This is a genomic window from Aquimarina callyspongiae (assembly GCF_034322225.1).
Lineage (GTDB): Bacteria > Bacteroidota > Bacteroidia > Flavobacteriales > Flavobacteriaceae > Aquimarina.
Genome location: NZ_JAXLPA010000003.1, coordinates 346,028 through 461,370, shown reverse-complemented (window position 1 = coordinate 461,370; position 115,343 = coordinate 346,028). Strand labels below are relative to the sequence as shown.

General features: G+C 33.2%; 93 protein-coding genes, 2 tRNA genes and 1 pseudogene (2 of these 96 running past the window's edge). 52 read left to right on the top strand and 44 right to left on the bottom strand.

Features of this window, described 5'->3' with window-relative positions:
* The 7 genes from U0D62_RS14350 to U0D62_RS14320 form a co-directional block, all read right to left on the bottom strand.
* Positions 1 to 642, bottom strand: partial view of a methionyl-tRNA formyltransferase gene (locus tag U0D62_RS14350; RefSeq protein ID WP_322287995.1) — the 5' portion only. 324 nt of this gene lie to the left of the window's left edge; the window shows 642 of its 966 coding nt (coding positions 1-642); its start codon is at positions 640 to 642; the stop codon falls past the left edge of the window.
* Positions 643 to 770: 128 nt separating this feature from the next.
* Positions 771 to 1,355 carry a hypothetical protein gene (locus U0D62_RS14345; RefSeq protein WP_322287994.1) on the bottom strand — a complete coding sequence of 195 codons (585 nt, stop codon included), beginning with the start codon at positions 1,353 to 1,355 and terminating at the stop codon, positions 771 to 773.
* 217 nt (positions 1,356 to 1,572) lie between these two features.
* A complete protein-coding gene (locus U0D62_RS14340; protein WP_322287993.1) occupies positions 1,573 to 2,010 on the bottom strand; it encodes a retropepsin-like aspartic protease family protein in 438 nt (145 codons plus the stop codon).
* The gene (locus tag U0D62_RS14335; protein ID WP_322287992.1) at positions 2,007 to 4,616 is read right to left on the bottom strand and encodes a CHAT domain-containing protein; all 2,610 of its coding nucleotides are present in this window, start codon (positions 4,614 to 4,616) and stop codon (positions 2,007 to 2,009) included. The genes U0D62_RS14340 and U0D62_RS14335 overlap by 4 nt, the downstream gene beginning before the upstream one ends.
* Positions 4,597 to 6,579: a PKD domain-containing protein gene (locus U0D62_RS14330; protein ID WP_322287991.1), complete on the bottom strand. Its 1,983-nt coding sequence runs from the start codon at positions 6,577 to 6,579 to the stop codon at positions 4,597 to 4,599. The genes U0D62_RS14335 and U0D62_RS14330 overlap by 20 nt, the downstream gene beginning before the upstream one ends.
* 139 nt (positions 6,580 to 6,718) lie before the next feature.
* Positions 6,719 to 7,942, bottom strand: a complete 1,224-nt coding sequence (locus tag U0D62_RS14325) for a serine hydrolase domain-containing protein (protein WP_322287990.1) — start codon at positions 7,940 to 7,942, stop codon at positions 6,719 to 6,721.
* A 198-nt stretch (positions 7,943 to 8,140) separates the two neighbouring features.
* Entirely contained in the window at positions 8,141 to 9,178 is a 1,038-nt protein-coding gene (locus U0D62_RS14320) for a hypothetical protein (protein ID WP_322287989.1), read from the bottom strand.
* 105 nt (positions 9,179 to 9,283) lie between these two features.
* Between U0D62_RS14320 and U0D62_RS14315 the strand changes: the two genes are divergently transcribed.
* From U0D62_RS14315 to U0D62_RS14255, 13 genes are all read left to right on the top strand, one after another.
* Positions 9,284 to 9,871: an RNA polymerase sigma factor gene (locus U0D62_RS14315; RefSeq protein ID WP_322287988.1), complete on the top strand. Its 588-nt coding sequence runs from the start codon at positions 9,284 to 9,286 to the stop codon at positions 9,869 to 9,871.
* A complete protein-coding gene (locus tag U0D62_RS14310) occupies positions 9,868 to 10,608 on the top strand; it encodes a tetratricopeptide repeat protein (protein WP_322287987.1) in 741 nt (246 codons plus the stop codon). Before U0D62_RS14315 ends, U0D62_RS14310 begins: the two co-directional genes overlap by 4 nt.
* 124 nt (positions 10,609 to 10,732) lie before the next feature.
* Complete coding sequence (locus tag U0D62_RS14305) at positions 10,733 to 11,020, top strand: hypothetical protein (RefSeq protein ID WP_322287986.1); 288 nt, start codon at positions 10,733 to 10,735, stop codon at positions 11,018 to 11,020.
* Positions 11,021 to 11,091: 71 nt separating this feature from the next.
* Positions 11,092 to 11,880 carry a TatD family hydrolase gene (locus U0D62_RS14300; protein WP_322287985.1) on the top strand — a complete coding sequence of 263 codons (789 nt, stop codon included), beginning with the start codon at positions 11,092 to 11,094 and terminating at the stop codon, positions 11,878 to 11,880.
* Between the two features lie 63 nt (positions 11,881 to 11,943).
* Complete coding sequence (locus U0D62_RS14295) at positions 11,944 to 12,978, top strand: asparaginase (RefSeq protein ID WP_322287984.1); 1,035 nt, start codon at positions 11,944 to 11,946, stop codon at positions 12,976 to 12,978.
* 69 nt (positions 12,979 to 13,047) lie between these two features.
* A tRNA-Ser gene (locus U0D62_RS14290) sits at positions 13,048 to 13,135 on the top strand.
* Between the two features lie 82 nt (positions 13,136 to 13,217).
* On the top strand, positions 13,218 to 14,021 hold the full coding sequence (locus tag U0D62_RS14285; RefSeq protein ID WP_322287983.1) for a MotA/TolQ/ExbB proton channel family protein: 804 nt from the start codon (positions 13,218 to 13,220) through the stop codon (positions 14,019 to 14,021).
* Positions 14,022 to 14,135: 114 nt separating this feature from the next.
* Positions 14,136 to 14,609, top strand: coding sequence for a hypothetical protein (locus tag U0D62_RS14280; RefSeq protein WP_322287982.1), 474 nt, complete (start codon positions 14,136 to 14,138; stop codon positions 14,607 to 14,609).
* A 2-nt stretch (positions 14,610 to 14,611) separates the two neighbouring features.
* Entirely contained in the window at positions 14,612 to 15,220 is a 609-nt protein-coding gene (locus U0D62_RS14275) for an ExbD/TolR family protein (protein ID WP_322287981.1), read from the top strand.
* A gap of 23 nt (positions 15,221 to 15,243) precedes the next feature.
* Positions 15,244 to 15,729 (top strand): ExbD/TolR family protein, encoded by a 486-nt coding sequence (locus U0D62_RS14270; RefSeq protein WP_322287980.1) that lies wholly within the window; start codon positions 15,244 to 15,246, stop codon positions 15,727 to 15,729.
* A 500-nt stretch (positions 15,730 to 16,229) separates the two neighbouring features.
* Complete coding sequence (locus U0D62_RS14265) at positions 16,230 to 16,859, top strand: ExbD/TolR family protein (protein ID WP_322287979.1); 630 nt, start codon at positions 16,230 to 16,232, stop codon at positions 16,857 to 16,859.
* A gap of 3 nt (positions 16,860 to 16,862) precedes the next feature.
* The gene (locus U0D62_RS14260) at positions 16,863 to 17,342 is read left to right on the top strand and encodes an ExbD/TolR family protein (protein WP_322287978.1); all 480 of its coding nucleotides are present in this window, start codon (positions 16,863 to 16,865) and stop codon (positions 17,340 to 17,342) included.
* A gap of 94 nt (positions 17,343 to 17,436) precedes the next feature.
* Entirely contained in the window at positions 17,437 to 18,144 is a 708-nt protein-coding gene (locus U0D62_RS14255; protein WP_322287977.1) for a porin family protein, read from the top strand.
* Here the strand turns inward: U0D62_RS14255 and U0D62_RS14250 are convergent.
* From U0D62_RS14250 to U0D62_RS14150, 21 genes and pseudogenes are all read right to left on the bottom strand, one after another.
* The gene (locus U0D62_RS14250; protein ID WP_322287976.1) at positions 18,139 to 18,744 is read right to left on the bottom strand and encodes a hypothetical protein; all 606 of its coding nucleotides are present in this window, start codon (positions 18,742 to 18,744) and stop codon (positions 18,139 to 18,141) included. The genes U0D62_RS14255 and U0D62_RS14250 overlap by 6 nt on opposite strands.
* On the bottom strand, positions 18,744 to 20,204 hold the full coding sequence (gene rpoN / locus U0D62_RS14245; RefSeq protein ID WP_322287975.1) for an RNA polymerase factor sigma-54: 1,461 nt from the start codon (positions 20,202 to 20,204) through the stop codon (positions 18,744 to 18,746). Before rpoN ends, U0D62_RS14250 begins: the two co-directional genes overlap by 1 nt.
* A gap of 290 nt (positions 20,205 to 20,494) precedes the next feature.
* Positions 20,495 to 21,133, bottom strand: a complete 639-nt coding sequence (locus tag U0D62_RS14240; protein ID WP_322287974.1) for a response regulator transcription factor — start codon at positions 21,131 to 21,133, stop codon at positions 20,495 to 20,497.
* Between the two features lie 478 nt (positions 21,134 to 21,611).
* Complete coding sequence (locus U0D62_RS14235; RefSeq protein WP_322287973.1) at positions 21,612 to 22,406, bottom strand: sensor histidine kinase; 795 nt, start codon at positions 22,404 to 22,406, stop codon at positions 21,612 to 21,614.
* A complete protein-coding gene (locus U0D62_RS14230; protein WP_322287972.1) occupies positions 22,379 to 23,041 on the bottom strand; it encodes a hypothetical protein in 663 nt (220 codons plus the stop codon). Before U0D62_RS14230 ends, U0D62_RS14235 begins: the two co-directional genes overlap by 28 nt.
* A gap of 12 nt (positions 23,042 to 23,053) precedes the next feature.
* Positions 23,054 to 23,749 carry a hypothetical protein gene (locus tag U0D62_RS14225; RefSeq protein ID WP_322287971.1) on the bottom strand — a complete coding sequence of 232 codons (696 nt, stop codon included), beginning with the start codon at positions 23,747 to 23,749 and terminating at the stop codon, positions 23,054 to 23,056.
* Positions 23,750 to 24,112: 363 nt separating this feature from the next.
* A pseudogene (locus U0D62_RS14220) lies at positions 24,113 to 24,484 on the bottom strand (endonuclease domain-containing protein).
* A gap of 223 nt (positions 24,485 to 24,707) precedes the next feature.
* On the bottom strand, positions 24,708 to 25,181 hold the full coding sequence (locus U0D62_RS14215) for a GNAT family N-acetyltransferase (RefSeq protein ID WP_322287970.1): 474 nt from the start codon (positions 25,179 to 25,181) through the stop codon (positions 24,708 to 24,710).
* Positions 25,182 to 25,189: 8 nt separating this feature from the next.
* Positions 25,190 to 25,669, bottom strand: a complete 480-nt coding sequence (locus tag U0D62_RS14210) for a MarR family winged helix-turn-helix transcriptional regulator (RefSeq protein WP_322287969.1) — start codon at positions 25,667 to 25,669, stop codon at positions 25,190 to 25,192.
* A 127-nt stretch (positions 25,670 to 25,796) separates the two neighbouring features.
* On the bottom strand, positions 25,797 to 30,764 hold the full coding sequence (locus tag U0D62_RS14205) for a DNA repair ATPase (RefSeq protein WP_416135540.1): 4,968 nt from the start codon (positions 30,762 to 30,764) through the stop codon (positions 25,797 to 25,799).
* A gap of 53 nt (positions 30,765 to 30,817) precedes the next feature.
* Positions 30,818 to 31,156 (bottom strand): GIY-YIG nuclease family protein, encoded by a 339-nt coding sequence (locus tag U0D62_RS14200; protein WP_322287968.1) that lies wholly within the window; start codon positions 31,154 to 31,156, stop codon positions 30,818 to 30,820.
* Between the two features lie 29 nt (positions 31,157 to 31,185).
* On the bottom strand, positions 31,186 to 31,548 hold the full coding sequence (locus U0D62_RS14195) for a DUF3592 domain-containing protein (protein WP_322287967.1): 363 nt from the start codon (positions 31,546 to 31,548) through the stop codon (positions 31,186 to 31,188).
* Positions 31,545 to 31,814, bottom strand: coding sequence for a hypothetical protein (locus U0D62_RS14190; RefSeq protein ID WP_322287966.1), 270 nt, complete (start codon positions 31,812 to 31,814; stop codon positions 31,545 to 31,547). The genes U0D62_RS14195 and U0D62_RS14190 overlap by 4 nt, the downstream gene beginning before the upstream one ends.
* Before the next feature lie 6 nt (positions 31,815 to 31,820).
* Positions 31,821 to 32,066 carry a hypothetical protein gene (locus U0D62_RS14185; RefSeq protein ID WP_322287965.1) on the bottom strand — a complete coding sequence of 82 codons (246 nt, stop codon included), beginning with the start codon at positions 32,064 to 32,066 and terminating at the stop codon, positions 31,821 to 31,823.
* A gap of 189 nt (positions 32,067 to 32,255) precedes the next feature.
* Positions 32,256 to 34,322 (bottom strand): flotillin family protein, encoded by a 2,067-nt coding sequence (locus tag U0D62_RS14180; RefSeq protein WP_322287964.1) that lies wholly within the window; start codon positions 34,320 to 34,322, stop codon positions 32,256 to 32,258.
* A gap of 81 nt (positions 34,323 to 34,403) precedes the next feature.
* Entirely contained in the window at positions 34,404 to 34,967 is a 564-nt protein-coding gene (locus tag U0D62_RS14175) for an SPFH domain-containing protein (RefSeq protein ID WP_322287963.1), read from the bottom strand.
* Positions 34,967 to 35,692, bottom strand: a complete 726-nt coding sequence (locus U0D62_RS14170; RefSeq protein WP_322287962.1) for a hypothetical protein — start codon at positions 35,690 to 35,692, stop codon at positions 34,967 to 34,969. The genes U0D62_RS14175 and U0D62_RS14170 overlap by 1 nt, the downstream gene beginning before the upstream one ends.
* 39 nt (positions 35,693 to 35,731) lie before the next feature.
* Positions 35,732 to 35,860, bottom strand: coding sequence for a hypothetical protein (locus U0D62_RS14165; RefSeq protein ID WP_322287961.1), 129 nt, complete (start codon positions 35,858 to 35,860; stop codon positions 35,732 to 35,734).
* A 10-nt stretch (positions 35,861 to 35,870) separates the two neighbouring features.
* On the bottom strand, positions 35,871 to 36,185 hold the full coding sequence (locus U0D62_RS14160) for a YbjQ family protein (protein WP_322287960.1): 315 nt from the start codon (positions 36,183 to 36,185) through the stop codon (positions 35,871 to 35,873).
* A 67-nt stretch (positions 36,186 to 36,252) separates the two neighbouring features.
* Positions 36,253 to 36,966 (bottom strand): PspA/IM30 family protein, encoded by a 714-nt coding sequence (locus U0D62_RS14155; protein ID WP_322287959.1) that lies wholly within the window; start codon positions 36,964 to 36,966, stop codon positions 36,253 to 36,255.
* Between the two features lie 4 nt (positions 36,967 to 36,970).
* Entirely contained in the window at positions 36,971 to 37,366 is a 396-nt protein-coding gene (locus U0D62_RS14150; protein WP_322287958.1) for a type III secretion system chaperone family protein, read from the bottom strand.
* Positions 37,367 to 37,770: 404 nt separating this feature from the next.
* On the opposite strand from U0D62_RS14150, the gene U0D62_RS14145 reads away from it, so the two are divergent.
* From U0D62_RS14145 to U0D62_RS14110, 8 genes are all read left to right on the top strand, one after another.
* The gene (locus U0D62_RS14145) at positions 37,771 to 38,529 is read left to right on the top strand and encodes a helix-turn-helix domain-containing protein (protein ID WP_322287957.1); all 759 of its coding nucleotides are present in this window, start codon (positions 37,771 to 37,773) and stop codon (positions 38,527 to 38,529) included.
* Positions 38,530 to 38,754: 225 nt separating this feature from the next.
* Positions 38,755 to 38,943, top strand: coding sequence for a hypothetical protein (locus U0D62_RS14140; RefSeq protein ID WP_322287956.1), 189 nt, complete (start codon positions 38,755 to 38,757; stop codon positions 38,941 to 38,943).
* A 499-nt stretch (positions 38,944 to 39,442) separates the two neighbouring features.
* Positions 39,443 to 39,910: an ankyrin repeat domain-containing protein gene (locus U0D62_RS14135; protein WP_322287955.1), complete on the top strand. Its 468-nt coding sequence runs from the start codon at positions 39,443 to 39,445 to the stop codon at positions 39,908 to 39,910.
* A 53-nt stretch (positions 39,911 to 39,963) separates the two neighbouring features.
* On the top strand, positions 39,964 to 40,488 hold the full coding sequence (locus tag U0D62_RS14130; protein ID WP_322287954.1) for a hypothetical protein: 525 nt from the start codon (positions 39,964 to 39,966) through the stop codon (positions 40,486 to 40,488).
* A gap of 235 nt (positions 40,489 to 40,723) precedes the next feature.
* Positions 40,724 to 42,175: a hypothetical protein gene (locus U0D62_RS14125; protein ID WP_322287953.1), complete on the top strand. Its 1,452-nt coding sequence runs from the start codon at positions 40,724 to 40,726 to the stop codon at positions 42,173 to 42,175.
* 103 nt (positions 42,176 to 42,278) lie between these two features.
* Positions 42,279 to 43,277 carry a sensor histidine kinase gene (locus U0D62_RS14120; RefSeq protein WP_322287952.1) on the top strand — a complete coding sequence of 333 codons (999 nt, stop codon included), beginning with the start codon at positions 42,279 to 42,281 and terminating at the stop codon, positions 43,275 to 43,277.
* Positions 43,274 to 44,308, top strand: coding sequence for a histidine kinase (locus tag U0D62_RS14115; protein WP_322287951.1), 1,035 nt, complete (start codon positions 43,274 to 43,276; stop codon positions 44,306 to 44,308). The genes U0D62_RS14120 and U0D62_RS14115 overlap by 4 nt, the downstream gene beginning before the upstream one ends.
* Positions 44,289 to 45,047: a LytR/AlgR family response regulator transcription factor gene (locus U0D62_RS14110; RefSeq protein ID WP_322287950.1), complete on the top strand. Its 759-nt coding sequence runs from the start codon at positions 44,289 to 44,291 to the stop codon at positions 45,045 to 45,047. Before U0D62_RS14115 ends, U0D62_RS14110 begins: the two co-directional genes overlap by 20 nt.
* A gap of 81 nt (positions 45,048 to 45,128) precedes the next feature.
* Here U0D62_RS14110 and asnS read toward each other — a convergent pair whose 3' ends face one another.
* The 9 genes from asnS to rplM all read right to left on the bottom strand — a co-directional run bounded on the left by asnS (position 45,129) and on the right by rplM (position 57,014).
* On the bottom strand, positions 45,129 to 46,571 hold the full coding sequence (asnS, locus tag U0D62_RS14105) for an asparagine--tRNA ligase (protein WP_322287949.1): 1,443 nt from the start codon (positions 46,569 to 46,571) through the stop codon (positions 45,129 to 45,131).
* A 663-nt stretch (positions 46,572 to 47,234) separates the two neighbouring features.
* A complete protein-coding gene (locus U0D62_RS14100) occupies positions 47,235 to 49,634 on the bottom strand; it encodes an efflux RND transporter permease subunit (protein ID WP_322287948.1) in 2,400 nt (799 codons plus the stop codon).
* 150 nt (positions 49,635 to 49,784) lie between these two features.
* Positions 49,785 to 52,226 (bottom strand): DUF5686 family protein, encoded by a 2,442-nt coding sequence (locus tag U0D62_RS14095; RefSeq protein WP_322287947.1) that lies wholly within the window; start codon positions 52,224 to 52,226, stop codon positions 49,785 to 49,787.
* Positions 52,227 to 52,314: 88 nt separating this feature from the next.
* Positions 52,315 to 52,878 carry a ribosome recycling factor gene (frr, locus tag U0D62_RS14090; protein WP_322287946.1) on the bottom strand — a complete coding sequence of 188 codons (564 nt, stop codon included), beginning with the start codon at positions 52,876 to 52,878 and terminating at the stop codon, positions 52,315 to 52,317.
* A gap of 47 nt (positions 52,879 to 52,925) precedes the next feature.
* On the bottom strand, positions 52,926 to 53,633 hold the full coding sequence (pyrH, locus tag U0D62_RS14085) for a UMP kinase (protein ID WP_322287945.1): 708 nt from the start codon (positions 53,631 to 53,633) through the stop codon (positions 52,926 to 52,928).
* Positions 53,634 to 54,095: 462 nt separating this feature from the next.
* Positions 54,096 to 55,061 carry a translation elongation factor Ts gene (tsf, locus tag U0D62_RS14080; RefSeq protein ID WP_322287944.1) on the bottom strand — a complete coding sequence of 322 codons (966 nt, stop codon included), beginning with the start codon at positions 55,059 to 55,061 and terminating at the stop codon, positions 54,096 to 54,098.
* 162 nt (positions 55,062 to 55,223) lie between these two features.
* Positions 55,224 to 56,048, bottom strand: a complete 825-nt coding sequence (gene rpsB / locus U0D62_RS14075; RefSeq protein WP_322287943.1) for a 30S ribosomal protein S2 — start codon at positions 56,046 to 56,048, stop codon at positions 55,224 to 55,226.
* Positions 56,049 to 56,172: 124 nt separating this feature from the next.
* Positions 56,173 to 56,559, bottom strand: coding sequence for a 30S ribosomal protein S9 (gene rpsI / locus U0D62_RS14070; RefSeq protein ID WP_322287942.1), 387 nt, complete (start codon positions 56,557 to 56,559; stop codon positions 56,173 to 56,175).
* Positions 56,559 to 57,014, bottom strand: coding sequence for a 50S ribosomal protein L13 (rplM, locus tag U0D62_RS14065; protein ID WP_322287941.1), 456 nt, complete (start codon positions 57,012 to 57,014; stop codon positions 56,559 to 56,561). The genes rpsI and rplM overlap by 1 nt, the downstream gene beginning before the upstream one ends.
* A 278-nt stretch (positions 57,015 to 57,292) precedes the next feature.
* Between rplM and U0D62_RS14060 the strand changes: the two genes are divergently transcribed.
* Together U0D62_RS14060 and U0D62_RS14055 are read left to right on the top strand one after the other, a co-directional pair.
* Entirely contained in the window at positions 57,293 to 59,986 is a 2,694-nt protein-coding gene (locus U0D62_RS14060; protein ID WP_322287940.1) for a DUF5916 domain-containing protein, read from the top strand.
* Positions 59,987 to 60,167: 181 nt separating this feature from the next.
* Positions 60,168 to 61,370, top strand: a complete 1,203-nt coding sequence (locus tag U0D62_RS14055; protein WP_322287939.1) for a serine hydrolase domain-containing protein — start codon at positions 60,168 to 60,170, stop codon at positions 61,368 to 61,370.
* 13 nt (positions 61,371 to 61,383) lie between these two features.
* Here the strand turns inward: U0D62_RS14055 and polA are convergent, their stop codons facing one another.
* The gene (polA, locus tag U0D62_RS14050) at positions 61,384 to 64,215 is read right to left on the bottom strand and encodes a DNA polymerase I (RefSeq protein ID WP_322288405.1); all 2,832 of its coding nucleotides are present in this window, start codon (positions 64,213 to 64,215) and stop codon (positions 61,384 to 61,386) included.
* Between the two features lie 484 nt (positions 64,216 to 64,699).
* Between polA and U0D62_RS14045 the strand changes: the two genes are divergently transcribed.
* Together U0D62_RS14045 and U0D62_RS14040 are read left to right on the top strand one after the other, a co-directional pair.
* On the top strand, positions 64,700 to 65,938 hold the full coding sequence (locus tag U0D62_RS14045) for a metallophosphoesterase (RefSeq protein ID WP_322287938.1): 1,239 nt from the start codon (positions 64,700 to 64,702) through the stop codon (positions 65,936 to 65,938).
* A gap of 85 nt (positions 65,939 to 66,023) precedes the next feature.
* Positions 66,024 to 66,320 carry a thioredoxin family protein gene (locus U0D62_RS14040; protein ID WP_322287937.1) on the top strand — a complete coding sequence of 99 codons (297 nt, stop codon included), beginning with the start codon at positions 66,024 to 66,026 and terminating at the stop codon, positions 66,318 to 66,320.
* Here U0D62_RS14040 and U0D62_RS14035 read toward each other — a convergent pair.
* Both U0D62_RS14035 and U0D62_RS14030 read right to left on the bottom strand, forming a co-directional pair.
* Positions 66,317 to 66,973, bottom strand: coding sequence for a polysaccharide deacetylase family protein (locus U0D62_RS14035; protein WP_322287936.1), 657 nt, complete (start codon positions 66,971 to 66,973; stop codon positions 66,317 to 66,319). The genes U0D62_RS14040 and U0D62_RS14035 overlap by 4 nt on opposite strands.
* A 30-nt stretch (positions 66,974 to 67,003) precedes the next feature.
* The gene (locus U0D62_RS14030; RefSeq protein ID WP_322287935.1) at positions 67,004 to 70,306 is read right to left on the bottom strand and encodes a glycosyltransferase family 117 protein; all 3,303 of its coding nucleotides are present in this window, start codon (positions 70,304 to 70,306) and stop codon (positions 67,004 to 67,006) included.
* A gap of 197 nt (positions 70,307 to 70,503) precedes the next feature.
* On the opposite strand from U0D62_RS14030, the gene U0D62_RS14025 reads away from it, so the two are divergent.
* Positions 70,504 to 70,576, top strand: a tRNA-Gln gene (locus tag U0D62_RS14025).
* Positions 70,577 to 70,743: 167 nt separating this feature from the next.
* Complete coding sequence (locus U0D62_RS14020; protein ID WP_322287934.1) at positions 70,744 to 71,697, top strand: hypothetical protein; 954 nt, start codon at positions 70,744 to 70,746, stop codon at positions 71,695 to 71,697.
* Between the two features lie 288 nt (positions 71,698 to 71,985).
* Here the strand turns inward: U0D62_RS14020 and U0D62_RS14015 are convergent, their stop codons facing one another.
* Positions 71,986 to 72,819 (bottom strand): universal stress protein, encoded by an 834-nt coding sequence (locus tag U0D62_RS14015; RefSeq protein ID WP_322287933.1) that lies wholly within the window; start codon positions 72,817 to 72,819, stop codon positions 71,986 to 71,988.
* Positions 72,820 to 73,069: 250 nt separating this feature from the next.
* Between U0D62_RS14015 and rimP the strand changes: the two genes are divergently transcribed.
* From rimP to infB, 3 genes are all read left to right on the top strand, one after another.
* Complete coding sequence (gene rimP, locus U0D62_RS14010) at positions 73,070 to 73,534, top strand: ribosome assembly cofactor RimP (protein WP_322287932.1); 465 nt, start codon at positions 73,070 to 73,072, stop codon at positions 73,532 to 73,534.
* Positions 73,535 to 73,546: 12 nt separating this feature from the next.
* Complete coding sequence (gene nusA, locus U0D62_RS14005) at positions 73,547 to 74,779, top strand: transcription termination factor NusA (RefSeq protein ID WP_322287931.1); 1,233 nt, start codon at positions 73,547 to 73,549, stop codon at positions 74,777 to 74,779.
* Positions 74,780 to 74,968: 189 nt separating this feature from the next.
* The gene (gene infB, locus U0D62_RS14000) at positions 74,969 to 77,839 is read left to right on the top strand and encodes a translation initiation factor IF-2 (RefSeq protein ID WP_322287930.1); all 2,871 of its coding nucleotides are present in this window, start codon (positions 74,969 to 74,971) and stop codon (positions 77,837 to 77,839) included.
* Positions 77,840 to 77,919: 80 nt separating this feature from the next.
* Here the strand turns inward: infB and U0D62_RS13995 are convergent, their stop codons facing one another.
* Positions 77,920 to 78,387, bottom strand: coding sequence for an SPOR domain-containing protein (locus tag U0D62_RS13995; RefSeq protein WP_322287929.1), 468 nt, complete (start codon positions 78,385 to 78,387; stop codon positions 77,920 to 77,922).
* Positions 78,388 to 78,612: 225 nt separating this feature from the next.
* On the opposite strand from U0D62_RS13995, the gene U0D62_RS13990 reads away from it, so the two are divergent.
* Genes U0D62_RS13990 through U0D62_RS13955 form a run of 8 tightly spaced genes read left to right on the top strand, consistent with a single transcriptional unit; the run spans position 78,613 to position 90,411 of the window.
* Positions 78,613 to 79,929: a c-type cytochrome gene (locus tag U0D62_RS13990; protein WP_322287928.1), complete on the top strand. Its 1,317-nt coding sequence runs from the start codon at positions 78,613 to 78,615 to the stop codon at positions 79,927 to 79,929.
* A gap of 54 nt (positions 79,930 to 79,983) precedes the next feature.
* Positions 79,984 to 83,097 carry a TAT-variant-translocated molybdopterin oxidoreductase gene (locus tag U0D62_RS13985; protein ID WP_322287927.1) on the top strand — a complete coding sequence of 1,038 codons (3,114 nt, stop codon included), beginning with the start codon at positions 79,984 to 79,986 and terminating at the stop codon, positions 83,095 to 83,097.
* A gap of 34 nt (positions 83,098 to 83,131) precedes the next feature.
* Positions 83,132 to 84,868 (top strand): NrfD/PsrC family molybdoenzyme membrane anchor subunit, encoded by a 1,737-nt coding sequence (gene nrfD / locus U0D62_RS13980; protein WP_322288404.1) that lies wholly within the window; start codon positions 83,132 to 83,134, stop codon positions 84,866 to 84,868.
* A 4-nt stretch (positions 84,869 to 84,872) separates the two neighbouring features.
* Entirely contained in the window at positions 84,873 to 85,412 is a 540-nt protein-coding gene (locus tag U0D62_RS13975; protein ID WP_322287926.1) for a DUF3341 domain-containing protein, read from the top strand.
* Between the two features lie 5 nt (positions 85,413 to 85,417).
* Positions 85,418 to 86,080 (top strand): c-type cytochrome, encoded by a 663-nt coding sequence (locus tag U0D62_RS13970; RefSeq protein ID WP_322287925.1) that lies wholly within the window; start codon positions 85,418 to 85,420, stop codon positions 86,078 to 86,080.
* A gap of 39 nt (positions 86,081 to 86,119) precedes the next feature.
* Positions 86,120 to 87,448: a quinol:cytochrome C oxidoreductase gene (locus tag U0D62_RS13965; RefSeq protein WP_322287924.1), complete on the top strand. Its 1,329-nt coding sequence runs from the start codon at positions 86,120 to 86,122 to the stop codon at positions 87,446 to 87,448.
* Positions 87,449 to 87,479: 31 nt separating this feature from the next.
* On the top strand, positions 87,480 to 88,556 hold the full coding sequence (locus tag U0D62_RS13960; RefSeq protein ID WP_322287923.1) for a cytochrome c oxidase subunit II: 1,077 nt from the start codon (positions 87,480 to 87,482) through the stop codon (positions 88,554 to 88,556).
* A gap of 43 nt (positions 88,557 to 88,599) precedes the next feature.
* Positions 88,600 to 90,411: a cytochrome c oxidase subunit I gene (locus U0D62_RS13955; RefSeq protein WP_322287922.1), complete on the top strand. Its 1,812-nt coding sequence runs from the start codon at positions 88,600 to 88,602 to the stop codon at positions 90,409 to 90,411.
* Between the two features lie 121 nt (positions 90,412 to 90,532).
* Here the strand turns inward: U0D62_RS13955 and U0D62_RS13950 are convergent, their stop codons facing one another.
* Positions 90,533 to 90,748: a hypothetical protein gene (locus U0D62_RS13950; protein ID WP_322287921.1), complete on the bottom strand. Its 216-nt coding sequence runs from the start codon at positions 90,746 to 90,748 to the stop codon at positions 90,533 to 90,535.
* Positions 90,749 to 91,130: 382 nt separating this feature from the next.
* On the opposite strand from U0D62_RS13950, the gene ruvB reads away from it, so the two are divergent.
* From ruvB to U0D62_RS13905, 9 genes are all read left to right on the top strand, one after another.
* Positions 91,131 to 92,153: a Holliday junction branch migration DNA helicase RuvB gene (gene ruvB, locus U0D62_RS13945; RefSeq protein WP_322287920.1), complete on the top strand. Its 1,023-nt coding sequence runs from the start codon at positions 91,131 to 91,133 to the stop codon at positions 92,151 to 92,153.
* Positions 92,154 to 92,183: 30 nt separating this feature from the next.
* Positions 92,184 to 93,524 carry a cytochrome P450 gene (locus tag U0D62_RS13940; protein WP_322287919.1) on the top strand — a complete coding sequence of 447 codons (1,341 nt, stop codon included), beginning with the start codon at positions 92,184 to 92,186 and terminating at the stop codon, positions 93,522 to 93,524.
* Between the two features lie 131 nt (positions 93,525 to 93,655).
* Entirely contained in the window at positions 93,656 to 94,183 is a 528-nt protein-coding gene (locus U0D62_RS13935; RefSeq protein WP_322287918.1) for a mechanosensitive ion channel domain-containing protein, read from the top strand.
* Positions 94,184 to 94,186: 3 nt separating this feature from the next.
* Positions 94,187 to 95,113: a tRNA epoxyqueuosine(34) reductase QueG gene (gene queG / locus U0D62_RS13930; RefSeq protein WP_322287917.1), complete on the top strand. Its 927-nt coding sequence runs from the start codon at positions 94,187 to 94,189 to the stop codon at positions 95,111 to 95,113.
* A 66-nt stretch (positions 95,114 to 95,179) separates the two neighbouring features.
* Entirely contained in the window at positions 95,180 to 97,033 is a 1,854-nt protein-coding gene (locus U0D62_RS13925) for a tetratricopeptide repeat-containing sensor histidine kinase (protein WP_322287916.1), read from the top strand.
* The gene (locus U0D62_RS13920; RefSeq protein ID WP_322287915.1) at positions 97,026 to 97,763 is read left to right on the top strand and encodes a LytR/AlgR family response regulator transcription factor; all 738 of its coding nucleotides are present in this window, start codon (positions 97,026 to 97,028) and stop codon (positions 97,761 to 97,763) included. The genes U0D62_RS13925 and U0D62_RS13920 overlap by 8 nt, the downstream gene beginning before the upstream one ends.
* 117 nt (positions 97,764 to 97,880) lie before the next feature.
* Positions 97,881 to 98,561, top strand: a complete 681-nt coding sequence (locus tag U0D62_RS13915) for a hypothetical protein (protein ID WP_322287914.1) — start codon at positions 97,881 to 97,883, stop codon at positions 98,559 to 98,561.
* 360 nt (positions 98,562 to 98,921) lie between these two features.
* Positions 98,922 to 99,593 carry a hypothetical protein gene (locus U0D62_RS13910; protein ID WP_322287913.1) on the top strand — a complete coding sequence of 224 codons (672 nt, stop codon included), beginning with the start codon at positions 98,922 to 98,924 and terminating at the stop codon, positions 99,591 to 99,593.
* A gap of 149 nt (positions 99,594 to 99,742) precedes the next feature.
* Positions 99,743 to 100,381, top strand: a complete 639-nt coding sequence (locus U0D62_RS13905; protein ID WP_322287912.1) for a hypothetical protein — start codon at positions 99,743 to 99,745, stop codon at positions 100,379 to 100,381.
* Between the two features lie 137 nt (positions 100,382 to 100,518).
* On the opposite strand, the gene U0D62_RS13900 is transcribed toward U0D62_RS13905, so the two are convergent.
* Positions 100,519 to 103,644: a T9SS type A sorting domain-containing protein gene (locus U0D62_RS13900; protein WP_322287911.1), complete on the bottom strand. Its 3,126-nt coding sequence runs from the start codon at positions 103,642 to 103,644 to the stop codon at positions 100,519 to 100,521.
* Between the two features lie 379 nt (positions 103,645 to 104,023).
* On the opposite strand from U0D62_RS13900, the gene U0D62_RS13895 reads away from it, so the two are divergent.
* The 5 genes from U0D62_RS13895 to sov form a co-directional block, all read left to right on the top strand.
* Positions 104,024 to 105,742 (top strand): sodium:solute symporter, encoded by a 1,719-nt coding sequence (locus tag U0D62_RS13895; RefSeq protein WP_322287910.1) that lies wholly within the window; start codon positions 104,024 to 104,026, stop codon positions 105,740 to 105,742.
* A 13-nt stretch (positions 105,743 to 105,755) separates the two neighbouring features.
* Positions 105,756 to 107,702, top strand: a complete 1,947-nt coding sequence (locus U0D62_RS13890) for a trehalase family glycosidase (protein ID WP_322287909.1) — start codon at positions 105,756 to 105,758, stop codon at positions 107,700 to 107,702.
* A 286-nt stretch (positions 107,703 to 107,988) separates the two neighbouring features.
* Positions 107,989 to 110,298: an NADP-dependent malic enzyme gene (locus tag U0D62_RS13885; protein ID WP_322287908.1), complete on the top strand. Its 2,310-nt coding sequence runs from the start codon at positions 107,989 to 107,991 to the stop codon at positions 110,296 to 110,298.
* 142 nt (positions 110,299 to 110,440) lie between these two features.
* On the top strand, positions 110,441 to 111,022 hold the full coding sequence (ruvA, locus tag U0D62_RS13880) for a Holliday junction branch migration protein RuvA (protein ID WP_322287907.1): 582 nt from the start codon (positions 110,441 to 110,443) through the stop codon (positions 111,020 to 111,022).
* 77 nt (positions 111,023 to 111,099) lie between these two features.
* Positions 111,100 to 115,343, top strand: partial view of a T9SS outer membrane translocon Sov/SprA gene (gene sov, locus U0D62_RS13875; protein WP_416135545.1) — the 5' portion only. The gene runs 2,884 nt beyond the window's last position; the window shows 4,244 of its 7,128 coding nt (coding positions 1-4,244); its start codon is at positions 111,100 to 111,102; its stop codon lies off the right edge, out of view.

Here is a 115,343-nt window from a genome sequence, read left to right as displayed (position 1 = left end):
TTGATCAGCTGTTTGTTCTTCCCATTGTATAGTGGTTTCAAGTAAGGCAGGACGTTTGCGATATGATATGTTTTCTGAAGACTGTAATGTTAAATTGTTAGAATCCTTAACAAGGGTAATTATCTTTTCTCCAAGGTCTTTTAGTAAATAACTCATTTTTGAGTTTAACATCCCTTGTGTTTCTCCTAAGATAATGGGTACAGGATGTTCCAGAAGTATTTTTCCGGTATCCCAATCTTCATCCATTTGATGTATGGTAATATATGTTTGAGTTTCCCCTTTTTTAATAGACCAAAATACAGGGTCTGGCCCTCTGTTTTCAGGGAGCTTTCCAAAATGGATATTTAGAAACCCATAGGTGGGAATATTTAATAACTCCTTTGGTATTTTTAAAGAAAACCCACATACCAACACTAAATCTGGAGATAATTTTTGTAACCAGTTTTTGAATTGAACAGAAAGGTTTTCTGAATTGATTATAAAAGTTTGAAGCCCTTGTTTTTTTATAGAGTTTTCATAGTCGGATGCAGAATTTTGGATAGCGGATTCCTCAAAACCTACAGCTGTTAAATGCTTGTTTTTTACTAAGTTTTCATATAGTGAGATACATATAGGAAAACTTCCGAGCAATACTATTTTCATGAAAGCTTGAGTTTATTAGTTAGTTTAAGTTAAAAGCATCTAAGCACAAGGCTTTCAATTACATTACTTTCCCAAACTCAAAGCTATGCGCATCACTAGAAAATGTCAATAGGTAGAACTACGTGATTTTAGTTAATGTAGGTAGCCGACCTTTTAGAACTACTTTTTATAGTAATCTTATTATTTAAAGCATTCTGATAAGTAAATAAACTTTCTCTTCCTGTTGATTGTTTTAAAACTTTCACAGGAGCAACAAATTCTATCGTATCCAGTTCTAATCCGTGAGCAGAAATGTTCTTACTATAATTATATATTAGTGAATTGAATTCTTTGGTTGTTTTTTCATCAAGGATATGATATTGATACTTTTCATTGTCATTTAAAATCAATGCAATTTCTTTAGTAGTAAAACCAATGAGTGGCTTTTTTTGTAATGGAATCGCAAGACAATGTTCGCTAAGTTTTACAACTTCTTTAGTGTCAAAAATGTATCCTTCTTGTTGTAGATTATGGATTAATTTGGAATGAATAACATTAAAACCTTTGGACAGAGAAGTGATGGAGATAGTGGTTGATTGTTCATATACTTCGTTAAACCCTGATCCGATTGAGGGTAGTGAAATAGAATTGTTGTTTGAAAAGACTGATAAAGGAGCGAGTGATAAAGCACCAGCACCTAATGTGCTTGAACTTAAAAAGTTTCTTCTATTCATAATTAGGAGGTTGTAAAATTGTACAATAAAAATTAGCTCTGTGTTAAAATATGTCGGGAAATGTTAAATTTAATGAAAAAAATTAACATATACAGTTTTTAGCTCGTTTTATTGCGGTTAACACGTAATCTTATAATTTGATTTACAGTGAGTTATCGGGATTTGGATTAGTTAAGATGGGCGCAAGATTTATATGATTAGGAGTCAAGAGGTGAGTTTACTTAAGGTATAGGCACTTTCGTTCGTAGTCAATAACGGCTTTTCCTCGTTTTAGAATATCGGCCCCAATAATTCCATCTACAGGTTCTGCCTGATGATTTACCAATGCTTCGTTTACGTGCCCTAAATCAAAAAGAATTAGTGAAACGTTTTTTTTGAACCACTTTCCAATTTCTAAAGTATTTTTTTTAGAAAGTTGTGTGAGCATATCGGTAGCACCTGCTCCAGCTGCTTTGACATCGCTATCTTGTGCAAATAGATTAAACTTTGTGACAGCTTCAAAACCAACGCAAGAGTTAGAGGCTCCTGTGTCTACAATAAAATTGCCCTCAATACCATTGAGTGTTGCTTTAATTTCAAAATGATTGGTTTTTGTGAAAACCAGCGGGATACGATAATACTCTTTTTGAGTAAGGAATTTACGAAGTGTGCTCATGTTTTGTTTAGAAGAAACTTTCGCAAAAATACTATAATTAATAAGAATGAAATAATACTAATAATATACCATAAGGATATCTTTGTTTCGGTGTCTTGAATTTCTCCATAGTATACAAATGCAGCCCAGTAATATGGTGATTTTTGAAAGTTAGAAATGGTTTCATCATTAAGATAATCAAGTTTTGCCAGATGTAAAGATTTGGATGTGTTGGGATCGTTCTGTAAATTTTGATAAAAGCCTTTCATGAATTGAGAGGTAGTTTTATCATTTATTTTCCATAGAGAAAAGAGCGTGTTTTCTATTCCGGCATATTGAAACCCTCTGCTAATACTAATAGGACCTTCTCCTTTGATTAGTTTTCCTATTCCAGTTTCACAAGCACTTAGTACTACAAGATCCGCTTGAAGCTGTAATGGATATAGTTGATTTACAAAAATATCTTGATCTCTAAATTTTATTGAAGCAGGCCTTAAAAAATCTCCAGCTACAGCATGTGTGGAAAGATGAATAACGTTGTGATCATTAGCTTTTTGCTGAAAATTATTATAAGTAGCTTCTTCTTTTTCTAGATATTGCCCTTTAAAATATTGTTGTATAGATTTACTTTCGGTTAATGAAAATGGTAATTCTAAATGCGTTTTTTCAAAAACAGGAAATACACCTAAAATGTTTTTATGATCCTTGTCTTTAGAAGAAGTTCTTAAGTATTTACTGGCAGAGATTTCATAACTTATTTGGCTTGATTTTAACAGAAATGGTATGTCTTTAAAACGTATAGCGGTTGTAGTATTTGTTACTAAAGCTTCAAAAGGAATAAAATTTAGAATGCCATCTGGTACAATAAGTAGTTTTTTTTCTTGCTCAGGTATTTTTAAAGCTTTGTAAGCTTCTAAAGCACCTTGATTATATTTTTTTATATCATTAATAATGGTTGATGCTTTATCAAAATAATGAATATAATTTTTGATGGTTTCTGTAAATTGACCTACATCTTTTATTTTGGTAATGATAATTTGATCAGGATTAATAGTAAATTGATAGATAACAGAGTTACCGTAGAAATATTCGATCAATAAAGTTTTATCACTGTCTAATTTTTTTTGAAGCTTAAGAATTGAGAGATCTTTTTTGCTATTAAGTATTATAGGATATTTCTCATTAAGTGATTTTGTTATTTTTTTAAGAGTAATAGTTTTAGTATCATAAATTGTTGTCCATTTTTGGATTTGATCAATGCTCGCAATATCTCCTTTTAGTTTTTCTTTTAAAATCAGAGTTTCGTATTCAGCTAGTTCTGTGTTGAGTGTATTTTGCTGTGTAACAAGCGAATCATTTTTATATTGTAAAAGTGTTTTTTTGGATAGTAAAGCCTCATTAACAAAAGGAGCTTTAGAATAATCTGCTGCCTTAAATGCTAATTCTGCATATTGTGAATTATTTGTAGATGAATACAGAGAGAATAATAAATTAATATAGCTTTCTGTTCTATTTCGGTTTTGACTATGTTGAATGATTTTAGTATCCTGTAAAGGGTATAGGGTATTCAATTTTTCATTTACATTAAAAGCTAATTTATAGGCTTGGATCGCTTTTTCGGGATATTCAAGTTTTTCATAAATATGTGCTTGAATATCCAGGGCTTTAAGTAAAATCTTGTCTGCAATAAGATCTTCTTTGATAGGTAATTCATTTTGTTTCAAATAACCAGGTAGAAGAGTGGTGTAAATTTCTTTTAGATGTTTGTTTGCTTTACCAAACTCCATATTTGCTAATAATATATCTGTATATGCCAATTGCCATTTAGCCAGTATCCGTGTAGTGGAGTTTTTATCTTTTAAAAGTCGTGTTTTGGCCTGTAAAAGATAGGTTTCGGCTATTTTATAATCTTTTTTGTTTAAAGAAATCGCTGCCAAAACTTGATAGGCATTAATCTGATTAGGGTCTAATGCAATCACTTTGTTTGCAATGCTTTCTGCCATATCAAGTTGGCCAAGATCCAAGTGATTCGTAGCAATATTGGTAAGAAGATTTGTGTTGTTAGAATCAATTGCTAATCCTTCTGATAAAACTTCTATGGCTTTTAAATAGTTTCCTTGATTATTATAGGCTATGGATAAGTTTGTGAAAGCAGCTATGATTTTAGGAATGTTTTGAGACTGTTCTGCTAAGAAGAGATAGTTTTTTATGGTTGCGGCTGCTTTTGGGAGATCTCCGGTTTTAATATACAGATTCCCTAAAGGTTGCAGGCAATTCTCGATGATATCATAGTCAGAAAGTTGTTTGTCGTAAAATGTTTTCCAAGACTTTTCATAGTGTACTATTGCGGTTGGGATATTTCCGTATTGATTGAAATAATACCCTATGTTGGCGTTGGTAATTACCCATGCTAATTGATCCGATTTGGTATAAAGAGCTGACTCTTTTGAAACAATTTTTTTAGTTAATTGATTCAGTTTTGTAATTGATGGATTTTGTAAAAAGCTATCTAATTGATTGTAGAGAAATGTTGTGGTTTGGGTATTTTGCTGAGCTCTACAAATAAAAACACTTGAGCATATTAAAACCAGTGTAAGTAGGTGTGCTCTAAAATTTCCATATTCCATATAACTGAATTTGAGAATTTGGAGCATCAAAATTATAGACATATCTCACTCCTAAGCTGGGACCAATTCTAACGGTTCCTATATTCATGCCGATAAAGACACCGGTTTGTATGTTTGAAAAACTATTGTCGATTTCTCTGGTATCGAATGAATCGAGATCAGGGTTTCTATCGATAGCTCCATTTTGATTTATATTAAACCCAGTACCAGTAGTTTCTTGATTATTGTTACTAGTAATATCAAGTTTTAATTGAACTCCGGCACCGATAGCTACAAAATTATTAAGATTATAACGTAAGGATCCGGGTACTGCATACGTGGTAATGGTATTAAGCTGATTAAGTTCTGAAAAGCGTATTAGATTTTGACTTCCATCAGCATTAACTCGTCTGATTTCAGAATTTATAATCTCATCATATGAAGCTGAAGAGAATAATAATTCTGCCTGATAATACAGGCGGTAAGATTTAAAAGGGGATAAGGTAGCTCCTACAAAATATTCTGTACTGTTGTCTAAATCTGGATTTATGATATATCCAGCCTTGGCACCAATAGAAATTCCAGGAATAAAACGGGTAGTGGCATAATTGGTTATAATAGGTTCGTTTTTGTCAAAATAAATAGCAGTTCTACTTTTTGTTTTTTTCTTATGGAAATCTTTGCCAAATTTCATTGAGTATTTTACAAACCCTTTGGTCGAATCAATTTCTTCAACATTTTTTTGTTGACTCCCTGGTAAATAGATTCTGTTAAACTGAAATATAATTTTATCTTTTTTTACAATAGTATCCAGGCAACTGTAGTTTACTTCTTTTTCTTTTGGACAGATTGGACATTCTGGATACATACCATCAATTCGCAAAGTAGATTTATCAAACATTTCTGGGGTATCAGTTTCTAATCTAATAGTATTTGCAGGACCTTCGCCATTATTCTGAAAACGAATTTTAAATTTTAATCGTTTGAAACGTACCAAGCGATAATTCATTAACCATCCATTTGAAGACATTTTATTGGGATCATGAGAAGTCACAATTTCCATCTCTGTATCCTTTATAGTATGATTGCCAAAATTAGAATCAGGAACATAAACACTACGTAAAGTAACTATCGCACTAGTATCTTTAATCATTTCTGGAGTGGTTCTAAGTGTTCTGAAAATATTGCGTTCTTCTCCAGGTTGCATATTGTTAAATTCAATTACCTGATAATTGCGATAAGCTGCTTTGGATTCTTCAAGAGTCAGGGGAAGGTTTTTTCTCTTAGTGGTATCTTGAATGAATAATGTTTTATTTCTTAAAATAGAAGAGGAGGAGGAAGCTAATAAGGTATAGTCATCATTTTCTGGAAGGACTGTCGAAATAGCTTCTGTTTGAATGATGCGTTCTCCATGATGCATTCGAGTATCTTCAATAATGAAGTTGTCATTTTTGAATCGATTATCATTATAAAAAAGATATAGTTTTCCGTCAGTACTATAGTTGTTGTTATTTTTATAACTAGTAATAAATACCATTTCCTGATCTGGGATTGGCTCACGATTTCGTTTCAGAATTAAATCTTCATCCTCTTTAAAAGATGAAGTTTCTTCTATAGAAGCTTCGTCAGGAATTTCATTCACTGTAACAGATTTTGGTCTGCTAGAGGGTGGTTTCCCGTTATCATAATTATTAGTAGCCCAAAGTTTGGTATTATAGGTTCCTGGTTTTTTATACTGATGTGTAGGCTTTTCTTTAAAACTATAATCTCCATCACCAAACTCCCAGTAGTAGGTGTAAAAAGCTTTAGGAGCTCCCGCTATTTGATTAAGAGGCGGCATTTCTGCGGAATATGTTGCTCTGTTTCCTTCAAGATCATATGATATTGGAGCTATTCTGGGAATAGTGTCATTCGTTAATATTTGTCCGAAACAGCATAATGGAGAAAATAATACTATAAGAAATAAAATTATAAAGCCTCTCATGGTTTGTTATTAGTGGTTACTAAAGATAAGTAAAAAGTTAAATTATAAAATTCCGGAAACTGTTCTATCCCGGAATTTTATAATAATTAGAATTTGATTATTGAAATTGCCAATAATCTGTCTATAGGTGCTTAAGGGATTATTCCCATGCATTATTATATGCGTTATAAATCATCTGGCGTAGGCTGGTTGTACTGTCGAATGTAACTCCTTGTGTATTCATGGTGATTACACAGTCTACTCCATTAATTGGAAACATTACCATTTGAGTACGTACACCTTGAGAAACTTCTGGATTACTGCTGGTTCCAATAGATCCAGCTTTTCCGTAGTAATTCCCGTGTATTTCATCTCCGGAATCCGCTACATCCATCCCTAATCGGTGTAGTTTCATAATGTCTCTTTGTTCTTCAGAAACTAAAACTTCAGTATGTTCATAGTATGCTATTACTTTTGCCATTTCTAAGGTGCTCATAAAATATCCTCCACCTCCGGATTTGTTGTTCCAGCTACCATAATATGCACCGTTATTACCGTTTTGAGAATTATTGACATTATAATATAGTGTAGAGCTTTGTCTATCTTCTGGCACGCAACCTACAAGAGGAAGAGCTAGCCTGTCAAATATATTTTCCTGCATATATAACAAATACATAAACTGAGTATTGGCATCGTTTTCAATATCAACCGCATTACTATTATCTACGGCGCTCCATAAAGAAGGAATCAAAACTCTGTATAGAGCAAAGTTGACATTTAGATAATTACGACTTTGTGAATTTATTACTCCGGTAGCTATACAATCTTTTAAACCCTCATAACCTAGTGTTACGTCAAAATTGTTATTTGTGCTTTCTAATCCGGATTCATGTTTAAGAAGATCTTTAAAACTAAGATCACTTACTCCAGGACCCTTTGACCAAGATGCAGGAAGCCAGTCTTCAATTTTATCTTCGATCGTAAGATTATTAGCTTCTAATAATTGCATTACAGCAATGGCTGTATAAAACTTGGTTACGCTGGCTACATTTATCTCTTTGTTTAAAGAAAAATCCATTGCTCCATCCACAGATGTTCTTGCTTGTCCATATGCATTTGATCTTGCTAGGTTTCCATTTGTACTAATAGTATATGCCCATCCTATTGGAGAATCATTACCTGCATTTATATAGTCAATAATATTTTGTTCAAAAAGATCGATGTTAAAAACAGGTCCATTAGTTTGTATCTGGTCTATATCGTCGTTGGTTTCACAACTGCCTAAAAAAAGAAGAGCTAATATTAATGTTGTAAAATAAATTGTCTTTTGTATTACAGACCTACTATTATTTGGTAATGTAATTGTTGATGTTTTAGGTATCATAGGTTTTTACTTTTTTATTGTTTACATCCTTATATCAACAACATTGATTTTTTGTTACCCTTTATTTTAAGTTTTTTATACTTAGATGTCTAAGTGGTTAGAAATAAAAATTCCGGAAGAAATTAATTTCTTCCGGAATCTATACCAAGATTTGTTTAAACCCCCTTGTTTACCAATGAATCTTAGTATTATTTTTATCTAAGGCAATGCATTAATTAGTGCAACGAGTTCTGCTTCGGTTCCTGTAGTGGTAGTCCCTATCGTTTCTATATGATTATCTTCAATAGTGGCTCCTTGGATAGCATATACATATTGACCATCTTGCACAGATACAAATATAAAATGTACTTCTAAACCAATAGGAATTAAACCGTAGTGTTCGGAGAAAAGACCTGTTTCTGGATCATAGATATCTAATAAAGCCAAAGCTGTTGGTTCTCCATCATATGAGATGTAAACATTACAATTTGTATTATCATATCCTTCTGGCACATCTACATGTAAAATTGTTTTAGGTCTTGGGTCATTATACCAACGATCAATATTTGTCCATCCAAAATTTCCGATAAACCCTCCATATCCAGTAATTGCCGTGCCATCTGGTCCTTCTCTTTGAATAGGTTCTATTCCAGCTTGCTCATCTTCTTCCCATACAACATCACATTGTAGCTGATCACCATCACAATCATCATCTTGACCGTTAAACAAGGTCATTTCTGTGTCAAATCCATCAGCTGGAGCAAATAGATTAAATCCATTGGCAAGTTCTAGTTGCTCTCCATTTTGAGTGGCATTGATATAGAATTCTCCACCAGATTTTAAAGCTTCTACATCGCCATTGGGACGTTTACCATTAGTAGGTATTTTGGTTAATAACATTTTTGATTTGTTGTATATCTCAACTAATTCAATAGTTACGCTTCCAGTAACTGGATCTCCATTTTGATACAAAAAACTGTTAGCGGGAAAAGAAAGGATAGTTCCTTCTTGACCATATACTTCTCCAAAAGTTTCGGCATTAATGGTGGTAGTTTGTTTAGCGTTTTCTCGATTTTGCTGGATTGCCTCAGCTAATTCTTGACCATCAAGTATTTGAGGAATTATAATGTCATTATCATCGTTTTGACAACTTCCTAAAAAAAGAATGGCTAATCCTATGAATAAAAAGTTTATCGCTTTTTGTTTTACACACATACTATTGTTCGGTAATGTGACTGTTGTATTTTTTGTTTTCATAATATTCAAAATTTTATGGTTTACAATTTCATATCAACAACACTGATTTTTTGTTACCCTTTATCTTCAAACTTTTTTTAAATTAGTTGCGACAACCTAGCTTTTATGGGAAAAAACAAACCACATTCTGATCAAAAATATATTGAGGCTCTTTTAAAGAATGATTCTGTTGTTCTGGCAGAGATGTATGAAAAATTTGCGCCTAAGGTGATTGGGTATATTAAAAAAAATAGTGGCGATGATTCGAGAGCTCAAGATATCATACAGGAAACCTTATTAGTTATATACAAGCAGGCAAAAGAAAAAGATCTGGTTTTAACCTGCCCTTTTGATGCCTACTTTTTTCTGCTGTGTAAACGTAGATGGTTAAATGAGTTAAAAAAATCTTCTGGGAAAGAGGTAACAATTAATGAAGAAGTTGCATCTATAGATGACGAGAGTGTTCGTTTTGCCGAGGAAACTGAGGTTTTTAGTGCAAAACACGAATTATTTACTGAAATGTTTGATCAACTAGGAAAAGCCTGCAAAGAATTATTAAAAGCCACTTTTACTATAAAATCTCTGGAAGAAGTAGCCGAAAAACTTGGACAATCCTACGGATATGTAAGAAAAAAGAAATCTTTATGTATTGGTCAATTAACACAATTGGTTCAAAACACTCCTAAGTACAACCAAATAAAAAGAATGTTATGACCCCAGAAGAAAAATACGAATTATTTGAGCGATACTGTAGTGATGAAATTTCTACTTCAGATAAAGAACGATTAACTCAATTAATAAAAGAAAGTGATGAGTTGAAAGAAGAATTTAAATTGTATCAAGAATTAAATTCTCATCTGCAAACTAGCTTTACTTCAAATAATGAACGAATCGAATTAGAGAATAATCTTAGAAATATAGGAGATTCATATTTTAATCAAAAACTAACTAATAATAAGCCTAAAGTAATTAAGATGCCTGTTTGGGCGTATGCCGTTGCAGCAAGTGTAGCAGTGGTTTTTGGAGTATATTTCTTTGGACAAAGCAATCCTGTGTATAAAGATTATGCTTCTATTCCAGAACTAACAATAACAGAAAGAGGAATAGCAAATGATGAGGTTAAGTCTGCCGAAAATGCATTTAATTCTGAAAACTATGCACTTGCAGAAGAAGTATTGGCAGAGTTGCTGACCAAGAACCCATCTAATACCCAGTATCAGTTTTATTATGGGATTTCATTATTAGAGCAAGATAAATATGAAAAAGCAACAGTAACTTTTAAAAAACTACAAAAAGGGAATTCAGTTTTTCAGCATAAAGCTTTATGGTTTGAAGCTCTTAATCAGCTCAAACAAAAAAAATATAATGAGTGTGTTGAACTACTAAAAATACTTCCAGAAGAAGCCGAAGATTATAACAAAGCTCAGGAATTGTTAAAAAGACTTGATTGATCAGGTATTGAATTTTTAAACAAAGTGTTAATTAACAATATTTTTGACATTTAAACCGTTATTCAGAGTAATTTTTGATAGGTAATTGCTACTAAAATTATAGAATGAATAAAAAGAATATGTCATGATGATCAATGAACAAATACAACATATAGAAAAAGAGCAAATTAAGTTTTTACATTTCCCAAAACGAGAGGTTTTAGATTCTAAAAGAGATAAAAAAGATAGATACCGTAAATTAGTAAGAGGGTTGAGCTTGGGAAACCTGGAGCATTTAAAGGTTAAAATCATCTTTGCAGATGATAAAGGATCTAAAGAGGTCGAAACTACAATATGGGGAATTACTGATAAATCGGTAATTTTAAAGCAATCTACAATAATTCCTTTAGAGCGAATTATCAATATATCTTAATAGAAAAGTAACTTTTTCTTTGATGTCAAAAAAGTTGAAAAGCAAAAGCTAAATTTAATTACTTTTGCGGCATGATACTTACCGACACTCATACACATATTTATAGCGAAGCTTTTGCAGAAGATCAAAAAGAAATGATGCAACGAGCAATAGACAAAGGAGTAAAACGCTTTTTTGTTCCTGCTATAGATTCTACATATACCCAATCCATGTATGAAATGGAGGACTCTTACCCAGACAATGTTTTTTTAATGATGGGTTTACATCCTACTCATGTAAAAGAAAATTATAAAGAAGAGATCATACATGTAGAAGAAGAATTGTCTAAACGATTTGAAATAGATTCTACTAAAAAGTTTTATGCAGTTGGCGAAATAGGTATTGATTTATATTGGGATACTACTTTTTTAAAAGAACAACAAGAGGCATTCAGGCATCAGATTCGTTTAGCAAAAAAGTATAAACTCCCGATCGTTATTCATTGCCGAGAAGCTTTTCAAGAAATTTTTGAAGTTTTAGAAACTGAGAAAAGTGAAGATCTTTATGGAGTTTTTCATTGTTTTACAGGAACGATAGAAGATGCCCATCGTGCAATAAGCTATAATATGAAGCTTGGGATAGGAGGAGTAGTTACTTTTAAGAATGGGAAGATTGATAAATTCCTTGACCAGATTCCGCTTAAACATATAGTGTTGGAGACAGATGCTCCTTACTTAGCACCAACTCCTTATAGAGGAAAACGCAATGAAAGTTCCTATTTAATACAAGTGTTGGAAAAACTTTCAGATATCTATCAAATTCTTCCAGAAGAGATTGCTAATATCACTACACAAAATTCTATAGATATATTTGGAGTATAGATGAATTGAATCTGATTTTAATTTTGTTCATTTGCTACATATTATATATAGTAGATTTTACAAATGAATACTCCACCAAACATTCTTTTAATTTATACGGGCGGTACCATTGGTATGATTAAAGACTTTGAAACAGGAGCCTTGATTGCTTTTGATTTTGATGAACTGTTACTCAATATCCCTGAACTTAAACAATTAGATTGTATTATTAATACGATAAGTTTTGATGACCCTATTGATTCTTCTGATATGAATGTCAAGAAATGGAAAGAGATAGGCGACATTATTAATAAGGATTATGAAAACTACGATGGCTTTGTAGTGCTTCATGGTAGTGATACCATGTCTTATACAGCCTCTGCTATAAGTTTTATGTTTGAAAACCTTAGTAAACCTATTATTTTTACAGGTTCTCAATTGCCTATTGGTGATTTAAGAACAGATGCAAAAGAAAATCTTATTACAGCTGTACAGATCGCAGCATTACAAGAAAAAGGAAGACCGGTGATAACCGAGGTTGGACTTTATTTTGAATATAAACTATTAAGAGCAAATAGGACTACAAAGATTAATGCAGAACATTTTGAAGCATTTCAATCATTAAATTATCCAGCATTAGTTGAATCAGGTGTACATCTTAAAGTCAATACTTCTTTTTTAAGGAAAGCCAATCGACGAAAAAAAATGATTTACCACACACATCTGGATAATAATATTATTATCATTAAGATGTTTCCTGGTATAAATGAAAGTATTCTTAGAAGTATTTTATCATCAGATGAGATAAAAGGTGTAATTCTTGAGACGTATGGAGCAGGTAATACCACAACCAAAAAATGGTTTACCGGCATTATTTTTGATACTTTAAAAAGAGGAATACCAATTGTTAATGTGACTCAATGTGCAGGAGGAAGTGTAGAAATGGGTAAGTATAATACTAGTGTAGCGCTCAAAAAAGCGGGTGTTATCTCTGGAAAAGATATGACAACAGAGGCTGCATTGGCCAAATTAATGTACTTATTGGGAGAAAATTTGCCACTTAAAGTGCTTAAAACCATATATGAAACCTCTTTGCGTGGTGAAATGTCAGAAAATTAACGCCTCAAATTTCAATAGTTAACATTTTTTTTGTTATTTGCCCAACCAAATTTTTGGGAAAACAATTATAGAGAGGTGGCCGAGTGGTCGAAGGCGCACGCCTGGAAAGTGTGTATACGTCAAAAGCGTATCGAGGGTTCGAATCCCTTCCTCTCTGCATTATTATTAAAATTATAACAGTTTTTATAATATTTTTTTATCTTTAACCCTTTAACTAATTAAAATTAAGAATCAGCGCAATGAAAAGACTATTTTCTATTCTGGCAATCGCAACAGTAATGGCTTTCGGAAACATACAAGCAGCTACTGCTCCTGCCCAGGTATTATCGGCAAATGTGCAATTATTAATTGCTCCTATAACTACAACTATAGTACAAGATGACACAGCATCCAGTGATGCAGAAGAATTGACTTTCCATCAGGAACTTAAAAAACGTTTTATTGAAGGAGGTCCTGGATTTATGGGGATCGTACTTTTATGTTTAATTCTAGGACTTGCGATAGCAATCGAAAGAATTATCTTTTTAAATCTTTCTACAACAAACACTAAGAAATTACAACAAAATGTAGAAGATGCATTAAATAGTGGTGGAGTAGAAGCAGCAAAAGAGGTTTGTAGAAATACAAAAGGACCTGTTGCATCTATTTATTACCAAGGCCTTGATAGAGCTGATGAGAGCATCGATGCTGCAGAAAAAGCAGTTGTAGCTTACGGAGGTGTTCAAATGGGACAATTAGAAAAGAATGTATCTTGGGTATCTTTATTTATCGCTCTTGCACCAATGCTTGGGTTTATGGGTACTGTAATTGGTATGATTCAGGCATTTGATAAAATTGAAGCAGCTGGTGATATGCAACCTTCTCTTGTAGCAGGTGGTATTAAAGTAGCACTTCTTACTACAGTATTTGGACTTATCGTTGCGATTATCCTTCAGATATTTTACAATTATATTGTAGCAAAAATTGACAGTATCGTTAACGATATGGAAGATGCATCGATTACTTTAATCGATATGTTAGTAGCTTACAAAAACAAGAAATAATAAGGATTTCTGTTAAGATGTAATCTTTGTAGATTTTAAGATTACTTAAATTAGAATTCAAACTTATTATTCAATCTGTGGAATGTTGTCATTCCAAATTAAAAAAACAGACACATGAAAATTTCAAAAATATTATCATATGTTGTACTGGCAGTTGGAGCTATAGGTATTATCCTTTGGTTTCTAATGAATAGTGCAATTGGTAAGCTAATGGCAGATAATGGTGTTTCAGAAGCTCGCGAATTACCGCTAGATATAGCTGGATCCGCCGTTACACCTTTATATGGTCTAACTTGGGTGATTTTTATCATCATCATTATAGCTACTTTAATCGCTGTTTTTTCAGCGTTATTAAAAAACCCTGCAGGTCTTAAGAAAACTGGAATTGGTATTGTTGCTTTCCTTGTCGTTATTGGTATAGGATTTGCTTTGGCCAATGGAGTAGAAACTGAGATGAAAGACGGAGAAGTTCTTTCTGCTAGTGGATCTAAGTGGGTAGGTACCGGTTTATATGCCTTTTATTTCTTAGCTGCTGTTGCAGTAGGTTTAATGGTGTTATCCGGAGTTAAAAAATTAATAGGTAAATAATTATGGCAAGAAGATCAGCACCAGAAGTAAATGCAGGATCGATGGCTGATATTGCATTCTTACTTCTTATATTCTTTCTGGTTACAACAACCATTGAGACAGACAGCGGTATTAGCCGTAAGCTTCCACCGCCGGTGGATTCTGAAGAGCCGCCTCCAGTTCTTAAGCAAAAAAATATTTTTGTTGTAGAAGTTAACAAGAATAACGATTTGCTAGTAGAAGAAGAGCCTATGGAATTAAAGGATCTTAGAGAAGCAGCTATAGAATTCCTTGATAACGGAGGAGGAAATGGCGACGATGCTTGTAATTACTGTCAAGGTAAAAGAGATCCATCTTCTTCAGATAACCCTGTAAAAGCGGTAATTTCTTTACGTAATAACAGAGAAACTAATTACTCAACGTATATAGCAGTGCAGAATGAATTGGTTGCTGCTTATACAACATTGCGTAATAGAGAAGCACAACGTGAATATGGTGTTTCTTTCGTTGAAATGGAAAAGAACGTAAAAGACGCTAATTATAGTGGTGATAAGGAAAAACTTAAGGATAGAATCAAAAAGATTCAACTTTTGTTTCCAGAAAAGCTTTCCGAAGCAGAACCAAAGAAATAAAATAATAACATAAAAAATATTCTATGTCTAAGTTTAAAAAGAAAAAGAGCGGTGAGTTACCAGCTATTTCTACAGCATCTTTACCGGATATCGTATTTATGTTATTGTTCTTCTTTATGGTTGCAACAGTAATGCGTCAGAATACTTTAATGATTGAGAATTCATTACCGCTTGCTGACCAAGTTGAGAAACTGGATAAGAAAGATTTAGTAATGTATATTTACGCTGGAAAACCTAGTTCAAGATATCGTGCAAGTGCAGGTAATCAAGCAAGAATTCAGTTAAATGATAAGTTTGCTGAGATTTCTGATATTGCTCCATTTGTATTAGCTGAAAGAGCTTCAAAGAGAGAAGAGTTAATACCTTTTCTAACGACAGCTTTAAAGGTTGATGGAGATACCAATATGGGACTTGTAGGAGATATCAAAAAAGAACTGAGAGATGTTCAAGCTTTAAAAATTAACTACACCACCAGAGTGGGTGAAGCGACTGATAACTTACGTAATTAAAGATATACTCTTTATAAATACTGTAAAAAATCCTGCCAATGGCAGGATTTTTTTATGCTCTTATTTTTCTTCTTAATTATAAGATTTTTCGATTTGTAATATTTTATCAAACCTATTTAGATACCTAGCCTGGTATAAGAGAATTTTATTTAAAACTTTTTTTACTGTTATTGAGCAGGTTTGTTCTTGGTATAATGCCTTAACAATTTAGAAAACTGGCATAACAATTGTGTCTTAGTGTAAATATAACTGTGGTCTTTTAGTATAATAGGATCAATGTCTAGCCTTCCAAAAATTGATATTGAGAATAACTTAGAATTTAACAGTTTTAGCAAATGACATCTTACATAGTAAAGATGTCGTATGTATTTACCCCTACTATTTATTAGAATTATAACTATTTAAGTTTCGAATTCTGATTCTTTTCTCCAATGTCATTAGATCATTTATAACCACGGTTTTGTCTTGTAAGTAATTAGTAACCTAAATTATATTTTAATATGACAAGAAGAGAAGCACCATCAGTGAATGCAGGTTCAATGGCAGATATTGCATTCTTATTACTCATCTTTTTTTTAGTTAGTACAACTATAGAAACTGATCAAGGCATTAGTAGGAAACTGCCTCCGCCACCTAAAAAAGATGTCATTATTCCTAAAATTAAAGAAAAGAACCTTTTTAGAGTCGAGGTCAATCAACTAAATGACTTGCTGGTTGAAGGTTCTCCAATAAAACTTGAAGAACTTAAAGAAGCTGCTAAAGCTTTTTTGGATAACGGTGGAGGAACAAACGAGGATGCCTGTGACTATTGTCAGGGTTTGAGAGATTCTAAATCATCCGATAACCCAATAAAAGCTGTTATATCGCTTAAAAATAGCCGGGAAACGGATTATGCAACTTACATAGCCGTACAAAATGAATTGGTAAAAGCGTATACAGAATTAAGAAACAGAGAATCTATTAAACGTTATGGGATATCATATTCTGAAATGATAGAAAACCTAAAAGATGCTAAGGATACTCAGGATCAGTCGAGATTGAGGGAACGAATAAAGAATGTTCAATCAATGTATCCCGAAAAGCTTTCAGAAGCTGAAACAAAGAGTAGTCAATCACTTAATACACTATAGATTATGTCAAAGTTTAAAAAGATAAAAAACTCGAATTTACCTGAAATCTCAACGGCATCGTTGCCAGATATTGTTTTTATGTTATTGTTTTTCTTTATGGTGGCTACAGTAATGAGAAAGGATACTTTAAAAGTTGAAAACAGATTGCCACTTGCGGATCAAACGGAGAAATTAGAAAAAAAAGATCTGGTTATGCACATTTATGTGGGTAAACCTAGTTCTCGATATAAGAACTTGGGCACAGAAGCAAGAATTCAGCTTAATGATAAATTTGCGAGTTTAAGTGATATTAAATCTTTTGTATTGGAAGAAAGAAAACAAAGAATCGAATCATTAAGACCTTTTCTTATTACTGCCTTAAAAGTGGATAAAGAGACAAAAATGGGCGTTATCGGTGATGTCAAAAAAGAGCTTAGAGAAGTAGAAGCTCTTAAGATTAACTATACAACAAAAGAGGGGAGAGCCATTGATAATTTACAATGAAATGTATAACATGAGTATAAAATCCTGCTGTGAGGCAGGATTTTTTATAAGTAGACTTATATTTTAAAGAAATAGATTTATTTTAGTGACTTATATGAAGCAGTTGTTTTTAATTCTCCTGGTAGGTTTATCTATTTGGCATATAGATGCGCAAGAGGTAGTTTCTGAACCTGAACCAGCAAAAGTTTTGGATTCATTATATAGAGAAGATCAGTTTTATGTTGGGTTAACCTTCAATCTTCTTTCTAACAGACCAGCAGATGTAAATCAATCAGGTTTTTCTGGAGGAATGCATTTTGGTTTTATACGAGATATGCCAATAAATAAGCGGCGAAACGTTGCTATTGGATTAGGTTTGGGCTATTCTTTTAATACTTATGGTCAAAATTTGTTTATTGGAGAGGAAGAAGGTACTGATCAAAGCATATTTAGCAGTTTAAAAGGGATAGATTTTAATACAAATCGATTTGTAACACATATTGTCGAAGCGCCTTTAGAATTTAGATGGCGTACCTCAGTAGCTGATACACATAAATTTTATAGAATATATACGGGTATTAAAGTTGGTTATTTATATGCTTTTAGATCTAATTTTGAGCAGACTGGTAATAGGGTGAGGCAAACTAAAATTGAAGAATTGAATCGATGGAGGTATGGAGCGATGTTTACCTTTGGTTGGAACACGGTGAATTTTCATTTTTATTATAACCTAAATCCTTTATTTAATGACGAAGCTAAGATTGATGGAGAAAATGTTGGCCTTAATTCAATAAAGATTGGATTGATGTTTTATATTTTATAACCAGAAATTCACCAAAGTTAATTGAGGGATTACTCCTATTAAGAACCCTAAAATCAATTCTAAATTACTGTGCGCTTTACAATGTAATCTAGAAGTGGCTACTAAGCCATTGGTAACCATCATAGCGCCAATAAGCAAGGTAAGATTAATTCCAAAATGAATACTAAGAGCAATTGTGAACATTGTTACAGCTCCAGTACCGATCATATGTATACTAGCTTTTATATTGAAAAACACAATAAAAATGGTGCTCAATGATGAAAAAAGAGCTCCCAGGAAGAAAAAATATAATTCAGGATAGTTGTAAGAATCAATAACCATTTTGATTACTAAAAGCAATAAAAAGCATTGAAGCAACAGTGGTATTTTACGTTGTTTTACATTTTCCAGATGAATAGAGGTAATAAGTCCGGAGTTTTTAAGAAAAAAGAATAAAACGATAGGGACTAACACAGTAATTATAACCAATCCAAAAATCTTTCCTATAATAATATTTTCAGGAATAAATCTTGGTGCTGTGGCAAAATAAATTACTGTACCCGCAATAGGCATCAGTAATGGATGAAAAATGTATGAAATGCTTTTAAGAAAAAAATTCATTAAATCTTCTTTCGTAACCTGGCTACAGGAATATCTAGTTGTTCTCTGTATTTAGCTACAGTTCTTCTGGCTATAGGATATCCTTTTTCTTTTAAGATTTTTGCCAATCGTTCATCGGTTAATGGCTTTTTCTTATCTTCTTCGCCTATAGTTATCTCCAGTATCTTTTTTATTTCTCGAGTAGAGACTTCTTCTCCTTGATCGTTGGTCATAGATTCTGAGAAAAATTCTTTAATCAATTTGGTGCCATAAGGTGTGTCAACATATTTACTGTTGGCTACTCGTGAAACCGTACTAACATCCATATCAATCTCGTCTGCTATGTCTTTTAAGATCATGGGTTTAAGATTTCTCTCATCTCCACTTAAGAAATAACTTTTTTGATAGTGCATTATTGCACTCATGGTAATAAAAAGTGTTTGCTGTCTTTGTTTAACCGCTTCAATAAACCATTTTGCAGCATCTAGTTTTTGTTTGATAAACAATACTGCATCTTTTTGAGATTTTGATTTTTCTTTGCTCGCCTTGTATCCTTGAAGCATGTTATTGTATTCTCTTGAAACGTGTAGCTCTGGTGCATTTCTACCGTTTAAAGTGAGTTCCAGTTCTCCGTCGATAATACGTATTGTGAAATCAGGAACTACGTGCTCGATCAAACGATTATTTCCTGCATAAGCACCTCCTGGTTTAGGATTGAGATTTTCTATTTCTTCAATAGCATCTTTAAGATCCTCTTCATCGATATCAAATTTAACCAATAATTTATCGTAATGTTTTTTACTAAAATGATCGAATGATTTTTTTAATATTTCAGAAGCAAGCTTTATAGGAATGGTGGTTTCTTTTCTTTCAAGTTGAATCAAAAGACATTCTTGTAAGTTTCGGGCACCTACACCTGCCGGATCCAATTGATGTACAATCTTGAGAACATTCTCTATTTTTTCTTCAGTGGTATATACATTTTGTGTAAAAGCCAGGTCGTCTAGAATATCAGATAAAGATCTTCTTATATATCCACTTTCATCTACACTCCCTACAAGAAATTCTGCTATTTCTCGATTTTCTTCATCTAACCTATACGTGTTTAGTTGATTGACTAAATGTTGGTGAAAGGTAGTTCCTGAAGCATAAGGAACACTTTTTTCTTCATCATCAGAACTATAATTATTAGAACTTAATCTATAACTTGGGATTTCGTCATCACTTAAATACTCATCAACATTGATTTCGGTTTCAATTTTTTCTGTACCGTAATCATCATCTGTTGCACTTTCATTGTTATAAGTATCATCGTATTCATCAATTTTATCTTTACCGCTGTCCAAAGCAGGATTTTCCTCCATTTCTTGTTTAAGACGTTGTTCAAATGCCTGAGTAGGCAATTGAATCAACTTCATAAGTTGAATTTGTTGAGGAGAGAGTTTTTGAGAAAGTTTAAAATTTAGTTGTTGCTTTAGCATAAAAAAAATCGATGTTCTTATACTTACAAAAATAAACAAAAACGGTATATCTCTGCTGGTATTAGAAGGTTAGTTTACGTTAAAAAAGCCTTAGAACTATAATACTAAAGTAAATGTTTCTAAAACCTTTTTTTGGGTTTAATCAATAAACGCGCCAAAGTTGATTTTATTTACAAAAAAGCATTTTTTTTAAGTGCAGAATTAATGATGAATATAATTGAAAATAACGAAGTATCTGTTATTGATTTAATATAGAAAACATACAGAAATAAATTATAAAAAAACTGAAGTTATGGCACAAATATTTTGTTTTTTATGGCGTATATGACAAGACCTGTTCTGTTTTTAAGATTTAGCTTTTCAAAAATAGAATCCCTGTATCCTTCTATGGTCTTAGGACTTAGGCACATATCACTGGCTATTTCTTTATAGGTTTTTTCTGTACAGGCGTGTTTTATAAATTCCATTTCCCTGTCTTTAAGTATAACCTTGTTTTCTTTTTTAGGATTAAGAGAGCCTAATAATAAATTGGTTACATCTTTGGTGTGATAAAAACCGGTTTCTTGTACTTCTATTAATGCGTTTTCCAAAATACTTTTCTCTGTATCTTTTAAAAGATACCCTTTTGCTCCAGCTCTTAACATTTTGAGAATCGTTTTTTCATCTTCTTCTACAGAAAGTGCCAGTACATTCACATCAGGATATTCTTCCTTTAAGGCAGCAGTGGTTTCGATACCGTTCATTATAGGCATATTAATATCCATTAAAACAACGTCTGGGATGTTTTTAGGATCTTTAAATCTGGTAAGGAGCTCTCGTCCGTTTTTACAGATATATAATATCTTAAATTTTGGAAATCCTTCTACCAACCCCGCTAATGCCTGAGATAATAAAATATGATCCTCGACGATTACTACTGAATATTTCATTGTGTTGTTTGTTTTTTAGTTGATCAACTGTGCTGTTTTATAATCAGGTATATGATTACATCAAGTAAGTTGATTAACTTAACTGTTTGATTTTGTTTGTTGTTTGTGCGGTTTTATATTGTGTTGACCACACCATTATCGTGAGTTTGTTAAAGGTTTATCAAAGTTATTATTTTATAAAGGCTTCAACAAGCTCAATCTGATATTTAGAATATCAATTTTATTGTATTCTAGAAAATCTTAGGATCAATAAAAATCCCAATTATGTTATTTTAATATGAGCTCGATATAAAAAAGTACGTCAATTTGAGTGTTTTTGCCTTAGCAAAAATGTATCGAAAACAAGTGATTTCTTATACAAGTCTAATTTTGATACGATTTTTCTTCATTTCTTGATGAAAAACTACTCAAATTGACGGCTTTTTGTATGTTACTAAATACATCGAATTTATATTATTTTACTATTTAGTTTTCTTCATTATGCTATTTCATTATCAATAGGAGATATTCCATTTTCTTTATAGTAATAGGTTAAGGTAATAGAGGTTCCTTTTCCTTCTTCAGAGTCCAGAACAACTTCTGCTTCAATGAGTTTTCCTCTGTTTTGAATATTACAGAGTCCTATACCTTGCCTGGTTTTTGTGTTTTTAATGTCAAAACCAACACCATCATCCTCGGCTTTTATAAGTATTTTGTCTTGGTCATAAGACACATCAACCTTAAGATTAGAAGCTTTAGAATGTTTAATAGTATTTGTAAAAAATTCCTGTAGTATCCTAAAAATAATGATCTCAGCTTTGTTATCGAGTGTACGAATCTCTTTATTACTGGTTAATGATGCTTGGATGAATTGTAATCTGTTAAATCGCTCAATTTCTAAGCTTAAAGCTTCTGTAAGAGACAAATTGTTGATAGCATCAGGGTTGATTAATTTTGACAATGATCTAAGCTCCGTGAGACTTTTGGTAATTGTATCTGTTACTTCTATAAGTTTTTCGGGGTTATCTTGTGCAACATTGACCTGTATTTTTGCCAATGTAAGCAATTGTCCGATGTTGTCATGAAGTTCCCAGCTGATATTACGCAAGGTTTCTTCTCTAATCTCTATCTGAGTTTCGGCAATGGCTTTTTCAAACTTTTTCTCTGCCTCTTTTTGTTGTAGCAATAGAGAATTCTTCCTTTTTTGAAAAATTACAAAAAGGAATATCATTAATACTATAATACCAACTAATATAATAGTTGTAATTAATATTGTTGCTTCTTGTTGCTCCATATAAAACCGATGATAAAGCAGATGTTCATTATAATTGTTAATGCAAATCTTGCCAAAAACAAAATTTTAGCATCAGCGAGTTCCTTATAATAATCTCGTACTATTCTATAAGGTATATTGCCGACAAAATATAATAGTAATCCAACGCTGACCCAAAATAGCAGATTCTTTTTAGTGTAAAGTACTTTTTCAGAATTCAATATTTCAATGAAATATAATACTATAGTAATTATCAAGAAGAATGCTGCTATTATGTACGGGAATTTTTGATGTTTGATTAAATAATTTTCGAAAAAACCATTAATTACAAAAGAAATCAAATAAAATATCCATAGTATAAGAACGATTTTTTTGTTTTTAGGTTTGTCTAAATAATGTCTATATAAAGCAAAGAAAAATGTAAAATTTATTACGTTATATATATTGTAAATAATAGCATTTATGCCATCATCTTGTCTAATATATAAGCCAACAAGTTCGTTAATACCAACGTACCATAGAAAAAATATAAAATACTTTATGATTGGTGCGTTTTTGTATTTATGATAGAAAATAGTGCCAACTAATGCGGTCAGTATTTCTACTCCAATACCGATTTTAATAAGTAAGTATAAAAATTCGTTGCTTATATTCATTATTTATAGAAATCAATTCCCCATTGGTGGTGACCCAGCTAATTCATTCGCAACTGTACTGATTTCTCCTTCCTGGAGATTGCTTAAGAAAGAAAATAATGATCCTTTCTGTACATTTGGTTTTTTACCTTCAAGGGGTTCCTGTATAATATCATCCAGATATAATACCTTCTTATTTTTATCAAAAAGATAAGCTACTTGCTTTGTCTTACCGCTAGCATCTTTTTTCTCAATCGTTGGTGCGATAAACATTGTTTGTCTTTTAGCATATAACTCACGCTCATATTCTTCTGGATAGGCAGCAAAATAAAATCTATATCCTGTTGGTTTTACATCAGCTTCTTTTGATATCTTATGTATATACGCCATATAATTACGTAACTCGTCAATAGGATAATATAAAGAACGTGTAGGATCAAATCTATTTCCAACCGCATCGGTTTGGATATATTCTTTGATCATATCAGATCTCTTGTTATATTCCTGAAAAATAATTTGTGCTTCGGCAGAGCTGATAATTCTTTTTGGTCTATCCGTGCTTCCGATTTGTTCTTGTAATTCTGCAACTTGTTGTTTTAACTCCTTAATTTGCTTTTTGTATCTCTCGATTTCCGCATTGTCTTGTCCTCCAGGTGTACAAGAGGTAACAAGAATCATTGTTATCCCCATAACCATAATACTTCTAATTAAATTATTTAGTCTTTTCATTTTGATAGGTTTATTAAGATGGTTTGTAGATATTAAAAGTACTATTATTCTGTAGGTTTCAAAAATCACACTAGATTTTGTTAAAGAAAAAATGAGTTAGCACTCTGGTTTCAAGGGGTGTAATACAAAATGTGATTGGATTGGATGTATTTTAAATAGGGGGAAAAGCCCCTTTTCTAAAAAGTTATTTAACTCTTTGAAAAAATAAAGCAATGGATACCGTTTACATCTATTCCTTTACCAACACATCTGCTCGCCCACAACTAACGTTGTGTTGTCTTCAAAGGAAAGGGGTTGATAGTCTCCCTTTGAAGGGAGATTTAGAGGGATGTCTTTATGAATACTATAAGTCGAAGAGGGAAATTATTCTTGCTGGAGGTTTTCTATCAAAACAGAGAGTTCCTCTAGAACTGCATCGATATTATTTAGAATTTGCTCGTTTTTAAATCGTATGAATCGAATACCTAGTTTTTCGATTCTACCTTGTCAGTGACTATTTTCCAGCATGTGATTATTGTGAGAGCTTCCATCAATTTCAATGGCAATACCAATATCTTTTGCATAGAAATCAACTACGTAATCCAAAATAGGAAACTGACGAAAGAATAGGATGTCAAATTGTTTTTTTCTAATTTTTTCCCAAATTACTTTTTCACTTTGGGTCATGTTTTTTCGAAGTATTTTTGATAATTCTCTTGCTTTGGGAGTATAGGGTACTATGTTTTGCAATGCCATTTTTAGATATGTTTTATCAATAAAAGTAAGTTGAAAATAATTTGTTAACATCCATCCCTAACCCTTCCTTCAAAGGAAGGGAGTGAGACACTTTTTTTTTTAGAAAAATTTATGTCGTTGTATAGCAAAAGAGAATAATGGAATATGTTATTAAATAATTTATAAGTCTACCAAGTAATTTTATTTATATATTCCTTTTTTAAAAAGAGAGTTTAACTCTTTGTTACAATATCATTTCCATTTTAATATTACTGCGCTGATAAGGAGGGTTTTCTTCTAGAGTTACTTCTTTAAAGCCATATTTTTCATAAATATAAATGGCATTTTCTAAAATTCGGTTGGAGTATAGTGTCAGTTTTTCCCAACCTTGCTCTTTTGAAAAATCCATGCAAAATTGCATAAGTTGTTGCCCAATTTTTTGTCCTTGAAACTTTGGAGAAACTGCCATTTTACCCAATTCATATACATTATCATCTATTTTTATTAAGGAAAAAGTTCCTGCGATCTCTTCATCTGTTTTGGCAAAAAAGATATAGCCTCCTTTATTGATAATAGTTTCTTCGCATCGTTCTAATAGTTCTACATCATGTGGTTCGACAACAAAGTACTTTTCTAACCACTCTACATTAAGGTCAGCAAAATCTTTTGCGTATTTTGAGTCAAAGGGAATTATCGTTGTTTTTTTTAAGGTATTCATTTTTCAAGCTATTTAAATTTTTCTAGTATTCTATGACTTAATGATTTTTGTTTTAGTTGGTCTTCCATATAGGTTAAATGACGTGTCAGACTTGTTGCGCTGCCTTCTGTTAGCCATTTTACCTGCTGATCAATAACCTTCCATAAAGGAATCATTTGTAGATGAGTGTCTTTTCCTTTTTTAGTGAGTTTGAATAGTTTTTTTCGTTTATCTGTTTTATCAACTTTATAGGTTACATACTGCTTATCCATTAGTTTTTTTAAGGCTTGTGTAATCGCCGGTTGCGTATATTGTAAAGCTTCCTGTATATCTGTAGTAGTGGTTAATTCTTTATCAATGATTACTCTAAAAATAGGAAACAAATAAGGGTCAAAATCTATATCAAAGGCATCGTATACTAATTGAATTTCTTTCATCATTTGCTCACTTAAACGCTTTAGTCGTGATCCTAATCCCAGTTCGCCATATTCTTCTAATTTATCTTGCATAAGTATTTATATAAGTACTTATGTAAAAATATAAAATATTTTTGAAATATAAAAACCTTCAGTGTTTTGAGCACTGAAGGTTTGATAAAAATTCTTTCTAAATTACAGAATGTTTACTACTGTATTTTTACTTGTCCAGTCCTTTCTTTAATACTTCCTGAATTCCTGCGAGGTGGTCACTAAATTGCATCATCTGGGCTAGTACTTGTGCCATCTCATTTTTATCTCCAAAGCCTTTAAGTTTGTTGTTTTTGACAAAGGTTTCTTTGATAGTTTGCCAACGCTTGATTTCTTCTTTAGCGATGGTTTGTGTCATTTCTTTATACTTTAAGAGGTTTGCCTCTGCAGCACTGGTTAAAGTTTGTGACTCATTCTCATAGTGAGATAGGAGTAAGGTCTGTAGTTCTTGTTCATTCATAATAGGAACTACTTTACCTACCAGTTTACTCATATCACGATAAGAACCTTGCAATTTAAATGAGGGTTCTGTACGATAGGCATCTTCCATCGCAGCAGATTTGATATAGGTTTCATTTACTTTGAGTACCGTATTTCTAATGGTGACCACTTTTTCTAGTACTGCCAGATAATCCTGTACTTCTTGCTTCGTGTGATTTCCTTTTAGCTCTATTCCTTCCTGAGATCCTGTTTCTACGATTTCGATCAATCGATAGATATCATCAAAATGTTTACTACTTAACTGATGTAAAACTGGGTTAGAGGTCATAGAGTTTTCTATTAAACTAAGTTTAAATAAATCTGCCGTATCTCCGATGATATCTCCCAGGTTGTATATGTCTGCTCGATTGGCTAACATGTCCGGAATCTGGAATTTCTCGCCACTTTCTGTATAGGGATTACCGGCCATAATCACGCAAAAACGTTTGCTACGCAGATCATATGTTTTAGGATTACCATTATAAACTCCTTCAATCTTTCGGGTACCATCAGCTAATGAGATGAATTTTTGTAAAAATTCTGGATTACAATGCTGTATATCATCCAGGTATAACATCACATTATTACCCATTTCTAATGCAAGATTGAGTTTTTTCAATTCTTCACGAGCAGCGGCATTATTGGCGGCCATTGGATCTACAGAAGTAACTTCATGACCAATTGCCGGGCCATTGATTTTCATAAATACTAACCCCAAACGATTGGCCATATACTCCATTAAGGTAGTTTTACCATATCCTGGAGGAGAGATTAACAATAGCATACCCATGCGATCCGTGCGTTTGTTATCGCCTACACTACCCAATTGCTTAGATAGGTTGTCACCAAATAAAGGTAAATACACCTGATCGATCAGTTTATTTCTTACAAAAGATGAAAGTACTTTTGGCTTAAATTCATTTAACTTAAGGTCTTCTTTAAGCTCTTCTGTTACTTGATGTTTTGCATTACGGTATGCTTCAAATGCAGGGACCTCGATACTTGCAAAATCTTTTAATTTTAAAATAAAATCATAATAGTTAAACTCAAAAGTTCCTTCTGTAATAGTTTGATGTGAGCCGTTTAGTTCTTCAATAACCTGTGTAGGGGTCACATGAATCACATCTGCGGTTGCTTCGTCTTTAAAGAGTAAAAGACATACTACTTCTTGACAATGGTCAATATGTTTAGGATGATTTGCTTTTAAATATGAAGATACCCATTGCAATGCAAGGTTGATTCGATCATTCCAATTCACACTTCCGTTAGAACGTGGCTTAGTATCTAATTGGAGTGATTTTTTAAGTTTTACGAATACCTTTTTCTTTTTTAACTCAGCGATAAAAGCTTCATAAAGTCCATTTGCGGTTTGACTTATGCAAAAGGTATCGCCGCTTTGTAGTTCATCAAATAAATATCTTGAAATTTTATTGCTATAATCGGTTTCAAAAAGATTTGTGGTTTCTGCAAAAATTATAACCTCTTTCTCCAGATTGGTAATAACTTTTTGATATTCATTACTATCTGGAAAAGCTTCTAATACTTCTCCAGAAGCTTTAATAGTATCATTCCAGTATGTTTGATTATCTATGTTTAATCCATGCCAAAAGTATTGAGCGTATCCTCTAATATCTGGAGCATAACGTAATAATCCCAAATCGTGATCTTTGGTTACTAAAACTTTTAAAATTTTAGCTGCATCTATATCATGAACACCTTTTACATAGCCTTCTGCATAATTTTTGCTGCTTTCTGATTTTACAATTTCAAGAAGGTTTTCTTCTGTCATCATTGTCAGACTGAGCTTGTCGAAGTCTTTTTTATCTGAAGGAATTGTTTGCGCTTCGACAGGCTCAGCGTGACAACTTCGAAATATTTTATATGCCAGATATGCAGCTCTGTATACTTCTTGATTTTCTGAAATCAGGTCCTGATCCCAGTATTTCTTTGATTTTATAAGAATATCATTTGTGATTTCCTGATAAAAATCGGTTCCGGTAAGGTGATATGCTAAGGATTTATCTTTGTATACGATGGTTAAATCCAGCGGTTGTTTGTTAACACCAAACTTATGTTTACCGAGTTTGATGATATTTTCACCATCTTCATAAAGATCTTGTTTATCTTTAAGTTTACGGGTAGCATCTTCTTTTGCAACTTTTAACGCTGTTTCTATAGCTTCGGCTTTACCGGCATCATCTAATTCTTGCAATTGTTCTACAATATCTCGCAACTTATTGATCATTAGATCCGAAGCAAAATATCCATTAATGTCTACAACGGTATCAAAACTCAATGCTTTTTTAGTAACTCCTTTAAGGATCCTATTGGCTGCATTTTCTAATGCTACTGCTTTTTTGTTTCTAGCCTCGATCAAACTGTTTTTACGAGCTTCAAAAGCATTATATACTTCTTCTCGTTTTTCTATGATCTCAGTTATAAACGTTTCAAAATCTGCAAATCTGCCTTCTAGATCTTCTAATTGAACAGATACTTTATTTAATAACTCGTCTGTTTTTTCGGGAGTATTAGCAATATCAAGATAATTGATGATACTTTGATCTACTAATTTTAATTGTGCTGCAAATTCTGCTGTGGCTTCTTTACTGCCTAGAGATTTTATTTTGTTTTTGATACCAGCTTTAAGCTGATTGATCGTTGCAAAAATTAGCGAGATATTATCAATGATCTTTGTAGAATGAGAGGTGTCTTCAATCTGAAGATTAGAGACTATATCAATAAGCATTTCTAGATCAGTAGCGATTTGATTGACTTCTTCTTCTAATTTTTTTGCATCGATTACTTTTTTTATGTTTTCAAGATCACCTTGTTTTTCTTCTACTCGAGCGTGATAGGGTAGAAGTGCTTTGTCATCGAGTAAAAACTGTACACAGCGTTGTGATATCTTTTCGGTTTGTTCTGCAATTTGAGCTTCTAGTTTCTGAATGAAAGTTTTATCAACATACCTTATATCATTTAACCCAATTACCTCTCCTCTAAGAGTACGTAATTGCGACAATACCTGTACAAAATCATCAATGGATCTAAAAGAACTACTTTTGATTTTACCAAAAATAATTTCAGCTTTATCCTGAGTTTCTTTAGTTACCTTAGAAGCGGTTCTACGCAGTTGTACAACTTTTTCAAACTCATCTATTGCTGCGTTTGCAGCTCCGTTAATTTCTTCAAGAGGGATGTCTAATCTAAAAGTATCTTCTTCTCGAATCCAATAGTAACTGTCTATAACATCATTTGAAAACTTTGCAATGTCATCATATAATCCATCATAACTATCTTCTTTGTTTAAAAGAGTGATAAGTGCATGACTTTCTGCCATGGCTTTTACAATGTCTTTATTACCTATTTTATAGATGAGTGTATCTGTGTGTTCTGATGGCATGACATTACCTTTCATAAAAGGTGTTTGCCAAATCTGGATTACGTGATGTTTTGTTTGCTCATCCTCGGTTTTGAAATAACATAATTCTCCGTTTTGGAGAATAGTAAATCCATTACATATAATTGGTGTTTTTACTTCTTGTTCGATGACATTATACGACATCAAAGTGTACAATCCTTTTTCACTTTCGTAGAAAACGTATAAAAAATCTTCGCCGTTGGGTGAAATAATCTTTTCCTGAAATTTAACATCAGAAACCTCATTAGTAAATAGTTTAAAATCCCCTGATTGTAAATAATATCCATTAGGATAGATGATTCCCTGATCATCGGGTAATAATACACAAGCATCTTTAATGCAGTCAATCTTTTTGACTTCTTGCATTTTATGATTGTACACAAAATAGCGAGGAGCTTCCTGAAAAGGTTTAATTTCTAAGGTGATAAGGTTGCCTATATCTGCAAAACGGTATTGCCCATCATCTAATGTTTGATCTACTAGTTCTACGGGTTCGTCAAGAATCCCTTTGCCTTCATCTGTATTATCTTCAATTTTAATGGTAAGATCTCCTCCTACAGTTTCTACAAATACTTTGTCCAGGATAGAGATATGTGGATGTGTCCCGTAACGATGCATATCACGAGTAACTTCGACCCAATTAAATTCGTGTTGTTTGGGAAATTTAAATTCATGCTCACTTCGATTATCGACATACGTTAATGAGCCTTCATTAATTAACCATTTAAATGTTTTGATATCTGAAACGCTTTCGCTTAATTGAAATACCATATGTAAATAATTACCAACGATGGCGAACTTAGAGAATATGGTATTGCGATAGTATTTATAGAGATTAGTAAAGTCATCTATAAAAACAGTATCGTTTATCAGATCTAAGGATTTTGCAGAAAAATGATCATTAGTGTAGGTGTAGATGCTAAATACATCTGCAAGTGTAATCTCTGTACGCAGTCCAAAATGTACATTATATCCGAACAAACAATACTCACCAATGGTAACAATATCACGGGCAATACAATTGTTTTCTGTATTGATACGATTATTGGCAATAAGTTTGGTTTCTACACTACCAAAAACTTCTTTGCGAGCGTCATTTAATTGAGTTAGACGATTTTGTAGTTCACCTTTATGTTTTTGCAAACGATTTTGGATGATCTCATACGTGCCTCCGTCTAGTTGTATGTTATTTGTGTTTTCTTCTTGCATGTTTTTATTCGAATTTTCATTCGTTTTCATAAAGGTTTGGACAAGTTTGGTCTTACAATAGAGTCAGAGTTTTGATGATGATGTCAGTCTGAGCCTGTCGAAGACTTATTACTTTTTCCAAGGATATTTCTAGATTCAGTATAGTTTTTGGAATATTCAATCAATTTATCCCAATTCTCATTAATTAAAGCAATTTTTTTTCTTCTACTCCAGCCTTTTAATTGTTTTTCAACCATTATAGCTTTATCTGGATCAGTAAATGTTTCATACCATTTTAACTCTACAGGTCTTCTTTTATATGTATATGAATTTTCTTTTAAACCAATATTATGTTCATATATTCTACGTTGAAGATTATTGGTGATCCCAATATAAAAGGAGCCATCTTTGCATTCAACTAAATAAACATAATATTGTTTCATTTTTTCGTTTCGTTATGACTTCGACAAGCTCAGTCTGACATATTTGTTCGTTTCTCGATCCTTGAATGATTAGGACTTTTTTCTAGATACTTAATCTTAACTGAGTCTCCGACATTTTTGGTAGTATCAAAGTACAGATCATGTTCGTGTCTTAAAATCTCCTGGGTTTTTATAATTTCTTTATCACCTACCTGATACTTATATTGTATGTGAATATTATCTACAGGAGTTCCTATTTCATTTTCATACTTATTCCACCTGATGTCTTCAATCACAGCTTTAGAGATCACACCGTTCTTGTTTAATTTTTCTTTTTGTAGGTAAGTGTTTACCGCCATAATCGAGACCCCAACGATTAAAACAATAATTAACCCTATAAATTTCTTGTTCATAACATTGATATTAAGTTAAATAATAACCAAACTGTTATTGTTATACTAACCGAGATAATCACTATACTTTTTATAGCATTGGTTCGGTTTTGTTTTTTCATTTTCTTACGAATCCTTGCTAAAGCTTCTTCAGAAATTGGCTCTATTTTGATGCCTTGGCTTTCTTTGTCATTTTGTGTCCAACCATCATAGGCTTCTCTTTTCTTTCTGCGACTATTATTTTTAAGCGCGGTAATCATTCCTAGCGCTGAACCAAACCCTCCCATAGCTTTTTATATTAAAAATAACCAGGTAGTTATTGCGACACTTACCAAAGCGATCACTATATTTTTTATAGTGTTGGCTCGGTTTTGCTTTTTTATTTTCTTACGAATCTTTGTTAAAGCTTCCTCAGAAATTGGCTCTATCTTGATACCTTGACTTTTGGTATCTGTATTTCCACCTAAGTGGCTAAATGCTTCTCTTTTACTTCTTCTATCATTAAATTTGATTGAAGCAACCATGGCTGCAATACTCATAATTAAACCGTATTAAAAGTTAAACAATTCCCATCCTGAGCCTACCTCAGAACGGGAAGGCTTTTATGGGTTTAAAAATGTATTTATGATGATATTCATAAAGTGTTGTGGAGTTTATCCACTTTTTTCTTCGAACACAAATCCGAAATTTATTCTCCTCCTAAGGAAGGAGGAGAATTTTTATAGATTTTACTTCAGTTTTTTATCAGCGAGTCCTAATCCACTGGCCAGATTATACAAGTTTGTAAACAAGTTGTTTTCATCCGGATCTACTGTTTTTTGCTTCAATTCTAGTAATAGATTAGCAATTGTTAGGTTTTTGATGTCCTCAGAAGAGATTCCGTATTTAGTAGCGAATTCTTTTATTTTTTCTAAAAGATTCCCTTTTACATCTTCACTTCCTAAAATGGCATCTTTTACATCCTGAATATTATCTGAATGTTTAACTAATCTATCGATTCCTTTGGCTCTGGTAATCTGACCTACAATCTGATCAAAGAACATAGTCTCACCACCAACAATATCAATATTGGCTGCTTTTAAGGCTTCTCCGATCACTTCTGCTTGCGCATCAGCAATTTCTTTTTGGATATTAATTTCTGCCAGATCCACTTGTAATTCTTTATCTAGACGTAACTTGAATTCTTCATGTTCTTTACCAACACCATCAAGTTTTTTCATTGCTTCTGCTTTCTCTTCAATACCAGCAGCATCTGCAAGTGCTTTTTCTTTGATTACTTCGGCCTCTGCCATTCCTTCTTTACGAATAGCTTCTGCTTTTGCTTCGATTCCGGTAGCTTCTGCTTTTGCTTTCTTCTCTATGATTAAGGCTTCTACAAGACCTTCACGTTCGTGAGCATCAGCTTTTGCATGCATCACTTGCGCTTCAGACATCCCTATAGTAGCTTCTTCTTTAGCTTGTGCTTCTGCTAATGTTTTACGAGCTTCTGCTTCTTTTTCACTAGCTTCTTTCTGTGCTTGCGCTTCGATATTAATCTCTTCAGCTTTTTGTTTGGCTGCTTCTTTTTGCGCTTCTGCTGCTTTTGTTGTTTTGATTAAGTCTTCTTGCGCATTAGCTTCGGCAATGGTAATTTTTACCTGTTTATCACGATCTGCAGTCTTGAAAGCTTCTATGTCCTTCATGTTTTCCTGCTCTTCTACTACACCTTTCTCCAGCATCACACGATCGCGAATTACATCCTGAATATTCTTTTTCTCTACTTCTACTACTTTTTCTTTCTCGATTTGCGCCAGCGTCACGATTCTTTCACGTTCTGTAGCTTCTAACATTCTGTCTTTTTCTACTCTCTCTGTTTCTACAACTTCTGTACGTTGTTTGTTTTTGGCAGCGACAATAATCTGACGTTGCATATTTTCTTCGGCTACTTGTACCTTTTCTTCTGTAGAAATACGAGCTGTCTCAGATTTTAATCGTTCTTCTTCGGATACTTTTAATATCTCTGCCTCTTCACGTGATTTGATATTGGAGATTTCACGTTTTTGTTGCTCTTCTTTTTCAGCCAATTGTTTATCCAATTCGAGAATAGCTTCACGTGCTTCTACATCCTGTTTACGGATTACTTTTTCTTCATCACGCTTAATAAGGTTGGACTTGATATTTTGTGCGGCAGTAAGTTCTGTAATCTTTTTAATACCTTCTGCATCGAGGATATTATCAGCTTTCATTACACTCAAAGATGTTTGCTCCAGGTCATCTATAGCACAGTCATCAAGAATATATCCATTAAGATCGGTACCGATGATATTTACAATTTCATCTCTGAATTCTCTACGAGCTTCATATAGCTCAACAAATTCGAATTTTTTACCTACTGTTTTTAGGGCTTCTGAAAATTTTGCATCAAAAAGACTTCGCAAAGTATCAATTTCTGATGCACGATTACAACCAATGGTTTGCGCTACATTGATAATATCTTCTACAGATTTGTTTACTCTCACGAAGAAAGCTACTTTGATATCTGCTCGAATATTATCTTTACATATCAATCCGTTTACTCCGGTACGTTCGATTTCAATTTTTTTGATAGAGATATCCATAATCTCTACTTTATGAAGTACAGGAATGACATATAATCCTTTGTCAAATGCAACGGCAGTACCTCCAAAACCGGTACGAACCAATGATTCTCCTTGCGGGATCTTCCTGTAGAAAATAGCGATGATTATAAAATATAGTACGATAAGGAGTACTAATGCTACCACCACGATGATGGCTATACTTGCGATGTTGCTCATAGAAATTATTTTAGTTGTTAAATGTTATAATACTTGTGTTATTAATTCTTCAATATTTTACTTTGTTTGTTGATTAGGTTACTAGGTCATTATTTCTACATCATAGATTGTACAGTCATCTATAATATATCCATAATGATCGGTGCCTATGTTTTTAATCACCATATCTCTAAATTGCTGTCTTTTTGTTATAAGTTCTTCTGAAGAGAATTCATAAGCTATCGTTTTTAGAGATTCAGTAAATTTAGCTTCAAAAAAAAAATTTATTTCTTCGTTTTTATAAGTGTGTTCAGATCCAAAATTCTGAGCAACACTATAGATATCTTCCAAAGTTTTATTTATCCTCACAAAAAAGGAGGCTTTTAAATGAACTTGTTTCTTGTCGTTACAAATTAGTGCAATGGGGCCTATTTTTTCTATGTCAATCTTTTTAATGGTAAGATCAATCTTTTCTAGATTATGAAAAAGAGGAAGAACAAAAATCCCTTTATCAAATACTATGGTAGTACCACCTAATCCAGTTCGTACAATTGCTTCTCCTTGGGTTATTTTTTTGTAAAACAAGAGGATAACCAGAAAGTACCATAAAATTAAAATTAGAGATGCTATTACAACGATTGTAATGATTCCTGAAAAATTTGCCATCAATAATTTATTGGGATTACAATATATAGTTGTTTATTCTTCTCTTGATTTACGATCTCTACTTTTGTATTAGCCGGAATCTCTATTCCGTCTTTGGATTTAACCATTACTTTGATTGGATCGGATTGAATTTTTATTTCTAAAGTTGATATTTTTTCGCCAGAAAGGGGACTTTGTAATATCCCTTGTCTTCCTAACAATTCTAAAGCACTTTCTCCTTTGTTATTAAAATTGACGAAGAATCTTTTAAATGGGGTTGTAAATATCTTTGTTAAAAAGAGAGCGGGAATAATACCTCCAAAGAAAAATATGAATCCAAAATCATTGTCATAACTATGTGTTATAGATGTGCCTGACATTGTTATTGCCCACCAAAACAATACAAAAAACGTGAAAGTGAACATAAACGGGAGACCCACAAAATTAAAGAAGATCAAAAACACCTGAAAAAAATTGAGTTTTCCCCGACGGCGAATAACATCTTCTTTTTTTACTTCTGTATTGGATATGTCTTGAATATCGAGATTAGCTCGGGCATCAAATTCAGAATCTATGTCTACATCAGCATCTACATCAGCATCAATATCCATATCAATATCAGCATCAAAGAAATCAAGATCCAGGCCTGTCATTGTGGTCAAAATCCAATACAGGATTAATAATCCGAAAAGAATAGTTAGTGGCAAATTAACTATAGAAATTGCTATGTCAAATAATTCTTTCAATGGTTAGTGTGTTATAGTTAATGATATTAAAAATTGATTTTAATTATCTCTTTTTTCAAAATTTTCAGTTTCACTGATTCGCACCCTTCTGATGGCTAGATAAATTAAAGCCGCCAGGATACCACCCCAGATCAATCCGTAAATGCCTAAAACTAGTATGGTTTCCATAGTTTTTGAGTTATTTAAGTTTAACTGCTGTACCGTATGCAAGGATCTCTGATGCGCCTTGCATAACCATTGATGTCGTAAGTCTGATATTTATTACCGCATCTGCCCCTAATTTTTTTGCATCGTATATCATTCTTTGCATTGCTTGCTCTCGGGAATGCGCTTGTAGCTTGGTGTATTCCTCGATTTCACCTCCTACAATATTTTTAAGTCCGGCGAATACATCTCTACCAATATTTCTAGCTCTTACAGTGCTACCTCGGGCAACACCAAGTACTTCAATTGTCTCTTTTCCGGGTATAGTATCTGTTGTTGAGATTATCATGGCTTATTAGTTTTAAAATGTTATTAGATTCCAGATATTATCTGGCACACTCCTTTAATTAAAAGGCTTAGGCATCTTCATCTTTAATGCCCAATTGTTCTTTTAGCTTAGCTAAATCATCTTCTGCACTAGCCTCTGTTACATCAATAGCTTTATCAATCTCTTCATCAATAGATTTAGAAGCATTTGCGATATCACCATAAGCTTCTGCTAGAGCTTCTTCTTGATTGACTTTGTCTTTCATGCGTTCTAGCATAGTAACGGTGCTTGAGCCATCGATTTCTGCCATTTGTTTATTAAGGTTTTTTGTGGCTTTAGAAACTTTAACACGGGCTTTTAACGTTTTAAGTTCATTTTCCCACTTACTGATATTTTGCTTTATCTCCTGAACATTTTTCTCTAATTGATCTACAGATTTATCAAACTTTTCAGATTCACCTTTGGTTCGTGTGACATGCTGTAACGATTCTTCTTTTTTTACTAAAGCTTCTTTTGCTAATCTATCTGCTTCTGCAGTATCCAAATCTCCATTTTGAGCTTTTTTAAGGATCAACATTGCTTTTTGCTGATAATCCTCAGCTTTTGAAGCAAAATCTTCGGTCTCGTTTTTGGCTCTAATAGCCAGTGCTTTTACTTGAGCCAAGGCTTCAAGGCTTTTTTCTAAATCCGTTTTCATATCGCGAATACCTTGTTCGGTCATCTTGATAGGATCTTCCATTTTATCAATCGCAGAATGTGCCTCAGCTTCTCCTATTTTGAATAATCGTTTAAAAAAGTTCATAGTATTAGTATTTTGAATAATTTATAATTTGTTCTGAATATTCGCTTAATAATAAGCCTAGGGAGTTTAAAGATCCTTCGAGCTCATTGAGATCCAGATTTTCTACCTGAAGCGTATCTCTGAAAATTACTTTTTCGCCTGTTTGATCCAGGACAAAGGCTCCGTGAACAATGTCTCGGTTTTTCTGAAGTAAATTTCTGTAAACAGCTTCGTTTTTGTTTTTAATATTAAAGATATGCTGTTCCATTATTAAAATGGGGGGTGCGACTCCCAGGATCATGTTTTTAATCCCTTCATTTTCTTTGCTTATCATGATGATACCATCTCTTTTGTTTTCATGAATGATATTATAATTGAGTTGAAGCAAATAGTCTTTCACCTGTTGAAAATGATCGTGCATTTGATGGCTATTTTGATTGATTATTAGTAATTTATTTTATCTGACTTTGTTATCTTTTATTGAAATGATAATGAAACTTCAATAAATTATCTGTCGTATTATATAAGTGTATTTTAAATTATTGGGTGTTGTATCAATATTACAAAAAGAAACATAACTTTTCGATAATATCTACTGCTAAATTAGCGAGATAATATACAAGGACTATCATGGGTATGATGATTTTAAAAATTAATAATTTAGTTTGTTTGCTAAAATTTTTAGTAACGGTCCTTTTTGAACTTGTATGAGATAAGAAGTTAAGAAGTATTTCTACTAAAATTAGCATTTTTGAAATATATTAGCTAATATTGTTAGTGTAAATGTACGATAATTTTTTATAATTGCAAATAAAATTAGCAAAAATGTCATTTTTTGGAAAAAACATAAAAAAAATACGTAGCGTTAAAGGATTAAGTCAACAAGCGTTTGCGGAGCTTTTTGACTTAAAAAGAGGTACTTTAGGAGCGTATGAAGAAGGTAGGAGTGAACCTAAAATTGAAACTATCATAAAAATAGCTAATTATTTTAGCATACAAATTGATGGCCTTCTAACTAGTGAACTTACGGTAAATGAGCTACTAAAATTTAAAAGCGATCTTACAACATATGCAGAGGATGTTAAACGTGAACAATTTGCTGCTATACCTTGTATCACAGAGAGTACTACAAATGAATATATAACTTTATTTGATAAAGAGAATTTTATTAAGGAGTTACCTACTATTCAATTGCCTGTTAATCCTGCTAAAGAATTTAGAGGATATACCGTTTCTAATCTAGAGATGAGTTCACATGATAAAGGCTTTTATCCCAAGGATGTTGTAATAGGAGAAAAAGTACCCGGATCTGTAATCAAGAAACTAAATAACGGAACTTTAGTTTTTGCGGTAGTTGAGGGTAAATTAATATTTAGAAGATTGTATACTACAAAAAACAATGTAGTTCTACGTGCAGATCATAAGAATATAGAAGATGAGGAGTATCCTATAACAGAAATAAAAGAAATGTGGAGAGTGCGTTATGTTTTTTGTAGACGTATTCCTGAGTTTGCCGATCATGTTGAAGATAAATTATTGATGATTGAGCAGGAACTTTTAAAAATGAAAGAGAAACTAGGATAGTATTATTGAGCGATAAATAATTATCCAAAAATGATACTATATACATATTTGATAAGTACGACTTAAATTTCATCTGATTTTGTAATTGATTGATTCCTAGTTTTTTGATTAGTTTTTTGAGATAAAAAAAGTTTTTCGACTCATAAAACATAAGAGAGAAGCATAATTTCTATGTAGTGTTTTGTTATATCTTAGAGATGTTATAAACCAAAATATTACACAAAAATGAAATCAATTTTAAATTTAGAAGGCGCAAAAAAGATTAGTAAAACTGAACAAACGAATATCCTTGGTGGAGCTGGATTTAACGGGTGCTATGAGGAAGGTAGTAGATGTTGCGAGCATACTGGAGGTCCAAGAGGTGTGTTTTGTGATGCCGGGTATTGTACTAGATGGGGATGTGTTTGGCACTAGTTTTAGTATGAATGATTAAAAAAGGCGAAACTTAAAAAGTTTCGCCTTTTTTGTTAAATGAGCATGTTTTAAAAAATAATTTATGCTTAAGAGTTGAGCAAATATTTTGATAAAGAATAATTTGTAAATGTGTTTGCTTTGAGAAAAATTAAAATTGAAACTAACTAAGTTTATTTAAAATAAATGCTTTGCATTATAAAGATGAGTTTATTAAAGATTTCATAAATAAGTTTTGGCTATAATGAAATTGCAATAATCAATTTGTTTTATTAATTTTCTGTACAATATAAACTATCTTTATGTTGATGGATTTACATCTAAAATAAATTAATAAGAATGTAGGTTTAAGAGATTGTATCTTAAGCTGAATCTTAATATTTTTAATATTCTGTTCATCAGAGTTTACCTGGTAATAAATGCTCATAGTCGGGATTCTTTATTTAAACTATGAAAAAGAATCTCGGCTTTGTTCTATTCTAATTAGATTTTTTAAATACTTATGGAGGATATTTTTAGTGCTGTACGATCTCAAGAGTTATCAAAAGTACAAGCTGTCTTAAATACAAACCCTGAACTTGTCCATACTAAAGATGGTAGAGGTTCCACACCATTATTATTAGCATCATATTATGGATTGGAAGATATCACAGAAACTATTTTAAAGCATAAACCTGATGTAAATGCTAAAGATGGATCGGGGAACACAGCATTAATGGGAGTTTGTTTTAAAGGATACTATACTATTGCTAAGTTGTTAATTGATTTTGGAGCAGATGTTAATCAGAAGAGCTCTAATGATGCAACAGCATTGATTTATGCTGCTACATTTGGTCAGAAAGAAATTATTAAATTACTATTGAAGCACGGAGCTGATATTTCTGCAAAAGATAATCGTGGGTATACTGCAGAAATGCACGCTAGAAATCAGGGAATAGAAATTTCTGAATTATTGAACACTACATCGTGAATAAACCAGAAAATATAGAAAATATTAAATCTGTAAACATCAGATCTAGTAGTATGAAGAGGCGGTCACTAATGTCTTCTTCAATGGTTGATGTTTTTCAATCTTTTTTAAAAGAAAGTATCAATGGCGAAGTAGTGATTGTGAATACTAATTTTGGGATGGAAGTATATTATTGTTCAGATCATGATTATAGCAATTTTATTAGAGAAAGTATTTTGTTGTATACTATAAACCTTGTTGATCATACAAAGTTAAAGTTTAGGAATAATCTTGATAAAGAAGCTGTATATAAAAGTTTTTATGAAGCTTTAGAAACCTTTGTTCAATATCCTCAGATTTTTCTGGCTTATACTAAAAAGTTTATTCACCTGAGAAAGAAAAATAAGTCAAGTAGATATGTGATGCCAATCTTGAGTGAATATTTTGAAAGAATATTTAACACGCTTGCAAAAGCTGGCAAGATCCCACATTATAATACTATAGAAAAAGCAAAAAGTAAATCTGAGTACTCTAAAAATGAAGGTAATGCTATTGAGGACTTGATTTCTGAAATACTATTAAAGAAACACAGTAACTAAAGAAAAATTTCTATTACATATAGAAAAAACGTTTGATACCCCAGAATTTTGCGCTTAGTGAAACTAGTTAACTTTTGAAGCAATTGTACTCTGTACTATTGCTTTTTTTCTTTGAATAAAAAGAATGTACAATTCAATACATTCAAAGTACAGTTCAATTCATTTGATTTTATAGATACGTTATACCGATGCATATTTGTGTAATCAAAAAACGAAAATCAAAAAACGAACAGTTATGAATTTATTAATAAAATTTATCCTGGCAATTATGCTTAAATTATTATCAATATTGTTTTTTCTTAATGCATCAGATGTTAGTGCTCAAAAAACATCTTATGCCGTAAATCATAATAATGGTAAAACAACGATTAAGGTTAGCAGAAATAATTTCGACAATTTTTCTATTAATTATGAAGGAGAAATCACTTTGTCAAATGATGATAAAGATGTTATAGCTATTTCCAGAGGGGGATATTTGGAAATAAAGAAATCTACTTTTGGGAGTAAGCGTAGGATTGTAATCGAATCCGAAGGTAATGGAACTCTTAATAAAAAATACTTTTCAGGCTCGTCCAAGAAAAGTTTTGAGCCAGAAGGAAGAAAGTGGCTTGGCGAGATACTTCCGGATATTGTAAAATCAACAACATTAGGTGCAAAAAGTAGAGTAGAACGTTTTTATAAGCAAGGAGGAGCTAATGCGGTATTTAATGAAATACGATCTTTAGAAAGTGACCATGTTAAATCAGCATATTTAAAAATAGTATTAGAAAAAAACCTATCAACTGGTGAACTTGAATCTTTACTTCGCGTAGCTGGTGAAACTATAGACTCTGATCACTATCTGGCTGATCTTTTAAAATATAGGCAAAAAGACTTCTTTGGCTCCAGTAGTTTGGTTTCTGCATACATCGATGCCACAAAGAGTATTGAATCTGACCATTACGTAACAACGGTTTTAAATACAGCTATTAAGGATAGTAACCTTTCTGATGATCAAATTGGGAAATTATTTCGGATCACAAAAAATATTGATTCGGATCATTATTTATCGCAGGTTCTGGTAAACGTTATGAAAAAACGAGATCTTAATACTTCTAATCTAAATCTATTGATCGAAAATTCTAAACAAATAGGGTCAGATCATTATAAAGCTCAAGTGCTTAAAAAAGCATTAGACTTACCAGGTATTTCTAAAACAAATTATAATACTTTTTTAGGTACTTTAGAAGATATTCAATCAGATCATTATATCACGGTTATCTTTGATAAATTATTGGATAAAAAACTAGACAGTCCTGAACTGAGTAAACTACTTCAACTTGCAGGAAATTCTGTTGGATCTGACCATTACTTGGCAGAAGTTTTAACAAAAACGATACAGCGTCAGGGTTTAAGTGGTAATAATCTGGATGTATTGATTAATGCGTTATCGAGTATTAGTTCTGATCATTATGCTGCTACGGTTGTAGAAAAATTAGGAAGACAAAACCTTAATAATAGTCAGCTGATTAAAGTTCTCGAAGGATTATCTCATATTAATAGTGATCATTATCTTTCATCAGCATTGGTTGAGTTGTCGCCACTAGTTAATAAAGCAGGCGAAGATGCTAAACGAGCGTATCGCAATGCTTGTAAGAGTATTTCTTCAGAAACTTATTACGGAAGAGCTATTCGAGCCATAAATTAAAACCTTAAAAGTTTCATCCTACCTTATATCATTTTATAATATTGATTATTTTGGTAGGATGAAGTTTACACTTGACTATTATTTATATCAACTTCCATCCTCTGTGAAAAAGTATTTCATTATCATTTCTGTTGGATTTATCCTAGGGATACTTACGTATCTTTTTTTAGGTTTTGCTGAAGAAGAAAATCAAGGCGAACTTCTATATTCTGGTATTTTAGGGGTAGTTATTGCTTATTTTATCTATTTATTTAATGAGATTTTGAATAGGCTAATTTCCTGGAGAATATTTACAGGTTTTCGTCTTTTTACAGGTGTTTTATCCAATACTGTAATAGCTTTTTTGTTAACATCCATTGTACTATACGGTATTACTTTTTTAGAAGAATCACAAGATACTTTTTTGGATGATTATAATGAGATATTACTCAAGCTTGCCATCTTTATATTTTTTGTTTCCTTAATTTATAACGTGGTTTATTTTGCATTACACTCTTATTATCAGTATGCCAAAGGTCAAATTATATCCTTACAGTTAGAACGCAAACAAACAGAATTACAATTAGCTGCATTAAAATCACAATTGAGTCCGCACTTTTTATTTAATAGTATCAATACAGTTTCTTCATTATTATTTAGTAACATAAAAAAAGCTGAAGCATTTATAAGAGAACTAGCTAGGTCCTATAATTATACATTGAACAATTATGATAATAAATGGGTAGAAGTAAAAGAAGAATTGCAGTTTGTTAATTCATATTACTTTTTATTGAGAACACGTTTTAATGATCGTATTGTTTTGGACGTTAATATACCCGATGAAATATTAAGATCAAAAGTTCCGCCATTAACCTTGCAGATGTTAGTTGAGAATGCTGTAAAACATAATCAGATGACTGCAGAGGATACCTTAAAAGTAACCATTGAATATGATCAGCAGATTATTAAGATAACGAATAATAAAACGATACCTCCTAAAAAGGTAGATTCGTTTAAAATAGGGTTAAGTAATATAAAATCCAGATATCAATTATTGGCAAATAAAGGTATTGAAGTTATTGATGGAGATGATTTTGTTGTAAAACTTCCTGTTGTGTTATGAATAAACTTTTTATACATAATCCAATATTTAGAATCATAAGCCCTTTATCTAGTGGAGCTTTAGTGTATCTACTCATTCTATTGGTAAATAATAATGTGGGGCAGTTGCAAGATGAGTTTTTAGGACAAGAATTATATGTTTGTATAGGTTTGTCGTACCTTATTCAGGAATACTCCAGAATTTCTTTATTCTTTTTTGAAAAGTTAAAGCAACCAGCATCTCTAATAGGAAAAATAATATTACAGATACTTATATCTGTAATTGCTTCAGTAATTTTGGTTTCTGGATCCATGTATTTGTATTTTGAAATTGCCCTTGGATTTACTCCTAACCTGTCAGAGCTTATTCTTTTTAACAGTATTTTTTCAGTTATCACTATAATATACCTTTCACTATATCTTAGTCATCAGTTTTTGTATAAAGTGAATATAGAAATATTGAATAGAGAATTATCTATAAAGGAGAATATAGATCAAGATTTTGTGCAATTTAAGAAAGGTATAAACCCTAAACTATTATTTGAAAGCTTTGAAGCATTGATTCTATTAATTAAAAAGGATGCTGATAAAGCAGAGCAGTATATAGATTATTTTTCTGCAGTTTATAGGTATATCCTTTCAAGAACTTCAAAAGAACTTGTACCTGTAAAGGAAGAACTTATGGTTTTAGAACAGCTTTTGCTATTATTTGAAAATTTACCATATCGAAAAGCAAAATGTACCGTAGTAGAGTCTATTGATTCCTGGGTGGTGCCTGGTAGTATATTGTCCTGTGCAGAAGAAATTATACGAAGCACGATAACTTCTCAGGATAACGAACTAAATATCGAGATATTTACAGACTCAGACCACATTCTGATAAAGTACCCGCATCAAGAGAAGATAACTTATACAATGCAATACCAGAATATAGAAGATATTATTGAGTTATATCGATTTTATACAACCAAAAAAATTACTATTACAAAAGACGATATATATAAAGTGATAAGCATACCTAAACTTACCATCAATGAAAGTAGTGATAATTGAAGATGAACCTTTTGCAGCAGAAAAGTTAGAACGATATTTGCTTAAATACAGTGCAGATATTAAAATAGTAAATACTTTGATTTCTGTAAAAGAAGCAATTGATTGGATTAGCAGTCATCAAGATGAGGTGGATCTTTTTTTTATGGATGTACAATTAGTCGATGGGTTAAGTTTTGAAATTTTTACTGAAATAAAAGTAAATACTCCTGTTATTTTTACAACAGCTTTTGATGAGTTTGCAATTGATGCTTTTAAAGTGAATAGTATTGATTATCTTTTAAAACCAATACTTTTTACAAATCTTTCAAAGGCGTTAAAAAAATTAGAAACTTTACGATCACAATTTTCTTCGGATACTACTATTAATAAGGAGGTAAAACTAATTGCTGAACAACAATATAAAAACAGATTTTTGGTCAGTATAGGTAATCATATTCACTCAATCAAAAGTGAAGATATATCTTTTTTCTTTGCAGAAGGGAGAGACGCGTATCTTATTACAGAAAGTCAAAAGAAATATATGATAGAGTATACTTTAGAGAGTTTAGAGAAGTTGCTCGCGCCTAAAACCTTTTTTAGAGTAAATAGAAGTTTTATAGTTCATATTAATGCTATCCGGGATGTAATGGTATATTCAAACAGGAGATTGAAACTAAGCTTGAATCAAAAGCTGGATAAAGAGGTTGTAGTAAGTCGTGAGAAGGTGACAGATTTTAAAAAATGGTTTGAAGGGAACTAAGTATTTTAATCATATGGTATTAAATAAAAAGATCCTGTATTTTTTATACAGGATCTTTTTTGTTATTATTTCTGTTGTTAATTAAAACTCTGCATTTAACGGGGTTCTTGGATATGGTATTACATCTCTGATATTTCCCATTCCTGTAACAAACAATACTAAGCGTTCAAATCCAAGCCCAAATCCACTATGAATGCAAGTTCCGAAACGACGAGTATCTAAATACCACCATAAATCCTCTTCAGGGATGTTTAGAGCGGCCATTTTTTCTTTTAATACATCTAATCGCTCTTCACGCTGAGAACCGCCTACAATCTCTCCTATACCAGGAAATAGAATATCCATAGCTCTTACGGTCTTGCCATCATCATTTAATCGCATATAAAATGATTTTATATCAGCAGGGTAATCAAATAATATAACAGGACATTTAAAATGCTTTTCTACTAAAAATCTTTCATGCTCACTTTGTAGATCAGCACCCCAACCCTCTATAGGAAATTTAAACTTCTTTTTCTTATTAGGTTTAGAGTTCTTAAGAATCTCAATCGCCTCTGTATAGCTTACACGTTTAAAATTGTTTTCAAGAACAAATTTTAATTTATCACGTAGTAACATTTCTGCACGTTCTGCTTGAGGTTTTTGTTTATCCTCTTGTACTAATCGGTTTTCTAAAAACTCTAGATCATCCTGACAATTATCTAATACATATTGGATCACATATTTTATAAAATCTTCTGCTAGATCCATATTCCCGTCAAGATCACAAAAAGCTACCTCTGGTTCTATCATCCAGAATTCTGCAAGATGTCGAGAAGTATTAGAATTTTCTGCTCTAAATGTTGGCCCAAAAGTATATACTTGACCAAGCCCCATAGCATACGTTTCTGCTTCTAATTGTCCAGAAACTGTTAGGTTTGTTTCACCACCAAAGAAATCTTGTTTGTAATCAACCTCCCCATTTTCGTTTTTAGGAATACTATTAAGATCCATGTTAGTGACTTTAAATGCTTCACCAGCTCCTTCAGCATCACTTTTGGTGATTACAGGAGTGTGTACATAGTAAAAGTCGTTTTTGTGAAAATACTCGTGTATAGCAAAAGATAATTTGGATCGCATTCTCATAATCGCTCCAAATGTATTGGTACGCACTCTTAAATGTGCCTGTTCACGCAATTTTTCTAAGCTATGTCGTTTAGGTGATAGAATGGTCAACTTTAATTCTTCAGGGTCTGATTCACCTTCTATTTCGATATTTGTGACCTGAATTTCTACTCGTTGTCCCTTTCCTTCACTTTCTACCAAAGTACCAGATATAGCTAAAGCCGCACCAATATTTATCCTGCCCGTTATACTTGAATCAATTGTATTATCCTCAATAACACATTGAATATTTTTAATAGTTGATCCATCATTTATAGCTATAAATCGATCATTTCTAAAAGAACGTACCCATCCTTTTATCGTTACAGGTTGTAATAGTTTATCACTTTGTAGAACCTCTATTACTTTTGTATGTTTCATACGTATAATTTTGTTATTAAGAGTGTCAATTGCCTTAAATTGATATTGCAAAAAGACAAAATCCTCTCCAAATTCCTGTTGATTATCCTTGCTAATTTTGATATCTTAAATCAACAAAGTTTTGTGAAAAATGTTTGTCAATTAATAGATATAAAAAAATTAAGGTAGCAAAGATAATTTTTTAATCGGATTGATGCATAATCTTACAATTCAAAAAATGAAAGAGTAAATTTTAAAATCTTTTTTTTTGACGAAAAAAAGACGAGGTAAGAAAAAAAGAGAAAAAAAATGACAGTTTTTTGAGTCGCAACTCGATGCTAAAACCGTAAAAAACGATAAAAAAGGGTAAAAACCAAGGTTTTTTGAAACTTTTTTTCAAAACCATCAAAAACACGTTTTAATAATAACTAGCTGTTTTTCAGATAGTTAATAGGTTTTTTAAATTACTAAAAGATTAAACAAATGTTAAAATTATTAAAAAACACCAAAATAGGGGATTTTTCCCCCCTTCATGGGGTTTCAAATTACAAAAATGGAGTGTATCTTGCATGTGCAATTATGACGATTGTGTTTACGTTAAGTTTAGTTCGATAGGTTTTGGGGTAATCTATCTTACAGAAGTCCCGCTAGTTTACTAGTGGGGCTTTTTTTATAAATTAGATTTTATTCTTCTTCATTTAGTAATTCTTCATCATTAGGGATGATTTTAAGCGATGGTTCCTTGAGGGTTTTCTTGTTGGCAATACTTCTTTCTAATGAGAGTAATAAAGAGGGTAATAATAGAAGGTTTGCAAGCATTGCAAAAAGAAGTGTTGCAGAAACTAAACCTCCTAATGCTTTGGTTCCTCCAAAACTTGAAATCATAAATACAGAAAATCCAAAAAACAAAACGGTTGATGTGTAAAACATACTGACTCCAGTTTCTCTCAAGGCAGCAAAAACCGATTTTCTAATTCGCCAATGATTAGATTTTAATTCTTGCCTGTATTTTGCTAAGAAATGGATTGTGTCATCTACAGATATTCCAAAAGCGATACTAAACACTAAAATTGTAGAAGGTTTTATTGGAACGCCCAGAAACCCCATTAATCCCGCAGTCATTAATAAAGGAAGAAGGTTAGGGATTAAAGAAATGATAATCATCTTTAAAGACCTAAACATCCAGGCCATAAACAGCGCTATTAATATAATTGCAAGACCTAGAGAGAAAACAAGGTTCCAAACGAGGTAATTTGTTCCTTTCTGAAAAATGAGAGCTTTTCCTGTAAAGGAAACATCATAGCGATCTTTTGGAAATATTTTTTCTAATTTAGGTGCTAAATTAGCTTCAATTCTTTCCATTTCTTCGGTACCTACATCTTTCATAAATGTAGTGATTCGAGCATATTGCCCAGTAGAATCCACATAGCTTTTCATTACCCCGGCTTCAGACTCAAAGCTCTTTGCGTAGGGTAATATAAAGTTTCTTTCCTGACTTGTTGGGATTTGATAATATTTAGGATTACCGTTATAAAATGTTTGCTTAGCGTATTTTACCAGGTTTACAATTGATATTGGTTTTGATAGCTCTGGTGTTTCTTCTAGCAATTCTTCGAGCTTCTCCATACGACGTAATGTGGATAGCTTTAATACGCCTTGTTTACGTTTGGTGTTTATCAATATTTCCAACGGCATAATACCGTCAAATTCTTTTTCAAAAAACTCAATATCCTGATAAAACCCAGCGCCTTTTGGCATATCTTCTAGTAAGCTTCCAGAAACTTTAATGGTGTAAATCCCAATGATACTTACAATGAGGATAATAACAGAAGAGAAATATATGGTTATCCTTCTGTTTTTAACCATGTTCTCCATCCAGTCTACCAATTTTTCTATCCACTTTTTTCCCAAATGCTCAAGGTGCCTTTCTTTGGGTTGTGGCATATAACTATAGATGATGGTAATGACTAATAGACAAAGTATAAATAGTGCGATAATATTTAAAGAAGCAACAATACCAAACTCTTTAAGTAACTTGCTCTCTGTTAATGCAAATGTCGCAAATCCAGCCGCAGTAGTTACATTGGTCATCAGAGTAGCATTACCTACTTTGGTGATTACTCGCTGTAAAGACTTAGCTTTATTACCATGTTTTTTGATCTCTTGTTGGTATTTATTGATCAAAAAGATACAATTAGGAATTCCTATCACGATAACTAGAGGAGGAATGATAGCAGTAAGTACTGTAATCTCATAACCTAATAGCCCTAATAGGCCAAATGCCCACATTACTCCAATAATCACAGCGGTCATTGAGATAAAAGTAGCTCTAAACGATCTGAAAAAGAAAAAGAATATTAATGAAGTCACTAATAAAGCCGCAATAATGAATATTTCGATCTCATCCATTATGTTTTGCGAATTCATCGTTCGGATATAAGGCATCCCCGATACCCGAATGTCCATTTGATATTTTTCTTCAAACTCTTTAACTAATGGAACAAGAGTTTCTTCTATAAACTTTTTTCTAATATTAGTATTTACAATGTCTTTGTTAAGATAAAGTGCACTTTGAATGGTTTCAGATTTATTACTAAAAACTAAACCTTCATAAAAAGGAAGTTTGTTAAATAACTCTTGTTTATACTCATCAACTAACTTTTCTGTATAAATGCTATCTGTAATAAACGGGACTAGTTCAAACCTCGGAGGATTATCTTCTTTTTTTAATTTTTTGAGATCAGCTAAAGAAATAACTAAATCTATCTCACTGTATTTTTTAAAAGAGTCGTTAAACTCGTTCCAGGCTTTTAGTTTTTCAGGTGTAAAAAGTGAACTATCTTTTACAGCCATTACGATAAGATTACCTTCATCACCAAACTTCTCCAGAAAGTTTTGATATTCAATATTTACCTGATGATCATCAGGCAAGAGGTTGGCTTCTGTAAACGAAAACCTCATGTTTTTCCATTGAAAACCAAGAAATACTGTTATCCCGATTATCCCTATAAATATTGCTGCTCTATTGCGAAGAATTATCCCTGCCAGCGTATTCCAAAATCCAAAACTTAATAATTTTGCCATCCTTTATTTTCCTTGTGCAAATGTAATAATTTGAGGTATATCTGAATTAATATTTTTTATCTAAATAGCACTGGTTATAACTTTTAGGTTTTATTTGAAAATTTAAATCTTTGAATAGGCTCTGAAGAAAAGTTTGAGTTCAAAGAAAAATTAAAGTTTAAGATAGAAAGTGAACTTGAATGATAAGTTATCACTGAATTCTGGTAAATGATATGCGCCATATCGATAGGCAAAACTCAATCCAAAACCAGCGAATAGTTTATTTAGTTCGAACCCTGACTCTTGATATCCTTGTTGTAGAGAATTAAACTCAATACCTTGATGACCGTCAAGATTACTAACATCTCCGATGGCATATCTGCTGATTAAAACTAATTCGGGTTTTAGCCAGCTAGCAATTCTAAAAGGCCTTAATCGATGTCTCACTTGTAATGTTGCTAATCGATCACTAAAAAACTCATTAAAGAACATGGTTTCAAAGCTTCTTCTTCCCGCTACAGAGAAACGTTGTAACACAGTTTCTTTTGTGGGAGCATTGGGATATGCATGATACAAATGTGTAAGTGGAACATCGCCACTGGCAATATCTCCTTCCAACAAAAAACTAGTGCTTGACTGATTAAGTCGATTGATGACATATTCTGCTTTTATGCCTATTTTACTATAGCTAAAATTACTATCATATATTCCTTTAAAACCTTGAGTATATTGAGCACTTATTTTAGGGTATCCATCATATATCTCTTTCATTCCGTCTGGTGTCTTCAGAAATTTGCTAAATGGACTCCAGCGCAAAGCAATGGTAGATTCTGCTAATTTATATGATGAGAATGATTGCCCGTTATTAAGATAAGTATATCCTCCGGTTTGCTCTATCTCACTTGTAGAAAATTGAGTTTCTGAAAGAAGATTTGGTAAGATTTGATGTTGCAGGCTTGTACTCCAGCTTCGGTACTTGTAATAAAAATCAATATTCACCAATCTGGGTTCAAACAATGAGTATACTCTTCTATCTGTAAGATAAAAGAAGCTTCCGACTTCACTTAGGTCGTTTTTGTAATTTACATTTAACCAGGTTCCTGATTTTTTATTTAATAATACTCCGCCACCCAATCCGTGTTTAAATCTTCCATCTCTAAACCCATAGACGAGATATCCTTCTAATCTAAACCTTTTAGAGAGCTTGTTGTTTGTAACTCCTCCTAGTCCTAATCGCAAACCTTCAAAATTATTATATTTAATAGGGTAGGTAAGGTCAAAGTCAAAAAAGCTAACAGGGTAATATCCAATGTTAAAACTTTGAATGACATTAATTCTACGTTCTATATTTTGTGCTTTAACAATACTGTCAACAATAGGGAACGATTTTAAATCTTTCTCGGTGATAGCACTTGTACGATATTGCTCCCAATAACTTTGAGGTCTTGAAGTCGCTTCAGGATTAATTTCAATAGAAGCCTGTTTGAGTTTTAAATTTGTTTTGTCATTTAGATTAACATCAAATATATCAGTTTTAGAAACTAAGAAATCATTATTTCCGGTAAAGCTCTTTTTATCCCCGCCAAGTCTTCCAACGGATATTTGTCCTCCAAAAAGGCTTACTTTTTGTTTTCCAATACCAGGACGAATAGTTACTTCCTGACCGGAAGGAAACCATTTTTGTTCTTCTTCAAAGTATTTAAAATCATGAGTTACCATCACATTAAGTTCTCCTCTTAACTCTGCAACAGCTTTCTGGATGGCTAGTGTTTTCATGTCTAGATATAAAACTCCTTCTAAACTCGCAATTTTCTTAGATCTTCTTGGTTGAAAAAGAACTACATATGCTGGTCTTTTTCCTTGAGTTGTATCTAAAACTTTGTAATAATAGTTTTTAATGGCTCTACGTGATAGTGGTCCAGCATACTTGTTATTAAAAATGGTGTAATCTTCTTCATAAAGAGAATTGGACTGTATTTTGATACCAAGTACATTGTAGATGGGTTCTTTAAAACCTGTCATCTGAGTAGCTAATACCGTTTCTTTTTCACCTTGACCTTTTTTAAATTGATGAAGACTAACTTTTTCTGAAAGAAAAGAATGTGCTTCATTAAATAATCGCTCCATATCTACTTTTGTAGTGTCAGGAGTGTCAAATCTAGCTTGATTATCTTCTGTTATCTTAAATTTATTATAACTTTTATAGCTATAGTTTTTTAATGATTTTTTAGGATTGTTTTGCTTTTTGCGATTAATAGCCTCTTTGATGATATTGGTAGCAATGCTACCTGCAATATCTAATTTTATAGGCTCAAGATCTAAAGGTTGTGGAGTTAGCTTAACTTCAATTTTTACTACATCTTTTGATTTTATAGAAAAAGTCTTTGTGAGATATCCTACATAACTTACTGTAAGTTTAATAGGGTAAGAGTCACACCTAATCACAAACTCTCCAGTAGATGAAGTAAGCGCATACGACAAATCATCAGCTTTTACTGTAGCAAAAGGCAATGGTTCATTAGAACTTTCATCAATTATTTTGCCGGTAATACTAATTTGGGATAATAAAACGAAAGGAACAAAAAAGAATAAACAGAAAATTTTGTTTCGCATTATCCGGATGAATTCAATAAAAGTATAGATATAAAAAAGCGCTTTTCGACAGAAAAACACTTTTGCACAGACTTGCCATATGATATAATCATACTGTCATAATTTCTTTTTCCTTAATAGAAAGCATATCATCTATTTTCTTGATGTATGTATCCGTCAATTGCTGAATGTCTACTTCAGTGTTTTTGGCCATATCTTCAGAAAGCCCTTCTTTTTCTAATTTTTTAATATCGTTATTCGCATTCTTCCTGTCATTGCGAACTCCAATTTTAGAATCTTCAGCTTCGGCCTTTGCTTGCTTTACCAAGTCTCTTCTTCTTTCTTCGGTAAGAGGTGGAACATTTATAATAACGCTTTCTCCATTATTCATAGGATTAAATCCTAGATTAGCGACTAATATTCCTTTTTCTATTTCTTGGATCAAGGATTTTTCAAAAGGTTGAATAGTGATAGTTCTGGCGTCTGGAGTTGTTATGTTACCTACCTGATTTAAAGGAGTAGCGGTTCCATAATATTCTACCATAACTCCTCCAAGCATGGCAGGAGAAGCTTTTCCAGCTCTAATATTTAATAATTTTTTCTCTAAGTGTACTATTGCACCTTGCATAGATTCTTTAGTTGAATCTATAATAAAATCTATTTCTTCCTTCATTTTTTAGTTCTTTTCTTTTGACTTATCAAAAAATGAGCCAATTATGATTAAAGGTTTACCTGAGTTCCGATCGACTCTCCAGAAACAACTTTCAGTAAATTTCCGGCTTTGTTCATATCAAAAACTACAATTGGTAATTCGTTTTCTTGACTTAATGTAAAAGCGGTAGTATCCATAACCTTCAGCCCTTTTCTTAATACGTCATCAAATGATATAAAATCAAATTTTGTTGCATCAGCATTTTTTTCGGGATCCGATGTGTATATACCATCTACGCGAGTTCCTTTTAGAATAACATCAGCATTAATTTCTATTGCTCTCAGAACTGCAGCAGAATCTGTTGTAAAATAAGGATTACCTGTTCCCCCTCCAAATATAACAACTCTTCCTTTTTCTAAATGACGAAGTGCTCTACGACGTATAAATGGCTCTGCAACTTCATTGATTTTTACAGCAGATTGAAGTCGAGTAGGTATTTCAGAATCTTCAAGAGCACTTTGTAAGGCTAATCCATTGATAACTGTAGCAAGCATACCCATATGATCTGCCTGTACTCTATCCATTCCTTTACTGGCTCCTGCAACACCTCTAAAAATATTACCTCCTCCAATTACGATTGCAACTTGAACACCTTTGTTGGTGATTTGCTTAATTTCATGTGCGTATTCTGCCAATCTATTTGGGTCAATACCATATTGACGTTCGCCCATTAGAGCCTCGCCAGATAATTTTAGTAATATTCTTTTGTATTTCATTGCTTGTTTTAACTGTCGTGCAAATATAATGATATTCTTAATTTAGAAAATACTTTATTAAGTAAAGGTAAATGTTTTGAATAATACTATAATAACCGTAAAATAAAAAACCCCTGTAAAAAAGGGTTCTTTTCCCCTGCCACCAGTATTGGATGGCTTTAGATTATGTTATAGGTTTGCCAAAGGAAAACAAAGAACAAGGGGGATGAGAAATATTTTTGAAATAGTGATAGTCGTTTTTTCGGGAGCAACATATTTTTATAACAGTTGAATATGTTAATTCTAGACTGATTGGGGAGTTAGTCTTTTTTGGGGTAGCATTTTAGAAAGTTCTAAAATGTTTTAGGGAAAACGATTAGAATCTAGGAAGAAAATATTTTGAAAAATGAGGAAAAAGCCGCTTCTGATAAGAAGCGGCTTTTTAATTTTGTGCTAGAGCACAATAATAATATGTTTTAGGAACTAGCCTAGAGTTACTCTTTCAAAAGAAACTACAGCAACGTCACCTAATGATTTAACATAATCAGCAACACTTTTCTTTTCATCTTTAATGAAATTTTGATCTAAAAGACATTGTTCTTGATCAAGTGTAGTGTTATCAGAGATAAATCTTTCAAGTTTACCAGGAAGAATTCTATCCCAAATCTGCTCAGGTTTACCTTCTGCTTTCAACTCTTCTTTTAATCTTTCTTCTGCTTGAGCAATTACTTCTTCGGTTAATTGAGATCTAGAAATGAACTGAGGAACATTTTTTAATGTTTTTCCAAGTCTTTCTAACTCTTCATTTTCTTTCTCAATAGCAGCGATTCGTGCCTGCGTTTCAGAAGCAACGAATTCAGGGTCAAAATCCTTGTAAGATAATGTAGTGGCTCCCATAGAAGCTACTTGCATAGAAATATCTTTGGCCAACGATTCAGCGCTATCGATAGTAGATGATAATCCTGTTAAGGCACCAATCTTGTTTCCATGTATATATGATCCAACAAAAGGAGCTTCTAGCATTTTGAAATCACCGATTTCTATTTTTTCTCCAATTACACCAGTTTGTTCAATAAGTTTATCTTGAACACTCATACCGTTAAAGTCAGCAGCTAATAACTCTTCCTTAGATGAGCTGTTAAGTGCTACTTCTGCTAATTCTTTAGCTAAAGAAACGAAAGATTCGTTTTTTCCAACAAAGTCAGTTTCGCAATTTAGAGAAACGATTACACCTTTGTTTTTAGCGTCGTTAACTTTTGCGATAACAGCACCTTCAGATGATTCTCTGTCAGCTCTTTTATCAGCTATTTTCTGTCCTTTTTCTCTAAGGATTTTAATTGCTTGGTCAAAATCTCCTTCTGCTTCAACAAGTGCTTTTTTACAATCCATCATTCCGGCACCTGTAGCTTTACGTAATTTACTTACTTCTGCGGCTGTAATCTTTGCCATATCTATATCTATTAAATATTTTAATTTGTTTATTTTAAAAAATAAGTCGTTTAGTCAGTACTGCAAAAGTAAAGAACTAAACGACTCATCGATTTTATATTAAAGTTAAGCTTTGAATTTCTAACTTAACTTCGAATAAAGATTGTTAAACGGTCAATCTGTTTATTCTTCTTCTTGCTTTGCAGCTTCAGTTACTACTGGTGCTTCAACAACTTCTTCTACTACCTTAGCAGGTGCTGCAGCTTTTGCTGGAGCTTCCTTTTTCGGAGCATCCTTTTTCGGAGCATCTTTAGCAGCTTTTCTTTCGTTTAAGCCGTCAATGATTGCATCGCTAACATAGGTCATTACTTTGTCGATAGACTTAGAAGCATCATCATTTGCAGGGATTAGATAGTCAACTTGACGTGGGTCAGAGTTGGTATCTACCATTGCAAAAATTGGAATGTTTAATTTTTGAGCTTCTTTTACTGCGATGTGTTCGCGAGTAATATCTACAACAAATAGTGCTCCAGGTAAACGAGTCATATCAGAGATAGAACCAAGGTTCTTTTCTAATTTTGCTCTTAAACGATCTACTTGTAGACGTTCTTTTTTGGATAAAGTGTTGAATGTACCGTCTTTCTTCATTCTATCAATAGCAGCCATTTTCTTAACAGCTTTACGGATAGTAACAAAGTTAGTAAGCATTCCACCAGGCCATCTTTCTGTGATATAAGGCTGGTTGGCTTTGCTTGCTTTTTCAGCTACGATTTCTTTTGCTTGTTTTTTGGTAGCAACGAAAAGAATTTTTCTACCGGATGCAGCAATTTTCTTTAAAGCTTCACTAGCTTCATCGATTTTTGCAGCAGTTTTATATAAGTTAATGATGTGAATACCATTACGTTCCATATAAATATATGGTGCCATATTGGGATCCCATCTTCTTGTAAGGTGTCCAAAGTGTACACCTGCATCAAGTAATTCTTTTACTTCGATATTGTTTGCCATTTTTGTAATAGTTTACGTTCTGTTGAATTAGCAATAAACAAGTGACTATTTTTAGGCCTTGAATATTTAGATGCTAAACTAACTTCCGTTAAATCGGAATAACAACAAATACTGTTTTAATAAATTAACGTTTAGAGAACTGGAATTTCTTACGCGCTTTCTTCTGACCGAATTTCTTACGCTCTACCATTCTAGGATCTCTTGTCAATAAACCTTCTGGTTTCAAGACGGTTCTGTTTTCTTCATCTAGCTCACATACCGCTCTGGAGATTGCTAAACGAACAGCTTCTGCCTGACCAGTGATTCCACCACCATATACATTTACATTTACATCAAACTTCTCCTCGTTGCCAGTTAGCATAAGAGGTTGGTTAACTTTGTATTGTAAAGTTCCAGTAGTAAAATATGCGTTAAGATCTTTTTTGTTGATCGTGATTTTTCCAGAACCCTCCTTAAGATAAACTCGAGCTACAGCGGTTTTTCTACGACCAATTTTGTGAATAACTTCCATTACTTAAATTCGTTTAAGTTAATAGTTTTAGGTTGCTGAGCGTCCTGATTGTGTTGCGCTCCTGCATAAACCTTTAAATTACGGAATAAATCAGCTCCTAATTTGTTTTTAGGAAGCATTCCTTTTACCGCTTTTTCGATTAAACGCTCTGGATTTTTTTCATACAATTCCTGAGCAGTAAGACTTCTTTGCCCTCCAGGATATCCAGTGTGACGGATATAAGATTTATCTGTCCACTTTTTTCCTGTTAAGTTGATTTTTTCGGCATTGGTAATGATAACATTATCACCGCAATCAACGTGTGGGGTAAAGTTAGGTTTGTGCTTACCTCTAAGTAGTTTTGCAACTACAGAAGATAGACGTCCTAAAGTCTGTCCTTCAGCATCTACGTGTAACCATTCTTTTGTAACGGTTGCTTTGTTTGCAGATACTGTTTTGTAACTTAATGTGTCCACACTAATTAATTTTACTTATTAAACATTCCTTTCCTATATAAAATAGGGGTGCAAATGTACAATTATATATTTATATAGCAAACAGCAAGTTGATATTATTTTTGAATGATGATTCATTGCTTTTCAGATAAATCTCTTTGTAGTGATACATAATTACTGATTTTACAGTTTGGATACCTATTATGCTGTTAATTTTTTACTAAAAAAAGAAACAAAGTGTGACAAACCAGAATAATTTCTGTCATCTTAGTTATATCAATCATTAAACTAATCACTCTATGAAACGTTTTAGCCATCTTTTGGTTATTTTCTTGTTTCCTTTTTTTATTAATGCTCAAGATTCTACTCAAACGGTAAAAAAAAGGATTTATACCACAAAACCATTACAGCAAAATGAACCTCCAACAATCGACGGATTTATTAATGAATCTGGATGGGACTTGGTAGAATGGACTGGAGATTTTATCGAAAATCAACCAGATGAAAATACACCACCCGCCCAGCAAACAAAATTTAAAATAGTATATGATCAGAAATATCTATATGTAGCATACAGGTGTTATGATACAGAACCTGATAAAATAGAAAAAAGACTTTCAAGAAGAGATGGTTTTGCCGGAGATTGGGTAGAGATCAATTTGGATAGCTACCTTGATAAACGAACTGGTTTTTCTTTTTCAATCACAGCTGCTGGAGTAAAAGGAGATGAATTTATTTCTCAGAATGGTAATAATTGGGATGGTAGTTGGAATCCTATTTGGTATGCTGCCACTAATATAGATGATGAAGGGTGGACCGCAGAAATAAAAATCCCGTTAAGTCAATTAAAATTTGGAAAGAGTAAAGAACAGGTGTGGGGATTGCAAGTAAACCGACGAATCTTTAGAAAAGAAGAGAGGTCGGTGTGGCAGCGAATCCCGCAAGATGCTCCCGGTTGGATTAGTGAGTTTGGAGAGTTGCATGGTCTTATAGATATAGAACCACAAAAGCAATTAGAGATCCAGCCATTTACTGTGACTCAATATGATACTTTCCCAGAAGAAGAAGGAAATCCATTTAGAGATGGAGATGACTTTAAATTAAACGGAGGACTGGATGCAAAAATTGGAATTACAAATGATTTAACTCTGGATTTGACTGTGAACCCCGATTTTGGACAGGTTGAAGCCGATCCAGCAGCGATTGCTTTAGATGGTTTTCAGATATTTTTCAGAGAGCAACGTCCTTTCTTTGTAGAGAACAAAAATATATTTGATTATCGTTTTGCCAATGGTTTTGATAATGTCTTTTATTCGAGGAGAATAGGAAGAAGTCCACAAGGTTCCATAAACACTATTGATGGAGAATTCGTAGATCGACCAAATAATACTACTATTTTGGGAGCGGCAAAATTTAGCGGAAAAACCAAAAACGGATGGTCAATCGGTGTTTTGGAAAGTGTAACCTCTAGAGAAATTGCTAAGATTCAAGATCAAGATGGTAACAGAAGAGAAACTATAGTAGAACCATTAACCAATTATTTTGTTGGAAGGCTACAGAAAGACTTTAATAATCGTAACTCATATATAGGAGGGATCTTTACAGCTACCAATCGAGATCTCGGGGATATTTTGAATATAGATTTTGAAGATCCTAATACCGATGAAACAAGTGAATTGGTAAATTTAAGAGAGAACAATCTTAATTTTTTAAGAGAATCTGCATATACCGGAGGTATAGATTTTAGGCATAATTGGAAAGAGAGAAAGTATTTTGTCGAAGGTAATATTGTTACAAGTCATATTGAAGGGTCTAAAGAAGCGATAGAAGCTACACAGAATTCTTTAACACATTTGTTTCAAAGAGTGGATGCCGATCATGTAGAGGTGGATCCTAATCGAACATCATTAACCGGTACTGGAGGTAAGCTTACAGGTGGTAAATCTGGTGGAGGTAACTGGAGATATAATGCAGGTCTTTATTGGAGATCTCCAGAGTTAGAATTAAATGACATCGGTTTTTTACGTCAGGCTGATGAAATAAGGCAGTTCACCAATCTTAGATATTTGTTTTTAAAACCAACCAAATTATATCGAAGAGTAAATCTGTGGTTTAATCAATTTTCTTCTTTTGATTTTGATGGTAACTATAATAGAATTCAGTATGGTACAGGAGGATTTATAAATTATAAAAATAATTGGTGGACAGAGGTAGAATATATTCATAAGCCTAGAATATTTACAAATACTATTTTAAGAGGTGGACCGAGGTTTCGTTTTTCTGAAGAGAATATAGCCGTATTGTTCTTTGGTTCTGATAGCAGAAAGAAGTTTAATTTTACCGTTGGTCATGTGAATTCATGGGCGCAACAAAATAACTTTTCTTTTCAACGATATGTACTAAGATTAAGATATCAGCCATTTGATGCATTTAGTATGTCGCTTAATCCGGAGTTTGAAAGAAATCCTAATAAAACACAGTATGTAACTGAAACTGATTTTAATGGTACTCCAAGGTATGTTACTGCAAAAATTGATCAACAAACCTTAAGTGCTAGTATTAGATTGAATTATAATATCAACCCTAATCTTACGATACAGTATTATGGGCAGCCGTTTATATCCAGAGGAAGATATTCTAATTTTAATTTTGTGAATGACCCGGTTGCAAAAGACCTTAATCAGAGAATCAATCTTTATAATGAGAATCAAATTTCTTTTGCTAATGATGTGTATTCTGTTGATGAAGATGTTGATGGTGCTGTAGATTATACTATAGATAATCCTGATTTTGCCTTTGTACAATTTAGGTCTAATCTAGTATTAAGATGGGAGTATATTCCTGGATCAGAAATATTTCTCGTGTGGTCACAAGGAGTTACAGGGTCGGGAGATCCTGGAGATCATTTGTTCAGAAGTTTGAACAACCAAATATTAGATCAACAACCTGATAATACATTTTTGATTAAAGCAACATATAGATTTGTGTTGTAATGAATATGTTATGATATACTTTCGGGAATTTTGTATTTGATTTTATATGCCTTCTCTTTTTTATGGAGAAGGCATTTTTAATGTTTTGGATTATATATTCTATAGTAAATAAGGAGTTTTAAGGCTAAAGACTTTATTCTGTGATAATTTTACATTTATTTTGCAGACATTTATGATAGATATGCATTACTTTTTAAGAGTATTAATAGTGGCATTCATGTTGTTTGGATGTCAAAGCCAACAGAGTAAAGAAGTAGTTACGGTAACCGCAAAAAAGCCTGAGGTTGAAAAAAAAGATTCTTTGTCTCTTTTTCTAGAACATTATGATAAGTTTTTTAAAACTAATTTTAATGTTTCTGAATGCCCAGGAGCGGCAGTGGTTATTGTTAAAGACTCTACAGTTATTTATAAAAAAGGATTTGGGGTAAAAAAAATCCACACCGAGGATTCTGTTAATGTAAATACTGTTTTTAGGATAGCAAGTCTGTCTAAAGGAGTAACTGCTGTTCTTGCTGGAAATCTTGTGGATAAAGGTGAGTTAAGTTGGAACCAAAAGATAAAAGAGTCACTACAAACATTTGATCTAAAAGATCGGGATCAGGCAAATCGACTTAAGGTTAGTCATGTGCTTTCTCATACAACAGGCTTATATAAATATACGTATAGTAAATTAATAAATCGTGGATTGTCTATCGATCAGATTATTAAAAGTTTTAAGCATAAAGGAGTTGTATCTAGAGAAGGAACGGAGTATGAATATCAAAATGCTATGTTTTCTGTGATTGAAAAGGTAATGGAACAGCAAACAAATCAATCTTTTGAAACACTTATAAAAGAAAGGGTTTTTGCGCCTTCAGGAATGCATAATGCTTCCAGTACTTATTCAGCAATCTCTCAGAGTAATAATATTGCTTTACCTCATAGATGGAATCATTATTCTAAAGAGTACTACCTCACTGATTTGCATAAGAATTATTATAATGTTGCTGCTGCTGGAGGTGTTAATGCTTCGATATCTGATATGGGAGAGTATTTAAAAGTGTTGCTAGGATATAGACCAGATGTTATATCCGAAGAGAGTCTAACGGATATTTTTAACCCTGTTATTTGTACCAGTGATAAAGATACTTATGTAAACCTATGGGATGGAGTAACCGACTCTTATTATGGTATGGGTTGGCGTATACTAGACTATAGAGGGCGTAGAGTCATATATCATGGAGGAAATGTAAATCAATACAAGACACAGCTATTGGTTGATCCAGAAAATAAAATAGCTATCTGTGTCTTGTTTAATGCTCCCAACCCATTTAATGGTCCGGTAATGCCAACTTTTTTAAATTATTATGACTTTTTTAGTGATATAACTAATAGTAAATCTTAGTTTTTACAAACCTCTAGTGCGCTTCTAGCCAATTATCACCTAACCCAAGATCTACATCTAGTGGTACAGCAAGTTTGTATGCATTTTCCATTTCGGTTTTGATCAAAGGTTTGATAGCTTCTAATTCGGGTTTATAAACATCAAAAACCAATTCATCATGTACTTGTAAAAGCATTTTGGTTTTGTAATTACCTTCATTTAATTTTTTGTGGATATTGATCATAGCAATCTTAATAATATCGGCTGCACTTCCTTGTATTGGTGCATTCACGGCATTTCGTTCTGCAGCACCACGTACTACCGCATTAGCAGAATTAATATCTTTTAGATATCTGCGTCTTCCTAATACTGTTTGAACATATCCATTGTCTCTTGCAAAATCTACCTGCTCACTCATATAATTGCGGAGCTTAGGATACGTTTTGTAGTAAGTGTCTATTAATTCTTTGGCCTCGCTACGCGAAAGATCGGTCTGGTTACTTAATCCAAAAGCAGAAACTCCATATATGATTCCAAAGTTTACTGTTTTAGCATTACCACGCTGCTCCCTGCTTACTTCTTCAATAGGTACATTAAAAACTTTAGCGGCGGTAGAAGCATGAATGTCTTCTCCGTTTCTAAAGGCTTCAATCATTGTTTCTTCTTCGCTTAATGCTGCAATGATTCGTAGTTCTATTTGAGAATAATCCGCAGCGAGTAGGGTATGATCTTTGTCCCTTGGTACAAAAGCTTTTCTTACTTGTCTACCACGCTCAGTTCTAATCGGAATATTCTGTAGATTCGGATTGTTGGAGCTTAAACGTCCTGTAGCTGCAACGGTCTGCATATAGTCTGTATGCACTCTTCCGGTAGTTGCATTCACCTGTGTAGGTAAAGCATCAACATAGGTGCTTTTTAACTTTGATAAGCCTCTAAAGTCTAATATGTTTTGAATAATCTCGTGATCTTTGGCTAAATATGATAATACATCTTCTGCAGTAGAATATTGCCCGGTTTTTGTCTTTTTGGGTTTGTCAACCAGTTTTAATTTTTCAAACAATATTACTCCTAATTGTTTTGGTGAAGCGATATTAAATTCTTCACCAGCTTCTGTGTATATTTTACTCTCTAAGCTTTTGATGTCATTATCTAACTCATCAGATAATGATTGAAGAAAATCTTTATCAAGATTAATACCTTCAACTTCCATGTCAGCCAATACTCTAAGCAATGGGACTTCAATATCCTCAAATAAAGATAATATGTTTGCTTCATTTAATTCTGGAGCAAAGTGTTCTTTTAATTGAAGAGTGATATCTGCATCTTCAACTGCATATTCTGTCTGTTTTTCTACAGGAACATCACGAAATGATAACTGGTTTTTACCTTTTTTACCTATTAACTCGGTGATTGAAACAGGAGCATAATTAAGATAGGTTTCAGAAAGGACATCCATATTATGTCTCATATCTGGATTGATAAGATAATGTGCTAGCATTGTGTCAAATAGTTTTCCTTTAACTACAACATTATATTTTGCAAGTACTTTGATGTCATATTTAAGGTTTTGACCAATTTTTGTGATATGCTCAGCATCAAAAAAAGGTCTTAATTCTTCAATGATCTTTTGAGCTTCATCACGTTCTTCAGGAAAAGGGATGTAAAACCCTTTGGTGGGTTCCCAAGAAAAAGCAATTCCAACTAACTCAGCTGTAAGAGGATCAAGACCGGTGGTCTCTGTGTCAAAACATACATTTTCCTGCTTCATTAAATTTTGAAGAAATAGTTTTGTCGCCATTCCAGGAGCTATGCTTTGATAAAAATGTTCGGTGTTAGCTATGGTTTTTCGACTAGAGTAAGAAGCAACTTCTGTAGACTGTTCTTCGTTATCTCCAAATAAAGAGAACTGGCCTGCTCCAGCTTGTTTTGTTTGTTTTTTTGAAGTAGAGGCACTACCGGATTGGGTGGCTGTTGTTTCTTCTCCGGAAAAGATTTTTATGAATTGATCTTTTAGTCGTCTAAATTCTAACTCTTCAAATATTTCTTGTACTTTTTTAGCGTCAGGTTCAGAAAGTTCATAGTCATCGGCACTAAATGTCACATCGCAATCTGTAATGATTGTAGCGAGTTTTTTTGATAGAAGACCTAATTCTGCATTTGCCTCTACCTTTTCTTTCATTTTACCTTTAAGTTGATCTGTATTGGCTAAAAGCTCTTCCATAGATCCATAAGCGGCAATAAACTTTTTGGCGGTTTTATCTCCAACTCCTGGCAGTCCAGGAATGTTGTCTACAGCATCACCCATCATTCCCAAATAATCGATAACCTGCTCAGGTCTTTCTACTTCAAATTTTTTCTGTACTTCAGGAATACCCCATATTTCAATACCATTACCCATTCTGGCAGGACGATACATGAAAATATTTTCAGAAACTAGTTGTGCATAATCTTTATCAGGAGTAACCATATATGTTTTGTACCCTTCTTTCTCAGCTTGTTTTGCTATCGTACCTATCAGATCATCTGCTTCAACACCGGTTCTTTCAATAATAGGGATATGCATTGCTTTTAGTATTTCCTGTATGATAGGAACTGCAATTCGTATAGCTTCGGGTGTTTCGTCGCGATTGGCTTTATATTCTGGAAAGATTTCTAAACGATCCGTACTACCGCCTTTATCAAAAGCAACAGCAAGATGATCTGGTTTTTCTCTTTTAATAACATCAAAAAGAGAATTGACAAAACCCATTATAGCAGAAGTGTCTTGCCCCTTGGAGTTGATTCTTGGGTTTTTGATTAAAGCGTAATAACCACGGAAAATCAAGGCGAAAGCATCCAGTAAAAAAAGACGTTTTTGTGACATAATATATGATAGCTTTTAAGGAATGCAATATAAAAAGAAGATTAATCAAAATAGTATAAAATAATAGGTATTAGATAAAGATTTTTTAATACTAAAATCACTCAACAGCTTGAAGAACTTAAAGACTTAAGGAACGGGCAGGTAATGTTGAAGTTAAAAAATAAGAAATGCCGTCAAGTACTGACGGCATTTCGCCCCAAAATAAAATTGATAACAATGTTATCAATTGCTATAAATACGGTTGTAATTTTTTTTGCAAATATAAATTGTTTTCCAAGTGGAAAGCCCACTAACAAGACATATGGACGAAGGTACGAATAAAAATTTTACATTTGAAAAAAAAGTTATTAAGAATTAAGGCTATTTATTACTAAAACCTCTGGGTTTCTATCAACTAAAAATAAAGATCGTTAATTTTTACTTAAACCTAAATGGATTTGAAAAAGGTAGAATAGCTTTGTTTTTTTAATTAAATAAGGGAAAAATTATGCGTTGGATAATACCTATTGTGATTTATCTGTTGATTGAGATCTATGCGTATCAGGCTGTGCGAACTATCACCAGAAATCAAATAGTGCAGATAGGCTATTTTGTTTTGTCTATATTAGTAATAAGTTATGTTATATATATATTCACGAATTATGATAGAAATGTAGGGCCTACACAATATACTTTGAGAGCAAGTGGTCTGTTGTTGGTCACCATCGTACCAAAATTAATTCTGGTTTTGTTTATGTTTGGAGAAGATATTGTGAGGGTGTGTGTAGCAGGATATAACTACTTATCAAATACGTTTTTTGAAGGAAGTGCTCCTCAATATTTACCAGATCGTAGGAAATTCATCAGTCAGGTAGCGTTAGGAATTGCAGCAATACCTTTTGCAGGGTTGATTCATGGGATTTTTAGAGGGAAATATAATTATAAAGTAATTACACATGTATTGCATTATGATGATCTTCCTGAAGCTTTTGATGGCCTTAGAATCACTCAAATTTCGGATATCCATTCTGGTAGTTTTGATGAGGCTGAAAAAATTGAATATGCTGTTGATTTGATTAATGAACAAGAATCTGACCTTCTTTTGTTTACGGGCGATATTGTCAATACTATGGCGAAAGAAATGGATGATTGGATAGATACGTTTAAACGTATAAAAACACCAAAATATGGTAAGTATTCTGTATTAGGGAATCATGATTATGGAGAATATGTAACCTGGGAAAGCGAGGAAGAAAAGGAAGCTAATTTTGAAGCAATAAAGGATATACATAATAAAATAGATTTTAATTTGTTACTTAATGATAGTGCTTTTCTTGAAAAAGATGGAGAACGAATAGCTATTGTAGGTGTAGAGAATTGGGGGCATAATTTTAAAAAAGCAGGTGATTTAACACTGGCTTCAAAAAATGTGACTAAAGAAGATTTTAAAATATTATTGAGCCATGATCCTTCTCATTGGGAATATGAGGTGAAAAAACACGAGGATCACTATCATCTTACGTTAAGTGGTCATACACATGGATTCCAATTTGGGATTGAAATCCCCGGTTTTATACGCTGGAGTCCGGTACAATATGTTTATAAACAATGGGCAGGAATGTATAATGAAATGGGACGCTATTTGAATGTGAATAGAGGTTTTGGTTTTCATGCATTTCCTGGCAGAGTAGGGATATGGCCTGAGATAACGGTTATTGAGTTAAGAAAAGGGGTAAAACCCGCTTAATTCATATAAAATAGTATCTTTACAACAGTTAATTAACTGTATATGATTATTAAAATACAGTTGGAAACGTAAAAATACTTTAACAATGTCAAAGTTTGGAGATTTAATAGGTATAGGAGTTCCGGTTTTACTGGATTTTTATACTGAATGGAATGAACCTTCAGTATCTATGCATCCTGTGTTAAAGGATGTGGCTGCTGCTCTTGGCGATAAGGGAAAGGTGATAAAAATTGATGTCGATAAAAATGAAGAATTGGCAACGGCATTACGTATCAAAGGACTACCTACTTTAATGATTTATAAAGGAGGTGAAATGGTTTGGAGGCAAAGTGGAGAGCAAGATGCGAATACCTTAATAGGTCTTATGAAAGAGTATGTTTAAGGTGTTATTTTGTCAAAAACATATCCCTCATTAGTAAAATGTGCTAAGATTTCAGGAAGCACAGAGATAAGGTTTTTTGAGGCCTTTATACTATCATGGAAAACTACAATACTACCTGGTTTGGTATGAGTAATTACGTTTTTCTTACAAATTAAAGCAGGCAAAGATTTTTCCCAATCTTTTGATAAAATATCCCATAGTATAATTTTATATCCCAGTTTTTGTATTTCGTTAAACTTAGAGATACTTATTTGTCCATAAGGAGGGCGAAATATTTTTTGTTGAGCAAAATGATCTGAATGTTTTAGAATTACGTTTTCGCAATCTATAATATCTTCAATATATGTTTTTGTGTCATTATCCCAGGCCTTAAGATGATGCATTGTATGATTTCCTATAGCATGGCCATCATTAAGTATTTGTTTAAAAACACCCGGATGTTTTTTAATATTATCTCCAATACAAAAGAAAGTTGCTTTTGCTTTATGATTTTCTAATTCCTTTAAGACAAGTGGTGTGACTTCAGGAATAGGCCCATCATCAAAAGTTAGGTATATTTTCCTTTCACTCTCTTCTGTATATAAATCCCAAATATAGTTTGGGTATATCTTTTTTATAATCCCTGGTGTTTTGGTAGGAATTAGTACTGACATCTATTTGATTGCTTTGATATCTTTGGTTTTTTATTGCGGAATGCTATCTAAAGAATCTAGTGATTTTTCACCATCCTGAAATTCTTTAATTAAATCTTCTTCTTGCTTACTAACCGCATCATTATCATCGTACTCTTCATCTTCAGAATACAGGCGGGTAAATAGTCTTAAATAACGATTAAACTCTTCTGCCTTTTCTTCAACCATGTCTCTATCCTGATTAATTAGAAGCAAGTCGACTACGCTTCTATAGCGCTCTACATTGGTAACTATGTCTTCTGCATAATAGTATTGATTTTTAAGTTCCAGGTTTCCGAAATAGGTAAGTTGCTCTTGGTACTTTTTGGCAATTTTGTTCCATAAATTACGAGCTTTTTCTTTTTCACCTACTTGATAATAACCTGTAACATATGGTTCTAATAGGGTGTAGTACTCATAGTATTCAATAGGCATTTTTTCCGTCCCCAGGTCTAAAATCTCTTTGGCTTTGTCTTTTTTGTCTTCATTAATAAGAGCTTCTACCAATCTTGCCAGATTACTTCTGTACGTAATAGCGTTTTTTCTAGTTTCTGGATCGTGATAAATATCTGGGCTTTCACTGTTACCCCAATCCCAGCTTTTAACGTTGTTATACATTACATCGGTATCAATACGACCCATGTCAAATGGATTGCGCTTATCAACTTTAGTACGGATAGGAACCAATTTATAGGTTACGCCATCGAGCTGGAGATAATCTTTCATCCATAGATAATCATCATCCCCAAAACTTCCTCCGGTAAAATAAATGGGTCGCTCCCAATTATTATTAGCAATAATATCCAGCATTAAAAGACGATTCTTGAATAGAAGACTTCCTTTTAAATGAATATCAATATAAGGTACAATAAGATCTGCGTCTTTAGCAGGAACAATACCACTTCTAAGCACTGCTTCTTTATCCACAGGAATACGTATATGTTTGGTTGGGAAAGTATTTACTTTTTTACCACTTTGTAAATCTCCTTGAGTTCTTGGATCATCTGTTTCTATCCATCGCATCCAGTTTTTGATCAACATGGTGTCATTAGTGACAGGCTTATAATAGATGGCATCATTGTTCCCAAACCTATAAAACTTATGTGTCAATTGAGAAGGTATAGGTTTACTGTCGTATGCAGCCTTTTTCATTTGATCAATGTACCAATCTGTAGCAAAAAGACTCGTGTTGATTGTTCTTACATCCGTTCGATATCCTTCGATATCTTGAGCATACCATAATGCAAAAGTATCATTGTCTCCAATGGTAAAAAGTATTGCATCTTTTTGACAAGATTGCAGATACATTTTGGCCATTGCCTGGGCTGTATATCTATTAGAACGATCATGATCATCCCAATTTTGAGCAGCCATAAGAATGGGGACTGCTATTAGACAAACTACGGTAATTGCCGGAGCTAGTATTTTTGGTTTTAACGAATTTTTGAGCAGATCAAACAATGCGTATACTCCAAACCCAATCCATATGGCAAATACGTAAAATGATCCAACTAATGCATAATCTCGTTCTCTTGGCTCAAAAGGTCTTTCGTTTAGGTATAGTTTTAAGGCTAAACCTGTAAAAAGGAAAAAGATCAACAAGATCCAGAAATTCTTTTTATCACGAGTGAGTTGAAATACAAACCCTAGTAATCCAAGTAGTAAAGGTAAAAAGAAATAGGTGTTACGAGCTTTGTTTTTAAGAGCATCGCTAGGTAGATTGTCCTGAGAGCCTAAATGCATTTCATCAATGAACTTGATACCACTTAGCCAGTTTCCTTCAAGATCTGTGTATTGTCCTTGATTGTCATCTTGCCTACCTACAAAGTTCCACATAAAATAACGCCAATACATGTAGCCTATTTGATATTCAAAAAAGTAACCGATGTTATCTATAAATGATGGCTTTTGTATATTGAGATACTCACCAAATGATTTTAAAAACTTGTCATAGTCATCATTATCCATTTGACCACTGGCATATTCTCTCCTGAATTGAGTTACAGCGTTTAGGAGCTCATCTTCATCCTGATATTCAGGTTTTATAGTAAATTTTATAGGGCCAGTAAATTGCATATAATTAGCAATATGTTCTGTGCTCCACATTCTTGGAAGAATAGCCTTATGATCATCGTCAATATTTTGTTTGGCATTCTTCCAGTCATTTACGATATCATATTTACCGGTTTCAAGATTTTTTTCATACTTAGGTTTGTCGTCTTCGTATGGGTTGTTTTCATCAAGACCAGCATAGATTTCTGTAAATTGAGGACCATAGAAAAGATGAGTTTCTGGATATTGTTCTAAGTTGTAATATGCTAATAATTCCCGAGCGTTATTAGGATTATTTTCGTTAATTACGGTGCCGGCATTGGCACGAATAGGCAGCATAATCCAGCAAGAGAAACCTACAAAAATAAATACAACACATAATAATATGGTATTTAATAATGGATAGTTCTTTTTGCGGGTATATTTTAATAAGTAATAAAAAAGTCCTGCAAAGAAAAGCCCTGTTATAATAGTTCCGGAATTGAAAGGAAGGCCTATTGAGTTAACAAAGAAAACTTCGGCAAACCCAAAAAACTTAAGTGTTGAAGGTAGTAACAGCTTAAAAATAAATAATAAAATACCTACAACAACAACATTAGCAATAATAAAGTTCTTTATCGTAATGTTTTTATAATTCTTGAAATAATAAAGCAAACCAATAGCAGGGATTGATAATAATCCCATGAAGTGAACACCAAAAGACAGCCCTACAATAAAGGCTATAAGAATCAACCATCGATTACCTCGAGGTTTGTGCATATCTCTTTCCCAAAGCAATCCAAGATAAAATAGGATAGATAAAATACAGATGGCCATAGCATAAACTTCAGCTTCTACTGCATTGAACCAAAAACTGTCAGAGAAGGTAAAAGCTAATGAGCCAACAAATGCACTTCCTAAAACAGCGAGAGCTTTACTTTGAGTAAGTTCTTCATCTTTAATTATGAGTTTACGAACAAGAATAGTAATCGACCAAAACATAAATAGAATTGCAAAAGCACTTGCAAAAGCAGAGGTCATATTTACCATTAAGGCAATTTGACTTGGATCTGAAGCAAAAACTGAAGCAAAAGCCCCTATCATCTGAAATAAAGGAGCTCCTGGAGGGTGCCCCACCTGCAGTTTTGAAGAGGTGGCAATATATTCTCCAGCATCCCAGAAACTAGCTGTTGGTTCAACGGTAAGTGAATAGACACATAAGGCAATTACAAAGACTGCCCACCCCGAAATTTTATTCCACTTTGCAAAGTTGAATGTACTCATAAGATTTTGCTGTTGTTATAACGTGTGGCGAATTTAGTAATAAAAATACTTTCCCCTTGTTTTTTTTAGTAAACGCTTAACAGAAGTTTATATTTTAGAGGCAATTAGGGGTGAGAAAAAAAATATAGTGTAATTTTTTTCAAAAAATGTTTGTAGAGCTAAAAGAATGTATTAAATTTGCACCCGCAATGACGCATTGGTCTATGGTGTAACTGGCAACACGTCTGGTTTTGGTCCAGAAGAGTCTAGGTTCGAGCCCTAGTAGACCAACAGAAAAAACCCTGAGTATATAAACACTCAGGGTTTTTCTTTTTATAAATGTAGTGTAGATGTAAAATCTTTACCTTTTTCAGATGGTTTTCTGCATAATACTGATACGACTTTTTATAATAAATTCAACATTTTTTGATCTTTGACGCGCAAAAAAGAGCAACTGTATGCATAAAATTAATATTAAACTACCTTGGCTGGGAATAGTTATATTTGGTGGGCTTTTTGTCTTTATGATATTTCCACAAATACAAAAACAATATAAGTATTACGATCAATCAAAGGTTGCTCTTGATCAGAAGGAGAAAGAATTAGAAGTGTTGCAAAAACAAAGTGAGCTAACTCAAAGCCAACGGAATAAAATAAAAACCCTAACAATAAGCATTCCTGTAGAGAAAAAAGCAATTCTTAAACAGCAATTCAATGGTTTGAAAATTGGAGGAATAATCGCTTGTTTAGTATTTATGGGTGTAGGGGCTATATTAACTCGTTATCTGGGGGAAAAGAAAAAAATACTAAATACCATTAATAAGGATTTTGAATTCACTAATCCTGAAGAGAGTGATATTGGGAGGCAGGTTTCCTGGGTTTCTACAAAATCCTCTGGAAGTAATTTTTTAAGCGAAAGAGTGAAGAAAACGAATTCAGGTTATAAAATAGGAGGTACCGCTTATGTGAAAATATTTGCTTGGAGCTTTTTTTTAATGGGGGCAGTTACAACGATTATTTCGTTTATAGAGTTATATAGATTCTCTGAGAAAAAAATAACACTGTTTGAGATAGGGAAAATATTTTTTACAACTGGTGGAGTGTTTGTGATAATTGGAGTAGTACTTTTATTGTTATTCTCCTCAAAAGCTGTTTTTCATATAGCAAAAAGAAAAATAGTAGTGGAAGGAATTATGCTTCCTTTTGAGCAGGTGATTGCATTGCAAGTGTTGGAGAAGTTTGTTGAAGGAAATAATTCCGGGAGTTTTTATAGTTATGAGATGAACCTGGTTACCAAAAAAGGGGATCGTTATAACTTATTGAATCATGGAGATAAGACTGCCTTAATGAATGATGTTATCTTATTAGGTGATGTTTTGAAAGTACCAGTATGGAGTAAGGTGTATCTATAATTTTTACTTTTTGTTTTTTATAATTGAGTTTTGGTTTTTTCTTTTGCTGTAAAAGTGGCAAGAAAAAATTGAGCTTAAGATGTGTTTATCACTTTCAGCTTTTTGATGTGTTTCTGGGATAAGAATATCGGAACAAAGTTGCATCCAAATACTATTTGAATTCTCTAAATTCAAAATATAGTTGGAATATGGTTGCAAATAAATGACGTCAGATCTTTTGGGACCTGTTGGGAGGTGTGTAAATAATAAAAAGTGAAACCGGATTATTATCTGGGCCCAATAGCATAATTAGATCTTAAAAGTTAGTACAGGTCTTTTAGCATGATTTACTACATCTTCACCTAAGCTTCCGTTTATAAAATGTGAAATACCTTTCCTGCCGTGGGTACTAATACCGATCATGCCGGCATTTAAGGATCCGGCAAAATTTAGTATTCCTTTTTCTACGGTTATATCGTTGTATATATTTAAGGTGTAATTGTCGATAGGAAGATCTGAAATCATAAGATTCATTTTTGCTTCAGTCTCGTGGGTTGTTTTAAAACCATTGGCTGTGTTTATCCATACTAAATGGAGGTTGGCACCTATGGACTTTGCAAATTCATGCGCTGCCACAAGAGATGGTTTATCTTCATCATCAAAATTAGTAGCGTATACAAAATCATTTATAGTATAAATATCACAATCTTCTTTGATTACTAAAACAGGTTTTTTGGATGTACGAACTATTTTTTCTGCATTAGAGCCAATAAATAATTCTTCAAAACCTGAAGATCCATGAGATCCCATAACAATGATATCTACCTCGTTTTTTTTGCTAGAGTTAATAATGCCATGCATTACACCTTCAAAACTTACGGTTTCTATAATTTCAATATCTTTTAAATGGTCCTGCTTTAGAACTTCCCCAAATTTCTTGTGAGTTTGTTTCATAAAGAAAATAGCCTCTGGAGCAGGGGCCGGACTAGAAGAGGTCATTAAATCGCTTAAATGAGAAGGGAGCTCAAGGATGTGCAATAAATATATTTTGGCTTTATTTTTTTTAGCGATTTGCGCTGCAACTTTTAATGCGCTCTCTGCCTGATCAGAGAAATCCGTGGGTACAAGTATACTTTTTATCATAACGGTGAGTGATTTTGAGGGTAAACGGTGTTTTTAATGAGAAATGAATTGCTATGTAGGTAAGAGTAATGTTGATAATTATCATTAGCTACATTTTTAAGTCAAAAAATGACTTTAAGTGTCTCTTAAATTTACAAAATAAATTGATTACCAACTAGATTTTGAATCTAAGATATTATTACTATCTTTGCACCGTTGAAATTAAAAAACCAGATTGAGGGGACGAAAAGTCCCCTCTTTTTATCTATTTATGTCATTGAAAGATAAAGTTCACGATTTGTTAGAAGGGGCACTTCAGGAAAATCCGTCGTTATTCCTTATTGATTGTACTATTCATCCGGATAATCGCATTGAGGTTATTGTTGATGGAGATGAAGGGGTGAAGGTAGAAGATTGTATTGCGATAAGTAGAGCAATTGAGCATAATCTGGATCGTGATGAAGAGGATTTTTCATTGCAGGTAATGTCAGCTGGAGTTTCTGAAGGATTGACACATATACGTCAATATAAAAAGAATGTAGGGAGAAAGCTTAAAGTTAAAACTGCAGATAACAAAATAGAAGGAGAGTTGATTTCAGCAACCGAGGATGAAATTGCTTTAACATGGAAAGCCAGAGAGCCTAAGCCAGTCGGTAAAGGAAAGGTTACCGTTGTTAAGGAGGTTAGTATCCCATATAAAGAAATAGTGGAGGCAAAAGTTATGATAACATTTTAATTGTAAATTGATATGGAAAATATCGCGTTAATAGAATCATTTTCAGAATTCAAGGATGATAAGTTTATAGATCGAGTGACGTTAATGTCGATCTTGGAAGATGTGTTTAGAAATGCCCTAAAAAAGAAATTTGGTAGTGATGATAATTTCGATATCATTATAAATCCCGATAAAGGAGATTTAGAAATATGGAGAAACCGTATTGTTGTAGCTGATGGTGAGGTTGAAGATGATAACCAAGAAATATCATTAACAGCTGCGCAGAAAATTGAACCAGATTTTGAGGTAGGAGAAGATGTTTCTGAAGAAGTTAAATTGATTGATCTGGGAAGACGTTCAATTTTAGCATTACGTCAAAACTTGATTTCAAAAATACACGAACACGATAATACAAATATTTATAAGCAATTTAAAGAGTTAGAAGGAGAGATTTATACCGCTGAGGTGCATCACATAAGACACAGAGCAATTATACTTCTTGATGATGAAGGGAATGAAATTATTTTGCCAAAAGACAGACAGATACCATCAGACTTCTTTAGAAAAGGAGAAAATGTTAGAGGGGTAATTGAATCTGTAGAACTAAAAGGTAATAAGCCAGCAATTATTATGTCTAGAACCTCTCCATTATTTTTGGAGAAATTATTCGAATCTGAAATCCCTGAAGTTTTTGACGGTTTAATTACAGTTAAAAAGGTAGTTAGAATTCCGGGAGAGAAGGCAAAAGTGGCTGTTGATTCATATGATGATAGAATTGATCCTGTAGGAGCTTGTGTTGGTATGAAAGGATCTAGAATCCATGGGATTGTTAGAGAATTAGGTAATGAGAACATTGATGTAATTAATTACACAAATAATGTTCAGTTGTATATTACAAGAGCATTAAGTCCGGCAAGAATAACTTCGGTTAAAATTGATGAAGAAGGTAATAGAGCAGAGGTGATGTTGAAGCCAGAAGAAGTTTCTAAGGCTATTGGTCGAGGAGGTCATAATATTCGATTGGCAGGACAATTAACTGGTTTTGAAATTGACGTTTATAGAGAAGGTGTTGAAGAAGATGTTGAGTTAACAGAATTTACTGATGAAATAGATTCTTGGATTATCGAAGAGTTTGCTAAAATCGGATTAGATACTGCAAAAAGTATTTTAGAGCAGGATGTGGCAGATCTAGTAAAACGTACTGATCTTGAGGAAGAGACTATTAGTGAGGTGGTCAGGATATTAAAATCAGAATTTGAAGAATAAACATTATAGTTGTTTTTTAACCCGAAAAACACCTATAAGTAGTGTATACCGATTAGGAATTGTTTAGTTTTGAAAACCAAAAAACTTTAGGATTTTGATTGGATTATTATAAAAATATATACTTAGGATAAATTTTACGGGTTAATAAGGACAATTAATTTATATTTGAGCATTAAATAGAAGGCATTTATGGCTGAAGCAAGAACAATGAGATTAAATAAGGTATTACGCGAATTCAATATCTCGCTAGATCGGGCTGTTGACTTTTTGAATTCAAAAGGTCATGAGATAGACGCGCGTCCTACCACAAAAATTTCTTCTGAGATCTATCAGCTCTTGTTTGATGAATTTCAAACAGATAAGAGTAAAAAGGTAGCTTCAAAAGAGGTCGGAGAAGAAAAAAGAAAAGAGAAAGAGGCATTGCGGGTGCAGATAGAACATGAACAGGAGGAGAAACGTAAACTTGCTGAAGCTCGTGAAGTTGTAAAAGCCAAAGCCCAGTTGAGTGGCCCTAAACAAGTAGGGAAAATCGATCTTGACAAAAAGAAAGAAGAAGCTCTTGAAAAGCCCGAAGAAAAAGTAGTTGAAGCTCCTAAAAAAGAAGAGGTGAAAAGTAAAGAACCGGAAATGGTTTCAAACAGACCTGTGAAAAAAGGAATTAAAATTACAAAAGAAGCTCCTGTAAAAGAGGTAAATGTAGAAAAGGTAGAGAAAAAACAGGAGAAGCAGGAAAAACAAGAGAAGCAGGAGAAGGTGGCAGAAAAACCTACTGTTGTTGAAGAAAAGAAAGTCGAAAAGAAAGTCGAAAAGACAGAAGCTGTAAAAAGCGAAACTCCTTCAGAGCCAGATAAGGTTAAAACTCAATATAAGAAATTAGATGGTCCTAATTTTACGGGTCAGAAAATTGATTTAACGCAGTTTAAAAAACCAGCTAAGAAGAAGGAAGAAAAGACAGATAAAAAATCTGCAGGAGATGCAGCTAAAAAGCGCCGCCGTAGAATTAGTAAAGAAAGTGGTGGTCAAAAAGGTTCTGGCGGAGGAAGACCTGGAGGTAATAACCAGTCAGGAGGAAACCGTGGCCCAGGTAACCGCGGCCCAGGAAATAGAGGTCGTGGCCCAGGAAAAGGGAAAAGACCTGTGGTTATAAAAGAAGAGCCAAGCGAAGAAGAGGTACAAAAACAAGTAAGAGAGACTCTTGAAAAATTACAAGGGAAATCTAATAAGTCAAAAGCGGCTAAATATCGTAGAGATAAAAGAGATCAGCATAGACAAAAAGCAGAAGATGATGTAGCACAGCAAGAACAAGAAAGCAAAGTGCTTAAGGTTACTGAGTTTGTTACTGTTTCTGAAGTTGCTACGATGATGAATGTTCCTACTACACAAGTTATATCAGCTTGTATGTCATTAGGAATAATGGTAACAATGAATCAGCGATTAGATGCTGAAACCCTTTCTATAGTAGCAGATGAATTTGGTTATGAAGTTAATTTTGTAACTGCTGATATAGAAGAGTCAATTGAAGAAATCCAAGATGCTCCTGAGGATCTTGTGAATAGAGCTCCAATTGTAACTGTAATGGGTCACGTTGATCACGGTAAAACTTCGTTACTGGATTATATTCGAGAAGAGAATGTAATCGCCGGAGAGAGTGGGGGGATTACACAGCATATAGGTGCTTATGGGGTGCAATTAGAAAGTGGACAAAAAATTGCTTTCTTAGATACTCCTGGTCACGAAGCGTTTACAGCGATGAGGGCTCGTGGTGCTCAAGTTACGGATTTAGCGATTATTGTAATTGCAGCTGATGATGACGTAATGCCTCAAACAAAAGAAGCAATAAGTCATGCGCAAGCAGCTGGAGTGCCAATTGTATTTGCGATTAATAAAGTAGATAAGCCAACGGCAAATCCTGATAAAATTAAAGAGAAGTTAGCTTCTATGAATTTATTGGTAGAAGATTGGGGAGGAAAAATACAGTCCCATGATATTTCCGCTAAAACTGGATTAGGAGTTAAGGAATTGTTAGAAAAGGTATTGTTGGAGGCAGAGATATTAGAGCTTAAAGCGAACCCTAAGCGATTTGCATCAGGAACAGTGGTAGAAGCTTTCCTTGATAAAGGTAGAGGGTATGTGTCTACAATACTGGTTCAAACAGGAACATTACGAATAGGAGACTATGTACTTGCTGGTAAGAATAGCGGTAAGGTAAAAGCGATGCATGATGAACGAGGTAATAATGTTAAAGAAGCAGCGCCCTCAACACCAGTTTCAATCTTAGGTCTTGATGGAGCTCCACAAGCAGGGGATAAATTTAGTGTGTTAGAAGATGAGCGTGAAGCAAAAGATATTGCTTCTAAGAGAGCACAGCTTCATAGAGAGCAATCTGTTAGAACACAAAGACATATTACTCTTGATGAAATTGGACGTCGAATAGCTTTAGGAGACTTTAAAGAATTGAATATTATTCTTAAAGGAGATGTAGATGGTTCTGTTGAGGCATTGACAGATTCATTCCAGAAGTTATCTACAGAAGAGATTCATGTGAATATTATACATAAAGCTGTAGGTGCAATTACTGAAAGTGATGTGCTATTAGCTTCGGCATCTGATGCAATTATAATTGGATTTAATGTGAGGCCTGCTGGTAATGCAAGACAGGTGGCTGATAAAGAAGAAATCGATATCAGAACATACTCGATTATCTATGATGCGATCAATGATCTTAAAGATGCGATGGAAGGAATGCTTTCTCCTGTAATGAAAGAAGAAGTTACAGGTACAGCAGAGATCAGAGAGACCTTTAAGATATCTAAAATAGGTACCATTGCTGGATGTATGGTTCAGAATGGTAAGATTTTCAGAAACTCAGGTATAAGATTAATTAGAGAAGGAGTTGTTGTGTATACAGGTGAGCTTGCTTCGTTAAAACGTTTTAAAGACGATGTTAAAGAAGTTAGTAAAGGATATGACTGTGGTATGCAGGTGAAAAATTATAACGATATAAGAATTGGAGATGTTATTGAAGCATATCAGGAAGTAGCAGTTAAGAAAAAATTGTAAGTCCTTAAATTCATATAAAATAAAAAAGCCCGGTGATAAACCGGGCTTTTTTATTTTATAAGCTATTTATAGCTGTATGCTTACTTCTTTTCGGGGTTAAAGCTAAAAGCACCTGGAAATTCTTCTCTAATGTCTTTTAGTGCTCTGTCGGTATGTAATTTGCTTCTGTAATTGCCAATCCATACTTTATATTCAGGTGTTTCATATTGAATTTCTATTTCCCATTGAGGAAAAAGAGTTACGGCTTTTTTTCTTACCGTTTGAGCCTGGTTTAAATTACCGTTATATAATTGTATTTTATAATTGTCACCAAGAGTTCCGGCTTTGTCCATTTCGGCTTTAACATCCAATAATGTTTGAATTCTTGGGTCTTGGTTGATGATTACTTCGGCTTCCTGAGGCTCAAAAACAATTTCTTCGTTGATAAAATTGTTAAGAATAGAGTCTACAGAGCTAGAATTTGGGGTGTCCTGAGCTTGAATATTGGTGATTCCAAAAATAAAGAAGCTCAATGGAAGGAAAAGGTTCTTGTTACTTAAAATTCTCATTACAAATAGATTTAGAGCAAAGGTAAAGTTAAATAACTCAATTTTATTAAATTTTATTATTTAGAATTGTTATAAATTACCACTTAACAGTTCGCTAACATTTCCAAAATCGACTTATTATAGTACTTTTGTCGTCGAATTTAAAGTGGTGGTTTTTTATCCCTTTTTTAAAGAGTTTAATGAAAAAACCATACCAAAATTAAGACGATAATTCTACTTGATAATATGGAACAGGTGAAACACCGAAATTCAGCCTCCAAACTCCTAATTCTAGGAACTGTTTTTTTATTTACATTTTTTAACCCTGTTTTTGCACAGGATGAAGCTGCTGCTACTGATGTTGTGGCTGCCGAAGCTACTTCTGGAGGAGATGTAGCAAAAGGAGAGGCGTTGTTTAAATCGCTTTGTGCAGCGTGTCATAAACGTTATAAGAAAATGACAGGGCCAGCTCTTTTTGGAGTGGCAGATAAGTACGAACGTGAGTGGTTATATTCTTGGATAAAGAATAGTAGAGCTATGATCGACGCGGGAGATGCACAGGCAATTGCAATTTTTGAGGAGTATAATAAAACTGCGATGAATGCATTTCCGCAGTTAAATAATACTGACATCGATAACATTTTGGCATATGTAATGCAGCCAAAACCTGAGCCTAAAGTGGCAGAAGGAGGTCCTGTTATAGTTGATGATGGAGGTTCAGGAGTATCTACTAATGTTATTCTTGCTGTTTTGGCATTAGTGTTCCTAATGTTAGTTGTAGTGCTAGTGTTGGTGAATAAAACACTAAGAAGCTTTGCAGAAGCTAATAATGTTGAGCTACCAGTTGAAGAAGAAAGAACTCCTATATGGAGAGCATTTGTACAAAATCAATTCTTAGTATTGGTTACAGCAATATTCTTGCTGTTGTCTAGTGGTTATTTTGTGTATGGATACTTTATGCAAATAGGGGTTGATCAAGGGTATCAGCCTGTGCAGCCAATACATTATTCACACAAGATCCATGCAGGAGATAATAAGATAGAGTGTAAATATTGTCACTCTTCTGCGCGAGTAAGTAAGACATCTGGAATTCCTTCTCTTAATGTGTGTATGAATTGTCATAAATCCATTAGTGAAGTGGCAGATGCAACAGCTACTGCAGATTATTCTAAAGAATTTTATGACGGAGAAATCCAGAAATTATATAAAGCAGTAGGTTGGGATGCGGCTAGTCAATCCTATACTGGTAAAACAGAGCCAGTAAAGTGGGTGCGTATTCATAACCTTCCTGACTTTGCATACTTTAATCACTCGCAACACGTAACGGTTGCAGGAGTAGAATGTCAGAAATGTCATGGGCCAGTAGAAGAAATGGAGATTATGTATCAGCATGCGCCATTAACAATGGGATGGTGTATCAACTGTCACAGAGAAACCAATGTGAACGTTGCTGATAATAAGTATTACGAGAAGATTCATAAGGAACTCTCTAAAAAATATGGTGTAGATCAATTAACAGCTGCTCAAATGGGTGGTCTGGAATGTGGTAAATGTCATTATTAATAAAAAATTATACGCCTCAGGCGTAAATAAGTAAGAAGCTAATATCAATTATATATGTCATCAAACAAGAAATACTGGAAAAGTGTTGAAGAGCTAAACGAAAATAGCTCTATTGTTGAGACGCTACAACAGAACGAATTTGTTAAGGAGATTCCAACAGATGAGTTTTTAGGAGATAAATCATCTTTAGAGAATTCTTCAACTTCTCGTCGTGATTTTCTTAAATATGTAGGTTTTAGTACTGCCGCTGCTACCTTAGCAGCTTGTGAAGGACCAGTTAAAAAATCAATACCTTACGTAGTTCAACCAGATAGAATTGTTCCTGGAGTTGCGAATTATTATGCAACAACGATCGCTGATGGGTTTGATTTTGCAAGTGTGTTGATCAAAACAAGAGAAGGTCGTCCTATCAAAGTAGAAAATAATAACCTTGCTACATCTAATGGAGATGCGAATGCTAGAGTTCATGCTTCGGTATTGTCATTATATGATAACTCTCGTCTTCAAGGACCTAAAAAAGGTGGAGAAGATATTAGCTGGGAAGATCTTGATAAAGAAGTAGGAACTAAGTTAAATACTTTGGGTGGTAAACAAATTGTTTTACTAACACAAACATTTGCTAGCCCTTCTACATCAAAATTAATTTCTGAATTCAAAGCAAAATACCAAAACGTTAAACACGTAGTGTATGATGCTGTATCATATACAGAAGCTTTAGATGCTTATCAACAAGTATACGGAGAAAGAGCTTTAGCAGATTATGATTTTTCTGAAGTTAATACTATTGTTAGTGTTGGAGCAGACTTTTTAGGAGATTGGCAAGGAGGAGGTTATGATAGCGGATATGCTAAAGGACGTATTCCTAAAAATGGAAAAATGTCTAAGCATATACAGTTTGAAGCTAATATGTCTCTTGCCGGTGCAAACGCTGATAAAAGAGTTCAGGTAACACCTTCGCAACAAAAGCAAGTGTTAGCTGCACTATATGCGTATGCTACAGGTTCTGGCTCTAAGAGTACTTTGGATGCTAACCTAGAAGCTGAAGTTGTAAAAGCAGCTAAGCAAATACAAAAAGCAGGAAAGAATGCGGTTGTAGTTTCTGGAATCCAGGATGTTGATGCTCAGTTATTAGTTTTAGCAATAAACCAGCATATCGGTAGTAAGGCTTTTAATGAAAGTACTCCTCGTAAAATACGTCAGGGAGATGCTAAAGCTGTAGCTCAATTGGTTAAAGATATGAATGCAGGACGTGTTGGTGGTTTATTAATCGCTGGTGTAGATCCTGGATATTCTTTGCCAAACGCGAACGAATTTAAAGAAGGACTTAAAAAAGTAGATATTTCTGTAGCATTTAGCATGCATAATGATGATACTGCAGAAGGATGTACTTATATCGCAACTACTCCGCATTATTTAGAATCTTGGGGAGATGTTGAATTAAAGAAAGGAAGTTATAGTTTAATGCAACCTACTATCAGACCTTTGTTTGATACTAGACAGTTTCAGGAAACATTATTAAAGTGGACTGGTAATACATCATCATATAGTGACTATATCAAAAGTGTCTGGACAGGTATTCTTGGAGGTACTTCTTGGAATCAGGCATTGCACGATGGGGTTTTAGTAAAGCCAGCACTTGCTAAGCAGGAATTAGAAACAGCATTAGAAACTCCAGAAGGAGAAGAAGATATCTCAGTTACCGCTACTACACCTAATTATGGGGCAGCAGCAAGAAGATTGTCTACAGCAAAATCAGGAGGATTAGAACTTACATTATATACTAAAACTTCATTAGGAGATGGAGGGCAAGCTAATAACCCTTGGTTACAAGAAATGCCTGATCCTATTACAAGAGCTTCTTGGGATAACTATTTAACAATTTCAAGAGCAGATGCAGAAGGGTTAGAGATAACTAATGAGAATGTAGCAAATGGAGCCTTGAATGGTAGTTATGCTAATATTGCTGTTGATGGTGGAGAACCAATCAAAGTACCGGTGATCATTCAGCCTGGACAAGCAAAAGGATCAGTTGGTCTGGCACTTGGATATGGTAAAACAAAAGGATTAAAAGAAGATATGCAAGTAGGAATAAATGCATATCCTTTATATAAAAATCTTAATGCTGTTCAATCAGTAATACTTTCTAAAGCAGAAGGTACTCACGAGTTTGCTTGTGTTCAATTACACAACACACTAATGGGGCGTGGAGATATTATCAAAGAGACATCTCTTGAGATATTTAACACGAAAGATAAAAAATACTGGAATGCAATTCCAGAAGTAAGCAAAGATCATATTGAGTACGAAGTAACTTCTCCAGAAGTAGATCTTTGGGATGAGTTTGATCGTTCAATAGGACATCATTTTAATCTTTCTATAGATTTAAATGCTTGTACTGGTTGTGGAGCTTGTGTGATCGCTTGTCATGCAGAAAACAATGTTCCTGTAGTTGGTAAGTCTGAAGTACGTAGATCTCGTGATATGCACTGGTTACGTATCGATAGATATTACTCTTCTGAAGAGACATTTGATGGAGATAATCAAAAGAAAAATAATATAGCTGGATTAGGAAGTTCGTTATCAGAATTTGGTGAGATGGAGAATCCTTCAGACAATCCTCAGGTAGCATTCCAGCCAGTAATGTGTCAGCATTGTAATCATGCACCTTGTGAAACTGTTTGTCCAGTTGCGGCAACATCACACGGTAGACAAGGGCAAAATCATATGGCATATAACCGTTGTGTAGGTACAAGATATTGTGCAAACAACTGTCCGTATAAAGTACGTAGATTCAACTGGTTCTTGTACAATAATAATGATGAGTTTGATTACTATATGAACAACGATTTAGGTCGTATGGTATTAAACCCAGATGTTACAGTACGTTCTAGAGGAGTTATGGAAAAATGCTCTATGTGTATCCAAATGACTCAAAAAACAATTCTTGACGCTAAGCGTGACGGAAGAGTTATTAAAGATGGTGAGTTCCAAACAGCTTGTTCGGCAGCTTGTTCATCTGGAGCAATGATATTTGGAGATATCAATGATAAGGATAGTGAAGTATCAAAACTGAAAGAAGATAATCGTATGTATCACTTACTTGAACACGTGGGGACAAAACCTAACGTGATGTATCAAACTAAAGTAAGAAATACTACAGAAGCTTAATTAATTAAATAAAGAATCAATTCAATTATAAAGGATTATGTCTCATTACGAAGCACCTATAAGAAAGCCTTTAGTAACTGGCGATAAAACGTACCACGATGTAACTGTGGATGTAGCCGCGCCGGTTGAAGGAAAAGCAAATAAATCTTGGTGGATTGTATTTTCTATCGCACTTATTGCTTTCCTTTGGGGGATAGGTTGTATTATATATACAGTTTCTACAGGTATAGGAACCTGGGGATTAAATAAAACAGTAGGATGGGCCTGGGATATTACCAACTTCGTTTGGTGGGTAGGTATTGGTCACGCAGGTACTCTGATTTCTGCTGTATTATTGTTATTCCGTCAAAAATGGAGAATGGCGATTAACCGTTCTGCAGAAGCAATGACAATTTTCTCTGTTATCCAGGCAGGTTTATTCCCAATTATTCACATGGGACGACCTTGGTTAGCATATTGGGTATTACCAATCCCAAATCAGTTTGGATCATTGTGGGTGAATTTTAACTCGCCACTATTATGGGATGTATTTGCGATCTCTACATATCTTTCGGTTTCTTTAGTATTCTGGTGGACAGGATTACTACCAGATTTTGCAATGATTAGAGATAGAGCGATTACTCCATTTACAAAAAAGATCTACGGCATTCTATCTTTTGGATGGAGCGGTAGAGCAAAAGACTGGCAACGTTTTGAAGAAGTGTCATTGGTATTAGCAGGTTTAGCAACACCATTAGTACTTTCTGTACATACGATTGTATCTTTTGACTTTGCTACTTCAGTAATTCCAGGATGGCATACAACGATTTTCCCTCCTTACTTCGTTGCAGGAGCGATTTTCTCTGGATTTGCGATGGTAAACACTCTTCTTATAATAATGAGAAAAGTATCTAATTTAGAGAACTATATTACTATTCAGCATATAGAATTAATGAACATAGTGATTATGATTACTGGTTCTATTGTTGGGGTAGCTTATATAACAGAGTTGTTCATAGCTTGGTATTCAGGTGTAGAATATGAGCAGTATGCATTCTTAAATAGAGCAACCGGTCCTTACTGGTGGGCATACTGGGCAATGATGACTTGTAATGTATTCTCTCCACAATTTATGTGGTTCCCTAAATTGAGAAGAAGTATTATGTTCTCATTTATTATCTCTATTGTAGTAAATATAGGGATGTGGTTTGAGCGTTTTGTAATTATCGTGACTTCGCTTCATAGAGATTACTTACCATCATCTTGGACGATGTTCTCTCCAACATTTGTGGATATCGGAATATTTATTGGTACTATCGGATTCTTCTTTGTATTGTTCTTATTGTATGCTCGTACATTCCCAGTGATTGCACAAGCAGAAGTTAAAACGATATTGAAATCTTCTGGAGAGAAATATAAAAAATTAAGAGAAGCAGGAATTGATCATAGAGATGAGCTTCCTAAAGTAAAAGCTAAGATTATAAGAGAAGATTCTTCTGAAGAAAAAGCTGAAACTAAAGTTGAAGCAAGTCAAGAAGATATAAATAGCTTGTTAGGGAATTTGGGAACGTTTGATCCAGAAACTCAGAAAGCTGATGATCTTAAGAAAGTAAACGGTATTGGACCTGTAATGGAGAAGAAACTTAACGAGATTGGAATATTTACATTCGATCAGGTAAGTAAAATGACCACAACAGAATACGATTTATTAGATAGTATAACCGGATCATTCCCTGGTAGAGCACAACGTGATGATTGGGCTGGACAGGCTGAAAAACTTAAAAATAACTAGAAGTATGGCATCGAAAGTTATACATGCATTATATATAGATGATGATGTCCTGATGGACGCTGTAAAGAAAGTTCGTGCAGAACATTATCATATCGAAGAGATATACACTCCTTTTCCGGTACACGGGCTTGATAAAGCCATGGGATTACCGCATACAAGATTAGCGATCACTGCTTTTATGTATGGTTGTGTAGGATTAACCGTTGCAATTACGATGATGAATTTTATCATGATCGAAGATTGGCCACAAAACATTGGTGGAAAACCTAGTTTTAGCTATATCGAAAATATGCCGGCTTTTGTACCAATTATGTTTGAGCTTACCGTATTCTTTGCTGCGCATTTAATGGTTATTACCTTCTATATGAGAAGTAAATTATGGCCTTTTAAAGAAGCGGAAAACCCTGATGTAAGAACAACAGATGATCATTTTTTGATGGAAGTAGATGCTGGAAATAAAGATGTTGATCAATTAACAAGCTTATTAGGAGATACCGGAGCGGTAGAAATTAAAGTAATAGATAAGGAAGAAGATAACCATTAGTAATAATGAAGAATACTATAAAAATATTAGCAACGGCAATCATATTAATTAGTGTTGTTTCTTGTCAAAAAGATTCAAGACCTAATTATCAGTATATGCCTAATATGTACGAATCAGTAGGTTATGAAACTTATGGAGAGTATAGTGTTTTTCCTGATAAACAGGAAGCTATGCTACCAGTAGAAGGTTCTATACCAAGAGGATGGATGCCTTATGAACTTGAGAACTCTACTGAAGGTTATCAACAAGCTAAAGATTCTCTAAAGAATCCAATACGTTACACTAAGGAGAACGAAGAAGCTGGAAAAGCATTGTATGATATCTACTGTGCGATATGTCACGGAACTAAAGGAGATGGTAAAGGAGAGTTATTTAAGAGAGAAAAGATTTTAGGTATACCTAGTTATGATGATGTAGGAAGAGCTATTACAGAAGGTAGTATCTATCATGTAATGTATTATGGTATTAATACTATGGGTTCATATGCTTCTCAAACTAGTGAACACGAGAGATGGCAGATTGTACAATATGTAGAAAAATTAAAAGCTGATCTTGAGGGTGAAACTCCAAGAATTGATGCAGATACTCATACTACGGCAGTAGAAACTGTTGTTGAAGAAGTGCATCAGAAATCAGAATCAACAGAAGAACACGATAACGCACACTAGTGCATAGCTAAAAGTTAAGAATAACGATATTATTAAGATATGTATACGCTATCAAATAGATTAAGATTATTTTCTATCATTCTAATGGTCGTAGGTGGAATTGGACTAGTTTCAGGATTTCTTTCCACTCCAGAATCCGTTGAAGAGGTAAAAGAAATGATGGCAGCGCACGACGCTCATGGAGGTGGTCACGGAGAATCTCAAGCAGAGGAAGCTTCCCACGAAAGTAAAGGTCACGATCAGGATGCACACGGAGGTGATGAGCATTATGAGCATGTGTTACACCAATTACAGAATAAGCCTTGGGCTTCATTATATGTAGCAGCATTTTTCTTTTTTATGATTGCTTTGGGAGTGCTGGCATTCTATGCAATACAATTTGCTTCTCAGTCAGGATGGTCCCCTGTATTATTTAGGGTGATGGAAGCAATAACAGCATATTTGGTTCCTGGAGGAATTATCCTATTCGTTATTTTAGCGTTGTCAGGATTCCATGTAAATCACTTATTTGTTTGGGCAGATCCAGAAGTTGTAGCACACGATAAATTAATTCAAGGTAAGGCAAGCTGGTTAAATGGAACTGGATTTATCATTAGAGCCGCTATCTTTTTAGGAGGATGGTTGTTATATCGTCATTTTGCAATCAAATATTCAAGAAAACAAGATGAAGATGCAACAGGTAACAAATGGTATAAGAAAAGTTTTAAGATATCTGCAGCATTCTTAGTATTCTTTATATATACAGAATCAATGGCATCTTGGGATTGGATTATGAGTTTTGATCCGCACTGGTTTAGTACTTTGTTTGGTTGGTATGTGTTTGCAAGTTTATTTGTATCTGGAATTACTACAATTGCATTGATTACTATATACCTAAAATCAAAGGGATATCTTGACTTTGTAAACAATAGTCATATCCACGATTTAGCTAAATTTATGTTTGGTATCAGTATTTTCTGGACATACCTTTGGTTCTCTCAATTTATGTTGATATGGTACTCTAATATTCCTGAGGAAGTAACGTATTTTATAACGCGAATTGACGATTATAAACTACCATTCTTTGGAATGTTAGTAATGAACTTTATTTTCCCACTATTGGTGTTGATGAATAGTGATTTCAAACGAGTAAATTGGTTTGTAGTAATGGCTGGTATTGTAATTTTATGTGGTCATTATATAGATGTATATAATATGGTTATGCCAGCAACAGTTGGAGCATCATGGTTTATTGGTGTAAGTGAGATAAGTGCAGTGCTATTATTCTTAGGATTGTTCTTGTTTGTAGTGTTTAGAGCATTGACCAAAGCACCATTATTAGCCAAAGGAAACCCATATATAGAAGAAAGTAAACACTTTCATTATTAAATTAGAATTGTAAAAAAGAAGATAGATAAAAATGACTGTATTCTTAACCATAGTAGTTATAGCGCTTTTTGGAATCACGTTGTGGCAGATGTCAAAAATTTTGAAGTTGTCACAAGGAAAAGGGGCAGATAACTCTCAAGTAGCTAATGACAAGGATAATAACTTACAAGGTAAGTTAATGTTGGCATTCGTAATATTCATGTACTTACTAACCATATATTGTTTCGTACAGTATAACAGTTACTTCTTACCAGAGTCAGCTTCAGAACATGGAGTTGATTATGATCAATTGATGTTGATCTCTATGGTTTTGATTATGATTGTACAGATTCTTACACAAGGATTGTTACATTATTTTGCTTACAAGTATAGAGGTAAGAAAGGAAATAAAGCTTTATTCTTTGCCGATAATGACAAGTTAGAATTTATCTGGACAATTATTCCAGTGATTGTTTTAGCTGGATTAATCATCTATGGATTGTTTACTTGGTCTGATATCATGAATATTGATGAAGAAGAAGGAGATCCTCTAATAGTAGAATTATATGCATACCAGTTCGATTGGAGAGCTAGATATGCAGGAGAAGATAATGTATTAGGAAAAGCTAATGTGCGTTATATCGAAGGGATTAACACGTTAGGTGTGGATGTAGCAGATACCTACGGAAAAGATGATAAAATTACTACTGAGCTGCATTTGCCAGTAAATAGAAAAGTAATTTTTAAAATGAGATCTCAAGATATCTTACATTCGGCATATATGCCATTCTTTAGAGCCCAGATGAATGTTGTTCCTGGTATGATTACTGAATTTGCATATACTCCTACAATTACATCAGAGGAGATGAGAAACAGTGAATTTATGGTGGAGAAAGTTGCTACCATTAACAATATCAGAAGAGAAAAAAGCAAAAAATTAGTTGCAGCTGGTGATGAAGCTTTAGAAACATATACTTTTGATTATTACTTATTATGTAATAAGATTTGTGGAGTTTCGCACTATAATATGCAAATGAAGATTGTGGTAGAATCCGAAGAGGATTATGAAGCTTGGTTAAAAGAGCAAACCACTTTTGGAGAACAATTATCGGCTCAGGCCAGCAACTAGAAGAAATAGAAATTAATATATTTTATTAAAAAGAAATAGCGTTATGTCAGCAACTCACGGAGATAGCCACGATCACGATCACGGGCACCACCATAAAGAGACATTTATTACCAAATATATATTTAGTCAGGATCATAAAATGATCTCTAAGCAGTATCTGATTACTGGTTTAATTATGGGTATCATTGGTATTGCAATGTCTATTTTATTTAGAATGCAATTGGCTTGGCCAGATCATAAATTTACAATTTATGAAGTGCTTCTAGGAAAATTTGGAGAAGACGGAGTGATGGATCCAAGTATATATCTTGCGTTAGTAACTATCCATGGTACTATAATGGTATTCTTTGTGTTAACTGCAGGTTTAAGTGGTACATTTAGTAACTTACTAATTCCACTACAAATTGGAGCACGAGATATGGCTTCTGGATTCTTAAATATGATATCCTACTGGTTATTTTTCTTGAGTAGTGTTATTATGGTATTGTCTTTATTTGCTGAAGCTGGTCCTGCATCTGCTGGGTGGACTATTTACCCACCTTTAAGTGCTTTACCACAAGCAATAGGAGGTTCAGGAACCGGTATGACTCTATGGCTGGTATCTATGGCAATCTTTATTGCATCGTCACTATTAGGATCACTGAATTACGTAGTTACTGTAATTAACCTTAGAACAAAAGGAATGTCAATGACTCGTTTACCATTAACAATATGGGCATTCTTTGTAACAGCTATTATTGGTATTGTTTCTTTCCCAGTATTATTATCTGCTGCGTTACTACTTATAATGGATAGAAGTTTTGGAACTTCGTTCTACCTTAGTGATATATATATTCAAGGAGAAGTTTTACATAACCAAGGAGGTTCACCAGTACTTTTTGAACATTTGTTCTGGTTCTTAGGACATCCAGAGGTATACATTGTATTATTACCAGCCCTTGGGATAACATCAGAAATTATTGCTACAAATGCACGTAAGCCTATCTTTGGATATAGAGCGATGGTTGCGTCAATTTTAGCAATTGCTTTCTTATCAACAATTGTTTGGGGTCACCATATGTTTATTTCAGGAATGAACCCATTCTTAGGATCGGTATTTACTTTTACAACATTATTAATTGCAATACCTTCGGCGGTAAAAGCTTTTAACTATATAACTACCTTATGGAAAGGTAACTTGCAGTTGAATCCTGCAATGTTGTTTTCTATAGGTTTGGTCTCTACTTTTATTACTGGAGGACTTACAGGAATTATCTTAGGAGATAGTACATTAGATATTAATGTTCACGATACATATTTTGTAGTAGCTCACTTCCACTTGGTAATGGGTATCTCTGCATTGTATGGTTTATTTGCAGGAGTATATCACTGGTTCCCTAAGATGTACGGTAAGATGATGAATAAAAATCTAGGGTATGTGCATTTTTGGGTAACAGCAATTGGAGCGTATGGAGTATTCTTCCCAATGCACTTTGTAGGTATGGCAGGATTACCACGTCGTTACTATACAAACTCTAATTTCCCATACTTTGATGATTTAACAGATACCAATGTATTGATTACAATCTTTGCTTTGATTACAGCTGCGGCTCAATTGGTATTCTTATATAATTTTATCAGTTCTATTTTCTACGGTAAGAAAGCGGTTAGAAACCCTTGGAAATCTAATACTTTAGAGTGGACAACGCCAGTAGAGCATATGCACGGAAACTGGCCTGGAGAAATTCCTCACGTACACAGATGGCCATATGATTATAGTAAAACTAGTGAGAATGGAGAGTATGTGATCGCTGGACAAGATTATGTGTCTCAGATCACACCAATGCAAGATGGAGAAGAAGAACTACATCATTAAAAGATGATTATAAAATATCTAAAAGCCTTTTCAATTTTTTGAAAAGGCTTTTTCTTTTAGTCAATTTATATCTTAAAAAAAATAAGAAATTCAAAAAACTAAAACAAAGTGCTAGTTGTTATTAAGAAGGACCATTAACACGACATTCCCAAGTATTAGGTGCAGCATTGTTATCTGCACATGGATGACATATGGTTCCGGGACGTGTGCAACTGTTAATGCACCCTTGCAAACTTCCGCAGAACCCTGCTATAGGTACACCGTCAAAACCACCTTTTATTTGTTTTTGTTCAGTTTTGTTTAATGTTTTTCCAAGATTTAAAATGTCTTTTAACATGTTTTATAGGTTTTTAGAATATTATAAAATCGCAATCATTTAGAGACACTTGCGGTGTATGTCTGTAGATTATGTTTTATAGTGAAAATAGAAAGCTATCAAGTATTCAATATCTTTTTTTTAAATGTATTTAAAAAAGATATTGTGCCTTAGCGTATTGAGAAAAGATTGTACCAAATTTAACAGTTAGTATAATTTTTAAATACAAAAAATGAGTTTTATAGGGTATATGGGTTTCAAAAGAAGTTATTTTAAAGGTTAGGTCGTTGTATTCTTTTGTAGAATGAATTCTAAAGATAGGTTTCTTTCAATCTTAAAAATGACTATCTTTTCTATTATCTTTGCGAATGGTTAATTTTGATTCTTATTATTTAATAGGCATATGAACGAAAACTTAGATCCGACTAACGAGAATTTTTCAAATGAAGATCTTGATATAGAGAGAGCCTTAAGACCGCTTAATTTTAATGATTTTACAGGGCAGGATCAGGTATTAGAAAATTTACAGATTTTCGTTCAGGCGGCTAATTTACGAAGTGAAGCTTTGGATCATACCTTGTTTCATGGTCCACCAGGACTTGGAAAAACTACATTGGCTCATATTTTAGCTAATGAATTAGGTGTAGGAATTAAAGTTACTTCTGGACCGGTATTGGATAAACCAGGAGACTTAGCTGGTTTGCTAACCAACTTAGATGATAGAGATGTCTTATTTATAGATGAAATTCATCGATTAAGTCCAATTGTAGAAGAGTATTTGTATTCTGCAATGGAAGATTATAAGATTGATATTATGATCGAAAGTGGGCCAAATGCGCGTACTGTTCAGATTAATTTAAATCCATTTACGTTGGTTGGTGCCACAACCCGTTCAGGACTTCTTACAGCTCCTATGAGAGCTCGTTTTGGAATCCAGTCAAGATTACAATATTATACTACAGAACTGTTGTCTACAATTGTTCAAAGAAGTGCGCATATTTTGAATGTTCCTATTTCTATGGAAGCTGCTATCGAAATCGCAGGAAGAAGTAGAGGAACACCAAGAATCGGGAATGCTCTCTTAAGAAGGGTGCGTGATTTTGCGCAAATCAAAGGAAATGGAAAAATCGATATTGAGATTTCTAAGTTTGCTTTAAAAGCATTAAATGTAGATGCTCATGGATTAGATGAGATGGACAATAAAATCTTAACTACTTTAATAGATAAGTTTAAAGGAGGTCCTGTTGGAATCACAACTTTGGCAACCGCTGTAAGCGAAAGTGCAGAGACTATAGAAGAAGTATATGAACCTTTCTTGATTCAGCAAGGCTTTATTATGCGAACTCCGCGTGGAAGAGAAGTTACAGAAGCAGCCTATAAACATTTGGGACGTATAAAAGGAGGAATCCAAGGTGGATTATTTTAAAGATATGTTCAATTAATTGATAATAACTCAATGGCCGACAGATCAGTTCCAATCGTTTCTTTTTTTAAAGTTCTTAAGAATACTAGCAGAATTTTAAAAAACCCTTTGCCTTTTCATAATGAGAATTTTGAGAAGCACGGTGATATTTTCAAAGTACAACTTGGGCCTGTTAAGACTGTGACTTTTACACGTGACGCTGGATTTGCTAAACATATGTTGCAAAAACAACATAGAAAGTATCATAAGTCAGAATTACAATCCAAAGATTTGGCAAGGTATATTGGTGAAGGCTTATTAACTTCTAACGGAGAAAAATGGTTAAAGCAACGAAGATTGATTCAACCTGCTTTTCATAAGAAAAAGCTTGAATCCATTGTGATTACTATCAAAGAAGTTGTGCAGGAAGAGTTAGCAAAAGTAAAACCTGATGTTACTTTTGATGTTTTTCCGATTATGAGTGATTTAGCATTTAAAGTAGTTGCAAAGTCATTGTTTAGTTATACGGGGAATGATCATACCATTTCGAGACTGCAATATATTACTGAAATGGCTCAAAAATCCTTAATTAAGGAGATAAGACAGCCTTATAAACGTTGGTGGTTACATCTTAGCGGAAAAATCAAAAGCACTCTTAAACTTACTCAGGAAGCCAGAGATATCTTAAATTCAATTATTGAAGAGCGCAAAAAATCTGATGTAGAGTATGATGACCTGTTGGATATGCTTTTGGCATCTAGATATGAAGATGGTACGGCAATGGATAATGAGCAACTTATTGATGAAATTTTAATCCTTTTTACTGCAGGTCATGAAACAACCTCTAATGCACTTTCCTTTACGTTATTATTACTTGCTTTACATCCAGAGATTCAAGAAAAGGTTTATCAAGAATCACAAAAGACCTTTGATGAGATCTCTCCAATAGAACAAATTTCAAAATACCCTTATGTTAAACAGTGTATAGAAGAATCTATGCGAATGTATCCACCTGCATATTTTTCTGATCGTTTAGCTATTGAAGATGATAAGTATAAGGATCTTGAATTACCAAAAGGATCAACTATATTAATTTCTTTCTATGAAATTCATAGGCATACAGATTTCTGGAAAGATCCAGAAAGATTTGACCCAGAAAGATTTCATCCTAATAAAAATAAAAAAGAAAATGCAGATTGGTATTTTCCTTTTGGGGCAGGGCCTAGAATGTGCATAGGTAATAATTTTGCTATGTATGAAATGATTTTAGCTATTAATGAGCTGGTAAAAAAATATAGAATTAGTACTTCTGCAAATACAGTCGAAATTAAACCTCTTATTACCCTTAAACCTTTGAATTCTTCATTAAAGTTTACTTTAAGAAATACAGAATAGTAATTAACATTGCTTTTGAAATTTTCTGTAGTAGTATTACATCCAATTCCTGTATATCATAACCCTGTATTTGGTATTTTTACAAAATCAAAAATGTCAGAGACATAACTAACTTATTAATGTGTTAAGTGATGATAATTTATAAAGATGAAATTTTACTATCAATTGTAGTTTTTGCAATATTGATTTTTATTCTCTTGGTGACTAAAAGAATAATCAAAAATTTTATAGTACTAAGAAGAATAAATGCAGATAGAAAAAAAATAATACTCAGCTTACTTTATTTGTTTTTTTATGCAATTGCAGGAACAACTCTAATGATCATTTGGGGAGTGGAGTTTGATCAGTTAAGTGTGTTTATTTCATCTGTATTAGCGGTTGTAGGAATAGCTTTTTTTGCTCAATGGTCGATTTTGTGCAATCTTACAGCTAGTATAATTCTATTCTTTAGTCATCCTGTTAGGATTGGTGATCGTATCAGAGTCTTGGATAAAGATTTTGATTGGACAGGAGAGGTGAAAGATATTACTGGGTTTTATCTTTTTATGCTTACAGATCAAGGAGAAAATATTACACTGCCTACCTCTTTGGTGATTCAGAAAGGTATTCAGATAATGGATAAAAGTTCTTTAGAAAAAATCAGTGAGGAAAAAGAATAAAAATTGAATTCTAAAACTACATATACTCAATTTATTAAATCTGAAGCAAAACGTCTTGGTTTTCTTTCTTGTGGTATTTCTAAAGCGGAATTTTTAGAACAAGAAGCGCCACGCTTAGAGAAATGGCTAAATCAAAATATGCATGGCGAAATGAGCTATATGGAAAACCATTTTGATAAACGTCTGGATCCCACAAAATTGGTTGAAAGTTCTAAAAGTGTTGTCTCGTTATTGTTAAATTATTATCCCTCAGAAAGTCAAAAAGATCCTCAAGCTCCTAAAATTTCGAAATATGCCTATGGCACCGATTATCATTTTGTAATTAAAGATAAGTTGAAACAGCTTTTGCAAAGTATACAAGAAGAAATTGGAGAGGTTCAAGGAAGAGCGTTTGTAGATTCTGCTCCTGTATTAGATAAAGCCTGGGCAGCTAAAAGTGGATTAGGATGGATTGGTAAACATAGTAATTTGCTTACGCAAAAGGTGGGGTCCTTTTATTTTATTGCAGAACTTATTATAGATCTCGACCTCGAATATGATAGCCCTGTTACAGATCATTGCGGGACCTGTACTGCGTGTATTGATGCCTGTCCTACACAAGCAATTGTACAGCCTTATGTTGTAGATGGAAGTAAATGTATTTCGTATTTTACTATAGAACTTAAAGAAGAACTACCTCAGAGTTATAAAGATAAGTTTGATAACTGGATGTTTGGCTGTGACGTATGTCAAGATGTGTGTCCTTGGAATCGTTTTTCAAAACCTCATAATGAACCTCTTTTTAATCCAAAACCTGAACTTCTGGATATGACCAAAAAAGATTGGGAAGAAATAACACAAGAAGTGTTTTCAAAAGTGTTTCAAAAATCTGCAGTAAAAAGGACTAAGTTTTCTGGATTAACAAGGAATATTAGGTTTTTAAAAGAGTAATCTTTGTGTTTGAGTTTAAAAACATATTTTAGTGAATCTAAATTGATTTTTTTCTATAAAAAATATATGCGAATACCTTATCCGATATTTTTAATATTACTAGTCGTCTTACTATGCTGTGCTTGTCATAAAACAGATTCAGAAAATGATTTGTTAAATAAGATTACTGATGTTGATGATTTACATTCTTTAGCAAAAAACACTGTAAATGATTCAACATTAGTCTACATCGCTGCCGCCCGATTTATCATTGATAACGATAAAAGATTACCAGATACCCTTCTGATAGAAAATCTTTTTAGAAAGGGTTATTATTACAAAAAAATAGAACAGTTTGACTCTGCCATGTTTTATTTTCATAAAACTATTGATTTGGTGAAGGGCCCGAATACTAGAAAAAGAAATCTTGCCTATTTCTGGAATGCATGGCAAACAGATGAAGATAATAATAGATTAGCTAACGCTGTTAGTGCTGCCCAAAAGTTTGTCGAAATTTCTAAAGGAAAGGAACATATTCCTGATTTGGTATTCGCATACAATTTCTTAGAGCGAATAAACCTGGATTTAGGAGATTTTGATAAATCATTATACTACAATTCAAAAACATTAGAAGCAGCAAAGCAATCTTCAGATATAGATATGTACGTGATAACTGGTAGTGAAAAAGCAAAAATACTTTATCGTCATCAAAAGAAAAAGAAGGAAGCTTTCGCTTTGTTGGATAGTTTAAGTACTATAGACTGTGGAAAAGATGCAAAAAGACAGTTATATAGGATGAACGGGAATCTTCATTTTTATGAACAAAATTATACAGAAGTATTAAAGTATTACAAGACCGTACTCGAACTCTCTAAAGAAATTAAAGAGTATCATAACTATAATTTATTAGAATCATATAATAATTTAACACTTACATATTTAACGACAGAAGAATATGATATTGCAGGAAAATACTTGGACTCTACAAAAGCAATTATAACACCTAATTCTGATGCGGACTATGTTGCGAAATATCATAGGTATCGCTTTAGGCATAATTATAGAACAAAGAAAAATGAGGATGAACTTATCACCGAGTATGATAATTTACTAGAAGAAAGTAGAAAACAACATCAAAAAAAGATTGATGAAGAGCTTTTTGCGTTAAAATCCGCCAATGAAAAAGAAAAAATAGCGATTGCAGCCAAAAATGAATCTGAACTTAAAAATATAAAACTCATTGCTCTATTAATTTTTTCTGGGTTGTTACTATTGATCGGTTATTTATTGTACAGGCAAAGACGGTATAGATTTCATAAACAAGAAATACAGATACAACAACGTTTGTTGCGAGCGCAAATGAATCCACATTTTACATTCAATACTTTATCCGTTATTCAAAATCAAATTGAAGAAAATCAGGAAGGAGCTGTAGATTATCTGCTCAGATTCTCTAGATTATTACGATTGATTCTTGAAAATTCAATACATAACTATGTTCAGATAGAAAATGAATTAGAGTTGTTGGGCAAATATATGGATCTTCAATTACTACGTTTTCCTGATAAATTTGAGTACAATATTAGCTTAGAAAATTTCGAAGAGGAGAACCTGATGTTTATTCCACCAATGCTTATTCAACCTTTTGTAGAGAACAGTATAGAACACGGCTTTTTAGGGATACAGCATAAGGGACAAATAGATATCACTTTACGACTGCAATCTAAATATGTTCATTGCACCATAGAGGATAATGGAGTAGGTTTGGATACTACGAACAAAGGGTATAAAAACTCTGTGTCTGTGAAGTTAATTTCAAAATTTGTTTATAAAACCACAAAACAAAAGATTAGCATTTTGAACAAAAAAGATAGTAATGTGAACAAATCAGGAGTGTTGGTTGAGTTTTTAATCCCTTATAAATTTTCTGAAAATGATTAAAGCAATGGTAATAGACGATGAAGCTTATATCAGAGATAAGATAAAAGCCAAAATCGAACAATATTTTAATGAATATATTGAGATTATTGATGAGGCAGGAAGCGTAGCTGATGCAGTAAAAAAAATAGAAGAAAAAAAACCAGACTTACTTTTTTTGGACATTCAACTAACCGACGGGACAAGTTTTGATTTGCTAGAAAAAATTAAGAATAAAAATTTTGACATCATATTTGTGACAGGATTTGATGATCATGCGATAAAGGCGATAAAGGTGGGCGCCTTAGATTATATTTTAAAACCTATAGATGACACAGAATTTAAAGAAGCTGTAACAAAAGCTATTAAGAATTCAAAAAAGGAAAATGACTTAGAGAAATTGGTAGAGATATCCAGTGAGTATTTTCAAGGGGTGCAACAGAAGCGCATTATTCTAAAAACCTTGGACAATGTATATGTGGTCTATGAGGATGATATTTTGTATTGTAAATCGGAAGGTAATTATACTACATTTTATACTTTGAAGACAAAGAATATAGTAGTTTCAAAACCTATTAAGAAAGTGATCGATCTATTGTCAGAAGATATCTTTATACGATGTCATCAATCTTATATCGTAAATAAAAAGCAAGTTTCACGTTACAATAAGCAAGGGGTTTTAATCATAGAACCGGATATAAAAGTTCCTGTGTCTAGTAGACGTAAAGATTATGTAATTGATAAAATTTTTTGAATGACGAAAATGAAATTATGCATTACCAAAATGAATTTGTTGATGTCAAATATGAAATTATCGTTTTAAAAATTTATTATTTATTACATTTAAAAAATTGGAAAACATTAAAAAATTATGAAAGCAATATTTAGATTTTCTTTGCTATTTCTGTTCATTACCTTTTATTCTTGTGATAAAGAAGCTGTAACAGAGGATAGCATAATAGGAAATAATAAAAGTTTTAATGCTGCGAATACGGCAGATGAACCTTCAGAATTAGAAACAAGGATGCAGTGGACATCCTTTGTATTAGGACAGACTGTAACAAGACATCCATCTGCGGAAGAGTTTTTTATAAATGCCTTGGCTAATAGTTCACAGACTAATGTAATAACACTAAGAAGTTTGTTAGATAAAAATATTGCTAATAATGCCTTTGAGGAAGCATTTAAACTAGAATTTTTGTATTACGCTAGTCATCATGCATGTAGGTTTGGAGATGATCCGGATGGAAGTCCTAAGCCGTCTAATAAACCGCCGCCAGAATCTGTAGAGAATGGAAATTCTATGGATTATGAAGATTTATATGTGTATTCACTTTTAAATGATCCGGGTGATCTTGAGTTTGAATTATATCTGCCTAATGGTTATACTGGTAATCCAGAGAGTAATCAAATAACTACTTCGGCATATTCATCTGGAATATCAGTCGAAAATACGCAAGGATATATCCATGAAAATCGTTGTGATACATATAGTACTAATGTTACTCCTGATTATAGAGGGAATCTTATTATCATACAGTATAAGAATTAAAAACAAAGTTGTAACATATAACTTAAAAAAAGATAAAGCCTTTTGATTTATTTCAAGAGGCTTTTTTGTTTTCGAATTACGAATTTGAATTTATTAATAACACTTATGAATCTTCTGTTGCCCTCTCATTTTATTAATCTCAAATTTGACCTGTAACAAAATAATAAAGGTTTTTAACAGATAAGTGCTTACGGATAGTTTACAATCCAATCCTTTAAGAGAAAGCATTAATACTTCTCTCCTCTTAGTTGTCAAAAACCAAGAAAATACTTTTCGCGAAGAGTAGACATATTAGGTGAATGTCTTTAAAAAATCACTTTAATGAAATATAAAAAATTAATTAAAAAAATCATTTAAAAAATGAAGAGATTAAACATATTACAGGTTTTTATAGTTGCATTTACGTTATCAATGATAGTATCTAGTTGTTCTAAGGATATTGAAGAAATAGACGAGCCAATTCAAAAAAACTCTCTTAAAAAAAGATCTGAAGAAAGTGGAAGTTTCATTCTTAATTCTATTGATAAGATAATAAATGATTCGGTGGAACAGGATTTTAGTGATTTAGAGTTAAATCAAAAAACATTGGATTATTATGGTGATTTATTTGGGGTGTCAGAGGAGTCGCTAAATGTGGAAATGGCAGAAAAAATTGTTGTTCAAGTAAAAAATATTATGAATAATGGGATTGATAATTTTCTAAAAAGAACAAAATTTTCAGCATATACAAAAGAAAAAATAAAAACAGTATTTAGTGGAAAGCTATTAACTGGGATTGAAAAGGAAGAAGAATTTTTAGCTCTAATTAATGAAGAGCAAACCTTGTTGTTAACTCTTCATTCTATAGCATTAGAATCATACCAAGAAATCAATAACCAGAACAGAGGATGTACCATAAATGGTATTCCAGCTCCTTGTGGAGCTGCGGGTGCCATAATTGGTTTGATTGTTGGGATAAACACTTGTGGTATACCATGTGGAATTGGTGGAGCTATCATAGGAGGTGTTATTGGAGCAGCTAGTAAAAGATAAAACTGATTAAATCATCTGTCATATATGTACTGGACCTATAGTATAGTATATAAGTAGTTTGGACAAGTTTTTCAGATGAAAGGTGAAAAGGCTATTTCATGAATCTATGAAATAGCCTTTTATTTCTTATCGTTTATAAATTACGAAACATGAAAATTCTAGTATTCATTTTAATATTCTTGACAATAAGTTGTCAAAATAAAGATCTTCCCTCAAATTATTCGTTTCATCTTGATTCATCAAAAATCTATTTGATTTTTAGAGGTACTAATACTAAAGCAGGTATAGTTTCAAAGAACTTTAATATATTAAATAAAAAAATTTCGCATATTGGTTTAGGGGTTTATGAAATAGATCGATGGAACATTTATCACGTTGTAAATACAGATAATGCAGATTCAGATTTGGTTATAGATAACTTTGAATCTTTTAGCTCTGTAAATGATGGAGTAGTTGATTATATGGCTATTTACGAATTGATAGATGTGAAAAGTGTAGAACGGAATAATTTACTTGATCAATTGAAAAATATGAAAACTAAAAAAATTAAGTTTGATAATTCCTTTTCAATTAATAATGGAGATAATTTACTTTATTGCTCAGAGTTTGTCGTGAGGATGTTATCAGAAATAAAAGAATCAAAATTTAAGTATATTCCTAGGACTGTAGAATTAAATTCCTTTCAAACAGCTTACATAGGCAAAGAAACATTGACCTATTATCCAGTAGATATTTTTCTTGAAGATATTGATGAACTTAAATTGATTAAAGAGTTTAATTTAAATTAACAAAAATTCAAGTTCAGAGTTTAATGGTTGTAAATGGAGTTATAATGAATTATTACTTCTTTAACAATAAAAAGCATTCAGGGTTACTTTTTAATCCTGAATGTTTTTATTGAATATTCTTGTTTTTCAAAGAACTTTTAATTAATCTTTTTTTGATGATTAATTACTATCTTTTTAGTCGTAATATGATTATCAATAAATATTTTTAAGATATAAATTCCATTAGGTATTTTGGAAGTATCCATACTTAAAGATTCTTCTTTAGAACTGATTTGCTTAATAACTCTTCCTAAATTATCAAATAATATTACTTGAGTGTTTTTGTCTATTTCTTTTAAACCGATGTTAATATTTAGAATGTTATTTACAGGGTTGGGATAAATTTTTATAGCGCTAAAAATATCTTTATTCTTGTTTTTCGAAATTTTATCAGTTGACTTAGGGTCACCTTCACCATCATTATCAACCTCTACTTGTATTTGGGAGACTCCTCCACAACCGCAACTGTTTATGGTCTTCGCTTCGATAATTCCATCTTGATTTGTGTTAGTTGGTCGTCCCCAAGACCAATTTACGTTTATATTTGGGTTATAATCCCATCCAGTTGGATAGGTCCATTGATATTCTGCACTATAGTTGTTTGTCTCCAAGCTGTTATATTCTGCTAACGCTGAAGGAGCTACAGAAGTAGGGCCATCAATTACAGGAGGTTTTGGTAAACCTATCCATAATGGTTTAATAATTTCTTGCCCATTATTAAATGTTGCTTTTACCCAAGCTGCTTGATTTACTATTGAAAATGGTTTTACTTGTATGTTGTAATCACCATAATTAATGACTTCTAAATTTGAAGACACCTCCCATTCTTTTACTATACCTGGTACAGAACAAACGTCTTGAAAAGCATAATTTCTTGTGTCTAAATTACATAATACGGATGTTCCGATTAATCTATTTACGTTTAAAGGGATATATGGATCTTGTCTTTTTCCAGAGAGTTCTTCAAGTAACCAATCCACGCTTTTTGAATTAAAACTTGTATGTGCTGTATTGTTACTTTCTCCGTAATAACTATCAAAAGGAGTTAAATTCTGACATACTAAATTTTTGTTTAAGGCTTGATGCCAAGATCTATCCGGGCTTAAATGACCAAGAGCTGAAAAAGTTGAAATGAATGAATGTGTTGGTTTTAATTCTCTTGTTTGCATATATCCAATAGGTAATCCTTCCCTTCTTGTTGATTTATTTAACTCATATTGCCCTGGATACCAACCACCAGAAACATTATCCATATTCCCTCTTGAATTATTATTGGTTAAATAAAGAGACTGATCAAGATTTCCTATTGATGGACCAAGCTTTAACCTAGATATTTTTCCGTTTTCACCGGTACTTTTCTTAAAATATGTTTCTAAACTGAAAATATGAGTGGTAAATGGAATATCTGCAAAACCTCTGATATTTAAAGTTCTTTGCCCATTTTGGGAAAAATAACCATTTGAAATGGCATTTATATCACTAGTATATTGCTTAGAATTTGTTAATGATCCATTGGTAATAGCAATTTTCCTTAAATTTTGTGGGTACCCTTTTGATCCAGATAGCCCATTATTAAATAAATTATCATAGAAATTTCTAAAAAAAGTAGACCCTCTTGAATAACTATATCCTTGAGAAACGGTTCTGGCATTTAATTTAGTTTGATCCAATTGGTTACCATTTCTCCCATTATATTGTTCTATTAATTGTTGTTTAGCGGCAACAGAACCCAATTGCCTATCTCTAAAATCTAATGCACCATCAAGACCAAAACCTGCCAATTGATGAATAGCTGCTTGAATGCCGATTGGAATATTAGCGCCTAAATGAGGGCTATCTATACTTATCCATAATCTAGTTTTATGTTTCCACTCAGTACTATTTGTTTGACTAAACTTTTTTTCCATATAAGCCAATGCATACCGTGAAATTTGCCCACCCATACTTGGACCTACAATAACTAATCCATTGGTTTTAGAGATAGTACTACCACTGTTGTTATTAGCTAACTCTGTATTCAACCATTTAATTAAGGTGACCAATGTTTTTCCATTACGCTCTATATAATCCGCGCCTCCATCAATTTCTGGCTGCCCGTTTATTTGATGAGTTGGATTGTTCACTATTACTACGTCGTAACCTATTGCTCTCAATTCTGTAATAAGATTTCTCGTATCATCATTAGAATCTTTATAATAATTAAAATCCCAAATTGAAACATGTTCTTCATTACTAAAAAAGCCATTATATAGATCCACACAATCTGGGTCATTAGCACAGTCTGAATCTGTAATTCTTCTCCTATCTCCTGGATCAAAACCGTCAATTATAATAATAGGTTTTCTTAGATTTGGATTACTACCTTCATTAGTTCTATAATAAATTCTATAATCCATTTTTCCTTTTTTTCCATTAAAAGTTTCATCTGAAATCACAGAATGGTTGCTAATCTTTCCAGAATATTTATTACTTGATTTATTTACTATTACATAAACCTTCGATTCAATTGTTTTTGTTGTTCCATCATCGTAACTAGCTTTAAAATAAATTAATTTATCTCCCGTTGAGACGTATGTTTGTTTGACTTGATTAATAACTAACTGGTCGTTACGAATGATCTCATATGTCTTATTATTTTCAAATTTAGCAACTAGACTTACGATCTTTTTTTTTGAATTGTTAAACCATAAGTCTTTTTTAAATTTATAAGTAATAGTTTTTCCTTTAACCGCAATTCTTAGCGGAGAAATTATCAAACTCTTGTTATTTAAAAATGGAGACCTACCAGGTATTAATTTGAATTTATTATCCTCTATAGTTAATCCTGATTTTGCAGAGTTTGATTTATCATAGTTTATGGTTTCGTAAGATGTACTTATGATACCCATATATACAATGTCGTTAGAGATGTTCTCTTTCTTAAGATTCTTTTTTAATGTAGTTGATGATATAAATTTCTTTTTATTTGATGCGATATGCAAATCTAACAATGCCTGTTTAAAATAGGCATAGTTTACTGGTTCTGTTCGGTTTTTAGAGTTTACTTTATCTAGATGAGACCAATTAGCAGAGCGGTCTAGTAGAATCCCAGAATTAATCTGAGATGTATCTAAACTTTCAATCATTTTATCAATTTCATCATTGATTTTTGGTTCTTTTATGTCTTGTGAAAATGTAGTATGACAAAAAAGAAGTAGTAAGATAATTTGTAACTGTTGTTTCATAATATTTGAAATTTAATATGTTCATATTGATTCAAATATTATGTTTAATGTTTAGTATAAAAACACTGTTTTCAAATACGAAATAATATATTTCATATTTGTATGTAATAACTTAACTTTTGGTTTAAGGTTTATTCAACTCTTTTAATTTAAACCCATCACGTGATTTTTAAGTTTAATAAATAAAACACAATAGTTTTTGAAAATTCCATAATACAAACGCTTACATTTCTTAATCTTCTGATTTTGATCTTTAAAAACACATTGTTTTTAAGATAATCTTGTATATTCATCGGGCTTTTGACTGAAAATTAAGCGTTTTTAACATTAAGAGCATTTAAGTTGAAGTTTTAAAAAGTCAAAATTCAATACTTCACATATGAATGAATTATCTTATATCGATATAGCTGTTATTGTAGTGTATTTGATTGGTATTATTATCTACGGAATATCAAAGTCAAAAAGAGGGAGTTCAGAAGATTATTTTTTAGGAGGGCGTACAATGACCTGGCCTATTGTTGGGATTGCTTTATTTTCGGCGAATATATCGAGTTCAACTCTTGTTGGATTAGCTTCAGATGCTTATCAAACCAATATAAATGTATATAATTATGAATGGTTTGCAGTAGTTGTGTTAATATTCTTTGCGATTTTTTTCTTACCATTTTATTTGAAATCACGAGTGTATACAATGCCAGAATTTCTGGAAAGAAGATACGATAAAAGGTCACGCTATTACTTTTCTTTTATTACAGTGGTCGGAAATATTTTGGTTGATACTGCAGCAGGATTATATGTAGGTAAAATTGTTTTAACTTTATTATTTCCATCTCTTGATTCTACTTTAATATTGATAATTTTAGCAGTCGCTGCTGCGGCTTACACAATTCCGGGAGGCTTAAATTCTGTTATTCAAACAGAAGTAATTCAGGCAATATTGCTAATTCTGGGGTCTTGCTTGTTGACTTATTTTGCTTTTGAACAATTAGGAGGAGGATGGTCAGGAATGATGGCCAAATTAGATGGAATGTTATCTGCGGGAGAAGTAAGTTTTGGTGATCGGGCAACTGAAGGAAAATTTATTCCTCAAGATTCTGGAGAAGTATTTAGTTTGGTAAGACCTAATAATGATGAGTTTATGCCTTGGTGGGGATTACTTACAGGAGTTCCTTTGTTAGGATTTTATTTTTGGGCAAATAATCAATTTATGGTGCAACGTGTTTTAGGAGCAAAAGATCTAAACCACGGGCGATGGGGAGCATTATTTGCGGGATTATTAAAGTTACCAGTGATCTTTATCATGGTAGTTCCAGGTGTATTAGCATTATTGTTGTTTAGTACTTTGGATATTTCAGCACTTAACTATGGTTTGACGAATGGAGAAATTTGTAATAACCTTGCAGATTGCCCCAACCTTACATATCCAGTATTGTTGTTTCAGTTATTACCAGTAGGAGTTTTAGGATTGGTAGTAGCAGGTTTGATGGCTGCTATGATGTCATCTGTTTCTGCAACTTTTAATTCTGCATCTACCTTAGTTACTATGGATTTTGTAAAACAATTAAAACCAGAACTTACGAGTAAGCAATTGGTAAGAGTAGGACAAATTACTACTGTGATACTTGTTGTTTTAGCAATTTCTTGGGTTCCTTTTATAGAAAGTGTTAGTGATTCTCTTTGGACATATTTGCAGTTGGTTATAGCATATACCTGTCCACCAGCAGTATCTACTTTTGTTTTAGGATTGTTTTGGAAACGAGCTAATGGCACCGGATCAATAGTTAGTCTATTAATAGGTTTTTCTTTGGCTATCTTAATGATTCTTTCTCAAACATTTGATTGGATAGAAGTGGTAAACGAACTTCATTTTCTTGCAAAAGCTACTTGGTTATTTATAATTTGTATTTCAATTCATATGTTGGTGAGTTTAATGACAAAACCTCAATCAAAAGAACAAATAGAAGAATATACCTATAGAAAAGCGATGTTCTCAGAAGAATCAAAAGAACTTTCGGGATTACCCTGGTTTAAGAATTATAGGATTTTGTCTTTGATTTTACTTGCTATTACTGCTATCGTTGTTGGATTCTTTTGGTAATTAAAAAATAAGTATGAGAAGAAGATTTCTGGCTTTTAAAAGCATTGCATTAGTAATAATATTTTTGATGTTTGGCTGTAAGCAAAACAAACAAGCATCTGTATCTAATTATCATTCAGAATTAGAAAAATTAATTACTCAGGAAGATACTGATGGGGATAAGAAAATAACAATTGAAGATAAAGGTCCCAGATGTTTTGAATTTGTTAATTCAGATGGTGAAAAATATAAAGTTGAAGGTGTTTATCATTTGTCAAACTTGCTTCAGGAATTAGCTATAACAAAAGGAGATCAAGCTATAGCCATAGAAAGAATAAAGGAACTACCTTCAGATCGAATTTCGCGACTTATAAAAACTCGATTTTGGGACAATCTTACCCGATCTATAGACAAAGAAGGATTAAAAAAAGTACTTGAGGATTCAAAAGCAAATTCGGATGTATTACGATTATATATTCCTTTTCAAGATACCGTAGCGGCAAGATATTTTAAAACTTTAGAAAACGATATTCCGAAACTTGAAGTAATAGTTTTGCCAGAAGAAATAACGCCAGATTATGTAAAGAATCTTAATAGTAAACCTGGAATACTAAACTTAGCTAGTAAGATAAATGATATTGGAGCATATTTTGGAACTCCATTTGTTGTTCCAGGAGGAAGGTTTAATGAAATGTATGGTTGGGATAGTTATTTTGAATCAGTAGGATTATTGATCGATAAACGAGCTGATTTAGCAATGGCAATGGCAGATAATTTTGGATACCAAATTAAACATTATGGAAAAATCTTAAATGCTAATAGGAGTTATTATCTAACCCGTACACAACCTCCATTTTTTAGCTCATTGATAAAAGAAATATACCTTAACAATCCTAATGTTTCTAAACCCTGGCTTTCAGGAAATCTTAAAATGGTTATACAAGAATATGAAACAGTTTGGATGAAAGAAAATGTTCGATTAACCAATACCGGGCTTAACAGGTTTTATGGAGAAGGAATAGGAATACCACCAGAAACAGAAGAAGGACATTTTGACTTTATACTCGAAAAATATGCTAAGAAACATAAATTAAACCTAGAAGATTTTACCAATCAATATAATTCTGGAGAACTTAGAGACCCTGGTTTAGATGAGTATTTTACTCATGATCGTTCAATGAGAGAAAGCGGGCACGATACTTCAAATCGATTAGATGCTATATGTGCAGAACTAAATACGGTTGGGCTAAATAGTTTGTTGTATAAATATGAGGTGGACATTGCATATTTAATTAAAAATGTGTTTAACAATAGTTTTGTTATAAATGATACTCGCTATGATTCAGAATTCTGGTTAAAAAAGGCTGAAAGAAGAAAAAAAATAATGAATACTTTGATGTGGAATGAGCAGAAAGGATCATTCTATGATTATAATTTTGTAACAAAAAAGCGAACAGAAGTATCGTCTGTTACTAATTTTTACCCGTTATGGGCTGGGATTTGTACTAAGGAGCAGTCAGAAACATTACGAAAAAAACTTTTTAACACCTTAGTTCAAAAAGGAGGAATTGCCGGAACATCAGATATTTTTAATAAGGACGATCCAAATGCACCACAGCGTCAATGGGATTATCCAAATGGTTGGGCTCCACATCAAATGATCATTTGGAGAGGGTTACAAAATTATGGTTATACAAAAGAAACACAAGAATTAGTGTATAGATGGCTCTGGATGATTACCAGAAATGCAGTTGATTACAATGGTACAATTCCTGAAAAGTATGATGTGGTCAAATGTACACATAAAGTATATGCAGAGTATGGAAATGTAGGGACAGAATTTGATTATATTACTCCTAGTGGTTTTGGGTGGATGAATGCATCGTATCAGCTAGGACTAAGTCTTTTAAGTAAGGATTTAAAGAATAAGTTAGATCATTTAGTTGACCCTGATGAGATTTTTAAGAAAATCAATAAATAGATGTATAATCGTTAATATAATTGTTAAAAAAACGTATTCTTTTTTCTATTCGTGATTTTTTGAAAGATTGCTTACTTTAAATTTCTGCATCTCAAACAGACTTGTACCTTTGTATAGTATTAGTTGTAATGTGAACAACAAATAGAAACTAGATAAAGAGAGTCTAGAGATTGAACTTTTTTTTGGTGTGTTTGCCGGAATAATTATGTAAAAGTTTAGTTTCTAGGCTCTTCTGATCTATTTTCTGGTAAATAAATACAAGTTTGCACATTTATCTTGATTTAGTATGAGTATTGAAAGTAAAAGAAGAGAAGCATTAGTATACCACGCAAAACCTACCCCAGGTAAAATAAAAGTGGTCCCCACAAAGAAGTACGCAACTCAAAGAGATTTGTCTCTGGCATATTCTCCAGGTGTTGCAGAACCATGTTTGGAAATTGAGAAAGAAAAAGCAAATGTATATAGGTATACGGCAAAAGGAAATCTTGTTGCTGTTATATCAAATGGTACAGCAGTTTTAGGATTAGGAGATATTGGGCCGGAAGCTTCAAAACCTGTTATGGAAGGAAAAGGACTCCTTTTTAAAATTTTTGCGGATATCGATGTCTTTGATATTGAAGTAGACACTAAGGACGTTGACGCATTTATAGAGACGGTTAAAAACATCGCGCCAACTTTTGGAGGAATTAACTTAGAGGATATCAAAGCTCCAGAAGCATTTGAAATCGAAAGACGATTAAAAGAAGAATTGGATATTCCTGTAATGCATGACGATCAACACGGTACAGCTATTATTTCTGCAGCAGCATTACTTAATGCATTAGAAATTGCCGGCAAAAATATAGAAGAAGTTAAGATAGTTGTGAGTGGAGCGGGCGCAGCTGCGGTATCTTGTACAAGACTATATAAAGCATTTGGAGCTAGAGGAGAAAATATAGTAATGACTGATAGTAAAGGTGTTATCAGGAAAGATCGTGATAGCCTTACTCCCGAAAAAGCAGAATTTGCCACAGATCGTGATCTTAATGATTTAGAAGATGCAATGAAAGGAGCAGATGTATTCATCGGTTTGTCAATGGCTAATCTTGTGACTCAGGATATGTTAATCTCAATGGCAGATAATCCTATTGTTTTTGCTATGGCTAATCCAGATCCTGAAATCAAATATGATTTAGCTATAAGAGCAAGAGAAGATGTTATTATGGCAACAGGAAGAAGTGATCATCCTAATCAGGTAAATAATGTACTAGGATTCCCTTTTATTTTTAGAGGAGCAATGGATGTAAGAGCTACCGGGATTAATGAAGAAATGAAAATGGCGGCAGTAAAAGCATTAGCTGAGCTGGCAAAAGAACCCGTTCCTGAGCAAGTAAACATTGCATATGGCGAAACACGTCTTAATTTTGGTAAAGATTATATTATTCCTAAACCATTTGACCCAAGATTGATAGCCAAAGTTCCACCTGCTGTAGCAAAAGCTGCAATGGAAAGTGGGGTGGCTACAGAACCAATTACAGATTGGGAGAAGTATGAAGATGAGTTGCTGGAAAGAATGGGTAACGACAATAAATTAGTTAGATTGTTGTTGGATAGAGCCAAAACTAATCCTAAAAGAGTAGTTTTTGCAGAAGCAGATCATTTGGATGTGTTAAAAGCTGCTCAGACTGTAAAAGAAGAAGGAGTTGCAATTCCGATATTATTAGGGCGCAGAGATATTATCTTAGAGTTAATGCAAGAGATTGATTTTGACCCAGAGAATATCACCATAATTGACCCAAAAGCAGATGAAGAGTGTGATCGAAAAAATGCATATGCGAGAAAATATTGGGATACGAATAAACGAAAAGGAATTACATTATATGATGCAGAAAAATTAATGCGTGAGCGTAATTATTTTGCAGCTATGATGGTTAATGAGGGAGATGCGGATGCATTACTTTCAGGATATTCTAGAAGTTACCCTACGGTGGTAAAACCGATGCTTGATCTTATTGGGTTGGCCAAAGGAGCGACACGTATTGCAACTATGAATGTAATGATGACAGATAAAGGACCATTATTTATTAGCGATACTTCGATTAATATTGATCCTTCTTCAAAAGATTTGGCTAAAATAGCACAAATGACTGCTAGAACGGTAGAGATGTTTGGAGTTAAGCCAATAATTGCTATGGTGTCTTATGCTAACTTTGGGTCTTCAAAACATCCAAGTGCAACAAAAGTAAAAGACGCAGTTGCTTATTTGCATCGTTATTATCCTAATCTTATTGTCGATGGAGGATTACAGATGAACTTTGCTTTGAATAGAAAGATGAGAAAAGATAAATTTCCGTTCTCTAAGCTTAATGGTCAAAAAGTAAATACATTGGTATTTCCTAATTTGGACTCTTCTAATAGTAATTACAAATTATTAAGTGAGCTTAATAATGCAGAATCTATTGGGCCAATTATGATGGGTATGAGTAAGCCTGTACATATTTTACAATTGGGAGCTAGTGTAGAAGAAATAGTTAATATGGCAGCTGTAGCAGTAATTGATGCTCAGGAAAAAGGAAAAAGAGCTCGAGAATATTCTTTAATTTCAGAAAATATCTAAAAATAAATTAACGGCATAAAAACCGTATAAAAAAACTCATAATTAGTAACCTTTGTACAGAATCATGTACAAAGGTTATTTTTTAACACTTTTAATCTAGCAGAATTTTATTACTTTTGGATGCTTAACACACAAACGACAGATGATCACACATATTAAGGGGCGGCTGGTTGAAAAAAATCCGACAGATGTGGTAATTGAATGTAATGGAGTAGGGTATATACTACACATTTCATTACATACTTTTTCTTTAATCCCAGAAGGAGAAGTACTACAATTATACACACATCTTCAGGTAAAAGAAGACTCACACACCCTTTTTGGTTTTGCAGAAAAATCTGAGCGAGAAATTTTCAGACTTTTAATTTCAGTTTCAGGAGTTGGTGCAAGTACAGCCAGAACAATGTTATCATCATTACACCCCACCCAGATAAAGGAAGCGATCGCTTCTAACGATGTTGCAACAATCCAATCAATTAAAGGAATCGGAGCAAAAACTGCACAGCGAGTCATTTTAGATCTAAAAGATAAAATTCTTAAAGTTTATGATATTGACGAAGTTTCTGTATCACAAAACAATACGAACAAAGATGAAGCGTTATCTGCATTAGAAACCCTAGGTTTTAATCGAAAACTTGCAGAAAAAGCAGTTGACCGAGTCCTAAAAACTAACCCCAAAGAAACCGTTGAAAATATTATTAAACAAGCACTAAAAAATTTATAGAAACATTGAGTTCATCTAGATATTTACACTTTAATTTTTTTAAAATATTAGTTTGTTTAGTTACGCTGTATAGTGGTATGCTATACGGTCAGGAGAATGAAACAGTACGTGATTCTACAAGTACTACTTATTCTTTAGGAGAATTATCACTTCCTGATCCTAATAGTATTGTTGCCAAATACGAATACGATCCAATTACTAATCGCTATATCTATAGAGAGACGTTAGGTGATTTTAATATTAAATATCCTCTTTTTCTGACACCAAGAGAATTTGAGGCGTTGATTGAAGAAGAACAAAGAAAGAAATATTTTAAAGAAAAAATAGCTGCTTTTAGTGGTAAGACTGATGGAAGTGAGGAAAAACGTAAAAACCTTCTTCCTATTTTTTATGTAAATTCTAATTTCTTTGAATCTATTTTTGGAGGTAATGAAATAGAGATTATTCCACAAGGATCAGTAGAAATAGATTTAGGATTATTATATACTAAGCAAGACAACCCTGCTTTCTCACCTCGTAACCGAAGTAATTTTACCTTTGATTTTGATCAGAGGATTAGTCTTAGTTTATTAGGTAAGATTGGTAAAAGGCTTCAGATTACTGCCAATTATGATACAGAATCTACTTTTGATTTTCAAAATCAAATCAAGTTAGAATATACTCCTACAGAAGACGATATAATCAGAAGTATAGAAGTTGGTAATGTGAGTATGCCTTTAAATAGTTCGTTGATTCAAGGAGCACAAAGTCTTTTTGGTGTAAAACTTGGGTTACAATTTGGTAAAACTACCATTACAGGAGTGTTTTCTGAGCAACGATCAGAGACAAGATCTGTAAATGTCGAAGGTGGAGGTACCGTTCAGGATTTTGAGCTTTTTGCACTGGATTATGATGAAAACAGACACTTTTTCTTATCTCATTATTTTAGAGATACCTATGATGAATCTTTAAGGAGCTATCCTTTTATTAATAACAATATCCAGATTACCAGGATTGAGGTGTGGATTACGAATCGAGCTACAAGTGCGCAAACACTTACAAATGCTCGTAATATTGTAGCATTACAAGATATTGGTGAGGCTCCGAGTCCGGATACATCAATTAACACCACGATTCCGGCTACACTTTTTAATAGGCCAGCTGGTTCTTTTCCTGATAACACGAATAATGATCTGAATCCTTTTTCTATTAGTCCTGCCGGACCAGTAACAGATGCTGTTCGACAGGTTTCAACTGTTCAACAAGGATTTATTGGGCCGATTTCAAACTTTAGTGAAGGGTTTGATTATGCTATATTAGAAAATGCTAGGCAACTAAATCAGAGTGAATATACACTGAATTCTCAGCTTGGATACATTTCATTAAATCAACGTCTTAATAATGATGAGGTGCTTGGGGTTGCTTTTCAGTATACCGTAGGTGGAGAAGTTTTTCAAGTTGGAGAATTTGCCAATGATGGAGTAGATGCTACCATTGGTAATAATACAGGTAGTGGTGTTGAGGTCGGATCTAGTCAGAGTTTGGTGGTAAAGATGTTAAAAAGCCCAATCACAAATGTAAATCTTCCGATTTGGGATTTGATGATGAAGAATATTTACAACACTGGAGCTTTTAGATTAGAGAGAGATGATTTCAGACTTAATATATTATATACAAACCCATCTCCGGTTAATTTTATTACTGCAGTAGAAGGAGGAGGATTGGCATTACCGGATGATGTAGATCAAACTACGCTTCTTAGAGTGTTTAATCTGGATCGTCTTAACCCGAATAATGATCCTGTAGTGGGAGGTGATGGATTCTTTGATTATGTTCCTGGAATTACAATAGATACTGAAAATGGAAGAATTGTTTTTACAACAGTAGAACCGTTTGGAAAGCACCTTTTTGATAAATTAGATAATGGAGGTGGAGCAACAGACTATAATAACCCTGCCACGTATAATGTCAATCAAGATGAATATGTATTCAGGGACCTTTATACCGAAACCAAAGTGGTAGCAGAACAACAATCTGCAAATAAAAATTACTTTCAGTTAAAAGGTAGGTATAAATCTTCTGGACAGGATGGGATTCCTTTAGGTGCATTTAATGTTCCTCAAGGATCAGTTACAGTTACTGCAGGAGGAAGAGTTCTACAAGAAGGAGTAGATTATACAGTAAACTATCAATTGGGTAGAGTAAATATTTTAGATGAGGCATTAAGAGCTTCTAATACTCCTATACAGGTTTCAACAGAGAACAACGCAGTTTTTGGGCAGCAAACAAAACGTTTTACAGGTTTAAATATAGAGCATAAGTTTAGTGATGATTTTATTATCGGTGGTACATATTTAAATCTTAATGAAAGACCAATTACTCAAAAATCTAGCTATAATTTTGAGCCAATAAATAATACAATTTTAGGGTTTAATCTTAGTTATGCTACAGAAGTACCTTTTTTAACCCGTATGGTAAATAAATTACCTAACATTGATACTGATGTACAATCAAATGTATCTGTTCGTGCAGAAGGAGCTTATTTAGTTGCTGGAGCACCAAAAGGAGCGGACTTTGACGGAAGAGTAACTACTTATATAGATGATTTTGAGGGAGCGCAAACGGCTATTGATGTAGGTTCACCTTTATCTTGGGAGCTTTCTAGTGTTCCTTTAGGTTTTGGAGATGCTGATGGAGGAGATTTTAATGCAGGTGTTGAATCAGGTTTTAGAAGAGCAAAAATGTCCTGGTATTCAATAGATCCAATTTTTTATAGTAATGGTAGACCTGATGGAATAAGTGATATTGATTTGTCTTCGAATCGTGCCAGAAGGGTTTTTAACAGAGAGATTTTTCCTGATCAGGATATTGTTCCAGGTCAGACATTGGCCTTATTTACTATGGATTTAAATTATGATCCAGGAACGAGAGGTCAATACAATTTTAATCCCGTTGCAGCTGCCAATAATCAGTTGCCGAATCCAGACGATAATTTTGCTGGGATAACAAGGCAATTAACATCTACTAATTTTGAGCAAGCAAATGTAGAGTTTGTTGAGTTTTGGTTGATGGATCCTTTTTATAGAGGTAATAGTGGAACCCAAGAACCTTTAACTCAGGCTACAAGTGGTACCATTGTTTTTAACTTAGGAAATATTAGTGAAGATGTATTGAAAGATGGTAGAAAGCAATATGAAAATGGATTGCCTGTCGGAGGATTGGATGATAATACGGTAGAGACTGATTATGCAAAAGTACCTGTAAACCAATCTTTAATATATGCCTTTGATACTGAAGGTCAGGATAGAGTAAGTCAAGATGTGGGATACGATGGATTGAATGATCAGGATGAGAGTGTTAAATATGCTAGTTTTGGATATAATGATCCTAATAATGATCCAGCTGCAGATAACTATCAGTATTATTTACAGGCAGAAGGAGATGTAGTTCAACGATATGACCTTTATAACGGAGTTCAAGGAAATTCACCTACCAATGTAGGTAATGATGATAGAGGAAATACTACTTTTCCAACCGCAGAGGATGTGAATCGGGATAATACAATGAATACTATTAATAGTTATTTTGAGTATGAAATTCCAATCTTTGATGGTATGGGCGTTGGTAATGATGGAGGTACTGGATATATTTCAGATTCACCAGCACCAGTAGATGTAGAGGTGGCTAATGGAGAAACGATTCAAACAAGATGGATTCGATTTAAAGTGCCAATTTATGAACCAACGCGCTCATTTAATGTTAGTGATTTTAGATCGATCCGTTTTATGAGATTGTATCTTACTAATTTTGATCAGCCGGTTCTTTTAAGATTCGGTACTATGGATTTAGTACGAGGGGATTATAGAAGGTATGTTCAGATTGGTAACACAACAAATGATCCTACAAGTGGTCTTAATGTTTTTGGAGATACTGAGGTTTTGGTAACGTCGGTAAGTGAAGAAGAAACGCCTAATTATGTTACACCTCCAGGTGTTCGTCGTGAGGAGTTAATTAATAATAATACTACAATCCGTGAAGATGAAAGATCACTAGCATTAAGTGTGAATGACCTTCAGACTGGTGATGCTAGAGGAGTTTATAAAAACTTTAATGTAGACATGCGACAGTATGAGAATCTGGAGATGTTTCTACATGCGGAACCTTTAGCTTCTGGGCAGATATTGGCAGATGACCAGCTTACCGCTTTTGTAAGAATGGGTAATGATTTTACAAATAATTTCTATCAAATAGAATTACCTTTAAAAGTTTCTGCACTTACTGATCAAACACCTGAATCGGTATGGCCTGAAGCAAATAGGTTAAACCTTCCGTTAGAATTTCT

Bases quoted from the DNA above. Each gene is read 5' to 3' on its own strand.
- ruvA (WP_322287907.1), top strand. From the start codon at position 110,441: ATGATCACACATATTAAGGGGCGGCTGGTTGAAAAAAATCCGACAGAT.
- U0D62_RS13940 (WP_322287919.1), top strand. From the start codon at position 92,184: ATGGCCGACAGATCAGTTCCAATCGTTTCTTTTTTTAAAGTTCTTAAG.
- U0D62_RS14255 (WP_322287977.1), top strand. From the start codon at position 17,437: ATGAAGCAGTTGTTTTTAATTCTCCTGGTAGGTTTATCTATTTGGCAT.
- U0D62_RS14295 (WP_322287984.1), top strand. From the start codon at position 11,944: ATGAATACTCCACCAAACATTCTTTTAATTTATACGGGCGGTACCATT.
- nusA (WP_322287931.1), top strand. From the start codon at position 73,547: ATGGAAAATATCGCGTTAATAGAATCATTTTCAGAATTCAAGGATGAT.
- U0D62_RS14270 (WP_322287980.1), top strand. From the start codon at position 15,244: ATGTCTAAGTTTAAAAAGAAAAAGAGCGGTGAGTTACCAGCTATTTCT.
- U0D62_RS13995 (WP_322287929.1), bottom strand. From the start codon at position 78,387: ATGAGAATTTTAAGTAACAAGAACCTTTTCCTTCCATTGAGCTTCTTT.
- U0D62_RS13990 (WP_322287928.1), top strand. From the start codon at position 78,613: ATGGAACAGGTGAAACACCGAAATTCAGCCTCCAAACTCCTAATTCTA.
- pyrH (WP_322287945.1), bottom strand. From the start codon at position 53,633: ATGAAATACAAAAGAATATTACTAAAATTATCTGGCGAGGCTCTAATG.
- U0D62_RS13950 (WP_322287921.1), bottom strand. From the start codon at position 90,748: ATGTTAAAAGACATTTTAAATCTTGGAAAAACATTAAACAAAACTGAA.
- U0D62_RS14195 (WP_322287967.1), bottom strand. From the start codon at position 31,548: ATGAACAAGAAATTTATAGGGTTAATTATTGTTTTAATCGTTGGGGTC.
- U0D62_RS13925 (WP_322287916.1), top strand. From the start codon at position 95,180: ATGCGAATACCTTATCCGATATTTTTAATATTACTAGTCGTCTTACTA.
- U0D62_RS13960 (WP_322287923.1), top strand. From the start codon at position 87,480: ATGACTGTATTCTTAACCATAGTAGTTATAGCGCTTTTTGGAATCACG.
- U0D62_RS13895 (WP_322287910.1), top strand. From the start codon at position 104,024: ATGAATGAATTATCTTATATCGATATAGCTGTTATTGTAGTGTATTTG.
- tsf (WP_322287944.1), bottom strand. From the start codon at position 55,061: ATGGCAAAGATTACAGCCGCAGAAGTAAGTAAATTACGTAAAGCTACA.
- U0D62_RS14155 (WP_322287959.1), bottom strand. From the start codon at position 36,966: ATGAACTTTTTTAAACGATTATTCAAAATAGGAGAAGCTGAGGCACAT.
- U0D62_RS14140 (WP_322287956.1), top strand. From the start codon at position 38,755: ATGAAATCAATTTTAAATTTAGAAGGCGCAAAAAAGATTAGTAAAACT.
- U0D62_RS13975 (WP_322287926.1), top strand. From the start codon at position 84,873: ATGGCATCGAAAGTTATACATGCATTATATATAGATGATGATGTCCTG.
- U0D62_RS14265 (WP_322287979.1), top strand. From the start codon at position 16,230: ATGACAAGAAGAGAAGCACCATCAGTGAATGCAGGTTCAATGGCAGAT.
- U0D62_RS14015 (WP_322287933.1), bottom strand. From the start codon at position 72,819: ATGATAAAAAGTATACTTGTACCCACGGATTTCTCTGATCAGGCAGAG.
- U0D62_RS13955 (WP_322287922.1), top strand. From the start codon at position 88,600: ATGTCAGCAACTCACGGAGATAGCCACGATCACGATCACGGGCACCAC.
- infB (WP_322287930.1), top strand. From the start codon at position 74,969: ATGGCTGAAGCAAGAACAATGAGATTAAATAAGGTATTACGCGAATTC.
- U0D62_RS14285 (WP_322287983.1), top strand. From the start codon at position 13,218: ATGAAAAGACTATTTTCTATTCTGGCAATCGCAACAGTAATGGCTTTC.
- U0D62_RS14185 (WP_322287965.1), bottom strand. From the start codon at position 32,066: ATGAGTATTGCAGCCATGGTTGCTTCAATCAAATTTAATGATAGAAGA.
- U0D62_RS14130 (WP_322287954.1), top strand. From the start codon at position 39,964: ATGAAGAGGCGGTCACTAATGTCTTCTTCAATGGTTGATGTTTTTCAA.
- asnS (WP_322287949.1), bottom strand. From the start codon at position 46,571: ATGAAACATACAAAAGTAATAGAGGTTCTACAAAGTGATAAACTATTA.
- U0D62_RS14280 (WP_322287982.1), top strand. From the start codon at position 14,136: ATGAAAATTTCAAAAATATTATCATATGTTGTACTGGCAGTTGGAGCT.
- U0D62_RS14040 (WP_322287937.1), top strand. From the start codon at position 66,024: ATGTCAAAGTTTGGAGATTTAATAGGTATAGGAGTTCCGGTTTTACTG.
- frr (WP_322287946.1), bottom strand. From the start codon at position 52,878: ATGAAGGAAGAAATAGATTTTATTATAGATTCAACTAAAGAATCTATG.
- U0D62_RS14210 (WP_322287969.1), bottom strand. From the start codon at position 25,669: ATGCAAGATAAATTAGAAGAATATGGCGAACTGGGATTAGGATCACGA.
- U0D62_RS14060 (WP_322287940.1), top strand. From the start codon at position 57,293: ATGAAACGTTTTAGCCATCTTTTGGTTATTTTCTTGTTTCCTTTTTTT.
- U0D62_RS14020 (WP_322287934.1), top strand. From the start codon at position 70,744: ATGCATAAAATTAATATTAAACTACCTTGGCTGGGAATAGTTATATTT.
- U0D62_RS14150 (WP_322287958.1), bottom strand. From the start codon at position 37,366: ATGCACGATCATTTTCAACAGGTGAAAGACTATTTGCTTCAACTCAAT.
- U0D62_RS14160 (WP_322287960.1), bottom strand. From the start codon at position 36,185: ATGATAATCTCAACAACAGATACTATACCCGGAAAAGAGACAATTGAA.
- U0D62_RS13920 (WP_322287915.1), top strand. From the start codon at position 97,026: ATGATTAAAGCAATGGTAATAGACGATGAAGCTTATATCAGAGATAAG.
- U0D62_RS14180 (WP_322287964.1), bottom strand. From the start codon at position 34,322: ATGAGCAACATCGCAAGTATAGCCATCATCGTGGTGGTAGCATTAGTA.
- rimP (WP_322287932.1), top strand. From the start codon at position 73,070: ATGTCATTGAAAGATAAAGTTCACGATTTGTTAGAAGGGGCACTTCAG.
- U0D62_RS14200 (WP_322287968.1), bottom strand. From the start codon at position 31,156: ATGAAACAATATTATGTTTATTTAGTTGAATGCAAAGATGGCTCCTTT.
- U0D62_RS13885 (WP_322287908.1), top strand. From the start codon at position 107,989: ATGAGTATTGAAAGTAAAAGAAGAGAAGCATTAGTATACCACGCAAAA.
- U0D62_RS14035 (WP_322287936.1), bottom strand. From the start codon at position 66,973: ATGTCAGTACTAATTCCTACCAAAACACCAGGGATTATAAAAAAGATA.
- U0D62_RS14135 (WP_322287955.1), top strand. From the start codon at position 39,443: ATGGAGGATATTTTTAGTGCTGTACGATCTCAAGAGTTATCAAAAGTA.
- U0D62_RS13915 (WP_322287914.1), top strand. From the start codon at position 97,881: ATGAAAGCAATATTTAGATTTTCTTTGCTATTTCTGTTCATTACCTTT.
- rpsB (WP_322287943.1), bottom strand. From the start codon at position 56,048: ATGGCAAACAATATCGAAGTAAAAGAATTACTTGATGCAGGTGTACAC.
- U0D62_RS14325 (WP_322287990.1), bottom strand. From the start codon at position 7,942: ATGATACCTAAAACATCAACAATTACATTACCAAATAATAGTAGGTCT.
- U0D62_RS14190 (WP_322287966.1), bottom strand. From the start codon at position 31,814: ATGGGAGGGTTTGGTTCAGCGCTAGGAATGATTACCGCGCTTAAAAAT.
- U0D62_RS14230 (WP_322287972.1), bottom strand. From the start codon at position 23,041: ATGAATATAAGCAACGAATTTTTATACTTACTTATTAAAATCGGTATT.
- U0D62_RS14145 (WP_322287957.1), top strand. From the start codon at position 37,771: ATGTCATTTTTTGGAAAAAACATAAAAAAAATACGTAGCGTTAAAGGA.
- U0D62_RS14345 (WP_322287994.1), bottom strand. From the start codon at position 1,355: ATGAATAGAAGAAACTTTTTAAGTTCAAGCACATTAGGTGCTGGTGCT.
- U0D62_RS14235 (WP_322287973.1), bottom strand. From the start codon at position 22,406: ATGGAGCAACAAGAAGCAACAATATTAATTACAACTATTATATTAGTT.
- U0D62_RS14320 (WP_322287989.1), bottom strand. From the start codon at position 9,178: ATGAAAACAAAAAATACAACAGTCACATTACCGAACAATAGTATGTGT.
- rpoN (WP_322287975.1), bottom strand. From the start codon at position 20,204: ATGCTAAAGCAACAACTAAATTTTAAACTTTCTCAAAAACTCTCTCCT.
- U0D62_RS13965 (WP_322287924.1), top strand. From the start codon at position 86,120: ATGTATACGCTATCAAATAGATTAAGATTATTTTCTATCATTCTAATG.
- U0D62_RS14165 (WP_322287961.1), bottom strand. From the start codon at position 35,860: ATGGAAACCATACTAGTTTTAGGCATTTACGGATTGATCTGGGGTGGT.
- ruvB (WP_322287920.1), top strand. From the start codon at position 91,131: ATGAACGAAAACTTAGATCCGACTAACGAGAATTTTTCAAATGAAGAT.
- U0D62_RS14110 (WP_322287950.1), top strand. From the start codon at position 44,289: ATGAAAGTAGTGATAATTGAAGATGAACCTTTTGCAGCAGAAAAGTTA.
- U0D62_RS14315 (WP_322287988.1), top strand. From the start codon at position 9,284: ATGGGAAAAAACAAACCACATTCTGATCAAAAATATATTGAGGCTCTT.
- U0D62_RS14225 (WP_322287971.1), bottom strand. From the start codon at position 23,749: ATGAAAAGACTAAATAATTTAATTAGAAGTATTATGGTTATGGGGATA.
- U0D62_RS14055 (WP_322287939.1), top strand. From the start codon at position 60,168: ATGCATTACTTTTTAAGAGTATTAATAGTGGCATTCATGTTGTTTGGA.
- U0D62_RS13935 (WP_322287918.1), top strand. From the start codon at position 93,656: ATGATAATTTATAAAGATGAAATTTTACTATCAATTGTAGTTTTTGCA.
- U0D62_RS14100 (WP_322287948.1), bottom strand. From the start codon at position 49,634: ATGGCAAAATTATTAAGTTTTGGATTTTGGAATACGCTGGCAGGGATA.
- U0D62_RS13985 (WP_322287927.1), top strand. From the start codon at position 79,984: ATGTCATCAAACAAGAAATACTGGAAAAGTGTTGAAGAGCTAAACGAA.
- U0D62_RS14205 (WP_416135540.1), bottom strand. From the start codon at position 30,764: ATGAAAACGAATGAAAATTCGAATAAAAACATGCAAGAAGAAAACACA.
- U0D62_RS14250 (WP_322287976.1), bottom strand. From the start codon at position 18,744: ATGAATTTTTTTCTTAAAAGCATTTCATACATTTTTCATCCATTACTG.
- U0D62_RS14030 (WP_322287935.1), bottom strand. From the start codon at position 70,306: ATGAGTACATTCAACTTTGCAAAGTGGAATAAAATTTCGGGGTGGGCA.
- U0D62_RS13970 (WP_322287925.1), top strand. From the start codon at position 85,418: ATGAAGAATACTATAAAAATATTAGCAACGGCAATCATATTAATTAGT.
- U0D62_RS14175 (WP_322287963.1), bottom strand. From the start codon at position 34,967: ATGGCAAATTTTTCAGGAATCATTACAATCGTTGTAATAGCATCTCTA.
- U0D62_RS14095 (WP_322287947.1), bottom strand. From the start codon at position 52,226: ATGCGAAACAAAATTTTCTGTTTATTCTTTTTTGTTCCTTTCGTTTTA.
- U0D62_RS13910 (WP_322287913.1), top strand. From the start codon at position 98,922: ATGAAGAGATTAAACATATTACAGGTTTTTATAGTTGCATTTACGTTA.
- U0D62_RS14310 (WP_322287987.1), top strand. From the start codon at position 9,868: ATGACCCCAGAAGAAAAATACGAATTATTTGAGCGATACTGTAGTGAT.
- U0D62_RS14115 (WP_322287951.1), top strand. From the start codon at position 43,274: ATGAATAAACTTTTTATACATAATCCAATATTTAGAATCATAAGCCCT.
- U0D62_RS14335 (WP_322287992.1), bottom strand. From the start codon at position 4,616: ATGGAATATGGAAATTTTAGAGCACACCTACTTACACTGGTTTTAATA.
- U0D62_RS14305 (WP_322287986.1), top strand. From the start codon at position 10,733: ATGATGATCAATGAACAAATACAACATATAGAAAAAGAGCAAATTAAG.
- rpsI (WP_322287942.1), bottom strand. From the start codon at position 56,559: ATGGAAGTTATTCACAAAATTGGTCGTAGAAAAACCGCTGTAGCTCGA.
- U0D62_RS14330 (WP_322287991.1), bottom strand. From the start codon at position 6,579: ATGAGAGGCTTTATAATTTTATTTCTTATAGTATTATTTTCTCCATTA.
- U0D62_RS14240 (WP_322287974.1), bottom strand. From the start codon at position 21,133: ATGAAATATTCAGTAGTAATCGTCGAGGATCATATTTTATTATCTCAG.
- U0D62_RS14125 (WP_322287953.1), top strand. From the start codon at position 40,724: ATGAATTTATTAATAAAATTTATCCTGGCAATTATGCTTAAATTATTA.
- U0D62_RS14340 (WP_322287993.1), bottom strand. From the start codon at position 2,010: ATGAGCACACTTCGTAAATTCCTTACTCAAAAAGAGTATTATCGTATC.
- U0D62_RS14300 (WP_322287985.1), top strand. From the start codon at position 11,092: ATGATACTTACCGACACTCATACACATATTTATAGCGAAGCTTTTGCA.
- U0D62_RS14045 (WP_322287938.1), top strand. From the start codon at position 64,700: ATGCGTTGGATAATACCTATTGTGATTTATCTGTTGATTGAGATCTAT.
- U0D62_RS14260 (WP_322287978.1), top strand. From the start codon at position 16,863: ATGTCAAAGTTTAAAAAGATAAAAAACTCGAATTTACCTGAAATCTCA.
- U0D62_RS14215 (WP_322287970.1), bottom strand. From the start codon at position 25,181: ATGAATACCTTAAAAAAAACAACGATAATTCCCTTTGACTCAAAATAC.
- U0D62_RS13905 (WP_322287912.1), top strand. From the start codon at position 99,743: ATGAAAATTCTAGTATTCATTTTAATATTCTTGACAATAAGTTGTCAA.
- U0D62_RS13890 (WP_322287909.1), top strand. From the start codon at position 105,756: ATGAGAAGAAGATTTCTGGCTTTTAAAAGCATTGCATTAGTAATAATA.
- U0D62_RS13900 (WP_322287911.1), bottom strand. From the start codon at position 103,644: ATGAAACAACAGTTACAAATTATCTTACTACTTCTTTTTTGTCATACT.
- U0D62_RS14275 (WP_322287981.1), top strand. From the start codon at position 14,612: ATGGCAAGAAGATCAGCACCAGAAGTAAATGCAGGATCGATGGCTGAT.